We start from the raw sequence: 114,060 nt of genomic DNA, 5'->3' as shown, positions 1-114,060 counted from the left end.
CCAACAAACCGGCCGGCACATGCATATTGTTCATGATGCCGAGCGTGCCGGCATCCACCTGCGTCGCGCCGTAGTTCCACATGAAGTAGCCCAGCCCCGACGCCACCACGCCCAGCCAGATCAGCACGCCCCACTGCAGATTGGTGGTCGGCAGCTGCTGCGGATTGCCCCACAGGAACCAGGCCACCACCGCCACCGCCGCCGCCCCCAGGTAGAACCAGGAAAATGCGGTGTGCTGCGGCAAGGGGTGCACTTCCATCAGGCGCTTATAGCCGACCATGCCGATGGCGAAGCTGATATTCGCCGCCTGCACCAACAGCAGCCCCCACCAGAAATGCTCACTCAGCTGGTGATAGCGGATAATCGCCGCGCCCAGCACCGCCAGCAACGCGCTGAAGACATAGCCCCAACGCAGGCGTCGGCCGCTCAGCAAGTCGTAGATCAGCGTGATGTACAGCGGCGTCAGCACGGTGAACAGCAGGAATTCCGGCACCGTCAGGTACAGATAGGCGCGGAAGCTGAACAGGTACATGATGCCCAACTGGAAGGCGCCCACCAGCATATACAGCAGGATCACCTTGAGTTTGATGTTGCGCCAACGCAGAAACGGCAGAAACACCAGCGCCGCCAGCCCGATGCGCACCAGCGCCGAGAATCCGCTGTCGACCTGGCCCGCCAGGTACTCGCCAATCAGGCTGAAAGAAAATGCCCACAGAATGGTGGTTATAACCAAAAGCAGCACGATGGGTTCACCCTAAAAAGACCGAAAGGGCGATTGTAACGGAAGATGCGCACCGCGTTGGTGAAAAGGCGGTTTACATCCGAACAAAAGATAAACTACCGGCAAAATTTCACCGCTGGGTTAGGCTTAATAAAAAGGCGAGGTAACCATCATGAAAACTTCTCACATCCTGTTCGCCCTGCTGTGGCTGCCCGGCCTGGCTGCGGCGGCCAACGGCGTAACCGATCTGCGTTCACAGCAGCAGTTTCTCAACCAAAGCAGCCAGCAGGCCCAGCAACAGCGCCTGTTGAACAATCGGCAAATGGACCAACGCCGCCTGCAGCAACAGCGGCAGTTCGACAATCAGCGGCAACAGCTGATGCAAACCACGCCGAACGGCGGGCAACTGCTGCCTAATGGCAATCAGCCGCGCGATCCGTTCAATCGCACCGCGCCGGCGGTGCCGCAGGCACCGATGCCGGCTACGCCCGCACGCCCATAACGGTGAGGATCAGCGGCGTGGTGATCGCCGCCAGCACGGTGGACATCACCAGGCTGGTGGCGGCCGGGCCGGTGAGCGTATTGAACTGGCGCGACATCAGGTAGACGTTCACCCCCACCGCCATCGACCCCAGCAGCACCACAACGCGGGTTTCCATCGGCGGCAGATCCATCATCCAGGCCAGCAGCCAAATCACTAACGGTTGTACCAGCAACTTCAGCACGCAGATGGCGCTGCTCAGCTGCCAGCCTTCGCTGATGCGGTACTCGGCAAGCCCCATGCCCAGCACCACCAGCGACAGCGGCGCCGCCACCTGGCCGAGCATGCTGACCGGCCGATCAACGAAGGCCGGCAGCGGCAGGCCGGTCAGGCTGAACAGGGTGCCGGACAAGATGCCGACGATCAGCGGATTGGTCAGCACGCTACGCGCGGTTTTAACGAAACCGCTCAGCGTCGGCGAACCATTGCGCGCCCATTCGATCGACACCGTCACAAGCGTCCACAGGATCAGGCCGTTGAACACCAGCACCAGCGCCACCGACGGGATCGCCGCCTCCCCCAGCATCACGCCGGCGATCGGCAAGCCGAGCATCACGTTATTGGAGAAAATACCGCCCAGCGCAAACACCGATCCGGCGACGCCATCCAGCCGGAAGAGATGCCGGGCGACGAGGCGGCCAAGCACAAACACGATCAGGCAACTGCCGAAGAACGCGATCAGCAGCCGGGCGTCGACCGCCGGGCGCTGCGAGAAGTCGCACATCATGCGAAACAGCATGGCGGGCAAGGCGAGGGAAAACACGAAACGCGTCAGGCCATCGGTGATGCTGGCAGGCCATTTCCCCCAGCGAATCAGCCCATAACCCAACGCGATCAGAACAAACAGCGGTAAAGACAGCACGATCTGGTGCCACAGTGACAGGATAAAGCCAGGCATCGCATTCCTTCCGGTGGTGCGGCGGCAAGGCTTGTCGTCGCGGGATTCATCGGTGCCGGATTAAAAATCCGGGCCGATCAAATCTATCCGGTCGGTGCAAATGCAGTCAACGCCCCAGTCGAGCAGCAGGCGCGCGCGATCCGGTTGGTTGACGGTGTACACCAGAATGCGCAGCCCGGCGTCTTTCAACGCTTTTACCCGCTCGGCGGTCAGCGCTTTGTGATCGATATGCAGCGAGACGCAGTCCAGGCGTTCGGTCAGCTCGCGCCAGTTGTCGTCCCAGTCCTCGAGCAGCAGGCCGCGCGGCAAATCCGGCACGGTGCGCTGCGCCGCCGCCAGCGCTTCTACCGAGAAGGAGGAAAGCAGCGGATCGGTCTGCCCTTGCCACAGCAGCCGCGCCGCCAGCGCCACCACCCGGCCGGTTTCATCGTCGCTGCCGGTGGTCGGCTTGATCTCGATATTGGCCATCAGGCCGTGTTCCTGGCAGCGTTCCGCCACCTCCGACAACAGCGGCAGCCGCTCGCCCTTGAAGGCCGAGCTGTACCAGTTGCCGGCGTCCAGCTGCACCAGTTTGTCCCACGGCAGCTCGCCCGCCACGCCCCAACCGTTGCTGGTGCGATCCAGCGTGTCGTCGTGCAGCAGGAAAATTTGCCCGTCCTGCGCCAGCTTGGCATCGAACTCGATCATCTTGTGGCCGTGGCGCGCGCCGACGTCGATCGCCGCCAGGGTGTTTTCCGGCGCCAGAGAACCGCCGCCGCGGTGGGCGACGATATGAGGGTAAGGCCAGGGTCTAGTCATCAATCCATCCGTAATCCGCTATGGGTGTCAAAGAAGTGCAGCGCCTGAGCAGGCAGCTGCAAATATAGCGTACAGCCCGCCGCCGGCAAGGTTTCGTGCGACAGCCGCGCGATCACCCCGTGGCCGCCCCACTGGCCGTGCGCCAGATTGTCGGCCCCCAGCAGTTCCAGCGTCTGCAGCTGCAGCGGCACGCCCTGGCTTTGCGCCACCAGTTGAATATGCTCCGGCCGAATGCCCAACGTCAACTGCCGCCCCGCCCACTGCGGTTTGGCCGCCGGCAACGGCAGCGCCATGCCGTCCGCCAGCAGCAGCTGGCCGCCGTCGGCGCTGAGGGTGCCGGGCAAGAGGTTCATCGCTGGCGATCCGATAAAGCCCGCGACAAACAGCGAAGCCGGCCGTTGGTACACTTCGCTCGGGGTGCCGATCTGTTCCGCCACGCCCTTGTTCATTACGATGACCCGCTGCGCCAGCGTCATCGCCTCCACCTGATCGTGCGTCACGTACAGGCTGGTGGTTTTCAGACGACGATGCAGCTGTTGCAGCTCCAGGCGCATCTGCACCCGCAGCTTGGCGTCCAGGTTGGACAGCGGCTCATCGAACAGGAATACCGCCGGTTCGCGCACGATGGCGCGCCCCATCGCCACGCGCTGGCGCTGGCCGCCGGAAAGCTCGCGCGGTTTGCGTTTGAGCAGCGGCTCCAGCTCCAGGATGCGCGCCGCCTCCTCCACCCGCTGGCGGATATGATCCTTGCCGAAACCGCGGATCTTGAGGCCGTAGGCCATGTTGTCGTACACGCTCATGTGCGGATAGAGCGCGTAGTTCTGGAACACCATCGCGATGCCGCGATCCTTGGGCTCCAGATCGGTCACGCGCCGGGTATCGATATAGATATCGCCGCTGGTGGTGCGTTCCAGCCCGGCCACCATACGCAGCAGCGTGGATTTGCCGCAGCCGGACGGGCCGACCATCACGATGAATTCGCCGTCCGCCACATCGAGGTCGATCTGTTTGATCACAGGCGTTTTACCGTCGTAAGACTTGGTGACCGCCTGTAGTTTTAATCCTGCCATCGTCGTTATTTCTCGCTATCAACCAGACCGCGCACAAACCAGCGCTGCATCAGAAGCACCACCGCCAGCGGTGGCAATAAAGTCAGAATCATCGCCGCCATCACCTGGTTCCACTGGGTCGGCGCGCCGGAAGTGGAGATCATGCTCTTGATGCCCGCCACTGCGGTGCCCATCGAGGCGTCGCTGGTGATCAGGATCGGCCACAGGTATTGGTTCCAGCCGTAGATAAAGGTGATGACGAACAGCGCCGCCAGATTGGTTTTCGACAGCGGCAGCACGATGTCCCAGAAGAAACGCATCGGCCCGGCGCCGTCGATGCGCGCCGCCTCCAGCAGCTCATCCGGCAGCGTCATGAAGAACTGGCGCAGCAGGAAGGTCGCGGTGGCCGAGGCCATCAGCGGCAGCGTCAGACCAGTGTAGCTGTCCAGCAGGTTGAGATTGGAGATCACCTCCACCGTCGGGAAAATACGCACCTCCACCGGCAGCATCAGGGTGAGGAAAATCAGCCAGAAGAACAGGCTGCGCAGCGGAAAGCGGAAGTACACGATGGCGTAAGCCGACAGCACCGACACCGCAATTTTGCCGAAGGTGATCGCCAGCGCCATGATCACGCTGTTCAGCAGCAGCAGCGAGAACGGCACCTTGAGGTTGCCCACGCCGCCCTGCCAGATATTGCGGATGTTCTCCCACAGGTGGCCGCCGGGCACCAGCGTCATCGGTACCTGAAACACCTGCTTGTCGTCCAGCGTGGCGGCGACAAAGGCCACGTACAGCGGGAACAGCACCACCAGCACGCCGATAATCAGCATCACATGGCTGAAGATATCCAGCCCGCGTCGATTCTCAATCATTGATAGCGCACCTTACGTTCAACAAAGCGGAACTGGATCACCGTCAGGCCGATCACCAGCAGCATCAGGATCACCGACTGCGCGGCAGAGCTGGAGAGATCCAATCCGGCGAAGCCCTCGCGGTAGATCTTGTAGATCAACGTGGTGGTGGACTGCACCGGCCCGCCGCCGGTGGCGGCGTCGATCACCGGGAAGGTATCGAAGAAGGCGTACACCAGATTGACCACCAGCAGGAAGAAACTCACCGGCGCGATCAGCGGCAGCACCAGATGGAAGAAACGCCGCACCGGACCGGCGCCGTCGATGGCCGCCGCCTCCACCAGCGAGCGCGGGATCGACTGCAGCGCCGCGAGGAAAAACAGGAAGTTATAGCTTATCTGCTGCCATACCGAGGCCAGCACCACCAGGAACATCGCCTGGCCGCTGTTTTGCGCATGGTTCCAGTTATAACCCAGCCCGTTGAGAAAATGGGTGATCAACCCCAGGCCGGGGTTGAACAGAAAGATCCACAGCACCGCCGCCACCGCCGGTGCCACCGCATAGGGCAGGATCATCAGCGTGCGATAGAGGCGGCTGCCGCGCAGCACGTAGTCCACCAGCGCGGCGAAGAACAGCGACACCGCCAGCCCGATGCCCGCCACCAGGAAGCTGAAGATCAGCGTGGTGTAAAACGAATCGAGATAGTAAGGATCCTGAAACAGCTGCTTAAAGTTATCCAGCCCAACAAACTGGCTGGACAGGCCGAACGGATCGAGGCTCTGCACCGAATACCACAGCGCCTCGCCGGCGGGCCATAAAAAGAAGACGGCGGTAATCAGCAGCTGCGGCAGCACCAACGCATAGGGCAACCAGCTGCAGCCGAAACCGGGACGGGAAGATGACATAGCAGTTAAACCATTAATCGGGTACGGAAGGATCGGCGTGAAGACGCGAGCCCGATCGGACGGGCCCGCGACGCAGGGTTACTTGGTTGATGCTTCGAAACGGCGCAGCAGCACGTCACCGCGCTGCACGGCGGCGTCCAACGCCTGCTGAGGCGTTTTCTTACCGGTCCACACGCCTTCCAGCTCCTCATCCACCACGCTGCGGATCTGCGGCATGTTGCCCAGGCGCAGGCCCTTGGTGAACGGCAACGGCGGCTTGTTCAGCATCTGGCGAGTGGCGACGTCGGCACCCGGGTTCTTGTCGTAGAAGCCCTGCTGCTTGGTCAGATCGTAAGCCGCGGTGGTGATCGGCAGATAGCCGGTCTTCTGGTGCCATTCGGCGGCGATTTCCGGCTGTGCCAGGTACTGCAGGAACTCGGCCACGCCCTTGTAAGTGGCGGCGTCTTTGCCGTTCATCACCCACAGGCTGGCCCCGCCGATGATGGCGTTCTGCGGCGCGTTTTTCGCGTCGGCGTCGTACGGCATCATGCCGACGCCGTAGTTGAATTTGGCGTAGTGCTTGATGTCCGCCAGCGAACCGGAAGAAGCGGTGGTGATGGCGCAGTCGCCGTTATAAAACTTCTCGGTGGATTCGTCTTTGCGGCCGAAGTAGGTGAAATCGCCCTTCTTGTTCATCGCCTCCAGCAGCTCGATGTGCTTGACCTGCAGCGGCTTGTTGAACTCCAGCTTGGCGTTGGTGCCGCCGAACCCGTTGTTTTCGCTGGCGAACGGCACGCCGTGCCAGGCGCTGAAGTTCTCCAGCTGGATCCAGCCCTGCCAGCCGCTGGCGTAGCCGCACTTCATGCCGGCCTCACGCAGCTTGGCGGTATCCGCCGCCAGCTCCTGCCAGGTTTTCGGCGGCTGGTCCGGGTTCAGGCCGGCCTTCTTGAAGGCGTCTTTGTTGTAGTACAGCACCGGCGTGGAGCTGTTGAACGGCTGAGACAGCAGATGGCCGCTCTTGTTGTCGGTGTAATAGCCGGCTACCGTCGGCACGAACACCGACTCGTCGAAGTTGATGCCGGCCTCTTTAAACACTTCGTAGACCGGTTTGATGGCCTTGCTGGCCATCATGGTGGCGGTGCCCACCTCGTAAACCTGCAGGATCGCCGGCGCCTTGCCGGAGCGGTAAGCGGCGATACCCGCCGCCAGGCTCTGTTCGTAGTTGCCTTTATAAACCGGCACAATCTTGACGTCGCTGTGCGACTGGTTGAAGCGATCCGCCAGGGAATCCACTTCCTTACCCAGTTCGCCTTCCATCGAATGCCAGAACGGGATCTCGGTCGCCTTCCATCGAATGCCAGAACGGGATCTCGGTCGCCGCCAGCGCCTGAGTGCTGACCGCCAGGGTCAACGCGACGCACAGCGTGGTTTTGCGAATAGCGTAGGTGAGCATGCCTAACTCCTGAAAAAAGCTGGTGTAAAAGCGCGTGAGCGAAAAGAATCAATTCTTGATGAGGGAGTGCCCCCTATAGCTTTCGAGTTGCAGCTAGTCGGCAACCTGCTGGCACCCTGGAGCTTAGCTAACTAAGTGACAGGGGGGCAGTCGGGCAGCCAACAACGCTGCGGCTCGAAAGATGACGGGGGATAACATGCCATGCGCGGATGACAGAAAAATAACCGCTATATGACAGCCACATGACGGCAAGGTGAAGTGAAGATGGCGGTTTGATGTCGGCGGCGGGCATAGGCTCCGCCGCCGCGAGGATTACAGCGAACGGCGCAGACGCGCCACCGCTTCCTGCATCTGCTGTTCGGTGGCGGTGGCGAACGACAGGCGGAAGGTCGAACGATCCGGGTTGTCGGAGAAGAAGTATTCCCCCGGCACGAACACCACGCCCTGCTGCAGGGTAGCGTTCAGCCATTCGGTGGCGTTGAACGGCTGGCGGAAACGTGCCCACAGGAACATGCCGCCCTTCGGCTTATCGAAGGTGATGTAGTCGCCCAGCTCCTGCTCCACCAAACCGGCCAGGATCTCGCCCTTCTGTTTGTAGGCGGCGCGGATCTTGTCGATCTGCGCCGGCAGGCGGCCCAGGCCGAGGTAGCATTCGACGATGCTCTGCGACAGCGCGCTGGCGTGCAGATCCGCCGCCTGCTTGATGATCGCCACTTTATGCAGCAGGAACGGCGGCAGGATCGCCCAGCCCAACCGCAGGCCCGGCGCCAGGATCTTGGAGAAGGTCGAGGTATAGATGATGTGGTCGGTGTTGCCCAGCACCCGCTGTGACACCTGATGCAGCGTCGGGTGGCGCTCTTCGGTAAAACGCAGCTCGCCGTACGGATCGTCTTCGATGATCAGGAAGTTATGTTCGGCGGCCAGCTTCACCAGCAGTTCGCGGCGCGCGGCGCTCAGGGTGATGCCGCTGGGGTTGCCGAAGTTCGGCACCACGTACACACCCTTGATGCGCTGGGTTTTCAGCAGCTCGGCCAGCTCTTCCACCACCATGCCGTCGCTGTCGGACGAGACCGACATGATGTTGGCTTCCGCCAGCTCCAACGTTTGCAGCGCCGCCAGGTAGGTCGGGCGCTCCACCACGAACACGTCGCCGGGGTTGACGATGGCGCGCATCACCAAATCCAATGCCTGCTGCGAGCCGGCGGTAACCATCACCTCTTCCGCGCCAGCGGTGACGCCGCGCTCGGCGCACAGCGCGCAAATGCGCTCACGCAGTAGCGGGCTGCCCTCGGTCAGGCCATACTGGAACGCGCTTTTCGGCTGTTCGGTGATCGCCTGCTGGGTGGCGATGCTCAATCCTTCGAAATCGAACAGCGCATCAGAGGGGATGCCGCCCGCCAGCGAAATGACGTGTTCCATCTTGCTGTGTTTAAGCAATTCACGGATGGCCGAACTTTTTACGTTAACGATGCGCTGCGCGAGTAACCCTTCTGTCTTCATTTCTTCTTCTCGTACCTGATTATTTTAATTCGTAGGGGGGCGGATTAACCGCCCAGATACGCCGACCTCACTGCTTCGTTGGCTAACAATGCAGCCCCCGTATCTTCCAACACCACGCGGCCGTTTTCCAGCACATAACCGCGGTCCGCCAATTTCAGCGCCTGATTGGCGTTTTGTTCCACCAGGAAGATGGTCATGCCCTCTTCCCGCAGCTGCTGAATGATGTCGAAAATCTGCTGGATGATGATCGGCGCCAGCCCGAGCGAGGGCTCGTCGAGCAGCAGCAGCTTCGGCTGGCTCATCAGCGCGCGGCCGATGGCCAACATCTGCTGCTCGCCGCCGGACATGGTGCCGGCACGCTGGCTTCGGCGTTCCAGCAGGCGCGGGAACAGAGTGAACACCCGTTCGATGCGCTGTTGATACTGCCGGCGATCGGCGAAGAAGCCGCCCATCGCCAGGTTTTCTTCCACCGTCATGCGCGAGAAGACGCGCCGCCCTTCCGGCACGATCGCCACCGCTTCGCGCATGATGCGCGAGGTTTGCCACTGGGTGATGTCCTGGTTCTGAAAGACGATGCTGCCTTCGCTGGCGCGCGGCTCGCCGCACAGGGTGCCGAGCAGCGTGGTTTTACCGGCGCCGTTGGCGCCGATTAACGTCACGATTTCCCCCTGGCTTATCGTGAGACTGACCTGATGCAGCGCCTGAATTTTGCCGTAATGGGCGGATACCTGATTGAATGACAACATATTATTCTTCGCCCAAATAAGCCCGGATCACGTCCGGGTTGTTGCGGATCTCCGCCGGTGTGCCCTGCGCCAGCGGCGTGCCCTGATTCACCACGTAAATGCGGTCGGAAATGCCCATCACCAGCTTCATGTCGTGCTCGATCAGCAGCACCGATACCTTATGCCGATCGCGCAGCTCGACGATCAGGTGATCCAGCTCGTCGGTCTCTTTCGGGTTGAGGCCGGCGGCCGGTTCATCCAGCATCAGCAGCTCCGGCCGGGTCACCATGCAGCGGGCGATCTCCAGCCGCCGCTGCTGCCCATAGGCCAGGTTGCCCGCCGAACGGTTAGCCATCTCCAGCAGGCCGACGCGCTCCAGCCACTCCGCCGCGCGCGCCAGCGCTTCGGCTTCGGCGCGGCGGAAGGCCGGGGTTTTCAGCAACCCGGCAAACACGCCGCTTTTCAGGTGCTGATGCTGCGCCACCAGCAGGTTTTCGATCACCGTCATTTCACGGAACAGCCGCACGTGCTGGAAGGTGCGCACCACCCCCATGCGGGCGATGGCCTGCCCCGCCAACCCTTCCAGGTGGCGATCGCGCAATTTGATGGTGCCGCCGGTCGGGCGGTAAAAACCGGTCAGGCAGTTGAACACCGTGGTCTTACCAGCGCCGTTGGGGCCGATCAGCGACACGATTTCACCTTCGTTCAGCGTCAACGCCACGTTGTTGACCGCCAGCAGCCCGCCGAAACGCATCGACAGGCCCTCCACCTGCAGCAAAGGTTGAACGCTCATGCCTGCTCCCCCTTACCCGCGTGAATGTCCGCCGCCTGCAGCTTCAGCTGCGGCCGTTTCATCGGCAACAGCCCCTGCGGCCGCCAAATCATCATCAGCACCATCAGCGCACCCAGCAGCAACATGCTGTATTCATTCAGATCGCGCATCAGCTCGCGCGACACCACCAGTAGGATCGCCGCCAGAATGACCGCGAACTGCGAGCCCATGCCCCCCAGTACGACGATCGCCAGTACGAAGGCCGATTCGACGAAGGTGAAGGATTCCGGGCTGACGAACCCCTGGCGCGCGGCGAACAGCGTGCCGGCAAACCCGGCGAAAGCCGCGCTGATGGTAAAAGCGGTCAGCTTGATGCGCGTCGGGCTGAGGCCCAGCGAGCGGCAGGCGATCTCGTCTTCGCGCAGCGCTTCCCAGGCGCGCCCCAGCGGCATACGCAGCAGGCGGTTGATGACGAACAGCGTCAGCACCACCAGCAGCAGCGCCACCAGGTACAGGAACACGATGCGATCGCTCGGATCGTATTTCAGGCCGAAGAAGTTATGGAAGGTATCCCAGCCGCCGTCGCGCACGCTGCGGTTGAACTCCAGGCCGAAGAAGGTCGGTTTCGGGATCTGGCTGATGCCGTTCGGCCCGCCCGTGATCTCGGTATTGTTCAGCAGCAGGATGCGCACGATCTCACCGAAGCCGAGCGTCACGATTGCCAGATAGTCGCCGCGCAGCCGCAGCACCGGGAAACCGAGCAGGAAGCCGAAGGCGGCGGTGACGATGCCCGCCAGCGGCAGGCTCTCCCAGAAGCCGAGGCCGTAATAGTGATTCAGCAGCGCGTAGGTGTAGGCGCCGATGGCGTAGAAACCGCCGTAGCCGAGCACCAGCAGACCGGACAAGCCCACCACCACGTTGAGGCCGAGGCCCAGCATCACGTAGATCAGCGTCAGGGTGGCGATATCCACCGTGCCGCGCGAAACCAGGAACGGCCAGGCGACCGCCGCGACGATGAGCAGAGCCGCCAACAGCTTTTGCCGCGGCGTGGTGCCGTCGAAGCTCGGCAGCACGAACGCCGGGCCGGAGACTTTTTTCAATCCCTGCTGCAGCAGCGGGCGCAACAGCTGGAAGAAAAAGACGATGACGCAGCCGATGCCGATCCACATCCAGCGCACTTCCGCCGCGCCGTGCACCACCAGCTTGGTGCCGTCCAGGCTGAGCTGCATGCCCATCAGGAACGACGCCATCACGAACAGCACCGCCGTGGCGATCAGCGCATTGAGCAGATTGAGTTTCATACTTTCTCAACCTCCGGACGCCCGAGGATGCCGGTCGGCATGATCAGCAGCACCACGATCAGCAACGCGAACGACACCACGTCTTTATATTCAGTGCTGAGGTAGGCGGAGGTCAGCGCTTCCGCCACGCCCAGCACCAGGCCGCCGATCATCGCGCCGGGAATGCTGCCGATACCGCCCAGAACCGCGGCGGTGAAGGCTTTCATACCGGCCATAAAGCCGATGTAAGGGTTGATGACGCCGTAGAACTGGCCGAGCAATACCCCGGCCACCGCCGCCATCACCGCCCCGATGACGAAGGTCAGCGAGATCACCCGGTCGGTGTTGATGCCCAGCAGGCTGGCCATCTTCAGGTCTTCCGCACAGGCGCGACAGGCGCGGCCCATGCGCGAATAACGGATAAACAGCGTCAGCGCCAGCATCGCCAGGAAGGTCACGAGCCAGATGATCAGCTGCATGGTGCTGATGGTGGCGGCGAAGCCGTTGCTTTCCCCCAGCACCCACTGGCCGGTCACCAGGCTGGGCAGCGCCAGATCGCGTGAGCCCTGCGTCAGGCTGACGTAGTTTTGCAGGAATATCGACATGCCGATGGCCGAGATCAGCGCAATCAGGCGCTTGGAGTTGCGCACCGGCTTGTAGGCCACCCGCTCGATGCTCCAGCCGTAGGCGCTGGCGATGACGATCGAGACCAGGAACGCGGCGCCGATCAGCAACCAGCCGACGTCGATACCGAGCATCATCAGGGCGGCGATGACGATAAAGGAGACATAGCTACCGATCATGTACACCTCGCCGTGGGCGAAGTTGATCATGCCGATGATGCCGTAAACCATGGTGTAACCGATGGCGATCAATGCATAGGTGCTGCCCAACGTTAAGCCGTTGAACATCTGCTGCAGAAAATAGAGGAGCTGCTCTGACATACTCTGAACCCTTGGCTGCGAAACCCGCCGGCGGAGAACCGGCGGGTAAAGGGAGACGGGGCCGGCAAGCCGACCCGCCGGGCGCAGCGGGCTGCGCCCCACCCTAATCATTATGGCTTATTTGATCGGTGTGGACGTGCCGTTGGCATGCCATTCGAACACGCCGAACTCGAAGCCTTTCAGATCGCCCTTGTCATCCCAGGTCAGCGGCCCCATCACGGTCTCCACCGGCTTGCCGGTTTTCAGATCCTTGACGATATCCGCCGGCTCCTGGCTGCCGCTGCGCTCCATGCCGGTGGTCAGCGACTGCAGCGCGGCATAGGTGGTCCAGACGAACGGGCCGGTCGGATCCAGCTTCTTGGCTTTCAATGCATCGACGATCGGCTGGTTGGCAGGCACCTGATCGTAGCGTTTCGGCAGCGTCACCAGCATGCCTTCCGAAGCGGCTCCGGCGATGTTGGACAGCGAGGAGTTGCCCACGCCTTCCGGCCCCATGAAGCGGGTGGTCAACCCGGCCTGCTTGGCCTGACGCAGGATCTGGCCCATTTCCGGGTAGTAACCGCCGAAGTACACGAAGTCGATATTTTCTTTCTTCAGGCGCGCCACCAGGGTGGAGAAGTCTTTGTCGCCGGCGGTGATGCCTTCGAACATCGCCACTTCGGTGCCCTGTTTTTTCAGGCTGTCGCGCACCGAGCGGGCCAGGCCTTCACCGTATTGCTGCTTGTCGTGCACCACGGCGATGCGCTTCGGCTTGATGTCGCTGAGGATGTATTTGGCGGCGGTCGGGCCCTGATCCGAGTCCAGGCCGGTGGTGCGCAGGATCATCTTGTAGCCGCGGGTGGTCAGATCGGCGTTGGTGGCCGCCGGGGTAATCATGATCACGCCTTCGTCTTCATAGATATCGGACGCCGGCTGGGTAGACGAGGAGCACAGGTGGCCGATCACGTAGCGAATGCCGTCGTTGATCACCTTGTTGGCGACCGCAACCGCCTGTTTCGGGTCGCAGGCGTCGTCGTATTCCACGCCAACCAGCTTGTCGCCCTTGATACCGCCCTTGGCGTTGATATCGGCAATCGCCTGGCGCGCGCCGGTAAACTCCATGTCGCCATACTGCGCGACCGGGCCGGACATCGCCCCGACGATCGCCACCTTGATGTCTTTCGCCATGGCCGCCTGGCTCATGGCCATCGCAATACAACCCGCCAGCAGTGCCTTACCTGTTGTTAATTTCATCCGCAAATCCCCATCTGTCGTTGTGAACGTACCTGTTGTGTTTGCCTGCGCCCGATCGTTATTGACCGCTTTTGTTATAAGTAATAATGATTTAGGCGTTTTATCGGCATTATTTTCTAATAAGACTTTATTTTTCATGCCATTAAACAGGAATTTTCTTCTGCAAATCAACTTCATCCGGCAGAAACAAGCGGTGTAAACAGGATAAAATTCGAATTAAATCTGCGCTCTTTACCTTGAGGCGTAGTGCGTTGTGCTGGTTAACAATCCGTTTACTAACTATTTACTCGGAAAATGCCCCGTGCAAAAAACATATTGCACAGTAATCGTACAGAAAAACTTACACAACGCTCTGCACAAGATCTATTACACTGTCGGCATCATTTAGCTGCGCGGAAATTCTGCATGAAACTGACCATCGAGCGCCTGACCGCGCTGTCCCCGCAAGACCTTATCGACCTCGGTAAAATTTGGCCGCACCAGCAGCCGGAACAGTGGCAGAGCTGGCTGAGCAACGGCAAGGCGCTGTTCGCCGCCCGCTTCAACGAGCGGCTGCTGGGGGCGGTGAAAATCGCGCTGCAGGACGACCGCGCCGAACTGCAGGACCTGCTGGTGCGCGAAGTGACGCGCCGCCGTGGCGTCGGTCTTTACCTGGTGCAGGATGCGCAGCGTCAGCTGCCGCAGGCCGCCCACTGGCAGCTGTCGACCGCCGGCCTGGCGCCGCGCGAACGCGGGGAAGTCGATAACTTCATGCGCGCCTGCGGCTTCGCACCGCAGGGCGATCTCTGGCAAAAATGAAACGCCGGCTGGCGGCGCTGGTCTTGATTGCGCTGGGGCTGGCGGCCGCGCTCCTCGGGCGCCAGCAGGCGCTGCGCCTGGCCTCAGGCTGGGATCAGCAGGTTTATGTCTGGCAGCGGGTCTGGACGCCGCAGCACGCCGATGCGCTGGCGCACAGCCGCGATCTGTTCGGTGGGCTGCGCGTGCTGGCGCTGCAGGTACATCCGCGCGAGGGCTGGCGGGAGATCCCAGCCGATCTCAGCCTGCTGAAGCAGGACGGCCGCCCGCTCTGGCTGGTAGCACGCCTCGACGGCCAGCTGCCGCAGCTGGACCAAGAAGCCATTATCCAGCGTCTGCTGGCGCTCACCCAACGCTGGCAGGCGGCCGGGCTGCCCGTCACCGGCGTCGAGATCGATCATGACGCCGCCACCGCCCGCCTGCCGGACTACCAGCGCTTTCTACAGCGGCTGCGCCAACGGCTGCCCACCGCTTTGCAACTCGGCATCACCGCCCTGCCGGCTTGGATCGGCTCACCCGCTCTGCCCGGCGTACTGCAGCAGGCCGACAGCTCCGTCCTGCAGGTGCACGCGGTGCTCTCGCCGCAGCAGGGGCTGTTTGACGGCCCCTTGGCGCTGCGCTGGGTGCGGCAGTACGCCGCCGTCACACCGAAGCCGTTTCGCGTCGCGCTGCCGGCCTACGGCATGGCGCTGCTGGGGTTTGATGCGCAGGGCGCGCAGGTGGAGAGCGAATCCTCGCTGCGCGTGGCGGGCAACGGCCGCGAGCTGACGGTCGCGCCGCAGCAGATCGCCGATTTTCTGCAGACGCTGGCGCAGCAAACGCCGCCCCGGCTGCGCGGCATTATCTGGTTTCGCTTGCCGCTGGTGGACGATCGGCGCGCCTGGTCGCTCGCCACGCTGCGAGCGGTGATCGAACGGCGGCCGCTGAACGTCGACTGGCAGGTAAAATTTAGGCCTCAGCCACAGCAAAACGGGCTGTATGATCTGATAATTCATAACAACGGGCTGGTGGACGCCCCGCTGCCGCAAGAGGTGGTCATCCACGCCGACGACTGCCTGGCAGCGGACGCGGTCGGCAACTACCGGCTGGAATCCGCACCGCAACGGCAACGCTTTATCCGCATCAGCGGCGACCAGCTGCGCGCCGGGCAATCCCGGCCGCTGGGCTGGCTGCGCTGCCAACAACTGACGCCAGGAGGCACCCTTGTCACACCTTGATTCGCGCGCGGCACGGAACACCCGCCGCCTTCTTCCGCTGGCCATGCTGATCGGCGCCGCGCTGGCGCTGCCGCTGAACGGCTATGCCTGCGGTCCGGATTTTCCTAACCGGCTGCTGATCGACCGCAACGGCACCCTGCTGTATATGCCGGAGGGCAATTTCGCCTTCGAAGCCGGCCGGCTGGTGCCGGCGGATAAGCAGCTGCCGCGCTGGCAAGCCCCGCCGCCGCCGATGCCGCCGAAACCGATGCCGCAGTCGCCGGAAACGGTGGCGATCGGCAAAATGCGCGCCGCCAAAACGGTGGAAGAGGCTGACGCCGTCAATACTCAGGGGTTGTCCAACGCCGCGCGCCTTTATCAACTGGGCGCCGTCGCTTTCGCCAGCCACGATCCGCGCGCCACAGAGTATTTCCAGCAGGTGCTGAAGCTGCCGGCCGCCGAACAGGGCGACTGGGGACTGCGGGCGCAGTATTCGCTTGGGCGGGTGTTGATGAATGACCACGGCACGCCGATGAATGAATCGGGTGAAGCGGCGCCCGCCGCCGAGCATCCGCCTAAAGCCGAACTTGAACAGGCGCTGGCGGCGTTCCAGCAGGTGATCGATCGGGTGAAAAGCGGCGCCGCCGACCCCGATCAGCTGGCGCTGAGCAGCCTCGGTCAGCAGGCGCGCATCCACCTGTGGCTGGGTGACGTCGCCCCCGCCGCCCACCTGTATGCACAGCAGGCGGCGCAGGGCGATCCGAGCGGCGGGCAGTCGCTGCAGTACGTCTCCAGTTTCCTGGTCAATCCCGACCATCTGGAAACGCTGAAACAGGTTATCGGCGATCCCTTAATCCAACAGCTGGTGACCATTGAACTGTTCGCCCGCAGCGGCAACCTGCAGATGGCGGATACCGACGGCAACGGCCGCTCCGCACAGATCATCAGCCAGATCCTGACGCTGCTGGACGGCACGGTGAAAAGCGGCTTCGCCGGCAGCGATCGGCTGGCGGCATTGGCCTACCGTTCCGGGCAGTACCCGATGGCGGCCAGCCTGCTGAAAAACGCCGGCGACAGCGGCCTGGCGTGGTGGCTGCGCGCCAAAATGGCGCTGCGTGACGGTGACGTGAAAGCTGCCACCGCCGCCTATGCCAAGGCGGCAAGCGCATTCCCCGCCGACGAAAGCTGGGGCGAACAGCGCAACGCCGACTTCGTCGCGGAAACCATCGTGCCCGAGTGCCGGGTGGCCGGCGAACAGGCTATCCTGGCGCTCAACCGCGGCGACTATCTGCAGGCGATGGACCTGCTGTATCGCGGCAAGGCGATCTACTGGGCCGACGTGGCCGACGTGGCGGAGCGGGTGTTGACCGTCGATGAGTTGAAAGGCTTTGTCGATAAGCACGCCCCGGCGCCGACGACGCCGCTCAAGCCGGTTAACCCGGACGACTACGGTGGCCAGCAGATCACGCCGGAAGTGCAGCTGCGCGAACTGTTGGCGCGGCGCTTGATGCGCGCCGGGCGGGCCGCAGAGGCGCAGGCCTACTTCGATATCCCCAACTACCGCCAGGCGGCGCAGCAGTATGCCGACGAGCTGAAGGCCGCCAAGGACAAGTCCGCCGCGCCGCTGACGCGCGCACAGGCTTACTATCGCGCCGCCAACCTGCTACGCGCCCAGGGGCTGGAGTTTACCGGCTATGAGATGACGCCGGACTACGCCATCTATGGCGCCGGCTATTCCTATCTGGGGGATGCGTTCGATACTCGCGAGCTGAAGCACAAAAGCTGGATAGACAGCGCAGAAGCGGCGCGCGCCAAGGCGGCGCTGCCGGCGCAGGACAACCGTTTCCTGCACTATCGCTGGCAGGCCGTGGGGTTGGCGCAGCAGGCGGCCGATCTGCTGCCGCCGAAAAGCCAGGCCTACGCCGCCGTGCTGTGTAACGCCGCCAGCTGGGTTATCAAGCGTGACGCCAAGACCGGCCGGGCACTTTATCAGCGCTACATCAACACCGGCACCCGCTACCCGTGGGCGGCAAAATTCGGCTACGACTGCCCGGCGCCGGACTTCGCCACTGTTGCGCCATAACGCCGAATTTCAGGCATGAAAAAGCCCGGCTTGCCGGGCTTTTTTTTTCGAATATCGCATCGACTCAGGCTTCAATCGCCATTTTCAATTTCTTCATGGCGTTCTTTTCCAACTGGCGCACACGCTCGGCGGAAACGCCGTACTGATCGGCCAGCTCCTGCAGCGTCGACTTGTTGTCGTCGTCCAGCCAACGGGCGCGGATGATATGCTGGCTGCGCTCGTCCAGACCTTCCAGCGCATAGGCCAGTTTGTCTGCGGCGTTGCTTTCCCAGTTATCTTCCTCGATGCCTTCGGCGAAGTCGGAGCTCTTGTCCTGCAGGTACAGCACCGGCGCCATCGCCTGGCCATCGCGGGCCTCATCGTCCGGAGTCGGATCGAAGGTCATGTCCTGCGCCGCCATGCGAGATTCCATCTCGCGCACGTCTTTGCTGGTGACGCCCAGCTCGCGGGCCACCAGTTCCACTTCGTCCTGGTTGAACCAGCCCAAACGCTGTTTGGTTTTGCGCAGGTTAAAGAACAGCTTGCGCTGCGCTTTGGTGGTCGCCACTTTCACGATGCGCCAGTTGCGCAATACGTACTCGTGGATTTCCGCCTTAATCCAATGCACCGCAAAGGAAACCAGACGCACGCCGACTTCAGGGTTGAAGCGGCGAACGGCTTTCATCAGGCCGATATTGCCTTCCTGAATCAGATCCGCCTGCGGCAGACCGTAGCCTGAATAGTTGCGGGCAATATGAGCGACAAAGCGCAGGTGAGACAGGATGAGCTGCTTAGCGGCATCCAGATCGCCCTGATAATGCAGCCGTTCAGCCAGCTCCCGCTCTTCCTCTGCCGTCAGCATCGGATAGGCGTTGGCTGCCCGGATATAGGCTTCCAAGCTACCTTGGGGTACTAAGGCTAAAGTTTGCATTTCTTTGGTCATTCAAACCCTCTCTATGAGAATACAAAATCATGCAGGTGATTATTACAGCGGGGAAATGATTGATTCTACGGCAGTTGCTGAAGCAAAAGCGGTTCCACACGCCGGGCACCTTAACATTTGCTGCAATTTTTGACCGTACTCCGCCCTATAAGTTCACCCTTTTTTGCAAGCATTGTTGCTGACAATACGTGACGAAGGTGCAGGCCGATAGGGAATTTGTGCGCTAAGAAGAGAGGTGTGGTGCTGACTTCGCTTGAGGTCACTCTTCTCCCGCAACGCGATCAAAAGCAGCAGGAGAAGAGTATACCAAAAAAATCTTACTGTGGTGTAAATCGGCGTAAATGTTGCACTGTCGCCAGCCAGGCGGCGATCCAGCCGATCATCGCGGAGATGATCAGCAGCAGGAGCGCCTCGTCCCAGCCCAGCCCGTGCAGGGTGAAGGTGGTGCCGAATACCTTGGCGACCCCGGCGACGACCGACTCCAGCTGCCACACCAGCGCGCCGGAGAGCACCAGCGACAGCAGCGCGCCGGCAAAGCCCAGCATCGCCCCGCCGTTGAGGAACGGCCGCAGGATAAAGCCGTCGGTGGCGCCGATCAGCTTCATCACGTTGATGGTGTCGCGACGGCTGAAGATGCTCAGACGCACGCTGTTGCCGATCACCAGGAACACCGCCACGATCATCAGCACGCCGATGATCGCCGCGATCTGGCCCGCCAGCCCGGTCAGCGCCGCCAGGCGGGCAAACCAGCTGTCATCCATACGCACTTCTTCCACGCCCTGCACCGCCGCTACACGATCGCGCAGGGTGTTGAGGGTGTCCGAACTCTGGAAGCTCATCTTCGGCGTGACGATCGCCACCGCCGGCAGCGGGTTCTCTTCCAGCATGTCCAGCGCGCCGCCAAAGCCCGACCAGTTGCGGAACTCGCCGCGCGCTTCTTCACGCGACAGGTAGTTCACCTTCTCCACGCCGGCTTCCGCCTTGATGGCGTCGAGCACTTTCAGCGCCGCGTCGTCATCGAGCGACTTATCCAGGTAGACCGTCAGCTGCGGCGTCGGGTACCACTGGCTGGCCGCGGTGCTGACGTTCTTCCACACGATGTAGCACACGCTAGGCAGCGTCAGGGAGATGGCGATCACCATCACCGTCAACAGCGTCGCCAACGGCTGGCGCAGCATGTCTTTGATGGCGTTCATCCAGGCGTAACGCCACTGTTCGCGCCAGCCGCCGCGCAGCGCCTTGCTCTTGGCGGTTTTTGCGTTATTGGCCATGGTGAGCGCCCCCTTGCATGCGGCCCTGGCTCAGCGTCAGGATGCGGTAATTACGGCGGGCGATAAGCCCGGTGTCGTGCGTCGCCATTAATACGGTGACGCCGACGCGGTTGAATTCTTCAAACAGGCGCAGAATGCCTTCCGACAGCGCGTCGTCCAGGTTGCCGGTCGGCTCATCCGCCAGCAGCACCGCCGGCTTGTTCACCACCGCACGGGCGATGCCCACGCGCTGCTGCTCACCGCCGGACAGCTGAATTGGGAAGTTTTTCGCTTTATCCAGCAAACCGACCTTGTCCAGCGCGGCGGAAACGCGGCGACGGATGTCTTCGGTGCTGGCGCCGGCGATGATCAGCGGCATCGCCACGTTGTCATACACCGTGCGATCCAGCAGCAGATGGTGATCCTGGAAGATCATGCCGATCTGCCGACGCAGGAACGGCACCTCACGGTTTTTCAAACGGCTGATGTCGTGGCCGCCAAACCAGATGTGGCCGGCGCTGGGCCGTTCGATACCGCAAATCAGTTTCAGCAGGGTACTTTTCCCCGCGCCGGAATGGCCGGTCAGAAACGCCATTTCCGCCGGGCGCAGATGGAAATCGACCCCCTGCAGCGCTTGCCGTCCGCCCAGATAAGCTTTACTGACCTGTTCAAAGCGAATCATCCGTATTAATCCTCTCGGGCAAAAAGTGCCTCAATAAAATCGTCAGCCTTAAACGGCCGCAAATCTTCGATGCCTTCCCCGACGCCGATATAGCGAATCGGGATACCGAACTGATCGGCGATGGCGAAGATCACCCCGCCCTTGGCGGTACCGTCCAGTTTAGTCAGCGTGATGCCGGTTAAGCCCACGGCCTCATTAAATAATTTCGCCTGACTGACCGCATTCTGGCCGGTGCTGGCATCGAGCGTCAGCATAACCTCATGGGGGGCCTGGTCGTCCAGTTTTTTCATGACGCGGACGATCTTCTTCAGCTCTTCCATCAGGTGCGATTTGTTCTGCAGACGGCCGGCGGTATCGGCGATCAAGACATCGATGCCGCGCGCCTTGGCAGCCTGCACCGCATCGAAGATCACCGAAGCGGAATCCGCGCCGGTATGCTGCGCCACCACCGGGATGCGGTTGCGTTCGCCCCACACCTGCAGCTGCTCTACCGCCGCGGCGCGGAAAGTATCCCCCGCCGCCAGCATCACCGACTTGCCTTCCGCCTGGAACTGACGCGCCAGCTTACCGATGGTGGTGGTTTTACCCACGCCGTTCACGCCGACCATCAGGATGACATACGGGGTTTTCCCGCTGACATCCAGCGGCTGATCGACCTTGGCCAGAATTTCGGACATTTCCTCCTTCAGCTTGCCGTACAGCGCTTCGGCGTCTTTCAGCTGCTTGCGGCTGGCGTGCTGGGTCAGGGAGGTGATGATCTTGCGCGTGGTATCCACGCCGACATCGGCGATCAGCAGCTGTTCTTCCAACTCGTCGAACAGGTCGTCGTCGATCTTTTTACCGCGGAACAGCCCCATAAAGCCGGAGCCAAGGTTTTGCTTGGTCTTCAGCAGGCTGCGCTTCAGGCGAGCGAAGAAGCCTTCTTTGGTCGGGCGCTCCTGCTCTTGCGCAGCGGCCAGCGCTACAGGTTCAAGCAGCTCTTCTTCTTCCGGCTCGGGTTCTGGTTCGACGACAGGCTCAGGCTCGACGACCGGCTCGGGCTCAACGACCGGCTCAGGCTCAACAATCGGCTCTGGCTCAACAATCGGCTCAGGCTTGACGACCGGCTCAGGTTCGACGACAGGCTCTGGCTCAACGACCGGTTCAGGTTCGACAACCGGCTCAGGTTCAACAACTGGCTCTGGCTCAATGACCGGCTCAGGTTCAACAACTGGCTTTGGCTCAACGACCGGCTCAGGTTCGACGACCGGTTCGGGCTCAATGACTGGCTCTGGCTCAACGACCGGCTCAGGTTCGACAACCGGCTCTGGCTCGGCGATCGGCTGCTGCTGCGCCACTACCTGCTCGGTCACGCTGACAATCTCTTCGGCCAACGCTTGCGCCGTTGGGTGTTCGGCCGCCGCCGGCAGGTTCTCCGCGATTTGTTCGCCGGCCTGACCGTTATCCCACTCTCCCGGGGTGTCGACGGAGGCGGCAGGTTCAGATTCCTGGGCGGGGAGCTTGTCATCCAGCTTGGCGGCTGCCGGTTCAGCCGGCGTCTCCGCGGCCTGAGGCTCCGCCTGCTCTACCGGCTGCTCAGGTTGCTGTTGCTCTTCTTCCTTTTCCTTCTGGCCAAAGCCCAGCCAGGAGAAAAACCCACGTTTCTTATCTTTTGCCATGTTATGACTCTACTCCGTACCGAAGGCTCGCTTACCCTACATACCTGAAGGATATATGCTGACAATAATCCGCCGAGTCTATCACTTTCCCTCGCGCAGCAACACGCATCCGGCATGCTTTCCGGTGTGAAATCAGACAACAAAGTTTTACCGTTCCCCCCGACGCCCGTCACCGGTAGAATAGGGGCAACTTTTCGTTAACCTCTGCGGCCCCGCGCCGCAAAAGAAATCAAACAACGCTTATGACAAGACTCTCGCCACGGGCGGCGGCCAAAAAACCGCCCCAGGCCGCAGCCGGACAGATCCGCATCATCGGCGGCCAATGGCGCGGTCGCAAGCTTCCGGTGCCGAACAGCCCGGGGCTGCGCCCCACCACCGATCGGGTGCGCGAAACCCTGTTCAACTGGCTGGCGCCGGTGATTCAGGGCGCGCGCTGTCTGGACTGTTTCGCCGGCAGCGGCGCATTAGGGCTGGAAGCGCTGTCGCGCTACGCCGGCAGCGCCACGCTGCTGGAATTCGAACGGCCGGTGGCGCAGCAGCTGGAAAAAAATCTGGCGCTGCTGCAGGGCAAAGGGGTGGTTATCAACACCAACGCGCTGAGCTGGCTGGCGGGCGAGGGCCAACCGTTTGACGTGGTGTTTCTCGATCCGCCGTTTCGCAAAGGCCTGCTGGCGGAGACCGCCTTGTTGCTGGAGCAGCGAGGCTGGCTGGCCGACGAGGCCTGGATCTATGTAGAAGCCGAGGCGGAAAGCGCCGCGGCGGACGTGCCTGCCAGCTGGCAGCTGCACCGGGAGAAGGTCGCCGGCCAGGTGGCCTATCGCCTTTATATTCGTTCGCAAGAGAAAACCGACCATGCTGATTAATCTGGGCCGCCTGCTGATGCTGTGCGTGTGGGGCTTCCTGCTCTCTAACCTGTTCCATCCGTTTCCCAAGCCGCTGAAGTATTTCATCGACGTGGCGCTGTTCTTTATGGTGGTGATGCACGGCCTGCAGCTGGTGCTGCTGAAATCCACCCAGCCGAAGGATCAGCCGATCAGCTACTGGCAAGAAGCCAAGATCTTTATCTTTGGCGTGTTCGAGCTGTTGGCCTGGCAGAAGAAACAGCCTCCCATCAAGAAGAAGTGACCGCTACGGCTGAACGGTGAAAGAGACAAAGCGCGTGCCCTGCATGTTCAACGTGCCCTGCGCGCCTTGTTCTATCGGGTTGTATTGCCACTGTTTCAGCCGAAGCTGGATGTCTTCACCGCCCTGTACCGGGCGGAACACCACCTCGTAATACATCGGCTCATTGACCAGCGGTTCGCGCTGCGGCGCACGGGTTTTGGCGACCGGGAAGCTGCGCTTGTCGCTCACCGTCACCTGCAGACTGCGCATCGGTGCGCGGTCGTTTTCCGCCTCCTGCTGGCGCTGTTTGAAGTAGCGTTGCGTGGCCAGCACGGCGATCAGCGCAATCACGGCGACAAAAAACAACGGTGGCTTACTCATCGGTTTCCCATTTCCTTCGCGGCCAAATCGGCGTAAACATAGCATTCTCAAGAAAGCATTGTCGATCGTCGGCAGGCTACCTACACTGAAATAAGAAGTGACATGGGTGACAGTTTGGAGCCGGTTGTTGCGGCTCCCTCATACATAAGGAAGACATAATGAGTTGGCCGTTCCTTGCCGTATTCTTTTCCGGTTGGCTGTTCGTCGACGCCTCATACCGTGGGCCGCGCTGGCAACGCTGGGTGTTCAAACCCGTCACGCTGCTGCTGCTGTTGCTGTTGGCCTGGCAGGCGCCGGTGCTCAGCGCGGCAGGTTATCTGATCGTACTCGGCCTGCTGGCGACGCTGATCGGCGACGCGCTGCTCCTGTTGCCGCGCGAGCGGGTGCTGTACGCCATCGGCGCCTTTTTCCTCTCCCACCTGCTGTATACCCTGAGCTTCGCCAGCCAGATGACGTTCAGTCTGTTCTGGCCGCTGCCGCTGGCGCTGCTGGCGATAGGCGCGTTGCTGCTGGCCACCCTTTGGACCCGGCTGGAAGAGATGCGCTGGCCGATCGTCACCTACGTGGCGATGACGCTGCTGATGGTCTGGTTGGCGGGCGAACAATATTTCCTGCGCAGCACCGATTTCGGCTTCTCGCTGCTGACCGGTACCTCACTATTGCTGCTGGCCAACGTGGTTTGGCTGATCAACCGCTACCGTTTCACCTTCCGCGCAGCGGACGCCATCGTCGCTTTCTGTTACTTCTCCGGCCACTTCCTGATCGTGCGCTCACTCTACCTGTAACGACCTGCCGCGGGTTCGGCACGCCGAACCCGTTCCCACATCAAGCCAACGCTTTCAACGTTAAGGCATCATCGGCGCCCAGCTGATTGCGATACAGATCGCCGTCGCGCGAGAAGAACGCCAGCGTGCTGCCATCCGCCCGCAGCAGGGCGATGCCGTCCGGCGCCGGGCGCCAGCCCACCACCTCGGCCGCAAACACGCTTTGCAGACAACGTTGCCGATCCACCAGCTGATAGCCGTTGGTTTCACTTTGCTCATTCGCCAAAAACTCGATTTGGCATTGCCGTTCGCTGTCGGCCACCTGCCATTGCCCCGCCAGCGACTGCGCGGTCGGCAGCGCCAGGCTGCCGGCCATGACCGCACTCGTCACCATCATGCCGCCCGCCGCCAGAGCGGTGCGCGTTAAAGTACCTTTCATACCGGGCTCCCGCATCACGCCCGGCCGAGACTGCGCCGGGCGTGTCGTTGCTGTGTTACACGATAAAGTCGGTGGCGACGTCTACCTGACCGACGATTTTCACCAGGAAGTCCGGCGCCTGATGACCCCCGATGTTCACCGCCAGATCGGTCACGTTGTTGGAAGCATTGTAGCTGAGCAATGCTTCACCGGCCGCGCCGCTGAAATGATCGACGAAGTGGATGAAATCGCTGCTCTGCGCCTCTTTGTTGAAGAACGACAGGTCAATTTTGTCGATCCCTTTCTGGAAGTCGCGGATCCAGTCCGAAGCACCCGGTGCAGAATCGCTGGCGGCAGAGAACACGAAGGTATCCTGGCCGGAACCGCCCCACAGCTCATCCGCCCCACCGCCGCCGAACAGCACGTCATTGCCCGCACCGCCTTTCAGGACGTTGTTGGCCGCATTGCCGACGATCACGTCATTGCCGGAACCGCCAATGGCGTTCTCGATGGTCACCCCGGCGGCGATCGAGACGTTGCCCTTCAGGCCGCCCACGTCGGAGAACGATTTCTCATTCAGGTTGATGCGCTGGTTAGCGGTATAACCGGAGAAATCGAAGGTATCGTTGCCGCCCGCATCCCAGACCGCAAAGATCACTTTCTGCGAGTTGCTGGTGGTGCTGAGGAAGTCACGACCGGTGTTGGAGTTAAAGCCGTACACGGTGTCGCCGGTGCGGGTCGACAGGTTGGCGCCATACAGATGTTGAATGGCGGCAATGTCATCCAGCAGAGGAGCAGCGGCGTAATGACCGCCGTTGTCCCCACCGGTGTTGGTTTCGCTCCAGTAGCTCATCAGGCTGAACTGACGGGTATCTTCCGCGTAAGTGACGTCGCGGTAGGTCGGGTTGCCTTCACCGGCGTTGTAATCGCCTGGATGGCTCAGGCCCAGCGCATGGCCAATCTCATGGGTGAACGTCTGGCGGCCGTAGTCTTCGGTCGCCGGATGCTTCACGTTGGACTGGTTGACGTTGTACCAGGTCTGGCCGCCCAGATCCTGGCCCTGCCAAATGGTGTTCGGCAGGAAGGCATAGGCCTGAGTGCCGTAATCATAGTGGCCGGGGCGATCCTGGCTGTAGTTGCCGAAGGTGATGTTGGCCTTTTGACCGGCCGCCACTTCGGTGAAGGTGATATTGGCGACGTCAGCCCAGGACTGCAGCGACAGCTTAGCCTGCTGCTGCTGTTCCGCGCTGAACTTGCTCAGCCCGGTGTCGCCGGCGACGTTGGTGGCAGAGAACTTATAGTCCGGGAAGGAGAAGGTTAATTTAACCGGTTGGCCAAATACCTTGTAACCGTTCCAGGTTTGGTTCTCACGGGTAATAAACAGCCCAGCTTGCTCGTTAGAAAATGAATCCTTGCCATTAATCTGAATCCCGTTGCCACGCTCATGATAATGCAGCAGGTCGGCTACAGCATCGTAGCCGGTTTTGGCGGCTGCGAAGTTGGATTCAGTAATTTCAATTGCCTTTTTAGTAGATTGCATTGGTTCGATTCCACTCATTATCTGATCGTTATCAATCAGACAGATAGACATAACCTCCCCGTAAGCTACGGTTAATGAACCTTAAGCTTGCTGGAAGGGGCTTATGCGCCGTTACCGGCAGTGTGTTAGGTAGAATTAATGCATATATATCAGCAAATAAGATTGCCATTAAAAATGGTAATCGATTCCAATTATAGGCAGGGCCGCGAAACTGAACATAAAATAATCAACCTTTTATTGTCTCAACGAAAGTTTGTTATGCTGCTTTTTAGGCTTATTTACAAAACAAATGAAACTTAACGAGGATAAGTTGGCACCAAACTTCAATAACAATGCGGCCTGCAGGCACAAGCGAATCATGCTGGCTTGGCATGGGTAAAAAGGTAAATTTTGCTAAAGCGTTATAGATTAATAACTCTTTATTATTAGGCCGGGCGACTTTTTAGTTTCTATAGGAATATTATTTTCTTATTTAAACTAACGGCAGTGAGGCTTTTCACCCAAATAGGGGATAAGAAAAGCCTATAGATTTAAATTCGCATTATTCATTATTGAATGAATACCCCTTTATACACTCGAACGCCGTTAGCAATAATTCTCATCCGGCGCTTGACTCTGGAGTTGACTCCAGGGTGTAGAGTCAGCTGAGCAAACCCGTTTAACAGCCCGAAGGGGGGGACGTTATGCACAACCAGCAAAACCATAATCATCAGGAACATCATCACGCCGAAGGCGGATGCGGCTGCAACCACAGCCACAGCAAAACTCAGCATGGCTGCAGCAGCGAGCCGAAAAACGCCGCCGCACAGGCCGAACACGCCCACCACCATCACGATCATGGCGATAGCGGCTGCTGCACCGCCGCGCCCGACGATCCGGACGAGGAAAGCGACAGGCTGGCCGCCGCTCCCCCTTCCGGTAGCCAACGTTTCAGCTGGAAAGTCACCGGCATGGACTGCCCCAGCTGCGCCAAGAAAATCGAAAATGCCGTCACCGCACTCCCCGGCGTCGACAGCGCGCGCGTGTTGTTCGCCACCGAGAAACTGGTGGTCGACGCGCAGTCCGACATCAGCCTGCGGATCCAGGACGCGGTCGCCCAGGCCGGCTTTACCCTGCTCGGCACTCAGACCGCCAAAGCCGCCGCGCCGAAAACCTCACGCTTCGGCGAATTCGCACCGCTGCTGCTGTTGACCACCCTGATGGTCGTCAGCTGGGTGCTGGATCGGGTTAACCCGGAGCTGGGCCGCATCGCCTTTATCGCCACCACGCTGGTCGGGTTGGCACCGGTCGCCGCCAAGGCGCTGCGTCTGATTCGTTCCGGCACGCCGTTCGCCATCGAAACGCTGATGAGCGTGGCGGCCATCGGCGCGCTGTTCATCGGCGCCACCGCCGAGGCGGCGATGGTGCTGCTGCTGTTTATGGTCGGTGAACTGCTGGAATCCTACGCCGCCAACCGCGCGCGGCGCGGGGTGACGGCGCTGATGGAGCTGGTGCCGGAAGATGCGCTGCTGCTGCAAGGTGCGGAGCGCAAACGCGTGCCGGTCGCCAGCCTGCGTCCGGGCGACGTGATTGAAATCGCACCCGGCGGGCGCCTGCCGGCCGACGCCGAGCTGCTCAATCCATTCGCCAGCTTCGACGAAAGCGCCCTGACCGGCGAATCGGTACCGGTCGAGCGCCAACAGGGTGAGAAAGTGGCCGCCGGCAGCCTGTCCGTCGATCAGGCGGCGCAGATGAAGGTGATCTCCGAGCCCGGCAAAAACGCCATCGACCGCATTTTGCAGCTGATTGAGGAGGCCGAAGAGCGCCGCGCGCCGATCGAACGCTTCCTCGATCGGTTCAGCCGTTATTACACCCCGGCCATTATGCTGCTGGCCGTCGCGGTGATCCTGGTGCCGCCGCTGCTGTTCTCGCAGCCGTGGGATACCTGGATCTATCGCGGCCTGACGCTGCTGCTGATCGGCTGCCCATGCGCATTGGTGATCTCGACCCCGGCGGCGATCACATCCGGGCTGGCAGCCGCCACGCGGCGCGGCGCGCTGATTAAAGGCGGTGCGGCGCTGGAGCAACTGGGCCAGATCCAAACTATCGCCTTCGATAAAACCGGCACCCTGACCGAAGGCAAGCCGACGGTGACCGACGTGCTGCCGATCGGCGCGCTCACCGAACAGCGGCTGCTGCAGCTTGCCGCCGCGGTGGAAGCCGGTTCACATCACCCGCTGGCGCAGGCGATCATCAACCGCGCCGCCGAAAGCGGGACGGAGCTGCCGCTGGCGCAGGCGCGCCGCGCCCTAGCCGGCGTCGGCGTGGAAGGGATCGTGGACGGCAAGACCGTGCTGATCAGCGCGCCGGGCAAGCTGACACCGGGCCTACTCGACGCCCAATGGCAGAGCCAGGTGGACAAGCTGGAAAATGCCGGTAAAACGGCGGTAGTGGTGCTGGAAGACGGTGCGCCCATCGGCTTGCTGGCGCTGCGCGATACGCTGCGCGGCGACGCCAAACAGGCCATAGCCGAACTGAACGCGCTGGGTATTCGCGGCGTGATGCTGACCGGCGACAACCCACGCGCCGCCGCGGCGATCGCCGGCGAGCTGGGCCTCGACTATCGTGCCGGTCTGCTGCCGGAAGATAAGGTCAGCGCGGTTACCGAACTGAGCGAACTGCGCCCGACGGCGATGATCGGCGACGGCATCAACGACGCCCCGGCGATGAAGGCCTCCAGCATCGGCATCGCCATGGGCAGCGGCACCGACGTGGCATTGGAAACCGCCGACGCCGCCCTGACCCACAACCGGCTGGTGGGCGTCGCGGAGATGATCCGCATCTCGCGCGCCACCCACGCCAATATCCGGCAAAACATCACCATCGCATTGGGGCTGAAGGGGGTCTTCCTGATCACCAGCCTGCTGGGGCTGACCGGTTTGTGGCTGGCGGTGCTGGCTGACTCCGGCGCCACCGCGCTGGTCACCGCCAACGCGCTGCGGCTGTTGAAAAAGCGCAGCTAAGTTCGGAAACTAATACGGGCGCGGCATACCGCGCCCGTTGTCATTTCGGGGAAAGAGACTTTTCCTTCATCAATACGACCTTGTCGCCGTTATACGCCTTTACGCAGCAAATAACGGTATGGCGCCTGCTCGGTCTCCTGCGCCACCAGCGTGTGTTCCATAAAGCGGCAGAACCCCGGAATATCGCGGGTGGTAGCCGGATCGTCGGCGATAATCAGCAGCGTTTCGCCGTTGTCCATATGGCGCACGGTTTTACGCACCATCATCACCGGTTCCGGGCAACGCAGGCCCAGCGCGTCGAGCGTCTGGTCTGCCTGGGCAAATAAGTCAGTCATGCAATTTTTCTCGTTCAAAAACGATCGGCGAACGCTCGCCGCATCTCATTAGCGCCTAGTTTACGCCGGTAGTTTTTCTGCGCAAGATGCGTTAACGTTTGCGTTAAATTTAACCATTGCATTGGTTGCGCAAACGCGTATCATGCCGCCGCGCAGCGTTTTTTGCTGTTTTAACAAGACACACTGGGTTCCCTCACCCCACTGCTAAAAAGGCTACAATATGTATTCGTTTACCGCACAGCAGCGCTTCACGGCGTTGGTCTGGCTTTCGCTGTTTCATATCGCCATCATTACCTCCAGCAACTACCTGGTGCAGCTGCCGATCACCGTTTTCGGCTTCCATACCACCTGGGGCGCTTTTACCTTCCCGTTTATCTTCCTGGCGACCGATCTGACCGTGCGCATTTTCGGCGCGCCGCTGGCGCGGCGGATTATCCTGGCGGTGATGGTGCCGGCGCTGTTCATCTCTTACGTGATCTCCACCGTCACCTATCAGGGAGAGTGGCAGGGATTCGCGGCGCTGGGCAGTTTTAACCTGTTCGTGGCGCGCATCGCCGTGGCCAGCTTCATGGCCTATGTGCTCGGCCAGATCCTCGACGTACATGTGTTCAACCGCCTGCGCCAGCGCAGCGCCTGGTGGGTGGCACCGGCAGCGGCGATGTTCTTCGGCAACATCAGCGATACGCTGGCGTTCTTCTTCATCGCCTTCTACAAGAGCAGCGATCCCTTCATGGCCAACAACTGGGTGGAGATCGCGCTGGTGGATTACAGCTTCAAGGTGATGATCTGCCTGCTGTTCTTCCTGCCGATGTACGGCGTGTTGCTGAACATGCTGCTCAAACGCATCGCGGCGCGCAGCGGCAGCCTGCAGCCGAGCTGAGCCGTGCTATTCTGGGCGGCCCTATCCTTTGGAGGCCGCCCATGACCCCAATCGTTCGCAACGCCACGCTCGAAGAAATCCACCGTCTTTATCAACGCATCCCCGAATTCGGCAACCTGCATAGCCTGGCCGATCTGCAGCGGCGCATCGGCATCGCCCCCGCCAGCCTGTTGATCGCCGAAATCGACGGTCAGCCGGCCGGTTTCAAGCTCGGTTATCAACAGCGGGAAACGGTGTTTTACAGCTGGCTGGGCGGGGTGCTGCCGGCGTTTCGTCGCCACGGCGTGGCGCAGGCCTTGTTGGCCGAACAGGAACGCTGGGCGCAGGCGCAGGGCTATCGCCAGCTGACGGTCAAAACCCGTAACCGGTTCCGCGCCATGCTGACGATGCTGCTCACCCATCACTATCAGATTGTTCAGCTGGAAAAGAAAGGCGAAGTGGCTGATTATCGGCTATTACTGGAAAAAAACTTGTGACAACATCTGCCTTGCATTTCAACCTGGAATAGGTTGCGATACGACAGTGAATCCCTACCGGAAAGGAATAAGGAAGCCCGATGCGTAAAGTAGCGAAATTGATGGGTATCAGCCTGCTGGCGCTTGGCCTCGCGGCCTGCGACGGCAACACCAAAGACACCAAGGCAGCATCTGGCAGTGCGGCAGCCAGCGCGGCGGCCGGGCAGCAGGTCAGCCTGCTGGACGGCAAACTGGCGTTCACGCTGCCGGTCGGCATGGCGGATCAGAGCGGCAAGCTGGGTAACCAGGCCAACAACATGCATGTTTACGCAGACAGCACTGGTCAGCGCGCGGTGATCGTCATCCTGGGCGACAAGACCGCCGACAGCCTGGAGACCCTGGCCAAGCGCCTGGAGAATACCCAGCGCGCGCGTGACGCCAACCTGCAGGTGATCACCAACAAGGCGCTCGACGTCAACGGCGTGCCGCTGCGTCAGCTGGACAGCATCATCACCAGCAGCGGCGAAAAAGCCTATTCCTCCGTCCTGATCGGCTCGCTGAACAACAACATGCTGACCATTCAGGTGACGCTGCCGGCAGACAATCAGCAGCAGGCGCAGACCGAAGCCGAAGGCATCATCTCCACCCTGAAGCTGAAGCAGTAATCCCACAGGGGGCCGGTTTGCCGGCCCTTTCGTTTTTACGCCAGCGCCTGCGCCAGCAGGGTGATCGGATGTTCACAGCGCTTGCTGGTGGACATTTCTATCTGCCATTTGCAGGTCTCGCAGTCGGTCACCACCAGATCCACCCCGCTCTCTTCGATCTGCCGGAACAGCGGCGCGCCGATGCCTTGCGAAGTGGCATAGTTCTCCGATTTGAACCCGTAGGTGCCGGCGATGCCGCAGCACTGCGAATCCAGCACCACCAGCTCCAGCCCCGGTATCTGCCGCAGCAGCTCCAGGGTGTAGGCGGTCCAGCCCATCTTCTCCATATGGCAAGGCGTGTGATATGCCACCCGCAGCGGCGTGTGCTTCAACGGCAGGCTACGCCCCTGATTGATCAGGCGATAGAGATAGCGCGTCGCCAGCTCCACCCGATCGCGCACCGGGGTGGTGTCCACGTCCAGCAGATGAGGGTATTCGTCGCGCAGGGTGAAGGTGCAGCTCGATGAGGTTGCCACCACCGGGATACCGCGTTCCAACACCGTTTCATGCAGCGATTCGGCGTTGACCCTGGCCTGCTTTTTGGCCTGCTCGATAAACCCGTTGGCGATCAGCGGCACGCCGCAGCATTTCTCGCGTTTCAGCAGCTGCACGCCGATATCCAGCGCGTTGAACACCCGGATCAAATCCTTGCCCAGCTGCGGATGGTTATAGTTGACGAAGCAGCCGTGGAAAAACGCCACCTGCTCGGCGTAACGCTGCTGAGCCTGCGCCTGTTGCCGGTACCAGCGGCGGAAAGTGCCGAACGAGTATTTCGGCAGTTCGCGACGGTGATCGATCTTCAGCGCCTTGTCCAACAGCTTGCGCACCGGTTTCAGCCCGGTAGCGGCGTTGACGATCGGCGCGAACGGCGTCGACAGCGAGCCCATGATGTCGGTGTGGCTGAGGATGGCGTCGCGCAGCGTCGGCTTGCTCTGGGCGAAGTCGGCGCGGGCGCGCTGAATGATGTCGCCGATTTTGACGTCGGACGGGCAGGCCACTTCACAGCGCTTGCAGTTGGTGCAGTATTTCAGCGCTTCGTCGTACAGCGCCGGATCTTTCAACCGCAGCCGCTCGCCGTCCGGCCCCGCCTGTTTTGGCCCCGGATAGAGCGGGTTCACTTTGGCGACCGGGCAGTAGGTGGTGCAGACGGTGCATTTGATGCAGCTTTCAAAGCTGTGGTCCTGATGCAGGCTCATGCGTTTTCCTCCGCGGCGATCTGCTGCGCGACGTGCAGCGCACCGATCAATGACACGCCGGCGCCGCAGCCCTGCTGCAGCGGATCGTAGCCGCCGGCGACCGCGCCGATGGCATACAGATTGTCGAACGGCATTCCCTGTTTCATCGCCCGCAGCCTGCCGTCGGTGCGCACGCCAAACTGCAGATAAGGCTGCGGTGCAAACAGCTCGCGCCGGCTCCAGTCGGCGCGATCGGCGCGGCTGTGCACGTCCAGTTCGAAGATCGGCTCGCGCACCCCATCGAAATCCGCCACCAGCCCGTTGCTGAAGAAGCTGCCGCTGGCCAGCACCACCTGCTGCGCCCGCAGCGGAATATCGCCGTGGTTACGGGTATACAGGCCGGTGACGCGGCCGGCTTCACACTCGGCGCGCAGCACGCTGTCGCCAGGCATGAAAACGCCGCCCAGCTGTTGGAAACGCCGCCGCAGTGCCTGATGCAAGCGCATGCCGGGCACCGAAGGCGGCAGCGTCGGCAGCAGCCGGATCGGTTTGCCGACCGCATCCTGCAGCACCGCCAGCGACGCATCGTCCTCCAGGCCCAAACAGGCCGGCAGGAAGAGCGCGTCGGCCTCGCCCGCCAACCGCCGCAGCTCCTCGGCCATCGGCGGCAGGCTTTCCATCAAATCCAGCACCCGGGCGATGTTCACCGCGCGGAACTCGCTGGGGTTATTGCGCAATCTGTCCAGCGCCGGCATGTGCAGATAGGCTACCTCCGTCTCTACGCCGAGCTCCCGGCTCAGGGAGTCGGCGGCCATCTGCGGCTGGAAGTCGAGGAACCCCTCGATGCCGATCACCGCAATACGCCGCCACGGCAGTTGGCCGGTCAGCGGCAGCGTCGGGATCGCCTGCGGGCTGAGCCAGGTGGCGCGGCGCGTGCCCAGCGGCGTAATACGCAGATGGTTATTAGCGCCCTCGCCCTGCAGGTTCAGCCCGCAGCGCGCCAGCAGCCGCTGCGCGGCGGCGGACAGCGCCGCCACCCGGCCGGGCCCGATCAGGGCATACGGATGCTGCGGCGCCTGCTGCGCCAACTGGGGTAACGCCGCCAGCGGCATCTCGACCGGCGTGCCGTCCGGCAATCTCGCCAGCAGATCGAGCGAGCCGGAGGAGAAGTAGAGCGCGCTCTGGCCGGAACTGACCACCGCGCAGCGCTTGCCCTGTTCGGCCACGGCAATGGCGCAGCTCAGGCCGGCCAGGCCACCGCCAATCACCACTACGTCAAATCGCATCATCCGCCTCCTGCTCCTTGTCGGCCTGGGCCTCAAGCCCGCATAACCCCTGGTAAACCCAGCTGGTAAATTCACTCTCACGCAGCGCGTCGCCCCAGGCGATCGGCCGTACGCCTTTCCACCGTTCGTTGAGGAACTGCGACAGCTGCGCGATGGACTGCTGCGGCGTGCTGACCTTGAAGCGCGTCAGCAGCCCGGCGGCGCGGCAGGCGCAGAGTTCACCCTGGCAGGTGCCCATGCCGACGCGGGTGCGGCGGCGCAGATCCACCAGGTTATTGACGGTCAGCGAATTGACCGCATAGCGCACTTCCCCGGCGGTCACCGCCTCGCATTCGCACACCAGGCTGGTGTCGAGCCGATCGGCTGCCGGCACCTGGCTGGCGCGATCGCCGTGGCGGTAAATTGCCGAGCCGCGAATGCTGGCGGGTAGAGAAACCACGCTGCGCACCGTTTCCTCCGCCGACTGGCGGGAGCCGGGCAACGCGTCCTGCGCGGTGGTGCACGGGCGGTTTACGCCAAGCTTTTCGCACACCTTGTCAGTGGCCCACTCCGCCATCAGGCGGTAGGTCATCAGCTTGCCGCCGGTGATGGTGATAAACCCTTCCAGCCCGTCGCGAGCGGCGTGATCGAGCAGCACGATGCCGCGGCTGACGTTGCGCCCGCTGGGATCGTCGTCGCTGGCCACCAGCGGCCGCACCCCGGCATAGGCGCGCAGAATGCGGGTCTGCGCCAGGGTGGGCGCCAGCAGCGCTCCCTCGCGGATCAGAATGTCCACCTCCTGCGGGGTCACCAGCATGTTGTCAATTTGGTCGTAATCGATATGGGTCGAGGTAGTGCCGATCAGCGAGATGGTGTCGCCCGGCACCAGGATGTCGGCATCCGCCGGTTTGCGACAGCGGTTGATCACCATGTTGTTGATACGGTGGCCGAGGATCAGCAGCGCCCCTTTGGCCGGGAACATGCGGATGCGCAAGTCGGCGTATTCGGCGATCTGCTGGCCCCAGATGCCGGCGGCGTTGACCACCACCGGCGCATGCAGCTCATAACGCCGCTGATTCTGATGGTCGTAAACGCGCACGCCCGTCACCCGGTCGCCGCTGCGCAGCAGCCCCACCACCTGGTGGTAGGTCAGGATCTGCGCGCCGTGTTCACGCGCGTCCAGCATGTTGGCGGCGGTCAGCCGGAAGGGATCGACGGTGCCGTCCGGCACCCGCACCGCGCCGATCAGCGCCGGGTTGGCCACCGGCTCCAGGCGCAGCGCCAGCTGCGGGTCGATAGCTTCAGCGTCGATGTCGGCCCGGCGACAGGCGGCGATAAACTGTTGCTGATAGTCCAGCGAGTCCTGCGGCAGGGTGATGAACAGCCCATCGGTGCGCTCGATGCAGTGGTGGGCAATGCGTTTCAGGATGCGGTTCTCTTCGATGCACTCGCGCGCCGACTCGCCGTCGGTCACCGCATAGCGCGCGCCGCTGTGCAGTAAACCGTGGTTGCGGCCGGTGGCGCCGGTGGCGATGTCGTGGCGTTCCAGCAAGATGCAGCGCAAGCCGCGCCGCGCACAGTCGCGGGCGATGCCTGCACCGGTGGCGCCGCCGCCGATGATGATCACATCCGTTTCGCCGCCGTCAAAATAGCTGCTCATGTCGCTCCCTCAGGATCGGTAGTTATGAGCCTATTGAGCCACGGTTATTAGGGTCTTTGTTTGATAAGGAACAATAACGAACATGAAACGAAATAAAAATGTCCACAAAAAACCATCAATGTGATCATAATCACGATTTTTGGACGTTTTTCTATTTCATAACGTTAACGAATCGCTCAAAATCCGCCGTGGTTTCATGAAAGTGTAACAATTGCGCCATTCGTCACAGCGACACCAGGCGTATTTGATGACAATGGCGCTCGTTATGGAACACAAAAACACCACATTCGATATCCGCTCAATCATCAAATGAACGTAAAAGGTCATATTGATGTGATAACAGATAAAGCCATCGGAGGCGCTCATGTTGAGTATTTTTAAGCCGGCCGCACACACCGCCCGTGTGCCGAGCGATAAGGTAGACCCGCTCTACCGTAAGCTGCGCTGGCAAATTTTCCTGGGGATCTTCTTCGGTTACGCCGCTTACTATCTGGTGCGTAAGAACTTCACCCTGGCCATGCCTTACCTGATCGAACAAGGCTTCAGCCGCGGTGACCTCGGCTTCGCGCTGTCGGGCATATCCATCGCCTACGGCTTCTCCAAATTCATCATGGGTTCGGTCTCCGACCGTTCCAACCCGCGGGTGTTCCTGCCTGCCGGCCTGATCCTGGCGGCGGCGGTGATGTTGTTCATGGGCTTCGTGCCGTGGGCCACCTCCAGCATCGCCATCATGTTCGTCCTGCTGTTCCTGTGCGGCTGGTTCCAGGGCATGGGTTGGCCGCCGTGCGGCCGCACCATGGTGCACTGGTGGTCGCAGAAAGAACGCGGCGGCATCGTTTCCATCTGGAACTGCGCCCACAACGTGGGTGGCGGCCTGCCGCCGCTGCTGTTCCTGCTGGGTATGGCCTGGTTCAACGACTGGCACGCGGCGCTGTACATGCCGGCCTTCGGCGCCATCCTGGTGGCCCTGATCGCCTTCGCCCTGATGCGCGACACCCCGCAATCCTGCGGCCTGCCGCCGATTGAAGAGTACAAAAACGACTATCCGGACGACTACAGCGAAAAAGACGAAGAAGAGCTGACCGCCAAGCAGATCTTCATGCAGTACATTCTGCCGAACAAGCTGCTGTGGTACATCGCGGTCGCCAACGTGTTCGTCTATCTGCTGCGTTACGGCATTCTGGACTGGTCGCCGACCTACCTGAAAGAAGTGAAACACTTCGCACTGGACAAGTCGTCCTGGGCCTACTTCCTGTATGAATACGCCGGTATCCCGGGCACCCTGCTGTGCGGCTGGATGTCGGACAAAGTGTTCAAAGGCAACCGCGGCGCCACCGGCGTGTTCTTCATGACGCTGGTGACCATCGCCACCGTGGTGTTCTGGATGAACCCGGCCGGTAACCCGACCGTGGACATGATCTGTATGCTGGTCATCGGCTTCCTGATCTACGGCCCGGTGATGCTGATCGGCCTGCACGCACTGGAGCTGGCGCCGAAGAAAGCCGCCGGCACCGCCGCGGGCTTCACCGGCCTGTTCGGTTACCTGGGCGGCTCGGTTGCAGCCAGCGCCATCGTCGGTTACACCGTGGACTTCTTCGGTTGGGACGGCGGCTTCATGGTGATGATCGGCGGCGGCGTGCTGGCGGTTATCCTGCTGCTGCTGACCATGCTGAACGAAAAGAAACACCACGCGGAAATCGCCGCCAAGCGCGGTTAAGCGTCACACGACTTTTGCATGATTTAAAGGCCGCCCTGCGGCCTTTTTACTACCCTGCCCCCAACAACACGGAGAAAAACGGAATGCGGACTCAAGTCAAAGCCCTGCTGACAGGGATCATTCTCGCCACCTCGATGGTCAGCGCCGCACAGGCAGCGGACAAAGTGGTGATCGCCCACCGCGGCGCCAGCGGCTACCTGCCGGAACATACCCTGCCGGCGAAAGCGATGGCCTACGCCCAGGGCGCCGATTACCTCGAACAAGATCTGGTGATGACCAAGGACAACGAGCTGGTGGTGCTGCACGACCATTACCTCGATCGCGTCACCGACGTCGCCAAACGCTTCCCGGACCGCGCGCGCAAAGACGGCCGCTACTACGCCATCGACTTTACGCTGGCGGAGATCAAATCGCTGAAGTTCACCGAAGGCTTTGAAATCGAAAACGGCAAGAAGGTACAGGGCTATCCTGGCCGCTTCCCGATGGGCAAATCCGACTTCCGCGTACACACCTTCCAGGAAGAGATCGAGTTCGTGCAGGGTCTGAACCATTCGACCGGCAAAAACATCGGCATCTACCCTGAAATCAAGGCGCCGTGGTTCCACAAACAGGAAGGCAAAGACATCTCCAGCAAAGTGCTGGCGGTACTCAAGCAGTACGGTTACACCGGCAAGAACGATAACGTCTACCTGCAGTGCTTCGACGCCAACGAGCTCAAACGCATCAAGAACGAGCTGGAGCCGAAGCTGGGCATGGATCTGAAGCTGGTGCAGCTGATCGCCTATAACGACTGGCAGGAAACCTACGAGCAGAAAGCCGACGGCAAGTGGGTAGAGTACGACTACGACTGGATGTTCAAGCCGGGCGCGATGAAGAAAATCGCTCAATATGCCGACGGCATCGGGCCGGACTACCACATGCTGGTGGTCGCGGATCAATCCAAGCCGGGCCACATCGTGCTGACCGACATGGTGAAAGAAGCGCATGCCAGCAAGCTGGCAGTGCACCCGTTCACCATCCGCGCCGATGCGCTGCCGAAGTACGTGACCGACGTGAACCAGCTGTATGACGTGATTTACAACCAGGCCGGCGTCGACGGTGTGTTCACCGACTTCCCGGACAAGGGCGTGCAGTTCCTGCAGAAGCAGGGCCAGCACAAGTAATGCCAAGGGCGCCGCAAGGCGCCCTTGAATTGCTGACAAAGGAGGAAAAAACGTGGTTTTTCCGCCTTTGTGGATATCAGTCGAAAATCAATAAATTGATTTTCCTTGTTTTTTTAGATATTGCCCTCTGTCAGCTCGGCAACGTCATCCGGTTTATCATTGACTTTAAGGGCGCCGCAAGGCGCCCTTGTTATTTCAGAGAAACGGCCGGGTGATTTCAGAGGAACATCTTGCGCAGGTAGTGCGGCACCGCGTTATCGACGTTGGAGCCGATCACTTCCAGCTCCGGCAGCATATCCTTCAGGCGCTGATGCGCGTCGCGCATGATGCAGCCCTTGCCGGCCATCGACAGCATCTCCAGATCGTTCATGCCGTCGCCGAAGGCGATGCACTCTTGCAGCGTATAGCCGATGATTTTGGCCACTTCTTCCAGCGCATGCCCTTTCGACACTCCACCCGCCATCACTTCCAGGCAGGTCGGGAACGAGAAGCTGACGTTGACCCGATCGCCCCAGCGCGCGTTGATGGCATCTTCCACCTGCAGCAGCCGCTCGTGATCTTCGCAGGTGAAGTAGACCTTACAGACACCGTCGGTTTCCAGCAGGCCCGGCTCGAACAGCTGATATTTGAACACCGACTCCTGGAAGAACTCTTCCTGCTCCGGGCTTTCGCGGTTGATGAACCAGTCATCGTTGCGGTAGACGTTGGTGGTGATCTCCGGATCGTCGTGCAGCATGCCGTACAGATCGCGGGCGATATCCCCGTCCAGGTTATGGCTGAAGATCAACTCGCCGGCGGTGTTGTGCACCCGCGCGCCGTTGGAGGTGATCATAAAGGCGCTGATCTCCAGGCTGTCGCGGATCTGCGCCACGTCGATATGGTGACGGCCGGTGGCGAACACGAAATGCACGCCGCGCTGGGTCAGCAACTTCAGCGTTTCTTTGGCGTACGGCGACAGGGTATGGTCGGGAGACAGCAGCGTGCCATCTAAATCGGAAGCGACGACGTGATACATAGCGTTATGTTCTAACCTCTGATGGAGTTGTCGGCGGCAGCGCGCCGCCTAAGTGTTGAGCAAAGAAGCGCAGGATTGCGTTCAGTGCTTCGGCGCGCATCGCGTCCCGCTCGAACAGGATCTCATGGCGTGCGCCGTTGATAACCCACGGGAGCCCCCCTTCGCAAGGGCGCCCCGCGTCTGACAGAGCCTGACAAAAAGCCTGATGCGAACGGTTGTCGACCACCCGTTCCTCACCGGCCTGCAAAAGCAACAGCGGCGTTGTTATCTCCCCGGCCTGAGCGATAATCTGCCGGCCGGCGCGGATGCTCTCCCGCACCCAATGGTAGGTCGGCCCGCCCACCTGCAGCTCGGGGTAATCGGCGTAATAGCGCAGGCTGCGCCGATAGCGCTCGCGGCTGTGGGTCAACACGTTGACCACATAGGGCAACGGACGCCACTGGCCGGTGCCCACCGCGTAGTAGTCGCGGATCGCCGGGCGCGTCTCCACCCAGTCGAGAATACGGTCGGCCAGCCAGCCCGGCATCGGCAACTGGATGCCGAACATCGGCGCGCAAAACGCCGCCGCGTCGAATGCCTGCGGCCGACGCTGCAGGAACTGCGCCAGGATCGCGCCGCCCATCGAATGCGCCAGCGCGAAGCGCTGCCGATAACCGCGCGATTCGACCTCGCGCTGCCAAAGCTGCTCGAAATCGTCCACGTAGTCGGCGAAGTTTACCACATGACCGCGGTGCGTATCCGCCAGTAAACGGCCGGAGCGCCCCTGGCCGCGATGATCGACGATCACCACGTCGTAACCGCAGTGGAACAGATCGTAGGCCACCTCGGGGTATTTCACGTAGCTCTCGATGCGGCCGGGGCTGACCACCACCACCCGCTGATGTCGCGCGGAGCGAAAACGCACAAAGCGGATCGGCACGCCGTCCACGCCGCTGAACTCGCCCTCTTCCCGCAGCCGCCAGAAGTCCAGCAGCGGCCCGGTGGCGAAGGCAGCGAACTGCGTTTCACGCGTTAACCAGTCATCGGAGCTGAGAGTGAACGAGGTCATCGAGAGCGTTTTCCCTGTGGGGCCGGCGGAAAATGTGACCGCTGGCACAAGAAATCATACTAGCGTATTGTGATTCAATTCTTACAAAAAACGGCGCCGCCTCGGCGCATTGTGGCACAAAACGACACTTTCAGGGAGCCGAGAACCATGACCTTGGACTGGTGGTTAACCTACCTGCTGACCACGCTTATCCTCAGCCTGTCCCCCGGCTCAGGCGCCATCAACACCATGAGCACCGGCATCAGCCACGGCTATCGCGGCGCCGCCGCGTCGATCGCCGGGCTGCAGGTCGGGTTGAGCGCGCACATCGTACTGGTGGGCATCGGCCTCGGCGCGCTGATTTCTCAATCGCTGCTGGCGTTCGAGCTGCTGAAATGGCTGGGCGCCGCCTACCTGGTGTGGCTCGGCATCCAGCAATGGCGCGCCGCCGGAGCGCTGGATCTGCATGCGCTGGCGGGCAGCATGCCGCGCCGCCGTCTGTTCCGCCGCGCGGTACTGGTCAACCTGACCAACCCGAAAAGCATCGTGTTCCTCGCTGCGCTGTTCCCGCAGTTCATCTTGCCCAATCAGCCGCAGGCCGAGCAGTATCTGGTGCTCGGCGTCACTACCGTGGTGGTGGATATTCTGGTGATGATCGGTTACGCCACCCTGGCGACGCGCATCGCCGGCTGGCTGAGAACGCCGCGCCAGATGCAGCTGCTCAACCGGGTGTTCGGTTCGCTGTTCATTTTGGTGGCGGGGCTGCTGGCGACCGCCCGCAAAGCCTGACAAAAAAGGCCGGGCATCGCTGCTCGGCCTTGGGCATGTCACTGCCGATCAGCGGGTAAAGATCAGGTGTAACCCGAAGCCGGTGAACAGCACGCCCGCCACCCCGTCGATCCACTTGGCCAACCGCTGGTAGCCGCGGCGCATCGCCGGCAGCGCGAACACCACCGCCACCAGGCTGAACCAGACGAAGGTCTCGGCGACGATCAGCAGGAACAGTCCCCAGCGCGCCCCGGCGCCGACGCTGTCGCCAACGAACAGCGAGAACACGCTGCCGAAATAGATCACCGCTTTCGGGTTGGACAGATTGGTCAGGAAGCCGCGAATAAAGCTGCGCCCGGCCTTCGGCAACGCCACCTGAGTCTCCGCCGCCGGCTGCGCTTGCTGCGCCCGCGCGGAACGCAGCAGCTGCCACCCCATCCAGCACAGGTAAATGCCGCCGCCGACCATGATGATCTGATGCAGCCAGGCCATCTTCTGCAGGATCAGATGCAGACCCATCAACGCCACGCCGGCCCACACCACGATGCCGAGCGAAATGCCGACCACGCCCATCATCGCCTCGCGGCGCGAGCGGCTGGCGGCGGTTTGCGACACGAAAAAGAAGTCCGGCCCCGGGCTCATCAGCGCAATCAGATGCACCAGCGCCACGGTGAGAAACAGCATCAGCATGATTTATCGCCCTCAGTCTTCGTCATTGTCGAGATGGTCGCGGATCATCGCCATAAAGGGCGCGCCGAAACGCTCCAGTTTGCGCTGGCCGACGCCGTTGACGCTCAGCAGATCGCCGGCCTTGATCGGCATCTGTTCGGCCATTTCCAGCAGCGTGGCGTCGTTGAACACCACATAAGGCGGAATGTTTTCTTCGTCGGCGATCGATTTGCGCAGTTTGCGCAGCTTGGCGAACAGCTTGCGATCGTAATTGCCGCCGTAGGATTTCTGGTTGGCGCTGCTGCGCGACTTCAGGCTCTGGATGCGCGGCACCGCCAGCTGCAGCGCCACCTCGCCGCGCAACACCGGGCGCGCCGCCTCGGTCAATTGCAGCGCCGAGTGCATGGCGATGTTCTGGGTGATAAAGCCCAGGTGGATCAGCTGACGCAGCACGCTGGTCCAGTGTTCGGTGGTTTGATCGCGGCCGATGCCGTACACCGGCAGCTTATCGTGGCCGTATTCGCGAATGCGTTGGTTGTTGGAGCCGCGCAGCACTTCCACGATGTACCCGAGGCCGAAGCGCTGGCCGACGCGGTACACGCAGGACAGCGCTTTGCGCGCATCCTCCAGCCCGTCGTAACGTTTGGGGGGATCGAGGCAGATGTCGCAGTTGCCGCAGTTCTCGTGCTTGCCTTCGCCGAAATAGTTGAGCAGCACCAGGCGGCGGCAGGTTTGCGCCTCGGCGAACGCGCCCATGGCGTTCAGCTTGTGGCGCTCGATGTCCAACTGCTGCCCGGCGGGTTTTTCCTCCAGGCAGCGGCGCAGCCAGGCCATGTCGGCCGGATCGTACAGCAGGATGGCTTCGGCCGGCAGGCCGTCGCGCCCGGCGCGGCCGGTCTCCTGATAATAGGATTCAATATTGCGCGGGATGTCGAAATGCACCACGAAGCGCACGTTGGGTTTATTGATGCCCATGCCGAAGGCGACGGTAGCCACCACCACCTGCAAATCGTCACGCTGGAACGCTTCCTGCACCTGCGCGCGGCGATCGTTGTCCAGCCCGGCGTGGTAGGCGCCGACGCTCAGCCCGCGGCTTTGCAGACGCGCGGCGGTGTCTTCCACCTTGGCGCGGCTGTTGCAATAGATAATGCCGCTCTTGCCGCGCTGATCCTGCACGAAGCGCCACAGCTGATCGAGCGGTTTGAATTTTTCCACCAGCGTGTAGCGGATGTTCGGCCGGTCGAAGCTGCTGACCTGCACCAGCGGATCCTGCAGCGACAGCAGGCGCACGATATCGCCGCGGGTGGACTCGTCGGCGGTGGCGGTCAGCGCGATCACCGGCATCGACGGGAAGCGCTGTTTCAGCTGACCCAGCGCGCGATATTCCGGCCGGAAGTCATGGCCCCACTGCGAAATACAGTGCGCCTCATCCACCGCCAGCATCGCCGGCGGACAGTGATCGAGCAGGCTGAGGAAGCTTTCCATCATCAGCCGTTCCGGCGCGATGTACAGCATCTTGATGGTACCGTTGCGGCAGCCGGCCATAACGTCCAGCTGCTCCTCGCGGGTTTGCGTCGAGTTGTAGCAGGCGGCGGAAACGCCGTAGGCCAACAGTTGGTCGACCTGGTCCTTCATCAGCGAGATCAGCGGGGAAACCACCAGCGTCAGGCCGTCCATCACCAGCGCCGGGATTTGGTAACACAGCGACTTGCCGCCGCCGGTCGGCATCACCACCAGGCAATCCTGCCCGCCGATCGCGGCGTTGATAATCGTTTGTTGGCCCGGACGGAATTGCTGGTAGCCAAAGGTATCGCGCAATACCTGTTCGGCCAGCAACTCTCTGTTAATCACTGCTGCGGTTGACACACACTTCCCCATTTTTTCATCGGTACACACCCAGCGGGTATGATTACATAATATCGTTCAGCATGACACCAACGCCCACCCGTGTCTGCCGGAAGTTATAGTCGATCAGCGATTCGCCGTAGCCGCTGAACACCTGGGTATAGAAACGCACGTTGCGGGTGATCGGATAGCTCCAGCCCAGCTCCGCGCCGCCGTAGCCGCTGTTCCAGTTGTAGTGGCTGTCGACGCTGAACACGCTGTCGCCCCAGGCGTAACCGACCTTCAACCGGTAGTATCCCATGTATTTGGTGATGTCCGGGTTGTCGTCGTTGCTCGAGCTCTCCGAGAAACGGAACCAGGGCTTGAGATCCACCTGCCAGTTGCCGTTTTGCGCCATCAGCCGCGCATAGCCGCGATTCCAGCTGCGCGACGTCGGATCCGAACGGCCGTTAGACTGATGGTTAACGCCGATTTCAACATCGCGCAGCGTCCAACCGGCAAAACGGTAATCGGTCGCCCACCCCACGAACAGCTGCGGCTCGTAGTTGGTTTCGCGGAACGGCGAAGACTCGCCGCGGTTGGACAATTGCCACCAGGAGCGCTGAGTATAAGACGCGCCGAGCACCGAGTTGTCGCCGGCAATGCCCCGCCACAGCGGAAACGCCAGGCTAAGCTGGTATTTCACCTCGTCCTTGCGCGCCTTGTCGGCCCAGTTGTACGTCTTGATGGCCTCTTTGTTGATATCGCTGGTGTCGGTGTACAGCAGATAATTGGGATCGTAAGGATACAGCGTGAACGGATTATCGTGCTCCTGCAGCAGGTTGGCGATAATGCTGCCGCGCACCGCCGGCTTATCGTGAATCTGCTGCTCTTTGGCTTCCTCAGCCAATGCCAGCGCTGGCATCAGCAGCGTGGCGGAAACGATCCCTGACAAAATGCGCATAACCTCTCCTCACTCCAACGAAAAAGGGCAAGCCCGGAAAAAATCAGGCCATTTTACACACAAAGGAGGCTTTACCGCAGCGCAGGTCGGTTTTATTGGAATAGTCTGGAAAGCAACAAAGGTTAAGCATAAAATCAACATTCCATTAACCTGGACTGACCAGTTAGCTCCCTTAAAACGCAAAAGAAAAACGGAAACCCGCTATGTCGACCACACCACTGACCCTGGAAGCCGCCCGCCGCAAGATCGGCGAAATCTTTGTCTACCACATGCCGTTCAACCGCGAGCTTGGCCTGGAGCTGCGCCGCTTCGACGATGATTACGTCGAGCTGAGCTTCACCAACCAACGCAAGCTGGTGGGCAACGCGGCACAGGAAATTCTGCACGGTGGCGTGATCGCCGCGGTGCTTGACGTCGCCGCCGGATTGGCCTGCGCCGGCGGCGTGCTGACGCGCCTGGAGCCGCTGATCGAAGAGGAGATCGCCGCCAAGCTGTCGCGCATGGGCACCATCGATCTGCGCGTCGATTACCTGCGCCCTGGCCGCGGCGAGCACTTCGTCGCCTCCGCCAGCGTGCTGCGCAGCGGCAACAAGGTCGCCGTCGCGCGCGTAGAGCTGCATAACCACGACGGCCTGCATATCGCGACCGCCACCGCCACCTATCTGGTCGGCTGATGATTGTGTGCGGTGAGCGTCTTCAGTACACTCACCGCATCTTACGTTCCCCACCCGAGTGACGTCATGGACGCAAAGCAAACGCGTCAGGGCATTTTCTTCGCCCTGGCCGCCTATTTTATGTGGGGCATCGCCCCGGCCTATTTCAAACTGATTCAGCAAGTGCCCGCCGATGAGATCCTCACCCACCGGATCATCTGGTCGTTTTTCTTCATGCTGGCGCTGATCTCGCTGGGCCGCAGCTGGCCGAAAGTGCGGGCCGCCTGTCAAAATCGCAAACGGCTGCTGCTGCTGGCGGTCACCGCGCTGTTGATCGGCGGCAACTGGCTGCTGTTCATCTGGGCGGTGAACAACCACCATATGCTCGAGGCCAGCCTGGGCTACTTCATCAACCCGCTGGTTAACGTGCTGTTGGGGATGCTGTTTCTCGGCGAACGCTTCCGCCGCATGCAGTGGGTGGCGGTGGCGCTGGCGTTCACCGGGGTGCTGGTACAGCTCTGGCAGTTCGGCTCGTTGCCGATCATCGGTCTGGGGCTGGCGTTCAGCTTCGCCTTCTACGGCCTGCTGCGCAAGAAAATCGCCATCGACGCCCAGACCGGCATGCTGATCGAAACGCTGTGGCTGCTGCCGGTGGCGGCGGCCTATCTGTTCCTGCTCGCCGACAGTCCCACCAGCCACCTGAGCGCCAACCCGTGGTCGCTGAACCTGCTGCTGGTCGCCGCCGGTATCGTCACCACCGTGCCGCTGCTGTGCTTCACCGCGGCGGCCACCCGGCTGCGCCTGTCGACGCTCGGTTTCTTCCAGTATCTCGGCCCGACGCTGATGTTCCTGCTGGCGGTCACCTTCTACGGCGAAACCGTCGGCCAGGACAAACTGGTGACCTTCGGCTTTATCTGGGCGGCGCTGATCCTGTTCACCCTCGACGCGCTCTATATCCAGCGCAAGCTGCGCTGAGCCCGGCGCCGCCGGGTTACAGCCAGTTCTTGCGCTTGAAGTACAGGTAAGGGGCCAGGCCGGCCAGGATCATCAAGGTGATGGCGCCCGGGTAGCCGAACGACCATTTCAGCTCCGGCATGAATTCGAAGTTCATGCCGTAGCTGGAGGCTACCAGCGTTGGCGGCAGGAACACCACCGACACCACCGAGAAGATCTTGATGATGCGGTTCTGCTCGATGTTGATGAAGCCCATCGCCGCCTGCATCAGGAAGTTCACCTTCTGGAACAGCGATTCGTTGTGCGGCAGCAGGGATTCGATGTCGCGCAGCACTTCACGCGCCTGCTCCAGCTGGCCGGTCGGCAGACGTGCCTTGCGCACCAGGAAGTTGAGCGCGCGCTGGGTATCCATCAGACACAAACGCACCTTCCAGCCGATATCTTCCAGCTCCGCCAGCGTCGACAGCGCGGCGTCGTATTCGTCGCCCTGATGCCCTTCCATGATCACCCGGCTGAGCTGTTCCAGATCGCTGTAGATGTTCTCTATCTCATCCGCCAACTGCTCAATCTTGGTTTCGAACAGATCCAGCAGCAGTTCGTAGGCGTTGCCTTCAAGCATGGTCTGGTTGCGGGCGCGCATGCGGTACAGGCGAAACGCCGGCAGTTCACGCTCGCGCAGGGTATACAGGCGGCCGTCGCGGATGGTGAACGCCACCGTGGAGTTGCCGGCGTGATCTTCCGCATCTTCAAAGTAGAAGAAGGAGTGGATATGCAGACCGTCTTCATCTTCGAAGAAACGGGCGGAGGCTTCGATGTCGTCCAGCTCGGGACGCGTCGCCAGGCTTTGTCCCAGCTCATTCTGCACGCGCTCACGCTCGCCCTCTTCCGGCTCGACCAGGTCAACCCACAGCGATGACGTGAGATCATCCGAGTCGTCCAGCTCCAGACGGGACAAGCGGCGGTTATCTAATTTAAAAGCGCTCAGCATGTGCCAAAACTCCGTGAAGGTAACGGGTGCGGACAACGCGTTGAAGCACAGAAACAGAGGGGATGCGTATCACCGATTTGTTTCAGACCATGAAGAGATCTGACTCATAGCGACGCTTTGCGGGGTCGCCGACAACCACGAAGGCTATCAGCAAAAACGGAGAGCCTTAGAAGTTATACCTGCGGCGCAGGTCAGTGAGCCAGTATCTACTGGGTGTGTCCAAGGCGTCTGTCCTCAATGATAATAGTGCGCGCATGTTACGCCGAGAGGAAAAAGCCTGTCAACACGTTAGGCGGGATAATTGCGCAACAAATCATCACGATGATCAATGGTAAAAATGGCGCTTAAACCGTGCTGAAAAAGTCGCGGCGATCGCTTACCGCCAACAAGAATGTTGTTAAGATGACATCACCCTAATGGTACGACAAGCATGCGGATTTAAATGATGAAACAGATTACCGCCCATGAACTGACCGCGATGAGCGAACAGGCCGCCAGCGTGGCCCGCCTGCGCGCGCACCGCACTTTACACGAAGAGTTGAGCGACCCGGTGCAACGCCTGGCGATCGCCATGGAACCCGGCACCTATATCCGCCCGCACCGTCACCCGCAAACCTGGGAATTGCTGACGCCGCTGCGCGGCCGTTTTGTCGTGTTACAGTTCAACGATGACGGCGTCGTCACGCAGCGCACCCTGCTCGGCGAAGAAACCAAAGTGCTGGAGATGCCGGCATTTACCTGGCATGCGGTGCTGTCGGTCGATGCCGGCGGCGTGGTATTCGAAGTGAAGCAGGGCCCGTATCAGGCACTGACCGAAGAGGACTGCATGCAATGGGCGCCGCAGGAAGGCGGCGAAGGCACCGAAGCGGTAATGCGCTGGTATGCCACCGCGCAGGTCGGCGATCGCTACCCTCACTGATAATGAACGATTGCAGGGGCGTGCCCCTGCAACTCTCCCCTCTCTTTATACCGTTTCCAGGCGAGCGTAGGCCGCCACCAGCCACTTGATGCCCTCGCCCGGGAAAGCGATCTGCAGCCGGCTGTGCTCGCCGCTGCCCTCCAAATTGACGATGGTGCCTTCGCCAAACTTGGGATGGCGCACGCGCTGGCCCAGCTTGTAGCCAGTATCGTTCTCGCTGATCGGCGTGCCCATGCGGCGGTGATTGACCGGGCGCGAGACGCTGGCGCGCAGGCGCACTTCTTCCACGCACTCTTCCGGCAGCTCGCCGATAAAGCGCGACGGCCGGTGGTAAACCTCTTTGCCGTACAGACGGCGCGTTTCGGCATAGGTCAGCGTCAGTTTCTGCATGGCGCGCGTTACGCCCACATAGGCCAGGCGGCGCTCCTCTTCCAGACGGCCGCCTTCATCCAGCGACATCTGGCTCGGGAACATGCCTTCTTCCATGCCGACGATAAACACCAGCGGGAACTCCAGGCCCTTGGCGGAGTGCAGGGTCATCAGCTGCACCGCGTCCTGGTAGGCGTCGGCCTGGCCTTCGCCCGCCTCCAGGGCCGCATGCGACAGGAACGCCTGCAGCGGCATCAGATCCTGATCTTCTTCCTGATAGCTGAACTGGCGCGTCGCCGTCACCAGTTCCTCAAGGTTTTCGATGCGCGCCTGCCCCTTTTCGCCTTTCTCCTGCTCATACATGATGAACAGCCCGGAATCGCGGATCACCCGGTCGGTCTGCACGTGGAGCGGCATGTCGGCGGTTTCATGCGCCAGCGACTCCACCAGTTCGATAAAGCGCTGCAGCGCCGACGCGGCGCGGCCGGCCAACACTTTGTCCTGCATCAGCTCGCGCGTCGCCTGCCACAGCGTCAGCTGGCGATCGCGCGCCGCCTGGCGCACCACGTCGAGGGTACGATCGCCGATGCCGCGCGTCGGGGTGTTGACCACGCGCTCGAAGGCCGCATCGTCGTTGCGGTTGGAAATGAGGCGCAGGTAAGCCAGCGCATCCTTGATTTCCTGGCGTTCGAAGAAGCGCTGGCCGCCGTAGATGCGGTACGGCATCGCCGTCTGCAGCAGCGCCTCTTCCAGCACGCGCGACTGGGCGTTGCTGCGGTACAGGATGGCGCAGTCGTTCAGCGCCCCGCCGTTGTCCTGCCAGGTCTTGATGCGGTTGACCACGAAGCGCGCTTCGTCGAGTTCGTTGAAGGCACAGTAAATGGAGATCGGTTCGCCTTCGCCGCCTTCGGTCCACAGGTTTTTACCCATGCGCCCGTCGTTGTTGGCGATCAGGGTGTTGGCCGCTTTCAGGATGTTGCTGGTGGAACGGTAGTTCTGCTCCAGGCGGATGGTTTCCGCACCGGGGAAATCTTTCAGGAAGCGCTGGATGTTTTCCACCTGCGCGCCGCGCCAGCCGTAGATCGACTGGTCATCGTCACCGACGATCATCACGTTGCTGTTGCCGCCCGCCAGCAGACGGATCCAGGCGTACTGGATGCTGTTGGTATCCTGGAATTCGTCCACCAGCACGTTGGTGAAACGTTCGCGGTAGTGGTTGAGGATATGCGGCTTGTTCAGCCACAGCTCGTGCGCGCGCAGCAGCAGCTCGGCGAAATCCACCAGCCCCGCGCGATCGCAGGCTTCCTGATAGGCCTGGTAGATGCGCAGCCAGGTGGCCTCTACCGGGTTGTTGTAGGTCTCGACGTGCTGTGGCCGCAGGCCCTCGTCTTTCTTGCCGTTGATGTACCACATCGCCTGACGCGGCGGCCACTGCTTCTCGTCGACGTTCAGCGCCTTGATGATGCGCTTGAGCAGCCGCAGCTGGTCGTCGCTGTCGAGGATCTGGAAATCCTGCGGCAGGTTGGCTTCCAGATGGTGGGCGCGCAACAGACGATGCGCCAGGCCGTGGAAGGTGCCGATCCACATGCCACCCTGACTGGTGCCGATCAGATGTTCGATACGGTGGCGCATTTCCGCCGCCGCCTTGTTGGTGAAGGTCACCGCCATGATCGAATACGGCGAACAGTTCTCCACCGACAGCAGCCAGGCGATGCGATGCACCAGTACCCGGGTCTTGCCGCTGCCCGCCCCGGCCAGAACCAACAGGTTGCTGCGCGGCGCCGCCACGGCTTCACGTTGTTTTTCATTCAGGCTGTCGAGCAGATCGGAGACGTCCATAGGCACCACTAATGGTTAAGGGAAAACCCGCCGCTGACGGGTTTTTCACTGGAAATTTATACAGAGTTCTGGCAGGGATTATAACAATGCTGTCAGCGATGCCAACTGCGAAATCTCAATATGCGGCAGCAGGCGGCTGTCGGCGGCCCGCATCAGGCAGCGTTGCCGATCGTTGATCCAACAGGCCTGCAGCCCCGCGCGCAGCGCGCCGGCGACGTCGGTAGTCAGATCGTCGCCCACGTGCAGAATCTGCTCGGGCGCCACGCCCAGCCGCTCGACGGCCAGGTGGTACATGTCCTGGTACGGTTTGGCACGCCCGTCCGGCCCGGAGCGCAACACGAACTGGAAATAGCCGTCCAGGCCACACTGCGCCGGATCGGCGTTGCCGTTGGTGATCGCCACCAGCGGATAGCGCGCGGCCAGCGCCTTCAGCGTGGCGTGGGTCGCTTCCGGTACCTCGATGCGGCTGCGCCACAGCGCGAAGTTTTGCATCGCCGCATCGGCCCCGATCGCCGCGTCGGCATCGCGCAGCCCCTGCCGGCTCAGCGCCAGATGAATAGCGCGCCAGCGCCACTGGGTGACGTCGTGGTAGATCTCCGGATCCTGTTCGCGCAGCTCCTGGCGCAGGCGGTGGAAATCCGCCGACTGGAAGCTGTTCAGACCGGGATGGTAGCTCTGCAGGAAGGCCACCGACTGTTGTTCGGTCTGTCTAATCACCGGGCGATTGTCATACAGCGTGTCGTCCAGATCGAAAGTCAGCGCCGCCAGCGGGCGCAGCGGGCGATAAAAATGCATCAGGATTTCCCCCGTTTGGCGCGCGGATGCGCGGCATCGTACACGTTCGCCAGATGTTGAAAGTCGAGGTGGGTATAAATTTGCGTGGTGGTCAGGTTGGCGTGGCCGAGCAGCTCCTGCACCGCGCGCAGATCGCCGCTGGACTCCAGCATGTGGGTCGCGAAGGAGTGGCGCAGCTTGTGCGGGTGGATATGGCTGTTGACGCCCTGTTTCACGCCCCATTCGGCGAAGCGCTTTTGCACGTTGCGCGTCGAAATGCGCCGCCCCTGATTGGACAGGAACATCGCGTCATCTTCCGGCCCGAACAGATCGCGCATCGCCAGCCAGTGTTCCAGCCAGGTGACGGCGGTGCGCCCGATCGGCAATTTGCGCTCTTTGCTGCCTTTCCCCATCACCCATACCTCGCCGGCGGCCATGTCGACATGGCGGCAATCCAACCCCACCAGCTCGGAGAGGCGCAGGCCGGCGCCGTACATCACCTCAAGCATGGCGCGATCGCGCACCGCCAGCGGATCGTTGAGATCGATCTCCAGCAGCTGGTTCATTTCATCGACGTCAATGTTTTTCGGCAGATGGCGGCCGCTGCGCGGCGTGCGGATGCCCTTGGCGGGGTTGGCGTGCAATACGCCCTGGCTGACCAGCCAGTCGAGGAAACTGCGCAACGAAGAGAGCCGCAGCGCCAGGCTGGCGGACTGCAGGCCGGCGCGTTTGCTGCGCGCCGCCAGCATGCGCACTCGGGCGGCGTCCAGCGCCGTCCAGTCGGTGACGCCAATCTCCTGCGCCAGGCGCATCAGCGCCGCCAACTGGCGCGAATAGCTGAGCTGCGTCAGCGGGCTGAGTTGCCGTTCTACCTTGAGATAACGCAGAAAAGCGTCCACCGGCTGCTGCAGGCTGGGCGCAATCGGCGTCATGCGCGTTCGACCCAGCGTTCCAGCAGTTCCGGCAGCATGCGCGCCAGTTGATTGAGCATCACCGTGCCCATGCCCTGCTGATAGTGTTGCGTATCGCGGCTGCTGAAGATCACCATGCCCAGTTCGCCGTCGTCGCCCAGCATCGACAGCGCCACCGAGCCAATCTGGCCAATCTGTTTGGCCTGCGGCAACAGCAGCAGCAGTTCGGGGCCGTTCAGGCCGCCGAGGTAGTGTTGTTCGCTGCCCAGCCGCTGAATGCGGAACGGCTCGAATGCCGAACGCGTCAGCGCCAGGTGGGTAAAGTCGGAAGGCGCGCCGATCTTCCAGCGTTCGGCGAACAGGCGCACCGTGGCACCGGCCAAACCGAAGCCGCGCGCCCAGCGCTGCAGCCGGTTGAGCATGTCCTGCAGGCTGTCGGCGGTGGCCAAATCGGCCTGCAGGTGCAGCAACCGGGCGAACAGCCCTTCGTTGGCGCTGGCCTGTTCCATCAACAGCGTGATCTCTTCTTCCAGCCGTTCGATGTGATTGCGCTGGCGGGCCAGATGCCATTCCACCAGCGAAACGGTGCCGCGCACCGGGTGCGGCACGCGCATCTGCTCAACCTGGCGTGCGTTGCGAATAAAGAAATCCGGGTTCTGCAGCAGATACTGCATCACGGTGTCGTCATCCAGCGCCAGGCCGGCGACGCTCTGTTCTTCTACGCTCTTCATAGATGAATAAATCCGTCATAGACATGGGTTGCCGGGCCGGTCATAAACAGCGCGTTGCCCGGCCCTTTCCAGCGAATATGCAGGCTGCCGCCCGGCAGTTCTACATGCACCTCTTCTGACAGCAATTCCTGTTGGATCCCCACCGCCACCGCCGCACAGGCGCCGCTGCCGCAGGCCTGCGTTTCGCCGGCGCCGCGCTCGTAAACGCGCAGCTTGATGTGATCGCGGCTGACCACCTGCATAAAGCCGATGTTGGCCCGTTCCGGGAAGCGCTCATGCCCTTCCAGCACCGGCCCGAGCAGCTCCACCTTGGCGGTTTTTACATCATCCACCTGCAAAACACAATGCGGGTTGCCCATCGACACCACGCCGCACAGCACGGTCTGTTCCGCCGCGCGCATGATGTAGGTCTTTTCGGCCTTGGCGGCGCGGAACGGCACCGCCTGCGGATCGAAGTTCGGCTCACCCATGTTGACGCACACCAGATCGTCGTCGGTGACGCTGAGCACCATGCGCCCGGTTTGGGTGCTGACGCGGATATCGCGCTTGTTGGTCAGCCCTTTCAGCCGCACAAAGCGCGCGAAGCAGCGCGCGCCGTTGCCGCACTGCGCCACTTCGCTGCCGTCGGCGTTGAAAATTCGGTAGTGAAAATCCAGCTCGGGATCGTAAGGCGGTTCTACCACCAGCATCTGGTCAAAGCCGACGCCCAGGTGCCGATCGGCCAGCCGGCGGATCAGCTCAGGTGAAAAATAGACATTCTGTGTAACGGCATCGACCACCATAAAGTCGTTGCCCAGACCGTGCATTTTGGAGAACTGCATATCATACTCCGCTATCTGGACGCGCTATCCGTCTTGATTTTGCGGCGGCGCTCGCCACCGCAAACAGGGTGTTACTGGTCGACCATCGACGGTTTTTGCTGAGAGCCAGACTGCTCCTGCTGGTTCTTTTGCACCTGATCGCCCGTTTGCACCGGCGGCTTGGCCGGTTTTTGGCCGGCGGAATCGGCAGGTGGGAAGTAAAGCGGGCCCTTCAGACCACAGCCGGCGAGGCCGGTAAGCAGAACTGCCATCAGCGCATAGCGTAGTTGTTTTTTCATTTGCATTAATGCCTGTAATTCATGCGTCCAAGGTCTCTATAATCGCAGGTGGATCATGAAAAGCAATAGGAATTGAATATGAACGACAGCGAGTTTCATCAGTTGGCCGACCAGCTGATGCTGAATATTGAAGAGACACTGGACGATTTTGACGGCGATGCGGACATCGATTACGAAACCAATGGCGGCGTGATGACGCTGAGCTTCGAAAACGGCACCAAAATCGTCATCAACCGCCAAGAGCCGCTGCACCAGGTGTGGCTCGCCACCAAGGCCGGCGGTTACCACTTCAACTACCGCGACGGCGTCTGGCTATGCGATCGCAGCGGGCAGCCGTTTTATCAGCTGCTCAGCGAAGCGGCCAGCGCACAGGCCGGTGAGGAACTGCAGTTTTCCTGAGGCGATGCAGGGCTCGGCAACCGAGCCCTTGCGGCGTCAATGCAGCTGGAACTGCTGTTTGAGCGGCTGTGCGGCGCCATCGGCCACCGTCACGCACAGGCTGGACAGCACGTTGCTGCGGAACGGGATCACCTGCGTGCGCCCGTCGAGCTGCACGATCTGATAGAACTGCGGTAGGTTGAAGTTGATGAAGCTGGAGCCGTAGGTAAAGCGATCGTGCGATGAAGAGTAGAAGCGGCTGACGTCGCGCACCAGCTCCTCTTTACTGCCCTCGCAGTGGTGATACACCTCCACCCGATTCGACTCGTCCAGAATATAGATGTTGAAGCCCTTGTCGTCCGAGGTGTCTTCGAAGAAGAACTGGATGATCCCCTCGCTGGCGAAGCCATCCACCACCGGCGGCAGATGCACCTGATCGGTTTCCACCTTGATAGACAGGCCGTGCAGCTTGTTGTTGGAGATCGCACCGTAAAATTCCACCGCGTTCTCCAGCTTTTGCACCGACACGCTCAGGCGCTCGAAGAACAGCCCCCAGGTCTGCCCGGCGACGCGTACCGCCTTGAAGCGGCCAGGCTCCAGGCGGGTGCTGGACAGGCGCAGCTCAATGCACTCCGACACCAACTGCTGGATGCGGGTGCGGATCAGGCCACGCAGGTGCTGGCTGTAGCAGAACACTTCCACCGACTCCGGCGGCGCGGCGTCCTGGTGCATTTTGCCGAGAATGGTTTTCAGCGCTTCCAGCACCGACTGCTCGCCGCTGAAATGCAGGGTGCGCACTTCATTCCAGGAGTTGCGATACAGCAGATCGATGCTGCCGACCAGGCACTGCTGCTGCTGGCCGAAGCTGAACACGTCCAGCTTGCGGAAATCGAAGTGCACCACCTGATTGCGGAAGGCGGCGGTCGGATCGTTTTCCAGATTGACGATGATCGCCAGATGGCGAATTTCGCACGGGCTGTACAGCGCTTTCGGCGTCGGCGCCGGCAGGCGCAGCGGGAAGTGATGGGAAACGTCGGCCACCAGTTCCTGCAGCTTGGCGGTGTCGCACAGGTTGCCGCTCTTGATGTGCAGGCGGGTCTGCGGAGTCAGCAGGCCGTTGAAATAGGCCCAGGCCACCAGCTTGTTCAGGTAGCGGTTATATTCCAGCGGCTGATGGCTGACGATCGAATCCATGGCCGGCGCCTGATTATACAGGTACCAGCCGGTGCGGTTGGCGCGGCCAACCGGCACGTGAATAAAGGTTAAATCGTTTTCCGACAGGTCCGGCGAAATCTGCGGGTTCACCAGCGTCACCTTGCCGGGCAGCGCCTCGAACGCCGCGTACAGTTTGCGGGTCAGCACGCCGATATCCTGCGGGCTGGCGCTGACGCTGAGGTTGTTGCGGCGGGCGAAACGGATCAGGTTGCGGTAGCTCTGCATCATCGCGTCGAGCAACTCGTTATGCGCTTCACGCACCCGTTCGATTTTCCAGTTGGCACGGTTGTCCAGCATCGCCAGACGCTCTTCGCTCCAGCCCCACTCGCTGACCAGCTGGCTGAGGATCTCGCGCCGCCAGCCGACGCAGGCCTTGGCCAGCGACAGCTTTTCACACACTTTCAGGTAGAAACAGCGGCGGGCCAGATCGAGGCGGGTGGTGTCGTTGATGTCGGTCAGGTAGCGGGTCACGCGCTCGAGCATCATGCAATAGGCATCGAGCCCGAAGCTGACGATCTCCCCCTGATGCAGGCGGTGTTTGATGTCCGTCGCCAGCAGCTGGGTATTGGGGTATTCCCAGGAATAGGCTTCCAGCAGCAGGGTCTTCAGCACCGCCTTGTAAGGCGAATCGATGCTCTTGTACAGCTGCCACAGGCTGGCGCCGAAGTACTCTTCTGCCGACAGCGAACTCAGGCCGCCGAGATCCAGCCACTCGTTCGGCGTCAGCGCGCCCTGCGCATACAGCGACAGCACGTATTCATCGTAGTGCGCTTCTTCTTCGCCCGGCACCATGTTCCACAGGATGCGTTTGCCGGCCAGGCGCACCGCGGTGCGATAGAATTCGTCGAGTAACAGGATATGCTGCGTCGAGCCGCAGTCTTCGCCGCCCAGGCTGCCGCTTTCATTATGGCGGAAGCGGTTTTCGTCGATCAGGAAGAAGCTGACTTCCACCCCCATCGAGGCGGCCCACTTCTCAAGCAGGCTGCATTTTTGCTGCAGGCGGGTGCGTTCTTCGTTGTCCAGCCAGGACTGGTGGCAGACCCAGATGTCGAGATCCGAGCTGCAGCTTTGGCCGATAGACGAGGTGCTGCCCATCGAGTAGACGCCGGTGATCGGCAGCTCACCGCTGGCCGGTTTGTCAAACGGGCTGCCCCATTTGTCTTCTAAATCGTTCAGGTAATCTTGTTGAGTTTCATCAGGCGTGTAGAGGCAAATGCCATGGGGAACGTTACCGTTCAGGTAACCCGGCATCAGCGGGTGGTGGTGGTGCAGTAAGGTGGGCAGCAGACTGTATACCCGTTGAAACGCGGGCTTCATAGCCGCCAGGGCGCGATCGACGCGTAGCTGATTGATCGCATCCAGTCTCTGCTTCAATGTCTCGATGTAGAGGTACAAGACGTCTCGCCTGATTATCCCGGTGTTTAGAAAAAAACCCGTATTCCATAAGCGCCGTTAGTGTAAGAAGAATATTTGGCGACTTATTGCTGGAAACGTGATCAATTTAACACCTTGCTGATTGACCGTAAAGGAGGTAACGCTTCACAATTATTGTAGCGCTTCCCTAAACGATTTACCCGCAGTGTTAACTGCCCCAAAGCACATCACACGTCCCTTTGATTCCGTTGTCCTTTTTCCGCCTCCGGCTTCTTGCACTGACAGTATTGGCTCTCAGTGGTAGGATGGATGGCGAAATATAAAAACGGTAACAAGCATGTTAGACAAAATTATTCGAATTGCCACCCGACAAAGCCCGCTTGCACTTTGGCAAGCACATTATGTGCAGCAACGTCTGATGGCCTGCCATCCCGGCCTGCAGGTCGAGTTGGTGCCGATGGTCACGCGCGGCGACGTTATTCTGGATACGCCGCTGGCGAAAGTCGGCGGTAAAGGCCTGTTTGTTAAAGAACTCGAGCTGGCGCTGCTGGAAGGTCGCGCCGACATCGCCGTGCACTCGATGAAAGACGTGCCGGTCGATTTCCCTGCCGGCCTGGGTTTGACCACCATTTGCGAACGCGAAGATCCGCGCGACGCTTTTGTTTCCAACCGTTTCGCCTCGCTCGATCAGCTGCCGCAGGGCAGCGTGGTCGGCACTTCCAGCCTGCGCCGCCAGTGCCAGCTGCGTGAACGTCGCCCGGATCTGATCGTGCGCGACCTGCGCGGCAACGTCGGCACTCGCCTGGCCAAGCTGGACAACGGCGATTACGACGCGATTATTCTGGCGGTGGCCGGCCTGAAACGCCTGGGGCTGGAGCAACGCATCCGCAGCCCGCTGAGCGCCGAAGAGTGCCTGCCGGCGGTCGGCCAGGGTGCGGTCGGCATTGAATGCCGCCTCGACGACAGCGTCACCCGCGCGCTGCTGGTGCCGCTGAACCATGCAGCCACCGAAACCCGCGTACGCGCCGAACGGGCGATGAACACCCGTCTGGAAGGCGGCTGCCAGGTGCCGATCGGCAGCTATGCCGAACTGGATGGCGACAGCCTGTGGCTGCGTGCCCTGGTCGGTGCGCCGGACGGCAGCCAGATGGTGCGCGGCGAACGCCGCGGCCCGGCCGCCGAGGCTGAACGGATGGGCGTTGAGCTGGCGGAAGAGCTGCTGGCGCGCGGCGCACGCGAGATCCTGCGCGAAGTTTACCAGGGAAATCCGCCGGCATGACGATCCTGGTAACCCGCCCATCGCCTTCGGGCGAGCAGTTAGTGAGCCGGCTGCGCGCACTCGGCCGGGTTGCCTATCATGCACCGCTGATCGACTTCGCCCCCGGCGGCGATCTGCCGCAGCTGCCGCAGGCGTTGCAGAAGCTTGGCACCGGCGATCTGGTGTTCGTGCTGTCGCAGCATTCGGTGAACTATGCCGATTCGGTCATCGGCCGCGCCGGGCTGAGCTGGCCCGCGCACCTGACTTATTACGCCATCGGCCGCACCACCGGGCTGGCGCTGCACCGCATCAGCAGTTTGCCGGTGGAATACCCACGAGAACGCGAGATCAGCGAAACGCTGCTGCTGCTGCCGGCGCTGCAAAAGCTGGCGGGTAAACGCGCGCTGATTTTGCGCGGCAACGGCGGCCGCGAGCTGCTGGGCACAACGCTGAGCGAGCGCGGCGCCGACGTCAGCTATTATGAATGCTATCAACGCAGCCCGGTGCACTACGACGGCAGCGAGCAAAGCGCCCACTGGCAGCGCGCCGGTGTGGATACGCTGGTGGTGACCAGCGGTGAAATGTTACAACAGCTCTATACTTTAGTTCCTGATTACTATCGTTCTTCATGGCTGCTGCGTTGCCGCCTGGTAGTAGTGAGCGAACGCCTGGCTACCCTCGCCCGGGACTTGGGCTGGCGTACGATTCGGGTAGCTGACAACGCCGATAATGACGCGCTGATCCGCGCGCTACAATAATCTGACTATGGGATGTGCCACTATGACGGAACAAAATACCCCATCCGCCCCGGTTGAAGAGCCAACCACCGCGGTTGAGAGCTCCCAGCAGCCAGCCGCTGCCAGCCGCAAAGGAAAGAACACCGGCCCGGTGCTCGGCGCGATCGCTATCGTGCTGGTCATCGCCCTCGGCGCGGGCGGCTATTACCACACGCACAAGCAGGCGCAACAGCTGATCGCCGCCAATCAGGCGCTGCAGCAGCAGCTTGAAGGCGTGAAGCAGAGCCAACAGCAGGAAAGAAATGCGCTGGAGGGCCTGTTGCAGCAGCAGGGTAAAACCCTGGACGCCGCCGATCGCGAGCAGGCGAATCTGGCGCGCCAATTGAGCGAACTGCAGGAAAAAGTGGCGACCATCTCCGGCAGCGACGCCAAAACCTGGCTGCTGGCGCAGGCTGATTTCCTGGTGAAAATGGCCGGCCGCAAGCTGTGGAGCGATCAGGACGTCACCAGCGCCGCCGCGCTGCTGAAAAGCGCCGACGCCAGCCTGGCGGACATGAACGATCCGAGCCTGCTCGACGTGCGCCGCGCCATTACCGAAGACATCAGCACGCTTTCTACGCTGACCCAGGTCGATTACGACGGCATCATCCTCAAGGTCAATCAGCTGTCCAATCAGGTAGATAACCTGCGTCTGGCGGATAACGACACCGACGAAGCGCCGATGGATCAAAACAGCAGCGAACTCTCCAGCTCGATCGGCGAGTGGCGGCAGAACCTGGCCAAGAGCTGGCGCAATTTCATGGCCGACTTCATCACCATCCGTCGCCGCGACACCAGCGCCGAGCCGCTGCTGGCACCGAACCAGGACATCTACCTGCGCGAAAACATCCGTTCGCGCCTACTGGTGGCCGCACAGGCCATCCCGCGCCACCAGAACGAGACCTACAAGCAATCGCTGGAAACCGTCTCCACCTGGGTGCGCGCCTATTTCGACACCACCGATCCGGCAACCAAGGCCTTCCTGGAAGAGCTGGACAGCCTGAGCCAACAGTCGATCTCGATGGACGTGCCGGATCAGCTGAAAAGCCAGCCGCTGCTGGAAAAAGTGATGCAGACCCGGGTGCGCAACCTGATGACCCAGTCCCCTGCCGCTCACCAGGAGGGTTAAGCCATGTTACGCGTGCTATTTCTGTTCCTGGTGGTGATCGCCAGCGTGGTGCTCGGGCCGATGCTGGCCGGGCATCAGGGCTATGTGCTGATCCAGACCGATAATTACAATATTGAAACCAGCGTCACCGGCCTGGTGATTATGCTGGTGCTGCTGTTCGTGGTGCTGCTGGCGATCGAGTGGATCCTGCGCCGCATCTTCCGTACCGGCGCCCGCACGCGCGGTTGGTTTATCGGCCGCAAGCGCACCCGCGCGCGCCAGCAAACCAAAGCCGCGCTGATCAAGCTGGCGGAAGGCGACTACAAGCAGGTCGAGAAGCTGATGACGCGCAACGCCGACCACGCCGAACAGCCGGTCGTGAACTACCTGCTGGCCGCCGAGGCCGCACAGCAACGCGGCGACGACTTCCGTACCAATCAGTATCTGGAACGCGCCGCCGAAGCGGCCGACACCGATCAGCTGCCGGTGGACATTACCCGGGTTCGCATCCAGCTGGCGCAGGGCGAGAACCACGCCGCGCGCCACGGCGTCGATCGCCTGCTGAACCAGGCGCCGCGTCATCCGGAAGTGCTGCGTCTGGCGGAACAAGCCTATCTGCGCACTGGCGCCTACGCGTCGCTGCTGGAAGTGCTGCCGTCGATGCGTAAAATCGAACTCCACAGCGAAGAGCAGCTGCAGGCATTGCAGCAACAGGCCTACATCGGGCTGATGAATCAGGCGATGGCGGACGAAGGCAGCGAAGGCCTGAAGCGCTGGTGGAAAGATCAGAGCCGCAAGACGCGTCACGAAGTGCCGCTGCAAATCGCGATGGTGGAACACCTGATCGAATGCAACGACCACGAACTGGCGCAGGAGATTGTGCTCGACAGCCTGAAGCGCCAATACGACGAGCGCCTGGTGCTGTTGCTGCCGCGGCTGAAATCCGGCAACCCCGAGCAGTTGGAAAGAGCGCTGCGTCAGCAGATGAAACAACACGGCGCGACGCCGCTGCTGAACAGCACGCTGGGGCAGCTGTTGATGAAGCACGGCGAGTGGCAGCAAGCGGCCGACGCCTTCCGTGAAGCGCTGAAACAGCGCCCGGATGCCTACGACTACGCCTGGTTGGCCGATACGCTGGAGAAACTGCATCGTTCGGATGAAGCGGCGCAGATTCGGCGTGAGGGGCTGATGTTGACGCTGAAACAGAACGGCGGCGAATAACGCCCTGCCTGAGAGAGAAAAGCGCGGCCCCGATGCCGCGCTTTTTTTTGCCCAATGGCTTTCTGAAACGCAAAAAAAAACACTTGCCGCAGGGCAAGTGTATAAAGAAGCAATCAGGTCTAGGACAACAGGGGCGGTGCCTCACTCAACGTTCTGCCCTGAGCGTGATGACGGGTTAGTCATCGTTCTCGTGGGCGATAGGCACCCTAAATCGGCTCTGCGTCATTCCCAGGGTTTATGAGGCCTAAGGCGAACATAAGAGGTGGAATGAGCATCTACGCAATAGATATAGCATTTGGCGTGCCAACTTTTAAATTTAGGCTCTCAAATAGAAAATATAGTTCAATATATTGAAATTATTGGCTTTTTATTTAACCCTTCCTTTCCCGTCACAAATCACTCTCTGGTGTTCCTTGCCGGCGGCCTTTATCAGGTTGTCGCCTCGAAACGACGACTTAAGCCAAAGCTAGCTTTATCTTTTAAAATCAATGAATTATTTGTCTCAACCTGACGACAGCGCAGGATGGTATTGTCGCTGAAAACCAACACGTTTGCAGGCCGACACCAGATGCTCCCCCAGGAAGGCAAAAAGCCCGTGCGGTGCTGCACGGGCTTGTCGATGTTCCCTTCGTCATGCTGAGAAGAACTTGCTTTCATAAACGACAGACGTAAAAAAACCGACTTGCGTCGGTTTCTTTGAGAGTGGTCGGCGAAAGAGGATTACGCCCATCTTTGATGCGCGCCCTGCGGGCCGTTGCTGAAGCAACGTTGTCTCGCTTCGCGAGGCTCGAACCTCCTGCGGAGGTACTCATCCTCATAAACGACGGACGAAAAAAAACCTGCTTTAAAAAGCAGGTTTTTCGAATGTGGTCGGCGAGAGAGGATTCGAACCTCCGACCCACTGGTCCCAAACCAGTTGCGCTACCAAGCTGCGCTACTCGCCGATTTGTGTTGCTCATACTACCTGATTTATCAGACCGTTGTCCATATAAATCTTATATTTATCAGATATTTTGCGTGGTGCGAAGAGAGGGACTTGAACCCTCACGTCCGTAAGAACACTAACACCTGAAGCTAGCGCGTCTACCAATTCCGCCACCTTCGCACTGTCACAAAATACTGCTAAATCTTCACTTCGCTTAGGAAGTGGGGTGGCTAATGGGACTCGAACCCACGACAACTGGAATCACAATCCAGGGCTCTACCAACTGAGCTATAGCCACCATTACTACTTCTTCTTACTCACGCGGTAATATTACCACCGCAGCTCCTGCGCACAAACTTAATGGCGCGCCCGACAGGATTCGAACCTGAGACCTCTGCCTCCGGAGGGCAGCGCTCTATCCAGCTGAGCTACGGGCGCGTAGCGCCGTTGCGGGAGGGGATACTACGGATTTACGCCAATTCTGTCTAGTGCTTTTTCGCAGAAATGTTGCGTTTGATTACGCTTTGCTCACTCCCGCGCACAAAAGCGCACTCCGTAGCCCCTTTTCACCGTTTATTGACGCGTTTCTACCCGATTTTCAGCCGGATGATGTTTCTTGTGCATGCCGAAAGCGAAGTAGCACAGGCTGACGCCGGCTAAGAAAATCGCCCCGACCAGCAGGGAAATCCGCGTATCCGGGTTGATTCCCATGCCGACCAGCACGCAAATCAGAAAAGCGATGGTCAGATAGTTCACATACGGGAACATGATCGACTTAAAGCTGTGATTTTTGATCGCTTCCTTATGGGCGCGGCGGAAATAAAGCTGGCTTATCAGCACCACGAACCACGGCACCATGCCCGGCAGCACGCTCGCGCTGTAGACATAGACGAACACCTGCTCCGGATTCGGGATGATGTAGTTCAGCGCGGAACCCACCAACAGGCAGCCGATGGTGACGGCGATGCAGTTCACCGGCACGCCGCTGGCGGAAAGCTTGGTCAGCGCCGCCGGCAGCTGGCGGTTCTTGGCCAGGGCGTACAGCATGCGGCCGCCGCTGTACATACCGCTGTTGCAGCCGGAGAGCGCGGCGGTCAACACCACGAAGTTGATGATGCCGGCGGCGGCAACGATGCCGATCTTGGCGAAGGTCAGCACGAACGGGCTGCCGGTAGTGCCGATGCCGTTCCACGGGAAGATGGTGACGATGACGAAGATTGCGCCGACATAGAAGATCAGGATGCGCCACAGGATATTGTTAATCGCGCGTTTCAGCGTCACCTGCGGGTTCTTGGCTTCTCCGGCGGTGATGCCCACCAGCTCAACCCCCTGATAGGACGCCACCACGATGCACAGCGCAAACAGGAAGCCTTTCCAGCCGCCGGCAAAGAAACCGCCGTGCGCCGTCAAATTGGCGAAACCGATAGGTTCACCGCCGTTGCCGAAGCCGAAGAAGATCACCCCCAGCCCCACCAGAATCATCACGATGATGGTGGTGACCTTGATCATGGCGAACCAGAACTCCAGCTCCCCATACAGGCGCACCGCCGCCAGGTTGGCCAGCGCCACCATCGCCACGGCGATCAGCGCCGGCACCCACTGCGGTATTTCCGGGAACCAGAACTGCACATACACCCCGATGGCGGTGATCTCGGAAATGCCGACGGCAATCCACATAAACCAGTAGCCCCAGGCGGTCAGGTAACCGAAATAGGGATTCATGTACTTATGCGCGTAAACGGCAAACGAGCCCGCGACCGGCTCGAGGAACAGCATTTCTCCCATCGAACGCATAATGAAGAACACGAACAGCCCGGCGATGATGTAAGCCAGCAGCACCGACGGCCCCGCCCACTTCAGCGTACTGGCCGACCCCATAAACAGGCCGACACCGATGGTGCCCCCCAGAGCGATAAGCTCGATATGCCGGGCCTCAAGGCCCCGGTGTAGCCCTTGCGGTTTCTCTTTGTGTGCCATAAATCCTCAATAATTTTTCTCGGGTTGTGTTTGCCTGCCGGCCGCTGCCGGTCGTTATTGTCATTATTAAAAGAATAAATCATCCCCTGCCGATCGGGTTGGCATCAACGGGTAGTCGGAGCGAAGTTACCGTGAGAGGGACATCGTTCAGCGCTGTCGCATCAGGCTTCAGCGGCCAGGGATAATTTCCGGGCGGTATCGTTTCGCATTTCGCCGCTATAAGCAAACCGCAATTTAAAACTTTATGGAATAAATGCAGCGGCGTTTAGGGCCGGGGGTTATAGATATGCGGGAGAAACGTGCAAAAGCAGATTATTGGTACAGCAGACCGGAGCGGAACAGCACTTTCCGCCCCGGATGAAGGTTACATCTTGCCGCTGTAGTAGTAGCCGACAAACTTCAGCAGCTTCAACTGTCGGCCGATGCGGCTGGGCTGGCTGAGCAGGCGGTAGAGCCATTCCAGACCGAGGTTCTGCCACACCTTGGGCGCACGCTTCACATGGCCGGTAAAGACGTCGTAGGTGCCGCCCACGCCCATGTACAGCGCCTGCGGATGCACCTTGCGACAGTCACGCATCAGAATTTCCTGCTTCGGCGATCCCATCGCCACCGTCACGATAGCGGCGCCGCTGGCACGAATACGCTCGAACAGCGCCTCTCGCTGATCCGGTTTGAAATAGCCGTCCTGGCTGCCCACCAGGTTGACATTCCATTGGCTGCGCAGCTTTTGCTCGGTTTCCGCCAAGACCTCGGGCTTGCCGCCGACCAGGAAGACCGGCGTGCCTTCACGGCCGGCGCGCTGCATCAAGGCTTCCCACAGATCGGCACCCGCCACGCGCGAAACGTCCGCCGCCGGGTATTTGCGGCGAATCGAACGCACCATGCTGATGCCGTCGGCGTACTTGTACTCCGCCTCATCCAGCAACGCATGCAGCGCCGGGTCCTCTTCCGCCTTCAGGATCTTTTCCGCGTTCATGGCTACCAGCGTGCCCTGTTTTACCCGGCCGCCGTCGAACAAAAAGTCCATGCAGTGCGCCATATCGCGAAAGCCCCACAGGCTGAAACCGCGCAGCTCATACTGCGGCACCGAAATCTTTGCTTCCATCGTTCTCATTACCCTTACAAAAGACCGTTCGCCCGAGGCACAGACGCCAGCGCGCGGGCGCGCGTCACTCTGGCCTTGATCAGCCCGGCGGTATCGAACAGCCAATACAGCAACTTCGCCAGCACCAGACAGGCGCCGAAAATAATGCAGAAAAACACCACGCGCGACACGAAAGAGTCTACCCCTTCACGCGCCAGCACGATGATGTTGAACACCGCACCGAAGCAGAAGCCCTGCAGAATGGCCGCCTTATAGCGGTTCGGTTCGGTTTTGCCCAACTCATACAGCCAGTCGAACCACTTGATGATCATGCCCACCAGAATCGCGCCGAGCGGAATAAACAGCGCACCGCCCATCACCACCAGTGAACCGATCAGCGTCGGGGAAATCGCCAGCCCGGAGTGATTGTTCAGCACTTCCCAGGTGAAATAGTTGGCCGAGTTCAGCACCACGTCCGGCCGGCCCGGCCATAGCCAGGTTGGAATAAAGACGTAGAAATCACGCACGATCGGCGCCAGACCCTGGAAATCGATCTTGTCGTAATTTTGCAGCAGCAGCGCCAGGTTTTCCCACGGCGAGAAGGTATCGCGGGTCAGGTAGAGGAAGGTATAGAACGCTTCCGCGCCGCTGACGTCCAGGCTGTAGCGCTTCAACGCCAGCCAGAACATGCCGACCACGCCGAATATGCCCGCCGCCGCCAGCATCCACAGCGTGATCCAGCCGCGCACGATGCCGATAAACAGGAACAGCGCGAAGGCGATGATGATGTTGGCGCGGGTGCCGCCGACGATCACGTAGGTCAGAATACCGAACGCCACCGTCGCCACCAGGAACAAGAACCAGGCGCGCAGATCCTGCCGCAGGAAATAGACCACCAGCATCGCCGGAATGAAGAAGTAGAAGAACCGCTTGAGCGCCACGCCGGACACGTCGCTGGAGAAAATCTGGCTGTAAGAATTGAGCTTGAACAGCAGGAAGCCGTTCTGCATGAAGAAGATCCCAACGGTACCGATCGCCACCAATGCCAGCAGCACCCAGGTCATATGAGTCTCTACCCGGTTCATGGTAAACAGCGCCGCACGCGGCTCTGTGCGGCGCTTGCGCAGTCGGGTCTTGTAGGTGACGTAATAGATGGCGTAAAACGCCGTCGCCGACAGCAGGGCGTACAGCAGAAACTCCACCGGCACCACCTCGACGTCAAACTGGAACACCAGCAGGCAGGTCAAAGGAAAACCGAAATAGAACGTCAGCAAATACAGCAGCGAGAAGAAGACGTTGAAGTTAAAGCGCACGCGCCGAAACTCCTGGTAGGTCAGCGTCAGAATAAACGTCAGGCTGACCAGATAGACGACAAACAGGCCGCCGAATTGCGCCAACGTCATGAGTGCTCTCCCGCCGCCAACGCCAGGGCTTGCTGCCAGCCGTCGACATAGTTCGGATTGAAGAAGGCGATCGCCTGTTTATCCACCGCCGCCAGCTGACGCTGCGCTTCGCGCACCACCGCCTCGTCCAGCGAATCGCCGTAGAACAGCACCGGCAGATGCTGTTCCGCCAAATCCTGCCAGAACGGGTTTTGCCGGCTGAGCACGAAAGGCACGCCGAACTGAATCAGCAGGCACAGGGTGCCAATCCCCTGCTGGCGATTGAAAATGAAATAGCCCAGATCGCAGGCGCGTAAAATATTGAGGTAGTCCTCAAACGCCACCTGCTGCGTGAGCAGCTGCAGGTTTTTCTCGCCGAACAGCGGCAACCCGGCGGCGCGCACCTGCTCGATGTAGGCATCGTTGTTGGCCGGATAACCCATCGGCAGGATCACGCGCACGTCGGCGCCGAACTGCTGATGAATCGCCTGCAGCGCTTCGATATGCCGATTGCTGCGATCGCCGGAGTTGCCCACCAGAATCGTCATCGGCCCGGCCAGGTTTTTCTCGACGTGAACGTCGGTCAGCGCCGGATCCATGCGGGTCGGGAAGTACAGCAGCGAGGCCGGCACCCGCGCATGGCGCTGCTGGTAGTGAATCACGTCGCCGCGAGTAGCAAACACGTTCCCTACTCGCCCCTGCGCAATGCGGCGCAGCAGATAGAACAGCCGGAATTTCCAGCTGGTGGCGTCTTCATACAGATCGGCACCCCAAATATGCCAACTGACCTGACGCGCCTTGATCTTGCCGCTCAGCAGCGCCAACCACAGCCCCGGATTGAACTGGCCGTGCAGGAAGAAGCGCGCATCGCGATCGGCCTGGGCACGGGTGATGACCGCCGCCGCCAGGCTTTTCTTGTCTGCGTAGGGCTCAATGTTCAGGGCGGGGAAATCACCCAGTGCCGCCACATCCTCGGCCGCCACCATAAAATGCCGCGTCTGCTCAGCTGGCAAACGCGGCGCCAGCACGTCGTTGAAGAAGCGCAGCACCGTCTGGTTATGATGCGGGATATCGGATCCCAGAACGTGAATCAGTGTGGTCATACTCGTCTACGATAAATAAGGAACACGCAGCTACAGAGCGCGAAATACACGATGTAGGTTGCCATATAGGCCTGAGCCGCCCCCAACGCGCCGTGCAGCGGGATCAGCCAGTGCGAGAACAGCGTCAGCAGCAGAAACTGGCTGACTTCCGTCAGGATATAGAAGCGCAGCGACGCTTTGGCGATCACCAGATAGCCGAACACATAGGCCCCGACTTTCAGCACGTCGCCCACCAGCTGCCAGGCAAACAGATCGCGCATGGCGACAAACTTGTCCGAGAACAGCAGCCAAATAGCGAAATCGCGCAGCACCCAAACCGTAAAGCTCGCCGCCGCTACCGCCGGCAGCACGAATTTCAGCGAACGCACGATCTCCCGTGAGATGGCGCCCTTGTCCGTCAGCCGCGACAGCGTCGGCAGCAAATAGACGGTAAACGAAGCGGTGATAAACTGCAGATAGGCATCGGAAATGCTGCTGACGCCCTGCCAAATCCCCACCTCATCCCAGCCGTAATGGGCGGCCAACAGGTTACGCATCATTACGTAGGCCACCGGCAGCGTCACCGACGTGATCAACGCCATGAGGGTGAATTTGCCGAGATTGCCGGCCACGAGTTTGTCCCAACGCGGCGCCAGATAGCGCAGCGGCAGCGTTTTGCGCCGCCACAGCATCAGCCCGGCAGGCAATACCACCAACGCCGGCACCAGCGCCAGCCCCGCCAGCGCGCCTTCATAGCCACCCAGCTTAAAGCACAGGTAATAAGCCACCACGCCAATCAGGCTGCCGCCGATCACCGCCAGCGCATTGCCCATCGCATCGCGATAGCCTTTCAGCACCGCCATGAACAGGTTGGCGTAGGCGATCCCCATCTGAATGAAGGCGACGGCGCGCACCACATCAACGTAATCGGCATGCCCGAACAGCCCGATGCTGATCGGTTCGGCGGCGAACAGAAACACCAGCGCCAGCAAGGTCGAAAAACCCAGCACGATGCTCGACGCAGTGCCTACCGCCAGACGCAGACGCTGCGGATCCTGGTGGTACTCCGCCACGTATTTGGTGATGCCGTTAAAAATACCCGCGCCGGACAGCACGCCCAGCACGGTAATCAACTGGCGGAAGTTACCCGCCTGCCCCACCCCGCTGGGGCCAAACGCCACCGCCAGCAGCTTCACCACCAACAACCCCACGCCGATTTTGATCAGCGTGGAGCCGGCGGTCCATATCGATGCTTTTGCCAGCGACATATCAGGCAAAGAAGCTCAGGATGGTATTGATTACCGTGCGCTGATTGACATCGGACATATTGTAGAACAGCGGCAAGCGCACCAGGCGCGCGCTTTCCTGCGAGGTGTAACGGTCTTCGCCGGCAAAGCGACCAAAACGTTCGCCGGCCGGGCAGTCATGCAGCGGGATATAGTGGAACACCGCCATGATCTCGGCTTCCTTCAGGTAGTCGATAAAGGCCGTGCGATCGTCGATATCCCGCAGCTTGATATAGAACATGTGCGCATTGTGCCTACAATCTGCCGGTATGCTCGGCAGCTCGATGCGGCCGGCCTTCGCCAACGGCAGGAAACTGTCGTAGTACTTCTGCCACAGCGTCAGGCGGCGCTGGTTGATGCGTTCCGCCACTTCCAGCTGGCCCCACAGGTAGGCGGCCTGCAGGTCAGACATCAGATAGCTGGAGCCGATGTCGCGCCAGGTATATTTGTCGACCTGACCACGGAAGAACTGGCTGCGGTTGGTGCCTTTCTCGCGGATGACTTCCGCCCGATCGACCAGAGCCGGATCGTTCACCAGCGTCGCACCACCTTCGCCGCCGGCGGTATAGTTTTTGGTTTCATGGAAGCTGAAACAGCCGATGTGGCCGATGGTGCCCAATGCCTTGCCTTTGTAGGTTGACATCACGCCCTGCGCGGCGTCTTCCACCACGAACAGGTTATATTTCTTCGCCAGCGCCATGATGGTATCCATCTCGCAGGCGACGCCGGCGTAGTGCACCGGCACGATCGCGCGGGTTTTATCGGTGATCGCCGCTTCGATTTTGGTTTCATCGATGTTCATGGTATCCGGACGCAGGTCGACGAACACCACTTTAGCCCCGCGCAGCACAAAGGCGTTGGCGGTAGAAACGAAGGTAAAGCTCGGCATGATCACTTCGTCACCCGGCTGAATATCCAGCAGGATGGCGGCCATTTCCAACGACGCGGTGCAGGAAGGCGTCAGCAACACTTTCGCGCTGCCGAAACGCTGTTCCATCCACTGCTGGCAGCGGCGGGTAAAGCCGCCGTCGCCGCATAGCTTGCCGCTGCCCATAGCAGCCTGCATATATTCCAGTTCAGTGCCAACAACCGGTGGAGCGTTAAATGGAATCATGTCTACCTCTGTATAACCAGTACGCGGTGCTTTCAATCACGGCACCCTGTCGTTGATAGAGTCGTAATGCGGCGATATTGCTTATCTGGGTCGCGACCCGCAGGCGCTGCATACCTTGACGTCGACATTCGGCGATCGCCGCCGTCATCAGCCGAGTGCCAATGCCCCGGCCGGATACGCCGGGGAAAGCCGCCAGCAGGCCGATACGCATTTCCTGGCCGCCAATGTCACGCAGGCTGACAAAGCCTTCGGGTTGCCCCTGGTTGTCCAAAGCCAACAGGCACTGATGATCGAACGTGCCTAAAACGGCCTTTTCAATCCACAAAGCATAAAACCGGCCGCTGTCATCAGGTTGATACCAAGGTGCGCGAAAACGGCTGACGGTGAACGCCTGAGCCGCCGCGGCACGCAATGCCGGGATATCGGACTCGGTTGCCAGACGGGAAGTCTCGGCTCCGTCGCCGGGTTCCGCCGCTCGTTCACGCTCAAGAGCCAGGACCAGATCGACCTCACCCTCAACCAGACGAAATCCCAAGCCGGCGAGGCCATCCGCCAATGCCAGTTGCTGCGCGGGAATTTTTGCCTGCACCAGGGCATAAGCCGCCAAGTCGGCTTCGGCAAGCGCCGGGGCCGAGGAGGAGAAGCCGAGTTTCGCGCTGTCTAGCGCGAAAAACTCGCTTTCCCACGCCAAAGGCTCAATAGTGGCGTGGACGCACATGCAGCAGGTCCAACAAATACTTGCCGTAGCCCGTTTTGGACAATGAGGTGGCGGCGCGTTTCAGCCCCTTGTCATCCAGCCAGCCGTTACGCCAGGCGATCTCTTCCAGACAGGCGATTTTAAAGCCCTGGCGCTTTTCTACCGTCTGCACGAAGCTGCTGGCTTCCAGCAGGCTGTCGTGAGTCCCGGTGTCCAGCCAGGCGAAACCACGCCCCAACAGCTCGACGGTCAGTTCACCGCGCTCCAGATACATCTGGTTGATGCTGGTGATTTCCAGCTCGCCGCGTTCGGAAGGCTTCACCTGCTTGGCAAACTCCACCACCTGGCTATCGTAGAAGTACAGGCCGGTCACCGCCCAATCGGATTTCGGTTTCTTCGGCTTTTCTTCGATCGACAGCGCGCGGAAATTTTCGTCAAACTCCACGACGCCAAAGCGTTCAGGATCCATCACCTGATAACCGAACACGGTGGCACCTTCGGTGCGAGCCGCGACGGTTTTTAATTTCGGGCTGAAAGATTGGCCGAAGAAGATGTTATCTCCCAACACCAGGCAGCAAGAATCGCCGTTGATAAACTCCTCGCCGATCAGAAACGCCTGCGCCAAACCTTCCGGCTTAGGCTGCGCAGCGTAGCTGAGATTGACGCCGAACTGTTCGCCGTTACCCAACAAACGCTCGAAGGACGGCAGATCTTCCGGGGTCGAGATGATCAAAATGTCACGGATCCCCGCCAACATCAGTACCGACATCGGGTAATAGATCATCGGCTTGTCATAAATCGGCAGCAGTTGCTTGGACACGCCACGAGTAATCGGATGCAGACGCGTACCGGAACCGCCAGCCAGAATAATACCTTTCATACTTACTCCAAAACCCACCGCGCCGGCGCAAAGCGGCGCGGCGTTAAATTAATCTGACAGCCCCAAACGCTCACCGGCATAAGAACCGTCTTGCACCCGGCGCCACCAGGTTTCGTTAGCCAGATACCAGGCCACCGTCTTGCGAATGCCGCTTTCGAAGGTTTCCTGCGGCCGCCAGCCCAACTCACGATCGATTTTGCCGGCGTCGATGGCATAACGCATATCGTGGCCCGGGCGATCCTTCACGTAAGTGATCAGATCGCGGTAGTTCGCCACGCCCTGCGGCTTGTTCGGTGCCAGTTCTTCCAGCAGATCGCAAATGGTCTGCACCACTTCGATATTCTTGCGCTCGTTATGGCCACCGATATTGTAAGTTTCGCCCACCACACCTTCGGTCACGACCTGATACAGCGCGCGCGCGTGATCTTCGACATACAGCCAGTCACGCACCTGCGCGCCGTTGCCGTAAACCGGCAGCGGTTTGCCGGCCACCGCATTCAGGATCACCAGCGGGATCAGCTTCTCCGGGAAGTGATAAGGGCCATAGTTATTCGAACAGTTGGTCACGAGAGTCGGCAAACCGTAGGTGCGCAACCAGGCACGCACCAGATGATCGCTCGACGCCTTGGAGGCGGAATACGGACTGCTCGGCGCATACGGCGTGGTTTCGATAAACAGATCGTCGGTACCGTGCAAGTCACCGTACACTTCATCGGTGGAGATATGATGGAAACGGAAAGACTGCTTCTTCTCCGCCGCCAACGGCTGCCAGTAATGGCGCGCCGCTTCCAGCATAGTGTAAGTGCCAACCACGTTGGTCTCGATAAAGGCCGCCGGGCCGTCGATAGAGCGATCGACGTGGCTTTCCGCCGCCAGGTGCATCACCACGTCCGGCTGATACTGGGCAAATACCCGATCCAGCTCGGCGCGATCGCAGATGTCGACCTGCTCGAAAGCATAGCGCTCGCTATCAGCCACCACCGCCAAAGACTCGAGGTTACCGGCATAGGTCAGCTTATCCACCACCACCACGCTATCGCCGGTGGCCTCAATGATGTGCCGCACGACTGCGGAGCCAATGAAACCGGCACCACCGGTAACTAAAATACGTTTCAACGCCATACTCCTTTGGTATCAACAACCCATGTTTGTTTTACATCTTCCGGCCGGATGGCCTTGAACTGCTGGTGATCGACCAACATCACGATCACATCGGCCTGCTGCAACGCCTCAGCGATTGGCGTCAACGTCACATGGCCCGCCAGCGACTTCGGCAGCTGTTCGACGTTCGGCTCCACCGCCAGCGTTTCGCCGACGTGCCATTCGGCAATCAGATGTGCGACCTCGACCGCCGGGCTTTCACGCAGATCGTCGATATTCGGCTTGAAGGCCAGGCCGAAGCAGGCAATTTTGACCTCGGACGCGCGCTTGTCGGTGGCGGCCAGGCAATCGGCCACCGCCGCTTTCACCCGGTCGACCACCCACAGCGGTTTACCGTCGTTCACCAGGCGAGCGGTGTGGATCAGGCGCGCCTGCTGCGGGTTCTGCGCCACGATAAACCACGGATCGACGGCGATGCAGTGACCGCCGACGCCCGGCCCCGGCTGCAGAATATTCACCCGCGGATGGCGGTTCGCCAGGCGGATCAGTTCCCAGACGTTGATCCCCTGTTCGGCGCAGATCAACGACAATTCGTTGGCAAAAGCGATATTCACGTCGCGGAAGCTGTTTTCCGTCAGCTTGCACATCTCGGCAGTGCGCGAGTTGGTGATCACGCATTCGCCCTCGAGGAAAATCTTGTACAGCGCGCTGGCACGTTCCGAACACTTCGGCGTCATGCCACCGATCACGCGGTCGTTTTGAATCAGTTCCACCATGACCTGCCCCGGCAGCACGCGCTCCGGGCAGTAGGCGATATTCACGTCCGCCGCTTCGCCCGCTTGTTGCGGGAAGCTGAGATCGCTGCGCGCCTGCGCCAGCCATTCCGCCATCTGTTCGGTGGCACCCACCGGCGAGGTGGACTCAAGGATCACCAGATCGCCCTTTTTCAGCACCGGCGCCAGCGATTTCGCCGCCGCTTCGACATAGGCCAGATCCGGCTCGTGATCGCCCTTGAACGGCGTAGGCACCGCGATCAGGAACGCATCGGCCGCCAGCGGTTTGGTCACCGCCTGCAGGAAACCACCGTCGACGGCGTCCTTGACCACTTTGTCCAGATCCGGCTCGACGATGTGGATCGCACCGCGGTTAATGGTATCTACTGCATGTTGGTTAACATCTACACCCACCACTTTTTTCTTGCGGGAAGCGAACGCCGCCGCCGTTGGCAAGCCGATATAACCCAGGCCGATAACCGAAATAGTGTCAAAACTCATAGTGTCACCTGATGATTCTTTAAAGCTTCGAGGATACGCTGGCAGGCATGCCCGTCACCGTATGGGTTGTGCGCCCGACTCATCGCGTGATATTCGCTTTCGTCCGTCAACAGCCGGGTCACCGCTTCAACAATTTTGGCTACATCGGTACCGACCAGGCGTACCGTGCCCGCATCTATCGCTTCCGGGCGTTCGGTGGTGTCGCGCATCACCAGCACCGGTTTGCCTAACGATGGCGCCTCTTCCTGAATACCGCCGGAATCGGTCAGGATCATATAGGCCTGGGTCATCAAATAGACAAACGGCAGATAATCCTGCGGCTCGATCAGCATGACGTTGTCGATGCCTTTCAAGATGCGATTCACCGGTTCACTGACGTTCGGATTGAGATGCACCGGATACACTACCTGCACTTCCGGGTGGTTGCGGGCAATCTCCGCCAGCGCGCTGCAAATTCGCTCAAAGCCGCCGCCAAAACTTTCGCGGCGATGGCCGGTGACCAGAATCAGTTTCTTGTCGGCGTCGAGGAACGGGTAACGCTGCGCCAGGCCAGCCTGCAGCGCGGCATCGCTCATCACGCGGTCGCGCACCCAGAACAACGCATCGATCACCGTATTGCCGGTCACGAAAATACGGTTGTCCGGCAGCAGTTCGCGCAGCAGATTCTGGCGCGAGTTTTCGGTTGGCGCAAAATGGTACATCGCCAGATGGCCGGTCAGTTTGCGGTTGGCCTCTTCCGGCCAGGGAGAATACAGATTGCCGGTGCGCAGCCCGGCTTCGACATGCCCGACGGGGATGCGTTGATAGAACGCCGCCAGACTGGTCGCCAGCGTGGTGGTGGTATCACCATGCACCAGCACCACGTCCGGTTTGAAGTCTTCCAGCACCCCTTTCAGCCCTTCCAGGATGCGGCAGGTGATTTCCGTCAGCCCCTGACCGGGTTTCATGATGTTCAGGTCGTAATCCGGCGTAATCTCAAACAACCGCAATACCTGATCCAACATCTCACGATGCTGTGCCGTTACGCAGACTCTTGCGTCAAAGGCCTCATCCTGGGCCAGTGCATGTACCAGCGGCGCCATTTTAATGGCTTCCGGCCTGGTGCCGAAAACAGTCAACACTTTCACAGCGAATCTCTTTTGGTCGGTTAATCGCAGGCCCCGCCTGCGAATGGGGCGCTCACGCGCCCTGCATCAGATTAGTATATTATTTTTAACTACGCGGCCGACGCGCCAAGGCAACACCCGCGCCAACCAAAGCGCCCATCGCACCCCACAGAATCAGCCAGAAGACCCGGCGTGGGCTGTCGCGTTTTACCGGCTCTTCCGGCGTACGCAAATAGCGATAGGTCTGGAACTTCTCATCCAACGTTGGGCCAACGTTCAGCGTCGCCAGCATCGCGCGGTTCTGATCGTAATCCAGGTCATAGGTCGGGCCGGAAGCCTGTAGGCCTTCCAGACGCGCCTGCAGCATTGGCCGGCCCAGCAGGAACAGATCCGAATCCGGCAGTTGCTCGGCCGGGGTGTCGGTTTGCGTGCGGCTTATCCCCTGGCTCTCGGCGATTTTCAGCGCCTGCTGCGTGGTGTTCAGCTCACGCTTGTAAACCGACTCCGCCACCGCTTCCTGACGTTTGACCTGCGCCTTCATCGAGGTGGTGCGGGCGGCCCACGCCCCCTGGATCTCTTCGTTCAGGTGCAGGGCTGCGCGGTGGCTGGCGAAGGCCACGTATTGACGCAGCAGGCGGTTGGCGTCGGCGGCGGTTTCCGCCGTCAGCTTCACGCCGTCGTTCGGCACTTTCTTGTCGTCGCGCGGCGTGAACAGGATGTTGTTGATCAGCTCGTCGAGCAACGCCGCATCGGCGCGGGCATCCCCTTCCTGACGCTGCTTGTAGTAATCGCTCTGCAGCCAGAAATCGCGACGCGTATCGTAAGCCGCCAGCTGCATGATGAACTCATTGTACGCTTCATCCGCGATGCTCGGCTGATCGCCGGCCGTCGCCGGCAGCGTGCGCACGTCCAGATTACGCAGGAACTGCTGCTGCGAGTAGTAACCGCCCAGCGCATTCACCGTCGGTCTGTCGGTGATGGCGGTCGCACTCCACTCTTGCTTAACCAGATAAGAGACGATCAGCGCGACCGCCGCGAACAGCACCGCAATGCCGATAATCCACGGTTTGCCGCGCCACAGGGTGCAGCACAGGCCGCGGATATCGAGTTCGTTATCCACCGCCGGGGTATGCTTGTCAGACGTTGTTTCTGGATTCATCACAGCCAAAAAGCCTCTGGTTAAGATACTTGCTTGTTATCGCTCGAACGCCGCAGGCGACGCTTGATACGCTTAATGTACCGCGCAACCCGCCAGGCGCGCTTGATGCAGTAACCGTACAGGAAGAAAGCAAGCAAGAATAATGCCAACATAACCCACTCTGGGATAAAAGTCAGGCGTTCGCCGATCACGCCAACCGCCGCCAGCAATGCGGCCGCCAGGGTGATCAACACGAAAGCCTGCCGCGGCGTAAAGCCGGCGCGCATGATCAGGTGGTGAATATGTTGACGATCGGGAGAGAAGGGGCTCATCCCCTTGCGTAAACGACGATACATGATTGCTATCATGTCCATCAGCGGAATAGCGATGATCCACAGCGCGGTCACCGGGTTAATCGAGTGTGCCTTTCCCTGCGAGCTTTGCAGCAGCAGCCAAATGGCGGTAAAGCCGATCAGGGTACTGCCGGCGTCCCCCATGAACACCTTATAACGGCGGCCAAGGATGCCGAGGTTGAGCAAAATATAGGGAACGATGGTGGCAATCATCGCAAAGCACCAGAACGCCAGCTCATGATGGCCGCTCAGGTACAGCAACAGGCCCAGCGCGCCGAAGGAGACGCACGACAAGCCCCCCAGCAGGCCATCGATGCCGTCGACCATGTTGAAGGCGTTGATCGCCGCCCATACCGCGAACAGCGTCACCAGATAGCCGAACGGCCCCAGCAGCATCTCCCAGTCGCCCAGCACATGGCCGAAGCTGCGCAGATAGAGGCCCGCGAACACCATCATGGCGATGCCGACCAACGCCTGCACCAGGGCGCGGATTTTAACGCTGATGTCGAAACGATCGTCGAGCGCGCCCACAAACACCAGAATGCCGGCGCAGGTAAGATAAAGCTTGGCGTGCGCGATAGGTTGTTCAGAAATCCAAAACGCGAAGCACAGCCCGGCATAAACGGAAATACCGCCGACCAGCGGAATCAGCCCCTGATGGCGTTTGCGATAATTGGGTTTATCTACCAGACCAATACGTTTTGCCGCCTTGCGGGCAACAAAGAGAAAAGCCAAAGAAAACAGGAAAACAAATAGAATTTCAGTACTCATAGTGAGTAAGTTCACAGTTAACAGATCTCTGTAGAAGATAAGGCAGCTTACCACGGGCAATAGCTTGTGCCATCGGCCCCCGCCACCTTTCGGTCATTTCCTATGACAACGGTGATTCATGCCTATTTTCTTCGCTTCGGCTGACAAAACGACAGCAGCAAAGCCGACCGGCGAGAAACCGACCGACAAACAAGATGAATTCTCAATAAGTCGAGGAAACAACTTACTTTTCCATTACTGCTACTTATCGTATCCGCCAAAAGCGAAAAACGCCACGACTAGGCGTGGCGTTCAGCGAATTTTTTAACGAATTATGAGCGTTTCATCATATCGAAGAATTCATCGTTGGTTTTAGTCATCGCCAACTTATTAATGAGGAACTCCATCGCGTCAATCTCACCCATCGGATGGATGATTTTGCGCAGGATCCACATTTTTTGCAGCTCTTCGGAGGTGGTGAGCAGCTCTTCTTTACGGGTACCGGAGCGGTTGTAATCGATCGCAGGGAATACGCGTTTCTCGGCGATTTTACGCGCCAGATGCAATTCCATGTTGCCGGTACCTTTAAATTCTTCGTAGATCACTTCGTCCATCTTCGAGCCGGTATCCACCAGCGCGGTCGCGATGATGGTCAGGCTGCCGCCCTCTTCCACGTTACGTGCCGCACCGAAGAAACGCTTCGGACGATGCAGGGCGTTGGCATCCACACCACCGGTCAGCACCTTGCCTGAGGCCGGTACCACGGTGTTGTAGGCACGCGCCAGACGAGTGATGGAGTCGAGCAGAATGATCACGTCTTTCTTGTGTTCAACCAGGCGCTTGGCCTTCTCGATCACCATTTCGGCCACTTGCACGTGACGCGAAGCCGGTTCGTCGAAGGTCGATGCGATCACTTCGCCTTTCACCAGACGCTGCATCTCGGTCACTTCTTCCGGACGTTCGTCGATCAGCAGCACCATCAGCACGCAGTCAGGGTGGTTGTAGGCGATGCTCTGCGCAATGTTCTGCAGCAGCATGGTTTTACCGGCTTTCGGCGGTGCCACGATCAGGCCACGCTGGCCGCGGCCAATCGGCGCCGCCAGATCCAGTACGCGCGCCGTCAGGTCTTCGGTCGAACCGTTGCCGCGCTCCATCCGCAGACGGGAATTGGCGTGCAGCGGGGTCAAGTTCTCGAACAGGATCTTGCTGCGGGCGTTTTCCGGCTTGTCGTAGTTGACCTCGTTGACTTTCAACAGGGCAAAATAGCGCTCGCCTTCTTTTGGCGGACGAATCTTACCGGAAATGGTGTCACCTGTGCGGAGGTTGAAGCGGCGGATTTGGCTAGGGGATACATAGATGTCGTCGGGACCGGCGAGGTAGGAACTGTCTCCAGAGCGGAGGAAACCGAATCCATCCTGCAATATCTCGAGCACGCCGTCGCCGAAGATATCTTCTCCGCTTTTCGCATGTTGCTTCAGAATGGAGAAGATAATGTCCTGCTTGCGCATGCGGGCAAGGTTTTCCAGCCCCATATTTTCGCCGAGAGTAATCAGCTCAGAAACCGGCGTATTCTTTAATTCGGTAAGATTCATAGTGGTGGGTTCTTAAACTCGGGGTATGTCTCGAACTTGTATCGTGAATGGTATGGCAGCGAGATGCGTGCCTGTTTACTGGACGTTCGATCACCGGGCGCAGAGCCGTCGCGGTAAGAAATGGCTTACATCGGGCGCACGCATTGACGGTTGAAGATCGAAGGTACCTTAAAAATGATTTTTGCAAAACCGTTTGATTGCCAAAACACGGGCTGAGTTCAGTTTACTTTCAACGCCAGTGGTTCGACACAGAGTATAGCTTTAGATTCAAACTCTTTAGATTTAAAACTTCGGGCAAGTTCTATATGCAGTGTGGTTAAACTTAACACGCTTCTTGGCAGGCGTCTAGCGGTGAATTGAACATCACCGCCAGGCGCCTGATACTGGGCTTCCCGCCCGATTACAGATTCGCGTTCAGGAAATCTTTGAGCTGACCTTTGGACAACGCGCCAACCTTGGTCGCGGCCACTTCACCGTTCTTGAACAGCAACAGCGTAGGGATACCACGGATACCGTACTTAGGCGCGGTAGCCGGGTTCTGATCGATATTCAGCTTGGTGATGGTCAGTTTGCCTTCGAACTCTTCGGCAATCTCATCCAGAATCGGAGCAATCATCTTGCACGGCCCACACCATTCAGCCCAGAAATCGACCAGGATCGGCCCTTCCGCTTTCAGCACATCGGCTTCGAAGCTGCTGTCAGTCAGGTGAATAATTTTATCGCTCATGTTCTACTCCACAGGATTATGTCTACCTTGTTGGTGTAGCATTAACCAACTCAAGGTGATTTTATTGCACCGCGTTTATTTCAACGGATGTGCTTTCGTAAAGCAATAGTTAGCTGATATTCTACCACACTATGAGCAAAACACACTTGACCGAACAGAAGTTTTCCGACTTCGCCCTGCACCCGTTAGTCCTTGAAGCCCTTGAGAAAAAAGGGTTTCACAATTGCACGCCCATCCAGGCGTTAGCATTGCCGCTCACGCTCTCCGGGCGTGACGTTGCAGGTCAGGCGCAAACCGGTACCGGAAAGACGCTGGCGTTTTTGGCGTCTACTTTTCACTATTTGCTGACTCACCCGGCGAAACAGGATCGCCAGACCAATCAGCCGCGCGCCTTGATCATGGCGCCTACGCGTGAACTGGCGGTGCAAATCCACTCCGATGCAGAAGCGCTCTCCCAGAGCACCGGCCTGAAACTGGGCCTGGCCTACGGCGGCGACGGCTACGACAAACAGCTGAAAGTGCTGGAAAGCGGCGTGGACATTCTGATTGGCACCACCGGCCGTTTAATCGATTACACCAAACAGAACTATGTCGATCTCGGCGCGATGCAGGTCGTCGTGCTGGATGAAGCCGATCGCATGTACGATCTCGGCTTTATCAAAGACATCCGTTGGCTGTTCCGCCGTATGCCTACGGCCGATCAACGCCTGAACATGCTGTTCTCCGCTACCCTGTCCTATCGCGTACGCGAGCTGGCCTTCGAGCAGATGAACAACGCCGAATATGTTGAAGTGGAACCGGAACAGAAAACCGGCCACCGCATTAAAGAAGAGCTGTTCTACCCGTCCAACGAAGAAAAAATGCGCCTGCTGCAGACGCTGATTGAAGAAGAGTGGCCGGATCGCGCCATCATCTTCGCCAACACCAAGCACCGCTGCGAAGACATCTGGGGCCATCTGGCCGCCGACGGTCACCGCGTCGGCCTGCTGACCGGTGACGTGGCGCAGAAAAAACGCCTGCGTATCCTCGACGACTTCACCAAGGGCAACCTCGATATCCTGGTCGCCACCGACGTCGCCGCGCGCGGTCTGCACATCCCTTCCGTCACGCACGTTTTCAACTACGATCTGCCTGACGACTGCGAAGACTACGTGCACCGCATCGGCCGTACCGGCCGCGCAGGCGCCAGCGGCCACTCCATCAGCCTGGCGTGTGAAGAGTACGCGCTCAACCTGCCGGCGATCGAGACCTATATCGATCACAGCATTCCGGTGAGCAAGTACAACAGCGATGCGCTGCTGACCGATTTGCCGGCGCCGAAGCGCCTGTCGCGTCCGCGCGGCGGCAACGGCCCACGTCGCAACTCCGCGCCTCGTCGCGGCGGCGCGCCGCGCAGCAACCGTAAACGTTCGAGCTGATCGCCATGCTCAGTTCCAGCACGCTTTATGCTGCCATCGATCTCGGCTCCAACAGCTTCCACATGTTGGTGGTGCGCGAGGTGGCCGGCAGCATTCAGACTCTGGCGCGGATCAAGCGCAAGGTGCGCCTGGCGGCCGGGCTGGATCAGAACAATCACCTGTCGCATGAGGCCATGCAACGCGGCTGGCAGTGCCTGAGGCTGTTCTCCGAACGCCTGCAGGACATTCCGCGCGAGCAGATCCGCGTCGTCGCCACCGCCACGCTGCGCCTGGCGTCCAACGCCGATGAGTTTCTGCAGGTCGCCGAGCAAATCCTCGGCTGCCCGGTGCAGGTGATCAGCGGCGAAGAAGAGGCGCGGCTGATTTATCACGGCGTCGCGCACACCACCGGTGGGCCGGATCGGCGGCTGGTCGTCGACATCGGCGGCGGCAGCACCGAACTGGTCACCGGCACCGGCGCACAGGCATCGCAGCTGTATAGTCTGTCGATGGGCTGCGTCACCTGGCTGGAACGCTACTTCAGCGATCGTAACCTTGGGCAAGAAAACTTCGAACGCGCCGAACAGGCCGCGCGCGAAATGGTGCGGCCGATCGCACCGCAGCTGCGCCAGCAAGGTTGGCAGATCTGCGTCGGCGCTTCCGGCACCGTGCAGGCGCTGCAGGAGATTATGGTGGCGCAAGGCATGGATGAACGCATCACCCTGCCCAAGCTGCGCCAGCTGAAACAGCGCGCCATTCAGTGCGGCAAGCTGGAAGAGCTGGAGATTGAAGGGTTGACGTTGGAGCGCGCGCTGGTGTTCCCGAGCGGCCTGTCCATTCTGTTGGCCATCTTCCAGGAGCTGGGCATCGAGAGCATGATGCTGGCCGGCGGGGCGCTGCGTGAAGGCCTGGTTTACGGCATGCTGCATCTGCCGGTGGAGCAGGATATTCGCATCCGCACCATCCGCAACCTGCAGCGTCGCTACCTGATCGACACCGAGCAGGCCGAACGCGTCAGCCAACTCGCCGCCAACTTCTCGCAGCAGGTCGCCAACGAGTGGCAGCTGGATGCGCGATGTCGCGAGCTGTTGCACAGCGCCAGTCTGATCCACGAACTCGGCCTCAGCGTCGATTTCAAGCAGGCGCCGCAACACGCCGCTTATCTAATCCGCCACCTGGACTTACCCGGCTTTACCCCGGCGCAGAAAAAACTGCTGGCCACCCTGCTGCAAAACCAGAGCAACACCCTCGACCTGTCGCTGTTGAACCAGCAAAACGCCCTGCCGCCGCGCACTGCGCAGCGTCTGTGCCGCATTTTGCGCCTGGCGATCATCTTCGCCAGCCGCCGCCGCGATGACACGCTGCCGGCGGTGCGGTTACGCGCCAATCAGGACGACGAACTGACGGTGATCTTGCCGCCGGGTTGGCTGGAACAGCATCCGCTGCGCGCCGAGGCGCTGGAGCAGGAAAGCCACTGGCAGAGCTACGTCCACTGGACGCTGCGGTTGGAAGAACAGCGTTGAAATGATCAGGGCGCGATGAGCGCCTGAAGGTTAATGGCAAACCTGATGACATTGCCAGGTTTACAGAAGACAGCATATAAAAAATAAGGAAAATCAATTCATTGATTTTCGGCTGATAACCTCAAAGGAGGAAAAACCACGCTTTTTCCTCCTTTGTCAGTAATCTAGCCCTGTCTTTTTAATTCCCGCCTTTGGCCTTGGCCAGCTGGGCGCGGATATTGGCCAGATGGCTCTGCCCCTTCTGCATCCGCTCCTGCGGGCTCACCACTTTGCGCTCGGTTTCCCACGCCAAATCGTCCTGCGGCAGTTCCAGCAGGAAGCGGCTCGGCTCCGGCCGCACCAGTTCGCCGTACTGACGACGCTCGCGGCACAGGGTGAAGATCAGCTCTTTTTGCGCGCGGGTGATCCCCACATAGGCCAGACGCCGCTCTTCATCGACATTGTCTTCATCGATGCTGCTCTGGTGCGGCAGCAGGCCCTCTTCCATACCCACCAGGAATACGTAGGGGAACTCCAGCCCTTTGGAAGCGTGCAGCGTCATCAGCTGTACCTGATCCAGCTCTTCTTCGCTTTCACCGCGCTCCATCATGTCGCGCAGGGTGAAGCGCGTCACCACCTGGGTCAGCGTCATCGGCTCGTCCAGATCGTTGCCTTCCAGCATCTCGGTCATCCAGCCGAACAGCGTGTTGACGTTCTTCATCCGCATTTCGGCAGCCTTCGGGCTGGTCGAGGTTTCAAACAGCCAGCTCTCATAGTCCACGCCGCGGATCAGATCGCGCACCGCCGCCACCGGCTCACGTTCCGCCTGCTGGGCGATACCGCCGAGCCAGTGGGTAAAGCGCTGCAATGACTCCAGCCCGCGCCCGGTCAAGTGCTGGCTCAGCCCCAGATCGAAACTGGCGTGGAATAAACTCTTGTTGCGCTGGTTGGCCCATTCGCCGAGCTTTTGCAGCGTCGCCGGGCCGATCTCGCGCTTGGGGGTATTGACGATGCGCAGGAAGGCGCTGTCGTCCTCCGGGTTGGTCAGCACGCGCAGGTAGGCCAGCAGATCCTTGATCTCGGGGCGCGAGAAGAACGACGTGCCGCCGGAAATCTTGTACGGGATGCGGTTCTGCATCAGCATCTTTTCAAACACCCGCGACTGGTGGTTGCCGCGGTACAGGATCGCATAGTCGCCGTAGTTGGTCTTTTTCACGAAGTGGTGGGCGATCAGTTCCCCCACCACCCGCTCGGCTTCGTGATCCTCGTTGTTGGCGGTCACCACTTTCAGCTCTTCACCATACCCCAGCTCGGAAAACAGCCGTTTTTCAAACACGTGCGGGTTATTGGCGATCAGAATGTTAGCCGCCTTCAGGATACGCTCGCTGGAACGGTAGTTTTGCTCCAGCTTGATCACCTGCAGCGCCGGGAAATCTTCCTGCAGCAGCACCAGGTTCTGCGGCCGCGCGCCACGCCAGGAGTAGATCGACTGGTCGTCGTCACCCACCACGGTAAAGCGCGCGCGGTTGCCCACCAGCAGCTTAACCAGCTCGTACTGGCTGGTGTTGGTATCCTGGTACTCATCCACCAGCAGATAGCGAATACGCTGCTGCCAGCGTTCGCGCACCTCTTCGTTGCGTTGCAGCAACAGCGTCGGCAACAGGATCAGGTCGTCGAAGTCCAGCACGTTGCACGCCCGCATATGGGCGTGGTACAGACCGTAGCAGTGGGCGAACAGCTTGTCGCGCTCCGAGCGAGCCAGCTCCGCCGCCCGCTGAGGATCGATCAGGTCGTTTTTCCAGTTGGAGATGGTCGAGATCAGCTGCGCCACCAGCGTTTTATCGCTTTCCAGCCATTTTTCGGTCAGCTCTTTCAACAGCGCCAGCTGATCCTGGTCATCGAATAGCGAGAAGTTGGACTTCATCCCCAACGCCACGTATTCCCGTTTGATGATCTCCAGCCCCAGGGTATGGAAGGTGGAAATCATCAGCCCGCGCGCCTCTTTACGCCCCAGGGTTTGCGACACGCGCTCTTTCATCTCGCGTGCGGCCTTGTTGGTAAAGGTCACGGCGGCGATGTGCCGCGCCTGATAGCCGCAGTGGTGGATCAGGTGGGCTATCTTGTTGGTGATAACGCGCGTCTTGCCGGAACCGGCACCGGCCAACACCAGGCAGGGCCCGGTAACGAATTCGACGGCTTGTTGTTGGCTGGGGTTTAATCGCATGGTGCTGGCTTGCTCGACTGTAAAACGTGGAAGGGAATTGTAGCAGAAAGCGCCGATGAGATTTAGCGGGTATAATCAGCGCAATTTTCGCATCGACAAAGGCATTACCATGGCAAAAACGGCGTGCGCCCTGCACATTCTGGTAGACAATGAAAAGCTGGCCAACGAGCTGCTGGCCAAGCTGAAGCGCGGCGTCAGCTTCGACACGCTGGCGCGCAAATACTCGAGCTGCCCGTCAAAACGCAACGGCGGCTCGCTGGGCGAATTCAACAAGGGCGCGATGGTGCCGGCGTTCGATAAAGCGGTGTTCAGCATCCCGCTGCTCAAACCTTACGGCCCGGTCAAAACCCAGTTCGGTTACCACATCATCAAGGTGCTGTACCGCAACTGAGGGGGCCTGAGCCCCCTGCTGTGCATTACTGCGCGCCGGCGTCCGTCGCCGGCGCAGCCACCGCGGTGTCGGCCGGTTTGGCTTCTTCCGTCACCACCGCCGGCGCCGGCATCATGATGCCGTCATAGGTTTCCTGCAGCTGCTTCATGCTCATTTCCGGCTCGCCCTTCGGCTGCATCAGCACCAGCGTCGCCTCCTGAGAAAGCTGCAGCTTCAGCGCCTGATTCAGCGTCTCCAGCGTCAGGCTGGACAGGAACTCCTGGCGCAGCTTCTGATACAGCTCCGGCGCGATATCCACCACCCCGCTCTGCTGCGAACGCAGGCGCTGGCTCATCAGCACGTCGGTATCGGTGCGGGCGTAGGTCGCGAACAGCTTGCTCAGCTGATCGTTTTTCTGCGCCAGCAACGCATCGAATTCCTCTTTGGACAGGCCGTTGTCACGCACGTTGGCCAGCTCGCGGGCGATAAAGCCCAGGCTGCCGTTCAGGTTGTTGTTCGGCGTATCCAGATGGATGGCGCACTGCCCGCGCTGGTACTGCACGCGGCAGTCAAAGCCCAGATGCAGGTTCTTCTGGTCACTTTTTTCCAGCGTCTGCTGGAGATGCCAGAACAGAGCCTCGCGGGCAAGATCGCCACGCCAGTAGCGGAGCAGGCTCTGCGAATCGCGAATCGGATGCCACGGCGAATCCCACATGATAGACAGCGTATCCTGCTTCACCTGCTCGTTGATCAGGCTTACCGGCTGCTGCGGCAGCGGCGTCAGCGTCGGCATCGGGGCCGGAGTTTCACGTTTGCCCTGCAGCGGCGAGAACGCCTTGTTGATCTGTTCGCCCAGGCTGCGGCTGTCCACCTTGCCGACCACGAACAGCGTCATGGCGTCCGGGGTATACCACTGTTGATAGAATTTCTTCAGCTGCTCGAGATTGACTGGCCGTTTCGCCGGCTGCGCCGGATCGTGCGCCAGCAGCGTCGAGCCTTTCAGGCGGTAACGCCACCAGGCGTCTTTGGTATTGGGCGGGAAAGTGCCGACCGGATTGATGCTGGAATTCATCACCGCGTGCACCGTATGCTCGTCGATCGCCAGTTTGCCGGTGGTGTCCGCCAGCCAGGCCAGCGCTTCTTTCAGCAGGTCGGGCCGGTTGTTCGGCAGGCTGAGGTTATACATGGTGAAATCATACGAGATGATCGCCGGCGGCAGCGGCCGCTCGTTATCCACGCTCTGTTGCCACAGGGCGCGCAGCTGCGGCGCGGTAAAGCTTTCGCTGCGCGCCAACGCCAGCCGCGGCAGCAGATGGGCGAAGCCGGTCTGCTGCGAAGACTCCACCAGGGAGCCGGTATTGACGATCAGCCGCAGTTCCACGCGGTCGCTTGGCCGCTGCGGCGTATCGAGAATCTGCCATGAAAACCCGTTGGCCAGCGACCCCTGCTGCCAGGCAGGATCGGGTTGTAGTGCTTCAGCCTGCACGCTGCTACTGGCGGCAGCCAATAGCAGCCCACCAACTATAAGATGAATTCTGGTGCCCTGCATGTGAACCCCTACTTAATGACTATCCAATTTCTTATGCAAATGCGTGTATTCCATTCAATGGAATCATAAAAATACGCCCTGAGTTTCACAGTGGGGCGGAAAGCAGAAAGTGTACCATCGTGTTAGACCGCGCGCCTTTGCGGATGTCACTCATTAGAGTGAAAAATAATAGATAGCGGGGTTTTTAATGCAAGAAATCGTTACGAGGCAGGGGGTTTCCCTCACCGGCCGCGGCTGCGGCCGGTGATTCGCCGCCAATATCAGGCGGAAGGCTGCGTTTTGTCCGCGCCGGCGTTTTTGTTGTTCAGCGTGTCTTTCAGCTGTTTCTCATCCAGTTGGTCACACCACTTCGCCACCACCACGGTCGCCACCCCGTTGCCCACCAGGTTGGTCAGCGCGCGGGCTTCCGACATGAAGCGATCGATGCCGAGGATCAGCGCCAGGCCGGCCAACGGCAGATGGCCGACGGCGGAGATGGTGGCGGCCAGCACGATAAAGCCGCTGCCGGTCACGCCCGCCGCCCCTTTGGAGGAAAGCAGCAGCACCACCAGCAGAGTAACCTGATGCATGATGTCCATGTGGGTATTGGTCGCCTGCGCGATAAACACCGCGGCCATGGTCAGGTAGATAGACGTGCCGTCCAGGTTAAAGGAGTACCCGGTCGGGATCACCAGGCCCACCACCGATTTCTTGCAGCCCAGCTTCTCCATTTTATCCAGCATGCGCGGCAACGCGGACTCGGACGACGAGGTCCCCAGCACGATCAACAGTTCTTCTTTGATGTAGTTGACGAATTTGAAGATGCTGAAGCCGTTGGCGCGGGCGATGCTGCCCAACACCACCACCACGAACAGGATACAGGTAATGTAGAAGCACACGATCAGCTGGCCGAGTTGCACCAGGGTGCCGACGCCGTATTTACCGATGGTAAACGCCATGGCGCCGAAGGCCCCCAGCGGCGCCAGGCGCATGATCATGTTGATGATGCCGAAAATCACCCGCGAGAAGCTGTCGATCACGTTGAAGATCAGCTGCCCTTTCTCACCCAGACGATGCAGGGCGAAGCCGAACAGCACCGCGAACAGCAGCACCTGCAGAATGTTGCCGCTGGCGAATGCGCCGATTACGCTGCCGGGAATGATATCCAGCAGGAACGGAATGATGCCCTGCTGCTGCGCCTGCTCGGCGTAGACCGCTACCGCTTTGGCGTCCAGCGTGCCGGGATCGACGTTCATGCCAGCGCCCGGTTGCACCAGGTTGACGATCACCAGGCCGATAATCAGCGCGATGGTGCTGACGATTTCAAAATACAGCAGCGCGATGGCGCCGGTGCGGCCCACCGCCTTCATGCTTTCCATGCCGGCGATGCCGGTCACCACGGTGCAGAAGATCACCGGGGCGATAATCATCTTGATCAGTTTGACGAAGCCATCGCCCAGAGGTTTCATCTCGGCGCCGAGGTCAGGGTAGAAATGGCCAAGCAGGATACCCAGCGTGATCGCCGTCAGCACCTGAAAATAGAGGCTCTTAAAGATTGTTGTTTTCATATGAACGTCCTATGGGGGGAAGACACGCACCAGGCAGCAGTCTAAACATCCAGCCTGTTCATCGCTTGCGCGGAAAATAACACCCACTTAACAACATGGAAATAATTTGTTGCACCCGCCCCACGGGGTTGATGTGAATTTAAGAGCTGAAACGCGTCAGTCTGGGTGCAAAGCTGAAAATTGCGTAAGCCTTTGTTTGCACTAACGCAAAAGAGGTAGGGAAAAAATGGCGATTTTCGGACGGGGAAAAGTACCGGAAAGGTAAGCGACGCTCACGGCGCCGCGCGGCAAAACTCGGCTTCGAACGCTTCGCGCGGCAGCGGCCGGGCAAACAGGAATCCTTGCCCGCTGCGAATGCCGTGCTTCAGCAGCCAGTCGCGCTGCTCGGCGTTTTCCACGCCTTCGGCCATCACCGGCAACGCCAGCACTTCAGAGATCGAGCTGACGATGCGCACCATCGCATCGTCGGCCGGCAGCCCTTGAATGAAACTGCGGTCGATTTTAATCAGGTCAATCGGCAGGGATTTCAAGCGGTTCAGGTACTCCAGGCTGGAGTAGCCCATGCCGAAGTCGTCCAGCGCGATCGACAATCCCAGATCGTGCAGCTCACGCAGCAGCGCCAACGCACGGTCGAGATCGTCGATGCGTACCGTCTCGGTGATCTCCAGCAGCAGCTTGCGCGGATCGATCCGATACTGCGCCAGCAGGTTTTTCAGATGCGGAACGAACGCCTCATCCTGCATCTGAATACCGGAAACGTTGACCGCCAGCGGCAGCTCAATGCCGCGTTGCTGCCAGTCCGCCAGGATACGGCAGGACTCTTCCAGCACCCAGTTGCCGAGGGGCACGATCACGCCCAGCTCTTCCGCGAGCGGGATAACGTCGGCCGGCAGGGTATAGCTGCCGTCATACTGCTGCCAACGCAGCAACGCTTCGGCGCCGATCACCTCGTTGGACTGCATGTCGATCTGCGGCTGCAGGAACAGCGTGAAATGCCGCTGTTCGATGCCGTGCAAGATCTCGCTCTCCTGCGTCAGCCGCTTCTGCGTGCGTTCCGTCAGGCTGGGTTCGAAGAACAGGATCTGATTTATTCCTTCGCGGTGCGCGGACATCATCGCCGAGGTCGCGCTGCGCAGCAGCTGTTCCGCACTTTCCCCCTGATTGAGGTAGTGCGCGATGCCGATGCTGGCGTTGGGCCGCAGCGCCAGCCCCTCCAGCGTCAACGGCGCGTTGATCTCCGCCATGATGCGCCGTGCCAGCTGCATGGCGTGGAACGGCCGCTCGGTGCCCTTGGCCAGGATGGCGAATTCGGTATTGCTCAGCTGCGCCAGCACGCCGTTTTCGTCGATGCAGCCGCGCAGCTTCTTCGCCAGCGCCAACAGCAACGCTTCACGCATCGCCGGGCTCATCACGCCCGAGGCCTCATGCAGCGTCTCGATGCCGATCACCAGCAGGTTAAAACGCTCGGGGCGCAGGCTGGAAGCGATATGCTGTTCCAGCAACGCGTTCAGCAACGCCGGATTCGGCAGTTCGGTCACCGGATGGCGGGTGCTGAGGCGGCTCATGTCGGCATGCGCCTTGGCCAGCGTCTGTTGATTGCGGTTGTAGTTGCGCACCAGCAGGCCGAGCTCGTCGTCCTGGTGCAGCGCCGGCAGCATTAGCTGGTGATAGGGCGCTTCGTCCTGCGAGATGTTTTCCAGCTCCTTGGCCATCGCGCGCAGCGGATGCACCATCAGCCGGTTCATGCACCAGGTGATGGCCACCGACAGGATCAGCGCCAGCAGCAGGTAGGTCGACAACATGGTCGACAAATTACTGAGGATAAACTGGTACATGCGGAACGAGTCGGCCTGCAGCACCAGATAGGCCAGCGGCTGCTGGTTGGCCGGCACCCGCTCCAGCGAATAGAGCGGTACGGAAATTTGGATCGGCAGTTCAAACAGCCGGGCGATCAGCGTCGGCACCGGCCTCTCAGGCGGGAAATTGGCGTGCAGCGCCTGAAACTCGTTCGGCAAGACGATATCCGCCCGGCTCAAAATGCCGACCGGCAGCAGCGTATTCAGCACCTTTTTGGCTTCCGGCACGTCCATGCGCAGCACCGCTTCCGCCAACGGCTGGCGCACGGAATGAGCGATATTCTCCAGTTGCTGGGCGTAGTCATCCCTGCGCTGCTGCACAAAGTGGAATAACTGGATCACGATAAAGATACAGATCGTGACCAGCGCCACGCCGGACACCGTCGCCATCTGCTTAATCGTTAACGAACGCCTGACCCGCAAACCTGCTCTCCGTGAAATCGGGCTGAAACAAAAAGGGGGCTGACTCTCACCCGCCCCCTCGAACCGGGCTGAGTATACTCGATCATCGGCTGTTTTAATCTGGCTATGCCGCAGGCAAAGCCAAGAAAATCGCGGGTTTCAGTCTTTTCCTAAAGCGAACAAACGCGACCCGGACACAGGGTAACAAAACTCCCCGGTGTCCGACACTCCGAATCTTTCCCCTCCCGGTTACTTGAAGTCGGCGTAAGGCGTCAGCGGTTGCGGCGGCAAATCGAGATCGCCCTGCCAGCCGGCCAGGGAATAACGCAGATAAATCAACGCGTGGCTCGGCGTATAGTCCTTCGCCTGCTGAATGTCGATGCCGGCGCCGAGCGTCCAGTGCGAACTGAGGCGGCGTTCGACGATCGCCCGCAGCGTATAACCGACGCCGCTCGAGGCGCTGCCGTCCTCGACGGCGAACTTATCGGGCAGTGAATCCGGGATCAGCCCCTGCAGCGGATAGCGGCGCTGGCTGTCGGTTTTCGAATGGGACAGCGAAACCGAACCGCCCAGCTCCCACGACCAGTTCTCGGTGCGCTGGCGATAGTTGACCGGCAGCGACAGCGACAGATATTGCTGCGGGCTGTAATAGCCGCCCTGCCCCAGCGAGTAGCCGCTCAAATCCTTCTGGTAGTGCCACAGCATGGTATTGAGCCCGACGCTCAGACGGCGATTGTCTTCGTTGATCAGCTTGTAGTAGTAGCCGGCCATCAACCGCTGCCGCTGGTTGTCCGCCACGTTCTTGCCGGTAATCTGGTGCGCGCTGAGATCGGCCCACACGCCGTTCGCCTCGCCGCGATCGTAGCTCGCGCTCAGGCTGACGCCGGTGGCGCGCACGCCGCCCCAGGTGGTGCCGGTGTTCGGATCTTTGGCACCGCCGAACGCCAGCAGCGAGCTGGAGATCGGCCGCCGCGAGGCCGCCAGCGTCCAACCGATGTGGTTCCAGTCGCCGCTGTAGGCCAGGCCGCCGGTCCAGTCGACCACCTCAAAGCCCATCGGCGTCGTGCCGATGTCGGCGGCCCAGCGGTCGTTTTTCCAGCCGGCCGCCACGCTGGTGCCGGTGGTTTTCTGGTGTTCATCGCCGCGGCACCCTTGCGTATTGCAGGTGCCGAAAGTCTCGTAGTATTTGCCGCTGCCGTCGGTCGAGAAGCGGCCGGCGTCCAGCTGCACGGTGTCGGTGCGCAAGAAGGCGCGCCCGTCATACAGCGGCATGTCCACCTGCAGCATGGTGTCGTGCGCGTTGAAGTCGGAAATGCCGCCGGTGCCGCTCGAGCGCCAGTAATCGTGATCGAGCGTGACGTTCACGTCTTGCTGCCGATACAGATCCGCGGCGTCGGAGCGGATGCCGCGTTTTAGCCAGTCGTCGCTCGGGTTATTGCGCGTCAAATAGGTGTAGCTGTCATTGTCCTGCGGCAGCGTCGGCGTGATGCCGCCGGCCACCATCGCCTGGCGGTAGTCCTGCTGCGCCCGCTCCGGTTGCCGCTGCGCCCGTTCCAGACGGGCGGCGTCGCGGTAGATCAGCGCCTTGGTCTGCCCCACGGGCTCCGAGGCCGCCGCCGTTTTCAGCCGGCTGAAGAGCGCGTCGGCCTGCTGCGGATCGCCGACCGCACTCCAGGCGTTGGCCACCCGCCGTTGGCTGTTGAGCGAAGCGTCTTGCGGCTGCGGTTCGGTTTTCAGCCGCTGGCGCGCCGCGTCCAGATCCCCTTGCGCGACATAGGCTTCGATCTCGCCCAGTTGCGCATCCGGGTTGTTCGGTTCGCGCCGTTTCACCCGCTGATAATCCTCCAGCGCCGCCGCATACTCCCCGCGCGCCAGCGCCCAGTCGGCCAGCAGCAAATCGATGCGGGTGTCCGCCGGCTGCCGGCGCAGATAGGCTTCCGCCGCCGGTTCGTCGCCGGCCGCCCGCAGCCGTTCGGCCTGTGCGATCACCGCCTGCATTTTCAGCCGCTGCGCCAGTTCGCGCATGTTGTCGTTCCACTGCGCCACAGGCAGCGTATTGAGCTGCGCCAGCGCCTGGTCGTCGCGATCGCTGCCGGAAAGGTAGAGCGCATAGGCATAGGCCAACTGCGGATTGACGCGCTGACGCTGCGCCAGCTGCCGGAACAGAGCGTCCGCCTGCTGCGGCTGCCCGGCCTGACGCAGCGCCTGCGCGTAGCGATAGGTCAGCCAAACATCGTCGGGATCCATCGGCTGAGCGCGGCGATAGATTTCCGCCGCCTGCTGCCACTGCTGCTGCGCCGCCAGCGCCTCCGCCTGCTGTTTCAACATATCGAGCCGCAGCCCGTCGAGGGTGCTACGCAGCTTGGCCTGTTGGCTGCGCGGCAGGCCGTTGAGGTAGGCCAGCGCTTTTTCCGGCGACTGCCGTTGATAGAGATTCACCAGGCCGCGCAGCGCGCTGCCGTTGCCGGGGTCGCGCCGCAGCGCCTGCTGATAAAATCCTTCCGCCGCGGCGTCATCCTTGCTCGCCACCGCCACATCGCCCAGGCCGATAAACGCATCGCCGTCGCTGTCGTCGAGCTGGCGCGCCTGCTGGTATTTCTGCCTGGCCAGCGCGAGATTGCCGGCCTTCAGCGCCTTGTCGCCTTCGTCGATCGCCAGCCAGTAGCCGGTGCTCTTGATCAGGCTTTGCCACTTGCCGCTGTCGTAGCCGTTCTTGTCGGCGGCCAGCGCCTGGCGGAACAGTTTCAGCGCCTGCGGGCGGTTGCCGGCGCGCGAATAGGCCTGGCCGAGCGCGCCCAGCACCTCGGCGTCGTTCGGCGCCGCCGCCAACGCCTTTTGCAACTCCGGAATGGCCGCCCGGCTGCCGCCTTTATCCACCTGTGCCAGGCCGCGTACCCGTGCCTGATACGCCGGATCGGCCAACAGTTTCTGCTGTCTGGCCAGCTCTTCGCGGGCGCTGGTCGCCTGATCGCCGGTGTCGAACACGCCGAGGAAGCGGTTGAGCGCCGCCACGCTTTGCGCGCTGACCGGCATCGCTTTGACCTTGTCCAGCCACAGATCGGCGGCATCGCCGCGCCCGGCCGGATCGGCGGCGATCTTCTGCAGCAGCTCATAGGCCTGCGCGTCCTGGTTCTGACTGAACAGCATGCGCGCCAGCGACATACGCAGCGCCACGTTGCCGGAATATTGCTGATCCAGCGCCTGCAGCTGCTTCAACGCCTTCGCCTCCTGCCCCGGCAAACGCGCCACCAGTCGCCAATATTCCACCGCCAGATCGAGCGTCGGCGGCTCGCCGTGGAATAGCGCATCGTACTGCGCCTTGGCCTCCGGCAACCGGCCGGCAGTCGCCATCAGGCGGGCCTGCTGCAGCTTTTGCCGGGTTTCCGGCTGCGTCAGCAGCATGTTCATTTGCGCCTGGCGATAGGCGCTGGACTGCGGCGCGAGGGTTTTCAGCTTGTCCAACTGCTGCTGCGCCAGCGCCATGTTGCCCTGCCGCAGCGCCAAACGCATGCGCGCGGCGATCACGTCCGGGTTGTTCGGATCCATCAGCTCGAGCCGGTACAGCGACTGGCGCACCAGATCGTCCTTGTTGCCGGCCTCGCCAATACGCACCTGCTCCAGCAGCCACTGCTCCGGGGCCACGGCCTCCGCGGCGCGTGCCTGTGGCAACATCGCCAGGCTCAGCGGAATCAAATTCAGCCAGTTTATTTTGAAGTTGTGCATTGGCCGTCCCACGAGGGTTGCAATTCACCCTGACGATTAAAGCGATAACGTTGTTGATCCCACCCCTGACCGAACAGCGTCAGCGAGGCGCTGAAATAGGCGTCGTCACCCGGCGGATGTTCGCTGATGCGTTGCCGCTGTGTCGTCAGCGCCTCGGCCTGCGTCGCCAACATCGGCAGCATCGAGGCAGAAAAGCCGATCGGGCCGGTGCCGGTGGTTTTGCCGCTGGCGGTATCGGTTTTTTCCGGCGGCACGCCCTGTTTGGCGGTGAGCTGCGCCATCGGCTGGAAGCGTTCGAGCAGCGCCGCCTTGTGCTCATCGTCGTCCGCCAGCATGCCGGCCCACAGATAAACCCGAATGGCGTCGTAGCTGCCGACGTTCGGCTTGACGGTATCCGGCTGCCAGCCGGCACCGACCCGCCACACCACCCAGTCCGGTGAGAAGCCGTGCGGCGCGGTGTCCAGCCACAGCCGCTGATTGACCTGGCGCATCGCGCGCCACGGGCCGTTCAGCGCCGCAAAACGCGCCAGCAGCTGCGGCGGCAGGTAGCTGGGGTTCAGCCGCCAGCGATCTTCCGCCACGAACCCGACTTTGCCCGGCAACAGCATCAGGCCCAGGCCGGGAATGTCGGCCACTTCCTCACGGCCGATGCGTTGCAGCAGCAGCGTCCCCAGGGTTTGATAACGCCGGCTTTTCCACAGGCGGCCGGCTTCGAGCAGGTTGTAAGCTATCCACAGATCGGCATCCGACGCTGAGTTGGCGTCCAGCACCTTCCACTGCTTGTCGTCGCTCTCGCCCCACAGCCAGGCGGGCAAACGGGCGCTGAGATCGCCCGCCGCCAGGTTGTTCTCCGTCCAGGCCAGCAGCCGATCGAAGGTCGGCCGGTCGTTGGCCACCAGGGCGAAGAACAGGCCGTAACTCTGTCCCTCTGAGGTGGTGATTTTGTTCGGGCTGCTCGGATCGATCACCCGCCCCTGCGGGCTGATGTAGTACTGCTTGTACTGTTGCCAGCCCGGCCACTCGCAGGCCGCCGCCGCGCTGAACGCGCACAGCAGCAGCATGCCGAGCGACAGGCGTTGCAGCATCGCGCTCACCGCCGTCAATCCCGATCTTCAGGCGCCAGACGACGCCGGCTGAAGGCCTTCAGGCCGCGCCACAGCATCAGCCCCAAGATCACCACCAGCACTACCGCGATCACCGCCAGCAGCACCGGATGGGTGGAGAGGGCATACCACAGCCGCTCCCACCACGGCAGGTGGCCGACATAGTAAATATCGCCGACGCGCAGGCTATTGACCCCCGATTCGCGGATCACCGCCACCGAGCCGAACACCGCGGCGCGCTTGCCGCTGTCCAGCAGGGCGTCGTTCAGCAGCTCATAGCCGCGCGGGCTGTCCGCCAGCAGCGCCACGATGCTGCGCTGGTCGTTGAACGGCGACTGCACGCCGATGATCGCCGACATCGCCCCCTCGGAGCTGACGCTGGTCTTGCTGTCCGGTTTGGTATCTTCCGCCAGCACTTCCGCGCTGGGCAGCGGCGGCTGCCGCGTCGGCTGTTTCACCCAGCTTTGGGTCGCGTCCACCAGCAGGCTGATTTTCTTGTCGTCGCGCAGTTCCGGCGGGATGGTGCCGACCATCAGGATATCGTCGTCGCGATCCTTGGCCTGCGACCAGTCATCGCTGAGCGTGAAGGCCAGCGCCGGATAACCGGTTTGCGCGCCGATCACCCCCAGCGCGTTCAGCAGCGCGCTGACCTGCGCCGGCTGCGGTTTCTGGTTCACCAACACCAGCGTCTGCGACAGATCCGCCAGGCGACTGAACGGGAAGCCGGCGTTGGCGAAAGCGCGCAGGTCCGGCATCGCCATAAAGTGGCGGTAGCCGGAGAAATCGATGGTGGACGCACCGTCTATCACCGCGTGGTTTTGCGTGAAGGAGTAGGTTTCGCAGCGCCCTTCCGCGCCGCTGGCCAGCAGCGTGGTGTAATCGAAGTCAAAGCGCAGCTGGTTGGTGGCCCCGAGCCGCAGCGCCGGAATGCTGACGTTCTTGTCGGAATCGAGCAGCCCCTGCGTCAACGGCAAGCGCAGCAGCTGTGCGCCCTGTTCGTGTTCCGGCACCAGCGAGTAAGCCTGCACGAACTGGTTGTTCAGACTGACGCTCAGCCGCGAACCGTCCTGAATGCGCGGCGCGGTATAACGGTATTTCAGGTGCATGTCGATGCCGGTGCTGCGGATCAGGAACAGATCCGGCGGCAGGTTCATGGTCAGCGAGATCGGGCCGGGTTCGATGCCGCTGGTTTGCAGCTGCTCGGCGTATTGCTGCAGCTCGGCGAAGGTCATCGGCCGATCGGTGCGCACCCAGTTCGGCGCGTCGTAAGGCTGGCGCGGCGCGAGCTGTTCCACCTTGTCCACCGTCACGTTCTGGCCGCGGAACAGGATGTTGCCCTGCGCGATGCCCTTCACCGCGGTGATCAAATCGTTGTCGTCACGCCCCTGAATCAGCAGCAGTTTAACGTACGGGTTATCGGGGTGGCTGATCATCTCCACCGTCGGGCCGTTGACCGCCGGATAATCGCGCAGGAAATCCGGGCGCTGCTGGTTGGTGGCGAACACCACCGCGTGCTGCGTCGGCAGCGCGTTGTACAGCGCCGGGAAGGATTGCCCGCGCCACTGCGCCTTGCTGCCGAACCAGGACGCCAGAATGCCCGCCGCGCGCTGCTGGGCGAGATCAGGCTGGCCGGCGAACACCATCGGCAGCGTCAGCGGCCGATTATCGCGGCTGTCGAAGAACGGCTCAGGGAAGTGCGACAGCTCATTTTTCACCGGCAGCGTCTGGAAACGCAGCTTCAACGCGCTCGATTTACTGACGTCAAGCCACAGCGAGGTGCTGGCCGGGTTTTCGCAGATGTTCTGATAATGGCCGACGAACACCAGCCTGACGCGGTTAAAATCGGTGATATAGCGCGGATCGATCGCCATCTGGATGCGATTGGGCTTACCCAACTGCTCCTTGGCGATCGTGGTCACCCCCATCAGCTCGTCGTTCAGGTAGACCTTGACGTGCGACTCCACCGGGATCAGCGCCGGCGACGGCGTAAACTCCATATCGAGCATCGCCTGCGAGACCACCTCATCGCTGCGCACGCCGAATTCGATCTGCCCGTCCGGCCGGGTGCCGCGCAAAACAAAGGTGCCCGGCGGCGGCGCTATCTGCGCAAACGGCAGCGACACGTCGCGCACCGGCGCATTCGGATCCTGCGGCGCGGCGGCCGGCGGTGGCGCGGTCGCCGTATCGGCCGCCGCGGCGATCGGCGGCTGGGCCGCCACGGTCGGCGCGGTGGCGGTTTCGGCCTGCGACAGGGTGCTGATGCCTAAGGCCAGAGCAGTTAACCAGGTTATTTTTCTCGTCATCGTATCATCATCAATGTTGGAGCCTGTTCACCGGGCGAGTGAGCGGGCGGTTGAACTCGCAGCTAACCCACTGTTTCTTGTTGACCCAAGGTCGGATCCCTGCCGACGCCGCGCGGAATAAACGACACTACCCAGGCGGTCAGCGACGTGACCCCGACCAGCAGACCGCGCACCAGCGGCGGCGCGTAGTCCGCCATGCGCACATACCCCCGAAAGCCCAGCGCCAGCACGTCGCGCAGGCTTTCGATCGGCCGGTCTTCAGGGAACCCGTCCTGCCACAGCGCCCAGGTATCGGCGCGGGCGAAGGTGCACTGAATGAAATCGATGTGTTCACGGGTGGAGAGGTCGACCAGGCGCACCCCCACCTTGTTGCCGAAGGCGCGCGTCACCACGCAGGGGAAGCTGTACTCCTGCTGGCCGCGCTTGAGCAGCAGCGAGGCTTTGTCGCCGTCTTTCAACGCGTTTTCCACCCGCATCTCAATGCCCACGCCGCCGTCGGAGTAATCGCGCAGCGTGCAGGGATACAGATGGCCGTCGGCACGCGCGATCGCCGCCGGCATGGCGATTTCCACGCGGTGCGCCTGACGCACCTGCTTGGCCTCCACCGCCACCGCCACCGCGCCGCCGAGAATCGTCATGTTGTACAGCACCCATACCAGGCTGATGATCACCGTCATCACCTCGTCCGTCGGGCCATAGGCCAACCGCCAGACGCCGAACGTCAGCCCGGCCAGGTTCAGGATCACCAGGAACATGTAAGGCCGGGTGATCACCCAGTCGACGTGCTCCTCCTCCACCAGCCCGCCCTTGGCGGTGACGTTGAATTTGCCCTTGTGCGGATTGAACAGCGCCACCGTCGTCGGCCGCGCGATATACCAGGCCAGCACCGTTTCATAGATTTCGCTCCAGAACGAATGGCGGTATTTCCCCTGGATACGTGAGTTGGTCAGGCTGGCGTGGATCATGTGCGGCAGCACATAAAGCGCGATCGCCAGCGCCGGTGCGAAGATGATGTAGGCATGCAGCAGCAAAAACGCCAGCGGCGCGGTAAGGAAGATCAGCCGCGGAATGCCCGACAGGAAGTGCAGCATGGCGTTGGCGTAGCACAGGCGCTGCGCCAGTTTCAGCCCCTTGCCCAACAGCGGGTTGTCCAGCCGGAAGATCTGCACCATGCCGCGCGCCCAGCGAATGCGCTGGCCGATGTGCGCCGACAGGCTCTCGGTCGCCAGCCCGGCGGCCTGCGGAATGCGGATGTAGGCCGAGGTGTGCCCGCGCCGGTGCAAGCGCAGCGAGGTGTGGGCGTCTTCGGTGACGGTTTCCACCGCAATGCCGCCGATCTCGTCCAGCGCGCTGCGGCGCAGGATGGCGCAAGAGCCGCAGAAGAAGGTGGCGTCCCACATGTCGTTGCCGTCCTGCACCAGCCCGTAGAACAAGGTGCCCTCGTTGGGCGTCTGGCGGAAGCGGCCGAGGTTGCGCTCGAACGGATCCGGCGAGAAGAAGTGGTGCGGGGTTTGCAGCATCGCCAGCTTTTTGTCTTTGAAGAACCAGCCCATGGTCAGCTGCAGGAAGGAGCGCGTCGGCACGTGGTCGCAGTCGAAAATCGCCACGAACTCGCCGGTGGCCTGCTTCAGCGCATTGTTGATGTTGCCGGCCTTGGCGTGTTCGTGGGTCGGCCTGGCGATGTATTTCACCCCCACTTCGTCAGCGAACACCCGGAATTCGGGACGGTTGCCGTCATCGAGGATATAGATGTTCACCTTCTCTTTCGGCCAGTCGATGCCCAGCGCCGCGTAGATGGTGGGCTTCACCACCCCGAGATCTTCGTTGTAAGTCGGCACCATCAGATCGATAGTCGGCCAGGTGGCGCTATCGGCGGGCAACGGCACCGGCTGCCGGTTAAGCGGCCAGACGGTCTGGAAATAGCCCAGCACCAGCACCACCCAGGCGTAGGTTTCCGCCACCAGCAGCAACAGGCCGCACACCAGGCTGAGCGGATCGTCCCAGTTCAGCGTGGCGGTATAGCGCCACCACAGGTAGCGACAGGATACGGTCAGCGACAGCACGATCAGCATCAACCCCGGCAGGCGCCCCGGCACCCGGCGCACCACCATCGCGATCCCCCACAGCAGCAGGACGAACACGAACTGCGCCGGCAGATCGAACGGTTGCGAGATGCACAGCATGGCGAGGATCGCCGCCAGCACGCTGACCAGAATAAACAGCGCGCGCCGCATGCCGCGGCTCATGCGGCCGAGGCGCTCCACCGAACGCTGCTCCACGCCGGCGTTCTTCAGCCGCTGCGGCAGGCCCTGCAGCCAGTCGGCATAGCGCTGCTGCAGGCGGCGCCAACCGGCGAAATAGTCGCGCTGCACCGGCGCGCGGCCGCTGCGAAACAGCAGCAGCCACAGCCCCTGCAGCAGATAACGCAGCGCATCCGCCGGGCGCGGGCGGTCGGCGGACAGATGCGGGAACCAATAAGCGCGGCCGGCGCGCACGCGCTGCCAGGCCGGCGATTCGAAGCGCAGCAGCAGCCAGCCCAACGCCACCAGCAGCGTGGCGAAAAAGGCGGTTAGCGCCGACGCGCCGTTGCGCCGATAGCCGCGGTAGCGCGTCTGCACCGCCTGACGCACCGGCGGCACCAGCAGCAGGCTCAGCACCCGGCTCATGGCGCAACGCCCCGCTTGAGGTTGATCAGGCACCAGTTGGCCAGCGTCAGCACTTCATCCGCCGCCAGACTCTCGGGGCGGTACTCGCCCAACGGCTGCTTGACCGCCAGCGCTTCCGCCAACGCTTCGTCGCGATGGATCACCACCGGCAACAGGCCGCTCAGCGTTTGCAGCCACAGCTGATGCAGATCCTGCTGCAGCTGGCTGGCGGAGGAGTAGTGATTGACCAAGAAACGGCAGTCGTTCGGCAGCGTCTGCTGATGGAGCCGTACCTGGCAGTTGGCGTCGGGGTTCAACAGCACGAACACGCTGTCGGCAAGCTGCAGCGCCTGCTGCGCCAGCACGCCGTCCCCGACCGGAACATCCAGCAGGATCCAGCGCAGCGGATCGCCGGCGATCAGCTGGCGCACATTGTCGCGCCAGCGTTCCGGCTGTTGCTGACACTGGCGCTGCACTTCCAGCCGTTCCGCTGCATTCAGGCGGCCAAAGGGCAGAAAGTTGAGGTTTTCACAGTAACGCAGCGCCCCTTCCTGCCAGCGCCCGCCGTCCCGCTCCGCGCGGGCCCAGCCACGCGCCAGCTCGAACGGCGTGTTGAAATGCAGGCGCAGCAGATTGTCCGGCGTGAAATCGATCGCCAACACCGACTCACCCAGTTGCTGCAACGCCCAGGCGAGCGCCGCCGTGACCGACGTCGTCCCCATTCCACCCCGCAACCCTTGCAGCGCGATCACCGGCATAGATCAGTGGCTCCCCGTGGTCTGCGCCAATTCGGCCAACAACGGCCAGCGCGTCATCATTTGCGTTAACCGCTCCTGCCGCGAAATATCGACATAGCTTAATTTCGGCAATGAAAAAGCCTGGCTGAGCGCCTGCAGGTCATCCTGGCTCTCCCCAGGTGCCGCTGCACGAAAATGGGTGGGTGCGTTATTCATTCTTCCGCCTTGGCGAAAATAGGCTATGTTAATTAACTATAGCAACGATACAAAAAGAGAGAGGCAATAAGATGATTCTCAACAAATATTGTTGCAGAGCGTCGGAGATTTGTTATTGCCAGAATAAAAATGGCTATCTTTAAATATAAACGCCTTTAGTCGGCTTTCAACGAAAGTAGAACACATCCTATGGCGCACTCTTTTTCTCTAGGCATTCGGCAGATTTGGGAAGAGCTGTCGGTGATGCAGGCCCCCGGGCTTTATTGGATCAATATCGACAGGCAAAGCGACGCCGCGCTGCTGTGTCGCCAGGTCATCGCCGCCCAGCCGGCCACCCATAAAGTCGCCCTGATCTGCAGCGGCGATAAACCCGATCGCCTGCTGGCCGAGCTGGCTTCGCCTGCTTTGCAGAAGCTGCCGCTGTATCAATTACCGGAGAAAAAAGCCGCGCTGACGCAGCTGAGCGACGATCTGATGCGCGCCCTGCGGCCGCAAAATCGCTTACTTATCCTGCTGGCCCACGCCAGCCTGTGGCAAACCTTCACCACCGAAGAGCTGCGCGAGTGGACCCGTACCCTCGCCGCCTGGCTGCGGCGGCAGGGGTGTACGCTGTTGATCCTCAGCCACGGCGGCGGCATCAATAAGCTCAAGGGGCAGCTCAGCGCGCAGCATCGCATCCTGAACGGCCTGTCCAGCCTGCAATGGCAGCAGGACAGCGCGCAGTATCTGGTTAACTGGTGGAGCACCGAAAACGGCATCAATGCCAATCAGCTGCTGACGCTGTACGCCGCGGAAGGCGGCTGGCAGGGTGAGGATGAAAATAGCCAACCCTCCCCCACCGCCTTGCGCAGCGACGAAGGTCTGTATCTGGCCGAGCGCAGCATCCTGGAAGGCGCGCCGCCGCTGTCCGCCAACTGGCAGCTGCTGGAGAGCAACGACGAACTGGCGCAGCACGGCATGCTGAGACTCTCGGCGACGTTGATTTTCGCGCTGTACCAAAGCGACCAAATCGATCACCTGGCGCACCAAATCCACACCCTGCGCCGCAGCCGCGGCAACGGCCTGAAAATCGCGGTGCGCGAGATGAGCGCCAGCCTGCGCTACAGCGACGAGCGGCTGCTGCTGGCCTGCGGCGCCAACCTGATCGTACCGCACGTCGCGCCGCTGTCGCGTTTTCTGACCATGCTCGAAGGCATTCAGGGGCAGCGCTTCTCGCGCCATGTCCCCGCCGACATCGATGCGCTGCTGGCCGGCTTGCGCCCGCTGCAGCTCAAAGGCTATATGCGGCCGGAACCGTTCAGCCAGGCGGTGCTGTCGCTGATGGGCAACACGCTGCTGCCCGAGGACGGCAAAGGGGTGATGGTGGCATTGCGACCGGCCACCGGCCTGCGCGCCGAACAAGCGATGACCCTGTGCCACCTGCGGCGCTTCGGCGACGTGATGACCGTCGTGCAGGGGCGGCTGGTGCTGTTCCTCTCCACCTGCCGCATCAACGATTTGGATACCGCGCTGAAGTTCATCTTCCGCCTGCCGGTGGATGAAGCCTTCAGTAACCGGGTGGTGTGGCACCAGGACGTCGATATCATTTCGGAAATCAAACGCATGGCCCAGGGGCGCTGGCAGATTTCGGCCACCGGCACCGCCGGCACCGCGCCGCGCCCCAGCGTGAAAGCGGCCGAGGTACCCGCAGAACGGCGCCAGCCGGTCGCCTTCACGCTGCCGCTCGGCCCGCAGGAGGAACCGCATGCTGAACCTTAACGACATCGTGCAACTGATCCTGCTGTGCGCGCTGATCTTCATTCCGCTGGGCTACGCCTTTCACCGGCGTTTTCCGCATTTGCGTCAATACTGGCAAAACCTGTTGTTATCGCCGCGCTATTTGAAATCCGCCGGTTTGTGGGTGCGCACAGGCTCCTCATCTCAGATTAAACGTAAGAAGCAGCCATGAATCCAAACTCGAAGACGCAATCCGATAACGCTCTGTGGCGCTACTGGCGCGGGCTGGGCGGCTGGAACCTCTACTTTCTGGCCAAATTCGCCCTGCTGTGGTTCGGCTACCTGAATTTCCACGCGCTGCCGAACCTGGTGTTCATGGCATTTCTGCTGATGCCGATCCCCTCACAGCGTCTGCACCGCTGGCGCCATTACCTCGCTATCCCGATTGGCATCGCGCTGTTCTACCACGACACCTGGCTGCCGGGCATCAACAGCATTCTCAGCCAGGGCTCGCAGCTGGCCGGCTTCAGCGCCCAGTATCTGCTGGAGCTGATCAACCGCTTTATCAACTGGCAGATGGTCGGCGCGGCCTTCGTGCTGCTTATTGCCTACCTGTTCGTCGCGCAGTGGGTGCGCGTCACGGTGTTCACCGTGGCGGCGCTGGTGTGGCTCAATATCGTCAACATCGCCGGGCCGGCGGTCTCACTGCTGCCCGCCACCTCCACGGCCTCGGCCGGGGGCGCCAATACGCCGGCCACGTCGGTGCCAGCGGCGGGGGATGCTGCCCCGGCAGACAGCCTGCCGCCGACCAGCGCCAATCTGACGGCCTACCTGAATCAGTTCTACGAGCGGGAAAAAGGCCGCGTCACCGCGTTCCCGGCCACCTTGCCCGCCGACGCCCAGCCGTTCGATCTGCTGGTGATCAACATCTGTTCGCTGGCCTGGGCCGATATGGAGGCGGTCAACCTGCAGAATCACCCGCTGTGGTCGAAGATGGACATCATGTTCGACAGCTTCAACTCGGCCACCGCCTACAGCGGCCCGGCGGCCATCCGCCTGCTGCGCGCCAGCTGCGGCCAGCTTTCGCATCACGACCTGTATCAACCGGTGAACCAGCAGTGTTACCTGTTCGATAACCTGGCAAAGCTCGGCTTCAAGGAACAGCTGATGCTCGATCACTCCGGGGTATTCGGCAACTTCCTGAAAGAACTGCGTGAACAGGGCGACATGCAGGCACCGCTGATGTCACAGGCCGGCATCGGCAACGAGCTGACCTCGTTCGACGGCGAGCCGATTTATAACGATCTCGAATTGCTGACCCGCTGGCTGGATCAACAGCAAAAAGGCGGTGACGGCCGCACCGCCACCTTCTTCAACATCATTCCGCTGCACGACGGCAACCGCTTCGTCGGCTCCAGCAAGAGCGCCGACTATCAACCGCGCGCGCAGAAACTGTTCGATCAGCTGAACACCTTCCTTGACCAGCTGGAGAAATCCGGCCGCAAAGTGGTGGTGGTGATCGTGCCGGAGCACGGCGCGGCGTTGGTGGGCGACAAGATGCAGATGTCCGGCCTGCGCGATATTCCCAGCCCGAACATCACCCATACGCCGGTCGGTATCAAACTGATTGGGATGAAGGCGCCGCATCAGGGCAGCCCGCTGCAGATCAAAACGCCGAGCAGCTATCTGGCGCTGTCTGAACTGGTGTCGCGCCTGGTGGACGGCAAGGTCTTCAGCGAGTCCAGCGTCGATTGGCAGGCATTGACCCAGGGGCTGCCGCAGACCCCGGTCATCTCCGAAAACGACAACGCCATTGTGATGCAGTATCAGGGCAAGCCCTACATTCGCCTGAACGGCGGTGACTGGGTGCCTTACCCGCAATAAGCGCGGCCTCATCCCCCCAAAGCACGCCGCCGGCGTGCTTTTTTATTGGTTTTTTATAATAAAAAAAGTGAAACCGCTCGACCGACAGAATGTTATTAACAACAAACCGTTGAATTCTATTATTCGATTATTATTTCCATGCGAAGATTCTTAAAAAAATAACGATTTGTCAGAATAGCGTTAAGGGCAGAATTTAAAAAACGGGTTGTCGCGATCGTTTACTGACTAACACATTGATTGAATAATAAAAAACGCCGGCGCAGTGCCGGCGTTTGGTTTAAGCAGGAAAATCCGACGCTTTACGTCCCCGGATGCTCGTCCTGATCGACCGCAAAGCAGGCCACCATCTGCTCACCGTACTGTTTCAGCTGCGGCTGCAGCTGCACGCAGGTGCCGAAGGCGCGGCGGCAGCGGGCGTTGAACGCGCAGCCCGGCGGCGGGTTCATCGGGCTGGGCAGTTCGCCGGTCAGCTTGATGCGCTCGCGGCGCATATCCGGGTTCAACCGCGGCGTCGCCGACAGCAGCGCCTGGGTATAAGGATGGCGCGGATTGTTGAAGATCGCCTCTTTGCTGCCCTTTTCCACGCAGCGGCCGAGGTACATCACCATCACCTCGTCGGCGATGTGTTCCACCACCGACAGATCGTGCGAGATGAACACATAGGACAGCCCCAGCTCCTGCTGCAGATCCATCATCAGGTTCAGCACCTGAGCGCGCACCGACACGTCCAGCGCCGACACCGGTTCATCGGCGATCACCACGTCCGGGTTCAGCATCAGCCCGCGGGCGATAGCAATACGCTGGCGCTGGCCGCCGGAAAACATGTGCGGGTAGCGGTCGTAATGCTCGGTCTTCAGGCCGACCTTCGCCATCATCTCCAGCGCTTTTTCCCGCCGTTCGGCGGCGCTGAGCGGGGTATTGATCAACAGCGGCTCCTCGAGGATCTGCCCGACCTTCTTGCGCGGGTTGAGCGATCCGTAAGGATTCTGGAACACGATTTGGATCTTCTGGCGGCGCAGTTTCTCGGCCGAGACGTCCGGCTTCAGCAGGTCCTGCCCCTGATAGTACAGCTCGCCGCCGGTCGGCACTTCGATCATCGTCAGCAGGCGGCCGAGCGTCGATTTGCCGCAGCCCGACTCGCCGACCACCGCCAGCGTTTTGCCGCGCTCCAGGGTGAAGGAGACGCCGTCCAGCGCCTTGACCAGCCGCTCCGGCGCGAACAGGCCCTTTTTCACCGGGTAATGCTTCTTCAGGTCGATCGCCTGCAGTAAAGGTTGATTCTGGCTCATACGGTCGGCCTCCCCGCATCATCCAGCGGTGTGTGACATTTAACCTGACGGCCGGGAATGCTGCGCAGTTCCGGCTCCTCGTTACGGCAGCGCTCGTTGGCATAGGGACAACGCGGGTTGAGCAGGCAACCGGTCGGGCGATCGTATTTGCCCGGCACCACGCCCGGCAGCGAAGCCAGGCGCGCCTTGTCGGCGGCGAACTCCGGCAGCGCGCGCAGCAGCGCCTGGGTATAAGGATGGCGCGGCGCGCGGAAAATCTCCGCCGCCTTGCCGGATTCCACCACCTGGCCGGCATACATCACGATGATGTGGTGCGCGGCTTCGGCCACCAGCGCCAGATCGTGGGTGATCAGCACCAGCGCCATGTTTTCGCGCTGCTGCAGGTCCAGCAGCAGTTCGATGATCTGCGCCTGGATGGTCACGTCGAGCGCGGTCGTCGGCTCATCGGCGATCAGCAGCTTCGGCCGACAGGCGATGGCCATGGCGATCATCACGCGCTGGCTCATGCCGCCGGAAAGCTGGTGCGGGTACACGTCCAGCCGCGAGGCCGGATCGGGAATGCCCACCTGGGTCAGCAGGTCGATAGCGCGCTGGCGGCGAGTGCGGCGGTTGCCGCCCTGATGCACCTTCAGCGCCTCCATGATCTGGTAACCGACGGTATAGCACGGGTTCAGGCTGGTCATCGGATCCTGGAAGATCATCGCCACTTCAGAACCCACCAGCTGGCGGCGCTCTTTTTCGGAAATCTTGCGCAGATCCTGGCCGTTGAACTCCAGCTTGTCGGCCATCACCTTGCCGGGGAAATCGATCAGGCCCATGATCGCCAGCGAGCTGACGGATTTGCCGGAGCCGGATTCACCGACGATGCCGACCACCTGGCCTTGCTCCACGCTGTAACTGATGCGGTCTACCGCGCGGAACGGGGTGCCTTCGTCACCGAAGTGCACCGAAAGCTTGTCTACATTCAATAACGCCATCTCTCTCGTCCTCTGTTACTGCTTGAGTTTGGGGTCGAGAGCGTCACGCAAACCGTCCCCCATCAGGTTAAATGCCAGCACCGTCAGCAGGATCGCCAGGCCGGGGAAGGTCACTACCCACCAGGCGCTTTGCGCGAACTGCAGCACGTCGGAGAGCATGGTGCCCCACTCCGGCGTCGGCGGTTGCGCGCCCATGCCCAGAAAGCCGAGAGCGGCCATGTCCAGAATGGCGTTCGAGAAACCGAGAGAAGCCTGCACGATCAAAGGCGCCAGGCAGTTAGGCAGAATGTTGACGAACATCTGGCGCAGCGCGCCGGCGCCCGCCACCCGCGAAGCGGTGACGTAATCGCGGTTCACTTCCGCCAGCACCGCCGCGCGCGTCAGACGCACATAGTGCGGCAAGGCGACGAAGGTAAGCGCCAACGAGGCGTTGACGATCGACGGCCCGAACACCGCCACCAGCACCAGCGCCAGCAGCAGGCTCGGCAGGGCCAGCATGATGTCGACGACGCGCATGATCACCGCATCCACCGCACCGCCGAAGTAGCCGGCCAGCAGACCGAGCACCACGCCCATGATCAGCGACAGCACCACCACCAGGCAGCCGACCAGCAGCGACAGGCGCGCACCGTACATCAGGCGCGACAGCACGTCGCGGCCCACGTCGTCGGTGCCGAGGAGATATTGCCAGCTGCCACCCTCTTGCCACACCGGCGGCTTGAGCAGCGCGTCGCGGAACTGATCCGCCGGCGCATGCGGCGCCAGCACCCCGGCGCCGAGCGCGATCACCAGCATCAGAACGATATACACCAGGCCGACCACGGCCCCTTTATTGCGCTTGAAATAGTGCCAGAACTCCTGAAACGGGGTCATCGGCTTCGGCGCACCTTTAACTGCAGACTCAGTGATTTGAGACATGAGAGCGCCCCTTATTTCTTGTGGCGAATACGCGGGTTGACCACGCCGTAGAGCACGTCTACCAGCAGGTTAACCAGAATGATCATACAGGCGACCAGCAACACCCCGCCCTGCACCACCGGGTAATCGCGGCGCTGCAGCGCGTCGATCAGCCAGCGGCCCAGTCCCGGCCAGGAGAAGATGGTTTCCGTCAGGATGGCGCCGGCCAGCATGGTGCCGACCTGCAGCCCGATCACCGTCACCACCGGCAGCAGCGCGTTGCGCAGCGCGTGGACGACGATCACCCGCATGCGGCTCACGCCCTTGGCGCGCGCGGTGCGGATGTAGTCTTCACCCAACACTTCCAGCATCGAGGAGCGGGTCATGCGCACGATCACCGCCAGCGGGATGGTGCCCAGCACGATGGCCGGCAGGATCATGTGCATCACCGCGTCGATAAAGTCGCCCGGCTCGCCCCAGATCAGAGTGTCTATCAGCATGAAGCCGGTCAGCGGATGACTGTCGTCGAGGAAGACCGTGTCGCTGATGCGGCCCGACACCGGCGTCAGGTTAAGCTGCACCGACACCAGCATGATCAGCATCATGCCCCACCAGAAAATCGGCATCGAATAGCCGGTCAGCGAGATGCCCACCGCGGTGTGATCGAAGACCGAGCCGCGCTTGACTGCCGCCAGCACCCCGACCGGGATGCCTACCAGCACCGCAAACAGCATCGCGCAGAAGCCCAGCTCCAGCGTGGCCTGAAAGCGCGGAACGAACTCGCTCCAGACGGAGATGCGGCTTTTGAGTGAGGTGCCCAGATCGCCGTGCAGCACGTTGGACACGTAGGAGAAATATTGTTGATAGAGCGGCTTGTCCAGCCCCATTTCCGCCATCAGCTGCGCGTGGCGCTCGGCGGAGATACCGCGTTCCCCGGCCATGATGGTCACCGGGTCGCCGGGGATCATATGGACGAATGCAAAAGTCAGCAATGTAATGCCGATAAACGTTGGGATAACTAACCCCAAACGTCGGAGTATGAACTGCAACATATCCCGAACTCTCTGTATCAATGCCCGGCAGCTCATCGTCCGCCAGGCTTATTAACGCTCACATGCCTTTGAACGATTCGACGGCCATACGCCGGAGACTGGTCAGCAGGGGCGCAAACCTGTTGCGCCCCTGCAAGTCCATTCGTGCGTCTCCGGTAAAGCGGTCGAAATCAGTCTACAGAGACATTCTCGAAGTGATGCTTACCGAGTGGATCCACGACGTAGCCTTTCACTTCCTTACGCACAGGCTCGTACACGGTGGAGTGTGCGACAATCAGCGCCGGAGCCTGATCGTGCATCACCACCTGCGCCTGCTTGTACAGTTCGATGCGCTTGTCGTGGTTGGATTCGGCGCGCGCCGGTTGAATCAGATCTTCAAACGGCTTGTAGCACCAGCGGGAGTAGTTGGAGCCGTCTTTCGCCGCCGCGCAGCTGAACAGCGTGGCGAAGAAGTTGTCCGGATCCCCGTTGTCGCCGGTCCAGCCCATCATCACCGTCTGGTGCTCGCCCGCTTTGGCGCGCTTGAGGTATTCACCCCACTCATAGGTCACGATTTTGGCTTTCACGCCGATCTTGGCCCAGTCGGCCTGGATCATTTCCGCCATGCGGCGCGCGTTCGGGTTGTAAGGACGCTGTACCGGCATCGCCCATAGGTCGATGCTGAAGCCGTCGGCCATGCCCGCTTCTTTCAGCAGTGCTTTCGCCTTGGCCGGATCGTAAGCGTAATCCTGCACCGCGTCGTTATAGCCCCACATGGTCGGCGGGATCAGGTTCTTGGCCGCCTGGCCCGCGCCCTGATAAACCGCGTCGATGATCGCCTGCTTGTTGACCGCCATGGTCAACGCCTGGCGCACCTTCAGGTTATCCAGCGGCTTTTTCTCGACGTTGAACGACAGGTAACCCACGTTCAGGCCCGGCTGTTCCATCAGGTTGATGGACTTGTCTTGCTTCATGCGGGCGATATCGGCCGGGTTCGGGTACGGCATCACCTGACATTCGTTTTTCTGCAGTTTGGCGTAGCGCACGGAGGCGTCAGGCGTGATGGAGAACACCAGGCGATCGATCTTCGGCTTGGTGCCCCAGAAACCGTCGAATGCCTTGTACAGGATCTTGGAGTCTTTCTGGTATTGCAGCAGCTGGAACGGACCGGTGCCGATCGGATTCAGGTCGACTTTCTCCGGCGTGCCGGCTTTCATCATCACGTCGGCATATTCGGCGGACAGGATGGACGCGAAGTCCATGCCCAGGTCAGCCAGGAACGGCGCCTCCGGGCGGTTCAGCACGAAGCGCACGGTGTTGTCGTCCACTTTTTCAATCTTGGCGATCAGCTTAGGCATGTCCATGCCTTCAAAGTATTCGTAACTGCCGCCGGACACTTTGTGGTAGGCGTTGTTCGCATCCAACTGGCGCTCAAAGGAGAACACCACGTCGTCGGCGTTGAAGTCGCGCGTCGGTTTGAAGTCTTTGCTGCTCTGCCACTTCACGCCTTTGCGCAGGTGGAAGGTGTAGGTTTTGCCGTCTTCGCTGACGTCCCACTTCTCAGCCAGGCCCGGCTGCAGTTCGGTGGTGCCGATTTTGAATTCGACCAGGCGGTTGTAGATCGGTACCGAGCTGGCGTCGTAGGTGGTGCCGGAGGTAAACAGCTGCGGGTTGAACCCTTCCGGGGAACCTTCAGAACAGTAAACCAACGTCTTGGCCTGAACGCTGGCCGCCACGGTCAGCGCGATCAGCCCAATGCCGAATTTCAGAACCCCCGATTTACCCAAGGAACGTGTCATCGTTAGTGCTCCATTGTGTGATGTGATGTGTGTAATTGCCGCCAGACCTGTATTTTTTATTGCGTGGCCTGTGCGATCGGCGCCCGAAGGCAGAAGGCGTACGAGGAGAGAATGCCGGATGGAACGCATCGCGGCGGGGACGTCTGAGCGCGTGGAATTCACTCAAACAACTCTCGCTCTTACCCCTGAGGCTATCAAGTTGCCAACTGTTTGGGGTGTCGTCAATATAACCAGTGGGGATTTACGCAGACTGTGAGAAACAGCAAACAAACATAAAAAAAACCTTTTGTTAACAGTTCCAGCATGAAAATTTATGCTAAGCGGTCATTTTTAGCGCATTGGTCTGACCCTCACAAACTTACTGGTTTTTAACTCCGTTAAAAAACCCCAAAACTTTGTTGCTGAATGATGAATATCTGAACGGTTATTTTTGTGATCGCCGTTAAAGACAGGAGGAAATGCTGAAGGATTACCCAAAAGGGTGAGTCCGATGGCCGCGTTTTTCCCAGGGTGTCGCCACAATCTGTGCGGCGTAAAAAAACTTTCGGCGGTGAAAAAGCCGGGGGCGAAAGGATATCCCCCGGCAACGCACTGCAACCGATTATTGAACGCCGGCGCTGTTGCCCAGGCTGGCGTTCATGCTGTTAAGAATATCGCCGTTGTCCGCATCGATCTCCCAGGAGAACAGGCCGCCCAACTGCTTATCCAGCACGTACTTGCCTTTGGCCTGCACCGAGCGGGCATCGTCGAAGGTGATCAGATCGCCGGTGGAAGGCTTGAACACGTAAGGCGCTTCCGCCGTGGCGTCGTAGGTGTACTGCCACTCACCGCTCATGAACTGGCTGGCGATTTGGCGGTAGTCCACGATGCCGTTCTCCCAGGTGCCTTTAACCGGCCCGGTGGCGGTGCCGGTAAACGGAATATTGTTCTGGTAGCCGTTCACCCCGGTCCAGCCGCGGCCATACATGGCGGTGCCGACCACGATCTTGCCCGGCTTGACGCCCTGCGCCAGCAGCGCATTGACGCCGTTCACCGTGGTGTAGGCGGTGTCCGGTTTCCAGGCCGGCGCATTCAGCGCGGTCTGATGCCCCAGGTTCTTCAGATCGAAGGCGCCGTAGAAGTCGTAGCTCATCAGGAAGATGTGATCCATCGAGTTCTGCGCGACGTTGTAAGCCACCTTATCGATCTTGTCCTTGCCGGCGCTGATGGCGGAAGTCAGCTCATACTTGCGGCCGGTTTCCGCCGACAGCTGATCCAGCATCACCCGCAGCTCCTTCATCAACAGCACATAGGTTTCCCCATCCTGCGGGCTGCCCAGGTTCGGGTTGGCGCCTTTGCCGCCCGGGAACTCCCAGTCGATATCCACGCCGTCGAAGAACTTCCAAGTCTGCAGGAACTCTTTCACCGAGCCGACGAAGCGATCGCGCTTCACCTTGTCACCCATGAAGAAGAACGGGTCAGACAGCGTCCAGCCGCCGATCGACGGCAGGATTTTCAGGTCAGGGCGCGCCTGCTTCAGCGCCATCAGCTGGCCGAAGTTGCCCTTGTAGGGGTCATCCCAGGCGGTGACGCCCTTCTGCGCTTTTTGCAGCGCGGCAAACGGATCGTGGATCGAGACTTTGAAGTCCTCGCGGCCCTGACAGGAGCGCTGCAATGCCTGGAAACTGCCTTCGATCTCTTTCAGGCTGTCGTTGATGCCGTTGCCGCCGCAGATCGGGATAAATCCGTACAGCAGGTGGGTCAGGTTTTGCGCCGGGATCTTGTCGACGGTGAAATTGCGCCCGTAAACGCCCCACTCGACAAAATAAGAACCGACGACTTTGCCGGAGTTTTGTTTATAAGGTTTGTTCTTTTCCAGCAGCGGCTCTTTCAACGGCGCCAAATGGCTGCCGTCGGTGTCGGCCACCACAATTTCGGTGGCGTCGCTGGCGGTGCAGCCGTCGGCATTACACAGTGCCACCTGCATTTGATAACGGCCGCCTTTATTCACTTTAAAATTCGCCGTACCGGAAGAACCGGTTGAAGGGCCGCTCCACGCCTCTTTGCCATTTAATAAAATTTTTGCCGTCGTGCCGGTGTCGCCATTCCATAAATTCCAGGAGACAGAAACGTCAGCGGCATTTTTTACCTTCACCAGATTATTATAAGCGGTGGCCGCCTGATCGACTTCGACGATGGCAAACTTGGTGTTGCCCCAGGCGATGGTCGGCTTGCCCGGCACGGCGGCCTGCGCCGCGGAACACAGCGTGCTGCCGATCAACAGCGCCAACAGCGGTTTATTAAATTTGCGCATAACTGATTCCTTTATTCCGAGAGGATAAACATAAAAGAGTTAATCGACGCCACGCATTGCCGGAGAAAAATGATCCCGCAATAATCCACGAAGATTAACGTTAATAAATAATCACGGTATTTCCCACGCGGCGGGAATAAGAGCTCCCGCGTTGTCCATTCAGACTATAGGTAAAAAAAACGTGAAAACAAGAGCGCTATCAACCGGGTTTTATTTGGCAAGCATGAATTTATTTGAATATAAAAATAAGAACCTAATGGGAATAAGGAGTGTGAATTAATTAAGCGTAAAGGATAAATATATTTCACGAGGACGGCAGATTGAGGCACGCCATAAAGCGCAGCCGACCGTATCGGAGGAGGTACTCATCCTCATAAACGACGGACGAAAAAAAACCTGCTTTAAAAGCAGGTTTTTCGAATGGTGGTCGGCGAGAGAGGATTACGCGCATCTTTGATGCGCGCCCTGCGGGCCGTTGCTGAAGCAACGTTGTCTCGCTT

General features: G+C 60.7%; 96 protein-coding genes, 4 tRNA genes, 2 other RNA genes and 1 pseudogene (1 of these 103 only partly in view). 28 read left to right on the top strand and 75 right to left on the bottom strand.

All coding sequences use genetic code 11. From position 1 onward, the window contains the following. On the bottom strand, positions 1 to 742 hold the 5' portion of the coding sequence (locus AC4PR2_RS14455) for a carboxylate/amino acid/amine transporter (RefSeq protein WP_197803935.1). It extends 119 nt beyond the left edge of the window; only the first 742 of its 861 coding nucleotides appear in the window; its start codon is at positions 740 to 742; its stop codon lies beyond the left edge, outside the window. A 151-nt stretch (positions 743 to 893) separates the two neighbouring features. Here AC4PR2_RS14455 and AC4PR2_RS14450 point away from each other — a divergent pair, with 151 nt between their 5' ends. Beyond that, the gene (locus AC4PR2_RS14450) at positions 894 to 1,223 is read left to right on the top strand and encodes a hypothetical protein (RefSeq protein WP_038874168.1); all 330 of its coding nucleotides are present in this window, start codon (positions 894 to 896) and stop codon (positions 1,221 to 1,223) included. Here the strand turns inward: AC4PR2_RS14450 and AC4PR2_RS14445 are convergent. From AC4PR2_RS14445 to AC4PR2_RS14390, 12 genes and pseudogenes are all read right to left on the bottom strand, one after another. Further along, complete coding sequence (locus AC4PR2_RS14445) at positions 1,204 to 2,160, bottom strand: AEC family transporter (RefSeq protein ID WP_049202434.1); 957 nt, start codon at positions 2,158 to 2,160, stop codon at positions 1,204 to 1,206. The genes AC4PR2_RS14450 and AC4PR2_RS14445 overlap by 20 nt on opposite strands. Before the next feature lie 60 nt (positions 2,161 to 2,220). Next, on the bottom strand, positions 2,221 to 2,958 hold the full coding sequence (gene ugpQ, locus AC4PR2_RS14440) for a glycerophosphodiester phosphodiesterase (RefSeq protein ID WP_047729384.1): 738 nt from the start codon (positions 2,956 to 2,958) through the stop codon (positions 2,221 to 2,223). Next, positions 2,958 to 4,028: a sn-glycerol-3-phosphate import ATP-binding protein UgpC gene (locus tag AC4PR2_RS14435; protein WP_142109132.1), complete on the bottom strand. Its 1,071-nt coding sequence runs from the start codon at positions 4,026 to 4,028 to the stop codon at positions 2,958 to 2,960. The genes ugpQ and AC4PR2_RS14435 overlap by 1 nt, the downstream gene beginning before the upstream one ends. Before the next feature lie 5 nt (positions 4,029 to 4,033). Then, positions 4,034 to 4,879 (bottom strand): sn-glycerol-3-phosphate ABC transporter permease UgpE, encoded by an 846-nt coding sequence (gene ugpE, locus AC4PR2_RS14430; protein ID WP_019455301.1) that lies wholly within the window; start codon positions 4,877 to 4,879, stop codon positions 4,034 to 4,036. Then, positions 4,876 to 5,763, bottom strand: coding sequence for a sn-glycerol-3-phosphate ABC transporter permease UgpA (ugpA, locus tag AC4PR2_RS14425; protein ID WP_015376293.1), 888 nt, complete (start codon positions 5,761 to 5,763; stop codon positions 4,876 to 4,878). Before ugpA ends, ugpE begins: the two co-directional genes overlap by 4 nt. Before the next feature lie 78 nt (positions 5,764 to 5,841). After that, positions 5,842 to 7,195: pseudogene (gene ugpB, locus AC4PR2_RS14420) on the bottom strand (sn-glycerol-3-phosphate ABC transporter substrate-binding protein UgpB). Between the two features lie 312 nt (positions 7,196 to 7,507). After that, the gene (locus AC4PR2_RS14415; protein WP_049202437.1) at positions 7,508 to 8,695 is read right to left on the bottom strand and encodes an aminotransferase-like domain-containing protein; all 1,188 of its coding nucleotides are present in this window, start codon (positions 8,693 to 8,695) and stop codon (positions 7,508 to 7,510) included. 44 nt (positions 8,696 to 8,739) lie between these two features. After that, positions 8,740 to 9,441 (bottom strand): high-affinity branched-chain amino acid ABC transporter ATP-binding protein LivF, encoded by a 702-nt coding sequence (livF, locus tag AC4PR2_RS14410; protein WP_038874157.1) that lies wholly within the window; start codon positions 9,439 to 9,441, stop codon positions 8,740 to 8,742. Between the two features lies 1 nt (position 9,442). Next, positions 9,443 to 10,213: a high-affinity branched-chain amino acid ABC transporter ATP-binding protein LivG gene (gene livG, locus AC4PR2_RS14405; RefSeq protein ID WP_025304904.1), complete on the bottom strand. Its 771-nt coding sequence runs from the start codon at positions 10,211 to 10,213 to the stop codon at positions 9,443 to 9,445. Then, positions 10,210 to 11,493, bottom strand: a complete 1,284-nt coding sequence (locus tag AC4PR2_RS14400) for a high-affinity branched-chain amino acid ABC transporter permease LivM (RefSeq protein ID WP_060441197.1) — start codon at positions 11,491 to 11,493, stop codon at positions 10,210 to 10,212. Before AC4PR2_RS14400 ends, livG begins: the two co-directional genes overlap by 4 nt. After that, positions 11,490 to 12,416: a high-affinity branched-chain amino acid ABC transporter permease LivH gene (gene livH / locus AC4PR2_RS14395; protein WP_038874154.1), complete on the bottom strand. Its 927-nt coding sequence runs from the start codon at positions 12,414 to 12,416 to the stop codon at positions 11,490 to 11,492. Before livH ends, AC4PR2_RS14400 begins: the two co-directional genes overlap by 4 nt. A 117-nt stretch (positions 12,417 to 12,533) precedes the next feature. Next, entirely contained in the window at positions 12,534 to 13,649 is a 1,116-nt protein-coding gene (locus AC4PR2_RS14390) for a branched-chain amino acid ABC transporter substrate-binding protein (RefSeq protein ID WP_025304902.1), read from the bottom strand. A 405-nt stretch (positions 13,650 to 14,054) separates the two neighbouring features. Between AC4PR2_RS14390 and panM the strand changes: the two genes are divergently transcribed. The 3 genes from panM to AC4PR2_RS14375 are packed head-to-tail and all read left to right on the top strand — an operon-like array spanning position 14,055 to position 17,723. Continuing rightward, a complete protein-coding gene (gene panM, locus AC4PR2_RS14385) occupies positions 14,055 to 14,447 on the top strand; it encodes an aspartate 1-decarboxylase autocleavage activator PanM (RefSeq protein WP_172905232.1) in 393 nt (130 codons plus the stop codon). Beyond that, positions 14,444 to 15,661, top strand: a complete 1,218-nt coding sequence (locus AC4PR2_RS14380; protein WP_337046937.1) for a DUF3142 domain-containing protein — start codon at positions 14,444 to 14,446, stop codon at positions 15,659 to 15,661. Before panM ends, AC4PR2_RS14380 begins: the two co-directional genes overlap by 4 nt. Before the next feature lie 43 nt (positions 15,662 to 15,704). Then, complete coding sequence (locus AC4PR2_RS14375; RefSeq protein ID WP_376788280.1) at positions 15,705 to 17,723, top strand: hypothetical protein; 2,019 nt, start codon at positions 15,705 to 15,707, stop codon at positions 17,721 to 17,723. Between the two features lie 64 nt (positions 17,724 to 17,787). On the opposite strand, the gene rpoH is transcribed toward AC4PR2_RS14375, so the two are convergent. From rpoH to ftsY, 4 genes are all read right to left on the bottom strand, one after another. After that, the gene (rpoH, locus tag AC4PR2_RS14370; protein WP_038874147.1) at positions 17,788 to 18,645 is read right to left on the bottom strand and encodes an RNA polymerase sigma factor RpoH; all 858 of its coding nucleotides are present in this window, start codon (positions 18,643 to 18,645) and stop codon (positions 17,788 to 17,790) included. 317 nt (positions 18,646 to 18,962) lie between these two features. Then, a complete protein-coding gene (ftsX, locus tag AC4PR2_RS14365; protein ID WP_033636680.1) occupies positions 18,963 to 19,916 on the bottom strand; it encodes a permease-like cell division protein FtsX in 954 nt (317 codons plus the stop codon). Continuing rightward, the gene (gene ftsE / locus AC4PR2_RS14360) at positions 19,906 to 20,577 is read right to left on the bottom strand and encodes a cell division ATP-binding protein FtsE (RefSeq protein ID WP_004934337.1); all 672 of its coding nucleotides are present in this window, start codon (positions 20,575 to 20,577) and stop codon (positions 19,906 to 19,908) included. Before ftsE ends, ftsX begins: the two co-directional genes overlap by 11 nt. Before the next feature lie 5 nt (positions 20,578 to 20,582). Beyond that, positions 20,583 to 22,235 carry a signal recognition particle-docking protein FtsY gene (gene ftsY, locus AC4PR2_RS14355; protein WP_337046939.1) on the bottom strand — a complete coding sequence of 551 codons (1,653 nt, stop codon included), beginning with the start codon at positions 22,233 to 22,235 and terminating at the stop codon, positions 20,583 to 20,585. Between the two features lie 242 nt (positions 22,236 to 22,477). Between ftsY and rsmD the strand changes: the two genes are divergently transcribed. Further along, positions 22,478 to 23,098, top strand: a complete 621-nt coding sequence (rsmD, locus tag AC4PR2_RS14350; protein WP_033636678.1) for a 16S rRNA (guanine(966)-N(2))-methyltransferase — start codon at positions 22,478 to 22,480, stop codon at positions 23,096 to 23,098. Continuing rightward, entirely contained in the window at positions 23,088 to 23,360 is a 273-nt protein-coding gene (locus tag AC4PR2_RS14345) for a DUF1145 family protein (RefSeq protein ID WP_004934327.1), read from the top strand. The genes rsmD and AC4PR2_RS14345 overlap by 11 nt, the downstream gene beginning before the upstream one ends. A 3-nt stretch (positions 23,361 to 23,363) precedes the next feature. Here AC4PR2_RS14345 and AC4PR2_RS14340 read toward each other — a convergent pair whose 3' ends face one another. Next, on the bottom strand, positions 23,364 to 23,720 hold the full coding sequence (locus tag AC4PR2_RS14340) for a DUF2500 domain-containing protein (RefSeq protein ID WP_060424177.1): 357 nt from the start codon (positions 23,718 to 23,720) through the stop codon (positions 23,364 to 23,366). Between the two features lie 158 nt (positions 23,721 to 23,878). Here AC4PR2_RS14340 and AC4PR2_RS14335 point away from each other — a divergent pair, with 158 nt between their 5' ends. Then, positions 23,879 to 24,505 (top strand): lysoplasmalogenase, encoded by a 627-nt coding sequence (locus AC4PR2_RS14335; protein ID WP_049200035.1) that lies wholly within the window; start codon positions 23,879 to 23,881, stop codon positions 24,503 to 24,505. A 40-nt stretch (positions 24,506 to 24,545) separates the two neighbouring features. On the opposite strand, the gene AC4PR2_RS14330 is transcribed toward AC4PR2_RS14335, so the two are convergent. Next, on the bottom strand, positions 24,546 to 24,923 hold the full coding sequence (locus AC4PR2_RS14330) for an AprI/Inh family metalloprotease inhibitor (RefSeq protein WP_038874139.1): 378 nt from the start codon (positions 24,921 to 24,923) through the stop codon (positions 24,546 to 24,548). Between the two features lie 55 nt (positions 24,924 to 24,978). Then, entirely contained in the window at positions 24,979 to 26,442 is a 1,464-nt protein-coding gene (locus AC4PR2_RS14325; protein ID WP_060424182.1) for a serralysin family metalloprotease, read from the bottom strand. 683 nt (positions 26,443 to 27,125) lie between these two features. Between AC4PR2_RS14325 and AC4PR2_RS14320 the strand changes: the two genes are divergently transcribed. Continuing rightward, positions 27,126 to 29,444, top strand: coding sequence for a zinc/cadmium/mercury/lead-transporting ATPase (locus AC4PR2_RS14320; protein WP_089186675.1), 2,319 nt, complete (start codon positions 27,126 to 27,128; stop codon positions 29,442 to 29,444). A gap of 89 nt (positions 29,445 to 29,533) precedes the next feature. Here AC4PR2_RS14320 and tusA read toward each other — a convergent pair whose 3' ends face one another. After that, on the bottom strand, positions 29,534 to 29,779 hold the full coding sequence (gene tusA, locus AC4PR2_RS14315) for a sulfurtransferase TusA (protein ID WP_025304890.1): 246 nt from the start codon (positions 29,777 to 29,779) through the stop codon (positions 29,534 to 29,536). A 220-nt stretch (positions 29,780 to 29,999) separates the two neighbouring features. Between tusA and AC4PR2_RS14310 the strand changes: the two genes are divergently transcribed. From AC4PR2_RS14310 to AC4PR2_RS14300, 3 genes are all read left to right on the top strand, one after another. Next, a complete protein-coding gene (locus tag AC4PR2_RS14310) occupies positions 30,000 to 30,659 on the top strand; it encodes a 7-cyano-7-deazaguanine/7-aminomethyl-7-deazaguanine transporter (protein ID WP_060424186.1) in 660 nt (219 codons plus the stop codon). 41 nt (positions 30,660 to 30,700) lie between these two features. Beyond that, positions 30,701 to 31,135 carry a GNAT family N-acetyltransferase gene (locus AC4PR2_RS14305; RefSeq protein WP_060441204.1) on the top strand — a complete coding sequence of 145 codons (435 nt, stop codon included), beginning with the start codon at positions 30,701 to 30,703 and terminating at the stop codon, positions 31,133 to 31,135. Positions 31,136 to 31,215: 80 nt separating this feature from the next. After that, the gene (locus AC4PR2_RS14300) at positions 31,216 to 31,779 is read left to right on the top strand and encodes a DcrB family lipoprotein (RefSeq protein ID WP_197803944.1); all 564 of its coding nucleotides are present in this window, start codon (positions 31,216 to 31,218) and stop codon (positions 31,777 to 31,779) included. A 35-nt stretch (positions 31,780 to 31,814) separates the two neighbouring features. On the opposite strand, the gene glpC is transcribed toward AC4PR2_RS14300, so the two are convergent. The 3 genes from glpC to glpA are packed head-to-tail and all read right to left on the bottom strand — an operon-like array spanning position 31,815 to position 35,918. Next, positions 31,815 to 33,014: an anaerobic glycerol-3-phosphate dehydrogenase subunit GlpC gene (glpC, locus tag AC4PR2_RS14295; RefSeq protein WP_060441205.1), complete on the bottom strand. Its 1,200-nt coding sequence runs from the start codon at positions 33,012 to 33,014 to the stop codon at positions 31,815 to 31,817. After that, positions 33,011 to 34,279 (bottom strand): glycerol-3-phosphate dehydrogenase subunit GlpB, encoded by a 1,269-nt coding sequence (gene glpB, locus AC4PR2_RS14290; RefSeq protein ID WP_100396579.1) that lies wholly within the window; start codon positions 34,277 to 34,279, stop codon positions 33,011 to 33,013. The genes glpC and glpB overlap by 4 nt, the downstream gene beginning before the upstream one ends. Further along, complete coding sequence (glpA, locus tag AC4PR2_RS14285; RefSeq protein WP_337046941.1) at positions 34,269 to 35,918, bottom strand: anaerobic glycerol-3-phosphate dehydrogenase subunit A; 1,650 nt, start codon at positions 35,916 to 35,918, stop codon at positions 34,269 to 34,271. Before glpA ends, glpB begins: the two co-directional genes overlap by 11 nt. A 364-nt stretch (positions 35,919 to 36,282) precedes the next feature. Here glpA and glpT point away from each other — a divergent pair, with 364 nt between their 5' ends. Both glpT and glpQ read left to right on the top strand, forming a co-directional pair. Beyond that, positions 36,283 to 37,635, top strand: a complete 1,353-nt coding sequence (gene glpT / locus AC4PR2_RS14280) for a glycerol-3-phosphate transporter (RefSeq protein ID WP_047729425.1) — start codon at positions 36,283 to 36,285, stop codon at positions 37,633 to 37,635. 83 nt (positions 37,636 to 37,718) lie between these two features. Next, positions 37,719 to 38,798: a glycerophosphodiester phosphodiesterase gene (gene glpQ, locus AC4PR2_RS14275; RefSeq protein WP_197803946.1), complete on the top strand. Its 1,080-nt coding sequence runs from the start codon at positions 37,719 to 37,721 to the stop codon at positions 38,796 to 38,798. A 217-nt stretch (positions 38,799 to 39,015) separates the two neighbouring features. Here the strand turns inward: glpQ and yigL are convergent, their stop codons facing one another. Both yigL and pldB read right to left on the bottom strand, forming a co-directional pair. Beyond that, positions 39,016 to 39,813, bottom strand: a complete 798-nt coding sequence (yigL, locus tag AC4PR2_RS14270; RefSeq protein WP_019452532.1) for a sugar/pyridoxal phosphate phosphatase YigL — start codon at positions 39,811 to 39,813, stop codon at positions 39,016 to 39,018. Positions 39,814 to 39,817: 4 nt separating this feature from the next. Then, entirely contained in the window at positions 39,818 to 40,861 is a 1,044-nt protein-coding gene (gene pldB / locus AC4PR2_RS14265) for a lysophospholipase L2 (protein WP_033649643.1), read from the bottom strand. Between the two features lie 147 nt (positions 40,862 to 41,008). Here pldB and rhtB point away from each other — a divergent pair, with 147 nt between their 5' ends. Further along, a complete protein-coding gene (rhtB, locus tag AC4PR2_RS14260) occupies positions 41,009 to 41,629 on the top strand; it encodes a homoserine/homoserine lactone efflux protein (protein ID WP_025304879.1) in 621 nt (206 codons plus the stop codon). Between the two features lie 48 nt (positions 41,630 to 41,677). Here the strand turns inward: rhtB and rhtC are convergent, their stop codons facing one another. The 3 genes from rhtC to pldA are packed head-to-tail and all read right to left on the bottom strand — an operon-like array spanning position 41,678 to position 45,065. Next, positions 41,678 to 42,298 carry a threonine export protein RhtC gene (gene rhtC, locus AC4PR2_RS14255; RefSeq protein WP_142109126.1) on the bottom strand — a complete coding sequence of 207 codons (621 nt, stop codon included), beginning with the start codon at positions 42,296 to 42,298 and terminating at the stop codon, positions 41,678 to 41,680. A 12-nt stretch (positions 42,299 to 42,310) separates the two neighbouring features. Continuing rightward, on the bottom strand, positions 42,311 to 44,143 hold the full coding sequence (gene recQ / locus AC4PR2_RS14250) for an ATP-dependent DNA helicase RecQ (protein WP_060424201.1): 1,833 nt from the start codon (positions 44,141 to 44,143) through the stop codon (positions 42,311 to 42,313). A 43-nt stretch (positions 44,144 to 44,186) separates the two neighbouring features. Then, a complete protein-coding gene (pldA, locus tag AC4PR2_RS14245; RefSeq protein ID WP_004934270.1) occupies positions 44,187 to 45,065 on the bottom strand; it encodes a phospholipase A in 879 nt (292 codons plus the stop codon). Between the two features lie 203 nt (positions 45,066 to 45,268). Here pldA and AC4PR2_RS14240 point away from each other — a divergent pair, with 203 nt between their 5' ends. Together AC4PR2_RS14240 and rarD are read left to right on the top strand one after the other, a co-directional pair. Further along, positions 45,269 to 45,739 (top strand): thioesterase family protein, encoded by a 471-nt coding sequence (locus AC4PR2_RS14240; RefSeq protein ID WP_016929489.1) that lies wholly within the window; start codon positions 45,269 to 45,271, stop codon positions 45,737 to 45,739. A 66-nt stretch (positions 45,740 to 45,805) separates the two neighbouring features. Beyond that, the gene (gene rarD / locus AC4PR2_RS14235) at positions 45,806 to 46,693 is read left to right on the top strand and encodes an EamA family transporter RarD (protein ID WP_197803950.1); all 888 of its coding nucleotides are present in this window, start codon (positions 45,806 to 45,808) and stop codon (positions 46,691 to 46,693) included. A gap of 16 nt (positions 46,694 to 46,709) precedes the next feature. Here the strand turns inward: rarD and corA are convergent, their stop codons facing one another. Further along, the gene (gene corA / locus AC4PR2_RS14230; protein WP_004934262.1) at positions 46,710 to 47,660 is read right to left on the bottom strand and encodes a magnesium/cobalt transporter CorA; all 951 of its coding nucleotides are present in this window, start codon (positions 47,658 to 47,660) and stop codon (positions 46,710 to 46,712) included. A gap of 445 nt (positions 47,661 to 48,105) precedes the next feature. Between corA and AC4PR2_RS14225 the strand changes: the two genes are divergently transcribed. Further along, entirely contained in the window at positions 48,106 to 48,579 is a 474-nt protein-coding gene (locus tag AC4PR2_RS14225; protein WP_025160392.1) for a WbuC family cupin fold metalloprotein, read from the top strand. 45 nt (positions 48,580 to 48,624) lie between these two features. On the opposite strand, the gene uvrD is transcribed toward AC4PR2_RS14225, so the two are convergent. From uvrD to lptM, 6 genes are all read right to left on the bottom strand, one after another. Further along, positions 48,625 to 50,787 (bottom strand): DNA helicase II, encoded by a 2,163-nt coding sequence (gene uvrD / locus AC4PR2_RS14220; RefSeq protein ID WP_038874108.1) that lies wholly within the window; start codon positions 50,785 to 50,787, stop codon positions 48,625 to 48,627. A gap of 78 nt (positions 50,788 to 50,865) precedes the next feature. Further along, the gene (gene yigB, locus AC4PR2_RS14215; protein WP_100396582.1) at positions 50,866 to 51,582 is read right to left on the bottom strand and encodes a 5-amino-6-(5-phospho-D-ribitylamino)uracil phosphatase YigB; all 717 of its coding nucleotides are present in this window, start codon (positions 51,580 to 51,582) and stop codon (positions 50,866 to 50,868) included. Continuing rightward, complete coding sequence (gene xerC / locus AC4PR2_RS14210; protein ID WP_033654013.1) at positions 51,582 to 52,493, bottom strand: tyrosine recombinase XerC; 912 nt, start codon at positions 52,491 to 52,493, stop codon at positions 51,582 to 51,584. Before xerC ends, yigB begins: the two co-directional genes overlap by 1 nt. After that, complete coding sequence (locus AC4PR2_RS14205; protein WP_038874100.1) at positions 52,490 to 53,203, bottom strand: DUF484 domain-containing protein; 714 nt, start codon at positions 53,201 to 53,203, stop codon at positions 52,490 to 52,492. The genes xerC and AC4PR2_RS14205 overlap by 4 nt, the downstream gene beginning before the upstream one ends. Continuing rightward, on the bottom strand, positions 53,200 to 54,024 hold the full coding sequence (dapF, locus tag AC4PR2_RS14200; RefSeq protein WP_084826275.1) for a diaminopimelate epimerase: 825 nt from the start codon (positions 54,022 to 54,024) through the stop codon (positions 53,200 to 53,202). Before dapF ends, AC4PR2_RS14205 begins: the two co-directional genes overlap by 4 nt. A gap of 71 nt (positions 54,025 to 54,095) precedes the next feature. Next, complete coding sequence (gene lptM / locus AC4PR2_RS14195; protein WP_048232385.1) at positions 54,096 to 54,302, bottom strand: LPS translocon maturation chaperone LptM; 207 nt, start codon at positions 54,300 to 54,302, stop codon at positions 54,096 to 54,098. A 78-nt stretch (positions 54,303 to 54,380) separates the two neighbouring features. On the opposite strand from lptM, the gene cyaY reads away from it, so the two are divergent. Next, the gene (cyaY, locus tag AC4PR2_RS14190) at positions 54,381 to 54,701 is read left to right on the top strand and encodes an iron donor protein CyaY (RefSeq protein ID WP_049200053.1); all 321 of its coding nucleotides are present in this window, start codon (positions 54,381 to 54,383) and stop codon (positions 54,699 to 54,701) included. A 36-nt stretch (positions 54,702 to 54,737) separates the two neighbouring features. Here cyaY and AC4PR2_RS14185 read toward each other — a convergent pair whose 3' ends face one another. Beyond that, positions 54,738 to 57,290 (bottom strand): class I adenylate cyclase, encoded by a 2,553-nt coding sequence (locus AC4PR2_RS14185; protein ID WP_019452546.1) that lies wholly within the window; start codon positions 57,288 to 57,290, stop codon positions 54,738 to 54,740. Between the two features lie 316 nt (positions 57,291 to 57,606). Between AC4PR2_RS14185 and hemC the strand changes: the two genes are divergently transcribed. Genes hemC through hemY form a run of 4 tightly spaced genes read left to right on the top strand, consistent with a single transcriptional unit; the run spans position 57,607 to position 61,632 of the window. Then, positions 57,607 to 58,548, top strand: a complete 942-nt coding sequence (gene hemC / locus AC4PR2_RS14180; protein WP_038874089.1) for a hydroxymethylbilane synthase — start codon at positions 57,607 to 57,609, stop codon at positions 58,546 to 58,548. Next, on the top strand, positions 58,545 to 59,285 hold the full coding sequence (gene hemD / locus AC4PR2_RS14175; protein WP_089186667.1) for a uroporphyrinogen-III synthase: 741 nt from the start codon (positions 58,545 to 58,547) through the stop codon (positions 59,283 to 59,285). Before hemC ends, hemD begins: the two co-directional genes overlap by 4 nt. Before the next feature lie 22 nt (positions 59,286 to 59,307). Further along, positions 59,308 to 60,432, top strand: coding sequence for a uroporphyrinogen-III C-methyltransferase (gene hemX / locus AC4PR2_RS14170; protein WP_038874084.1), 1,125 nt, complete (start codon positions 59,308 to 59,310; stop codon positions 60,430 to 60,432). A 3-nt stretch (positions 60,433 to 60,435) separates the two neighbouring features. After that, entirely contained in the window at positions 60,436 to 61,632 is a 1,197-nt protein-coding gene (hemY, locus tag AC4PR2_RS14165) for a protoheme IX biogenesis protein HemY (RefSeq protein WP_492175257.1), read from the top strand. Positions 61,633 to 62,061: 429 nt separating this feature from the next. Here hemY and AC4PR2_RS14160 read toward each other — a convergent pair whose 3' ends face one another. The 21 genes from AC4PR2_RS14160 to trxA form a co-directional block, all read right to left on the bottom strand. Continuing rightward, positions 62,062 to 62,289 (bottom strand): hypothetical protein, encoded by a 228-nt coding sequence (locus AC4PR2_RS14160; RefSeq protein WP_145958043.1) that lies wholly within the window; start codon positions 62,287 to 62,289, stop codon positions 62,062 to 62,064. A gap of 46 nt (positions 62,290 to 62,335) precedes the next feature. Next, a non-coding RNA gene (locus AC4PR2_RS14155) (RtT sRNA) lies at positions 62,336 to 62,465 on the bottom strand. A gap of 34 nt (positions 62,466 to 62,499) precedes the next feature. Further along, a tRNA-Pro gene (locus AC4PR2_RS14150) sits at positions 62,500 to 62,576 on the bottom strand. Between the two features lie 74 nt (positions 62,577 to 62,650). Continuing rightward, positions 62,651 to 62,737: transfer RNA gene (locus AC4PR2_RS14145), tRNA-Leu, on the bottom strand. Between the two features lie 42 nt (positions 62,738 to 62,779). Then, positions 62,780 to 62,855, bottom strand: a tRNA-His gene (locus AC4PR2_RS14140). A gap of 63 nt (positions 62,856 to 62,918) precedes the next feature. Continuing rightward, positions 62,919 to 62,995, bottom strand: a tRNA-Arg gene (locus AC4PR2_RS14135). Between the two features lie 135 nt (positions 62,996 to 63,130). After that, positions 63,131 to 64,534 carry a bifunctional threonine/serine APC transporter ThrP gene (thrP, locus tag AC4PR2_RS14130; protein ID WP_038874078.1) on the bottom strand — a complete coding sequence of 468 codons (1,404 nt, stop codon included), beginning with the start codon at positions 64,532 to 64,534 and terminating at the stop codon, positions 63,131 to 63,133. Positions 64,535 to 64,898: 364 nt separating this feature from the next. After that, positions 64,899 to 65,639, bottom strand: a complete 741-nt coding sequence (gene wecG, locus AC4PR2_RS14125) for a lipopolysaccharide N-acetylmannosaminouronosyltransferase (protein WP_060424217.1) — start codon at positions 65,637 to 65,639, stop codon at positions 64,899 to 64,901. Between the two features lie 14 nt (positions 65,640 to 65,653). Further along, positions 65,654 to 67,021 carry an ECA oligosaccharide polymerase gene (gene wzyE / locus AC4PR2_RS14120; protein WP_087762624.1) on the bottom strand — a complete coding sequence of 456 codons (1,368 nt, stop codon included), beginning with the start codon at positions 67,019 to 67,021 and terminating at the stop codon, positions 65,654 to 65,656. Then, positions 67,018 to 68,103 (bottom strand): TDP-N-acetylfucosamine:lipid II N-acetylfucosaminyltransferase, encoded by a 1,086-nt coding sequence (locus AC4PR2_RS14115; protein ID WP_102985100.1) that lies wholly within the window; start codon positions 68,101 to 68,103, stop codon positions 67,018 to 67,020. The genes wzyE and AC4PR2_RS14115 overlap by 4 nt, the downstream gene beginning before the upstream one ends. After that, complete coding sequence (gene wzxE, locus AC4PR2_RS14110; RefSeq protein ID WP_048232375.1) at positions 68,100 to 69,350, bottom strand: lipid III flippase WzxE; 1,251 nt, start codon at positions 69,348 to 69,350, stop codon at positions 68,100 to 68,102. The genes AC4PR2_RS14115 and wzxE overlap by 4 nt, the downstream gene beginning before the upstream one ends. 1 nt (position 69,351) lies before the next feature. Beyond that, positions 69,352 to 70,482 carry a dTDP-4-amino-4,6-dideoxygalactose transaminase gene (gene rffA, locus AC4PR2_RS14105; RefSeq protein WP_060441216.1) on the bottom strand — a complete coding sequence of 377 codons (1,131 nt, stop codon included), beginning with the start codon at positions 70,480 to 70,482 and terminating at the stop codon, positions 69,352 to 69,354. Next, on the bottom strand, positions 70,469 to 71,200 hold the full coding sequence (gene rffC, locus AC4PR2_RS14100; RefSeq protein WP_159318821.1) for a dTDP-4-amino-4,6-dideoxy-D-galactose acyltransferase: 732 nt from the start codon (positions 71,198 to 71,200) through the stop codon (positions 70,469 to 70,471). Before rffC ends, rffA begins: the two co-directional genes overlap by 14 nt. Beyond that, entirely contained in the window at positions 71,178 to 72,059 is an 882-nt protein-coding gene (gene rfbA, locus AC4PR2_RS14095; RefSeq protein WP_060441218.1) for a glucose-1-phosphate thymidylyltransferase RfbA, read from the bottom strand. Before rfbA ends, rffC begins: the two co-directional genes overlap by 23 nt. A 48-nt stretch (positions 72,060 to 72,107) precedes the next feature. Beyond that, the gene (gene rffG, locus AC4PR2_RS14090; protein ID WP_492175256.1) at positions 72,108 to 73,181 is read right to left on the bottom strand and encodes a dTDP-glucose 4,6-dehydratase; all 1,074 of its coding nucleotides are present in this window, start codon (positions 73,179 to 73,181) and stop codon (positions 72,108 to 72,110) included. Then, positions 73,172 to 74,434 carry a UDP-N-acetyl-D-mannosamine dehydrogenase gene (wecC, locus tag AC4PR2_RS14085; protein WP_060441219.1) on the bottom strand — a complete coding sequence of 421 codons (1,263 nt, stop codon included), beginning with the start codon at positions 74,432 to 74,434 and terminating at the stop codon, positions 73,172 to 73,174. Before wecC ends, rffG begins: the two co-directional genes overlap by 10 nt. Further along, complete coding sequence (gene wecB / locus AC4PR2_RS14080; RefSeq protein WP_060424231.1) at positions 74,431 to 75,561, bottom strand: non-hydrolyzing UDP-N-acetylglucosamine 2-epimerase; 1,131 nt, start codon at positions 75,559 to 75,561, stop codon at positions 74,431 to 74,433. The genes wecC and wecB overlap by 4 nt, the downstream gene beginning before the upstream one ends. Before the next feature lie 85 nt (positions 75,562 to 75,646). Beyond that, entirely contained in the window at positions 75,647 to 76,699 is a 1,053-nt protein-coding gene (gene wzzE / locus AC4PR2_RS14075; RefSeq protein WP_029988858.1) for an ECA polysaccharide chain length modulation protein, read from the bottom strand. Between the two features lie 20 nt (positions 76,700 to 76,719). Continuing rightward, positions 76,720 to 77,817, bottom strand: coding sequence for a UDP-N-acetylglucosamine--undecaprenyl-phosphate N-acetylglucosaminephosphotransferase (gene wecA, locus AC4PR2_RS14070; RefSeq protein WP_004934192.1), 1,098 nt, complete (start codon positions 77,815 to 77,817; stop codon positions 76,720 to 76,722). A 296-nt stretch (positions 77,818 to 78,113) separates the two neighbouring features. Next, entirely contained in the window at positions 78,114 to 79,373 is a 1,260-nt protein-coding gene (gene rho / locus AC4PR2_RS14065; RefSeq protein ID WP_004934188.1) for a transcription termination factor Rho, read from the bottom strand. 400 nt (positions 79,374 to 79,773) lie between these two features. Beyond that, the gene (gene trxA, locus AC4PR2_RS14060; RefSeq protein WP_004934187.1) at positions 79,774 to 80,100 is read right to left on the bottom strand and encodes a thioredoxin TrxA; all 327 of its coding nucleotides are present in this window, start codon (positions 80,098 to 80,100) and stop codon (positions 79,774 to 79,776) included. 131 nt (positions 80,101 to 80,231) lie between these two features. Here trxA and rhlB point away from each other — a divergent pair, with 131 nt between their 5' ends. Together rhlB and ppx are read left to right on the top strand one after the other, a co-directional pair. After that, positions 80,232 to 81,518: an ATP-dependent RNA helicase RhlB gene (gene rhlB, locus AC4PR2_RS14055; RefSeq protein WP_060424233.1), complete on the top strand. Its 1,287-nt coding sequence runs from the start codon at positions 80,232 to 80,234 to the stop codon at positions 81,516 to 81,518. Positions 81,519 to 81,523: 5 nt separating this feature from the next. Next, positions 81,524 to 83,020 (top strand): exopolyphosphatase, encoded by a 1,497-nt coding sequence (gene ppx, locus AC4PR2_RS14050; protein WP_047729463.1) that lies wholly within the window; start codon positions 81,524 to 81,526, stop codon positions 83,018 to 83,020. 178 nt (positions 83,021 to 83,198) lie between these two features. Here ppx and rep read toward each other — a convergent pair whose 3' ends face one another. After that, positions 83,199 to 85,223 carry a DNA helicase Rep gene (gene rep / locus AC4PR2_RS14045; RefSeq protein WP_197803958.1) on the bottom strand — a complete coding sequence of 675 codons (2,025 nt, stop codon included), beginning with the start codon at positions 85,221 to 85,223 and terminating at the stop codon, positions 83,199 to 83,201. Positions 85,224 to 85,332: 109 nt separating this feature from the next. Between rep and ppiC the strand changes: the two genes are divergently transcribed. Next, the gene (ppiC, locus tag AC4PR2_RS14040; RefSeq protein ID WP_004934175.1) at positions 85,333 to 85,614 is read left to right on the top strand and encodes a peptidylprolyl isomerase PpiC; all 282 of its coding nucleotides are present in this window, start codon (positions 85,333 to 85,335) and stop codon (positions 85,612 to 85,614) included. Between the two features lie 25 nt (positions 85,615 to 85,639). Here ppiC and AC4PR2_RS14035 read toward each other — a convergent pair whose 3' ends face one another. The 9 genes from AC4PR2_RS14035 to bcsR form a co-directional block, all read right to left on the bottom strand. Further along, positions 85,640 to 87,142: an insulinase family protein gene (locus AC4PR2_RS14035; RefSeq protein WP_197803959.1), complete on the bottom strand. Its 1,503-nt coding sequence runs from the start codon at positions 87,140 to 87,142 to the stop codon at positions 85,640 to 85,642. Positions 87,143 to 87,402: 260 nt separating this feature from the next. Further along, a complete protein-coding gene (locus AC4PR2_RS14030) occupies positions 87,403 to 88,689 on the bottom strand; it encodes a dicarboxylate/amino acid:cation symporter (RefSeq protein ID WP_038874048.1) in 1,287 nt (428 codons plus the stop codon). Between the two features lie 272 nt (positions 88,690 to 88,961). Continuing rightward, on the bottom strand, positions 88,962 to 90,968 hold the full coding sequence (hmsP, locus tag AC4PR2_RS14025; RefSeq protein WP_492175255.1) for a biofilm formation regulator HmsP: 2,007 nt from the start codon (positions 90,966 to 90,968) through the stop codon (positions 88,962 to 88,964). A gap of 228 nt (positions 90,969 to 91,196) precedes the next feature. Beyond that, positions 91,197 to 94,670: a cellulose synthase complex outer membrane protein BcsC gene (gene bcsC, locus AC4PR2_RS14020; RefSeq protein ID WP_197803960.1), complete on the bottom strand. Its 3,474-nt coding sequence runs from the start codon at positions 94,668 to 94,670 to the stop codon at positions 91,197 to 91,199. After that, positions 94,652 to 95,764: a cellulose synthase complex periplasmic endoglucanase BcsZ gene (gene bcsZ / locus AC4PR2_RS14015; protein ID WP_080432962.1), complete on the bottom strand. Its 1,113-nt coding sequence runs from the start codon at positions 95,762 to 95,764 to the stop codon at positions 94,652 to 94,654. The genes bcsC and bcsZ overlap by 19 nt, the downstream gene beginning before the upstream one ends. A 5-nt stretch (positions 95,765 to 95,769) precedes the next feature. After that, positions 95,770 to 98,076, bottom strand: a complete 2,307-nt coding sequence (gene bcsB, locus AC4PR2_RS14010; protein WP_070915633.1) for a cellulose biosynthesis cyclic di-GMP-binding regulatory protein BcsB — start codon at positions 98,074 to 98,076, stop codon at positions 95,770 to 95,772. Positions 98,077 to 98,138: 62 nt separating this feature from the next. Further along, a complete protein-coding gene (gene bcsA, locus AC4PR2_RS14005) occupies positions 98,139 to 100,742 on the bottom strand; it encodes a UDP-forming cellulose synthase catalytic subunit (protein ID WP_443014800.1) in 2,604 nt (867 codons plus the stop codon). Further along, the gene (gene bcsQ / locus AC4PR2_RS14000; RefSeq protein WP_060424245.1) at positions 100,739 to 101,479 is read right to left on the bottom strand and encodes a cellulose biosynthesis protein BcsQ; all 741 of its coding nucleotides are present in this window, start codon (positions 101,477 to 101,479) and stop codon (positions 100,739 to 100,741) included. Before bcsQ ends, bcsA begins: the two co-directional genes overlap by 4 nt. Positions 101,480 to 101,482: 3 nt before the next feature. After that, a complete protein-coding gene (gene bcsR, locus AC4PR2_RS13995; protein WP_033649881.1) occupies positions 101,483 to 101,674 on the bottom strand; it encodes a cellulose biosynthesis protein BcsR in 192 nt (63 codons plus the stop codon). Positions 101,675 to 101,863: 189 nt separating this feature from the next. On the opposite strand from bcsR, the gene bcsE reads away from it, so the two are divergent. The 3 genes from bcsE to bcsG are packed head-to-tail and all read left to right on the top strand — an operon-like array spanning position 101,864 to position 105,274. Beyond that, positions 101,864 to 103,432: a cellulose biosynthesis protein BcsE gene (gene bcsE / locus AC4PR2_RS13990; RefSeq protein ID WP_100396589.1), complete on the top strand. Its 1,569-nt coding sequence runs from the start codon at positions 101,864 to 101,866 to the stop codon at positions 103,430 to 103,432. Beyond that, on the top strand, positions 103,419 to 103,622 hold the full coding sequence (bcsF, locus tag AC4PR2_RS13985; protein WP_004934139.1) for a cellulose biosynthesis protein BcsF: 204 nt from the start codon (positions 103,419 to 103,421) through the stop codon (positions 103,620 to 103,622). Before bcsE ends, bcsF begins: the two co-directional genes overlap by 14 nt. After that, positions 103,619 to 105,274: a cellulose biosynthesis protein BcsG gene (gene bcsG / locus AC4PR2_RS13980; protein ID WP_087762634.1), complete on the top strand. Its 1,656-nt coding sequence runs from the start codon at positions 103,619 to 103,621 to the stop codon at positions 105,272 to 105,274. The genes bcsF and bcsG overlap by 4 nt, the downstream gene beginning before the upstream one ends. 299 nt (positions 105,275 to 105,573) lie before the next feature. On the opposite strand, the gene dppF is transcribed toward bcsG, so the two are convergent. From dppF to AC4PR2_RS13945, 7 genes are all read right to left on the bottom strand, one after another. Next, positions 105,574 to 106,563 carry a dipeptide ABC transporter ATP-binding subunit DppF gene (gene dppF, locus AC4PR2_RS13975; protein ID WP_060424251.1) on the bottom strand — a complete coding sequence of 330 codons (990 nt, stop codon included), beginning with the start codon at positions 106,561 to 106,563 and terminating at the stop codon, positions 105,574 to 105,576. After that, positions 106,560 to 107,540 carry a dipeptide ABC transporter ATP-binding protein gene (gene dppD / locus AC4PR2_RS13970; protein ID WP_038874024.1) on the bottom strand — a complete coding sequence of 327 codons (981 nt, stop codon included), beginning with the start codon at positions 107,538 to 107,540 and terminating at the stop codon, positions 106,560 to 106,562. Before dppD ends, dppF begins: the two co-directional genes overlap by 4 nt. 15 nt (positions 107,541 to 107,555) lie before the next feature. After that, the gene (dppC, locus tag AC4PR2_RS13965; protein WP_038874021.1) at positions 107,556 to 108,458 is read right to left on the bottom strand and encodes a dipeptide ABC transporter permease DppC; all 903 of its coding nucleotides are present in this window, start codon (positions 108,456 to 108,458) and stop codon (positions 107,556 to 107,558) included. Between the two features lie 11 nt (positions 108,459 to 108,469). Then, a complete protein-coding gene (gene dppB / locus AC4PR2_RS13960) occupies positions 108,470 to 109,489 on the bottom strand; it encodes a dipeptide ABC transporter permease DppB (protein WP_043129106.1) in 1,020 nt (339 codons plus the stop codon). Between the two features lie 170 nt (positions 109,490 to 109,659). Next, a complete protein-coding gene (gene dppA / locus AC4PR2_RS13955) occupies positions 109,660 to 111,267 on the bottom strand; it encodes a dipeptide ABC transporter periplasmic-binding protein DppA (protein ID WP_047729481.1) in 1,608 nt (535 codons plus the stop codon). A 601-nt stretch (positions 111,268 to 111,868) separates the two neighbouring features. Next, complete coding sequence (gene chiA / locus AC4PR2_RS13950; RefSeq protein WP_197803966.1) at positions 111,869 to 113,560, bottom strand: chitinase ChiA; 1,692 nt, start codon at positions 113,558 to 113,560, stop codon at positions 111,869 to 111,871. A gap of 424 nt (positions 113,561 to 113,984) precedes the next feature. Then, a non-coding RNA gene (locus tag AC4PR2_RS13945) (RtT sRNA) lies at positions 113,985 to 114,060 on the bottom strand; the annotation flags it as partial.

The sequence above is a fragment of the Serratia sp. A07 genome (assembly GCF_058725505.1).
This window is presented reverse-complemented; position numbering and strand designations above follow the sequence as displayed.

What these genes read in the sequence shown, in the direction of transcription:
- yigB (WP_100396582.1), bottom strand. Translation starts at nt 51,582, where the DNA reads ATGCATTTTTATCGCCCGCTGCGCCCGCTGGCGGCGCTGACTTTCGAT.
- hemX (WP_038874084.1), top strand. Translation starts at nt 59,308, where the DNA reads ATGACGGAACAAAATACCCCATCCGCCCCGGTTGAAGAGCCAACCACC.
- dppC (WP_038874021.1), bottom strand. Translation starts at nt 108,458, where the DNA reads ATGTCTCAAATCACTGAGTCTGCAGTTAAAGGTGCGCCGAAGCCGATG.
- wecG (WP_060424217.1), bottom strand. Translation starts at nt 65,639, where the DNA reads ATGGAAGCAAAGATTTCGGTGCCGCAGTATGAGCTGCGCGGTTTCAGC.
- livF (WP_038874157.1), bottom strand. Translation starts at nt 9,441, where the DNA reads ATGTTGTCATTCAATCAGGTATCCGCCCATTACGGCAAAATTCAGGCG.
- wzyE (WP_087762624.1), bottom strand. Translation starts at nt 67,021, where the DNA reads ATGACGTTGGCGCAATTCGGCGGCCTGTTTGTCGTCTATCTGGTCAGC.
- pldB (WP_033649643.1), bottom strand. Translation starts at nt 40,861, where the DNA reads ATGACCTCGTTCACTCTCAGCTCCGATGACTGGTTAACGCGTGAAACG.
- ppiC (WP_004934175.1), top strand. Translation starts at nt 85,333, where the DNA reads ATGGCAAAAACGGCGTGCGCCCTGCACATTCTGGTAGACAATGAAAAG.
- AC4PR2_RS14380 (WP_337046937.1), top strand. Translation starts at nt 14,444, where the DNA reads ATGAAACGCCGGCTGGCGGCGCTGGTCTTGATTGCGCTGGGGCTGGCG.
- dapF (WP_084826275.1), bottom strand. Translation starts at nt 54,024, where the DNA reads ATGCAGTTCTCCAAAATGCACGGTCTGGGCAACGACTTTATGGTGGTC.
- ugpA (WP_015376293.1), bottom strand. Translation starts at nt 5,763, where the DNA reads ATGTCATCTTCCCGTCCCGGTTTCGGCTGCAGCTGGTTGCCCTATGCG.
- AC4PR2_RS14375 (WP_376788280.1), top strand. Translation starts at nt 15,705, where the DNA reads ATGCTGATCGGCGCCGCGCTGGCGCTGCCGCTGAACGGCTATGCCTGC.
- AC4PR2_RS14300 (WP_197803944.1), top strand. Translation starts at nt 31,216, where the DNA reads ATGCGTAAAGTAGCGAAATTGATGGGTATCAGCCTGCTGGCGCTTGGC.
- glpT (WP_047729425.1), top strand. Translation starts at nt 36,283, where the DNA reads ATGTTGAGTATTTTTAAGCCGGCCGCACACACCGCCCGTGTGCCGAGC.
- yigL (WP_019452532.1), bottom strand. Translation starts at nt 39,813, where the DNA reads ATGTATCACGTCGTCGCTTCCGATTTAGATGGCACGCTGCTGTCTCCC.
- chiA (WP_197803966.1), bottom strand. Translation starts at nt 113,560, where the DNA reads ATGCGCAAATTTAATAAACCGCTGTTGGCGCTGTTGATCGGCAGCACG.
- bcsA (WP_443014800.1), bottom strand. Translation starts at nt 100,742, where the DNA reads ATGAGCCGGGTGCTGAGCCTGCTGCTGGTGCCGCCGGTGCGTCAGGCG.
- AC4PR2_RS14305 (WP_060441204.1), top strand. Translation starts at nt 30,701, where the DNA reads ATGACCCCAATCGTTCGCAACGCCACGCTCGAAGAAATCCACCGTCTT.
- rarD (WP_197803950.1), top strand. Translation starts at nt 45,806, where the DNA reads ATGGACGCAAAGCAAACGCGTCAGGGCATTTTCTTCGCCCTGGCCGCC.
- thrP (WP_038874078.1), bottom strand. Translation starts at nt 64,534, where the DNA reads ATGGCACACAAAGAGAAACCGCAAGGGCTACACCGGGGCCTTGAGGCC.
- rffG (WP_492175256.1), bottom strand. Translation starts at nt 73,181, where the DNA reads ATGGCGTTGAAACGTATTTTAGTTACCGGTGGTGCCGGTTTCATTGGC.
- AC4PR2_RS14320 (WP_089186675.1), top strand. Translation starts at nt 27,126, where the DNA reads ATGCACAACCAGCAAAACCATAATCATCAGGAACATCATCACGCCGAA.
- AC4PR2_RS14340 (WP_060424177.1), bottom strand. Translation starts at nt 23,720, where the DNA reads ATGAGTAAGCCACCGTTGTTTTTTGTCGCCGTGATTGCGCTGATCGCC.
- pldA (WP_004934270.1), bottom strand. Translation starts at nt 45,065, where the DNA reads ATGCGCATTTTGTCAGGGATCGTTTCCGCCACGCTGCTGATGCCAGCG.
- AC4PR2_RS14330 (WP_038874139.1), bottom strand. Translation starts at nt 24,923, where the DNA reads ATGAAAGGTACTTTAACGCGCACCGCTCTGGCGGCGGGCGGCATGATG.
- rsmD (WP_033636678.1), top strand. Translation starts at nt 22,478, where the DNA reads ATGACAAGACTCTCGCCACGGGCGGCGGCCAAAAAACCGCCCCAGGCC.
- hemY (WP_492175257.1), top strand. Translation starts at nt 60,436, where the DNA reads ATGTTACGCGTGCTATTTCTGTTCCTGGTGGTGATCGCCAGCGTGGTG.
- rhtB (WP_025304879.1), top strand. Translation starts at nt 41,009, where the DNA reads ATGACCTTGGACTGGTGGTTAACCTACCTGCTGACCACGCTTATCCTC.
- rffA (WP_060441216.1), bottom strand. Translation starts at nt 70,482, where the DNA reads ATGATTCCATTTAACGCTCCACCGGTTGTTGGCACTGAACTGGAATAT.
- rho (WP_004934188.1), bottom strand. Translation starts at nt 79,373, where the DNA reads ATGAATCTTACCGAATTAAAGAATACGCCGGTTTCTGAGCTGATTACT.
- bcsE (WP_100396589.1), top strand. Translation starts at nt 101,864, where the DNA reads ATGGCGCACTCTTTTTCTCTAGGCATTCGGCAGATTTGGGAAGAGCTG.
- AC4PR2_RS14415 (WP_049202437.1), bottom strand. Translation starts at nt 8,695, where the DNA reads ATGAAGACAGAAGGGTTACTCGCGCAGCGCATCGTTAACGTAAAAAGT.
- wecC (WP_060441219.1), bottom strand. Translation starts at nt 74,434, where the DNA reads ATGAGTTTTGACACTATTTCGGTTATCGGCCTGGGTTATATCGGCTTG.
- AC4PR2_RS14160 (WP_145958043.1), bottom strand. Translation starts at nt 62,289, where the DNA reads ATGAAAGCAAGTTCTTCTCAGCATGACGAAGGGAACATCGACAAGCCC.
- bcsC (WP_197803960.1), bottom strand. Translation starts at nt 94,670, where the DNA reads ATGCACAACTTCAAAATAAACTGGCTGAATTTGATTCCGCTGAGCCTG.
- AC4PR2_RS14225 (WP_025160392.1), top strand. Translation starts at nt 48,106, where the DNA reads ATGAAACAGATTACCGCCCATGAACTGACCGCGATGAGCGAACAGGCC.
- glpC (WP_060441205.1), bottom strand. Translation starts at nt 33,014, where the DNA reads ATGAGCCTGCATCAGGACCACAGCTTTGAAAGCTGCATCAAATGCACC.
- ftsY (WP_337046939.1), bottom strand. Translation starts at nt 22,235, where the DNA reads ATGGCAAAAGATAAGAAACGTGGGTTTTTCTCCTGGCTGGGCTTTGGC.
- AC4PR2_RS14115 (WP_102985100.1), bottom strand. Translation starts at nt 68,103, where the DNA reads ATGACCACACTGATTCACGTTCTGGGATCCGATATCCCGCATCATAAC.
- hemC (WP_038874089.1), top strand. Translation starts at nt 57,607, where the DNA reads ATGTTAGACAAAATTATTCGAATTGCCACCCGACAAAGCCCGCTTGCA.
- AC4PR2_RS14240 (WP_016929489.1), top strand. Translation starts at nt 45,269, where the DNA reads ATGTCGACCACACCACTGACCCTGGAAGCCGCCCGCCGCAAGATCGGC.
- ftsX (WP_033636680.1), bottom strand. Translation starts at nt 19,916, where the DNA reads ATGGCCAATAACGCAAAAACCGCCAAGAGCAAGGCGCTGCGCGGCGGC.
- dppF (WP_060424251.1), bottom strand. Translation starts at nt 106,563, where the DNA reads ATGAGCCAGAATCAACCTTTACTGCAGGCGATCGACCTGAAGAAGCAT.
- dppA (WP_047729481.1), bottom strand. Translation starts at nt 111,267, where the DNA reads ATGACACGTTCCTTGGGTAAATCGGGGGTTCTGAAATTCGGCATTGGG.
- rhlB (WP_060424233.1), top strand. Translation starts at nt 80,232, where the DNA reads ATGAGCAAAACACACTTGACCGAACAGAAGTTTTCCGACTTCGCCCTG.
- AC4PR2_RS14325 (WP_060424182.1), bottom strand. Translation starts at nt 26,442, where the DNA reads ATGCAATCTACTAAAAAGGCAATTGAAATTACTGAATCCAACTTCGCA.
- ugpQ (WP_047729384.1), bottom strand. Translation starts at nt 2,958, where the DNA reads ATGACTAGACCCTGGCCTTACCCTCATATCGTCGCCCACCGCGGCGGC.
- AC4PR2_RS14035 (WP_197803959.1), bottom strand. Translation starts at nt 87,142, where the DNA reads ATGCAGGGCACCAGAATTCATCTTATAGTTGGTGGGCTGCTATTGGCT.
- trxA (WP_004934187.1), bottom strand. Translation starts at nt 80,100, where the DNA reads ATGAGCGATAAAATTATTCACCTGACTGACAGCAGCTTCGAAGCCGAT.
- livH (WP_038874154.1), bottom strand. Translation starts at nt 12,416, where the DNA reads ATGTCAGAGCAGCTCCTCTATTTTCTGCAGCAGATGTTCAACGGCTTA.
- rpoH (WP_038874147.1), bottom strand. Translation starts at nt 18,645, where the DNA reads ATGACCAAAGAAATGCAAACTTTAGCCTTAGTACCCCAAGGTAGCTTG.
- glpB (WP_100396579.1), bottom strand. Translation starts at nt 34,279, where the DNA reads ATGCGATTTGACGTAGTGGTGATTGGCGGTGGCCTGGCCGGCCTGAGC.
- bcsB (WP_070915633.1), bottom strand. Translation starts at nt 98,076, where the DNA reads ATGACGAGAAAAATAACCTGGTTAACTGCTCTGGCCTTAGGCATCAGC.
- glpQ (WP_197803946.1), top strand. Translation starts at nt 37,719, where the DNA reads ATGCGGACTCAAGTCAAAGCCCTGCTGACAGGGATCATTCTCGCCACC.
- dppB (WP_043129106.1), bottom strand. Translation starts at nt 109,489, where the DNA reads ATGTTGCAGTTCATACTCCGACGTTTGGGGTTAGTTATCCCAACGTTT.
- lptM (WP_048232385.1), bottom strand. Translation starts at nt 54,302, where the DNA reads ATGAAAAAACAACTACGCTATGCGCTGATGGCAGTTCTGCTTACCGGC.
- panM (WP_172905232.1), top strand. Translation starts at nt 14,055, where the DNA reads ATGAAACTGACCATCGAGCGCCTGACCGCGCTGTCCCCGCAAGACCTT.
- dppD (WP_038874024.1), bottom strand. Translation starts at nt 107,540, where the DNA reads ATGGCGTTATTGAATGTAGACAAGCTTTCGGTGCACTTCGGTGACGAA.
- bcsR (WP_033649881.1), bottom strand. Translation starts at nt 101,674, where the DNA reads ATGAATAACGCACCCACCCATTTTCGTGCAGCGGCACCTGGGGAGAGC.
- hemD (WP_089186667.1), top strand. Translation starts at nt 58,545, where the DNA reads ATGACGATCCTGGTAACCCGCCCATCGCCTTCGGGCGAGCAGTTAGTG.
- wzzE (WP_029988858.1), bottom strand. Translation starts at nt 76,699, where the DNA reads ATGAATCCAGAAACAACGTCTGACAAGCATACCCCGGCGGTGGATAAC.
- bcsQ (WP_060424245.1), bottom strand. Translation starts at nt 101,479, where the DNA reads ATGCCGGTGATCGCGCTGCAAGGGTTGCGGGGTGGAATGGGGACGACG.
- ftsE (WP_004934337.1), bottom strand. Translation starts at nt 20,577, where the DNA reads ATGATTCGCTTTGAACAGGTCAGTAAAGCTTATCTGGGCGGACGGCAA.
- glpA (WP_337046941.1), bottom strand. Translation starts at nt 35,918, where the DNA reads ATGAGCAGCTATTTTGACGGCGGCGAAACGGATGTGATCATCATCGGC.
- ppx (WP_047729463.1), top strand. Translation starts at nt 81,524, where the DNA reads ATGCTCAGTTCCAGCACGCTTTATGCTGCCATCGATCTCGGCTCCAAC.
- AC4PR2_RS14310 (WP_060424186.1), top strand. Translation starts at nt 30,000, where the DNA reads ATGTATTCGTTTACCGCACAGCAGCGCTTCACGGCGTTGGTCTGGCTT.
- AC4PR2_RS14335 (WP_049200035.1), top strand. Translation starts at nt 23,879, where the DNA reads ATGAGTTGGCCGTTCCTTGCCGTATTCTTTTCCGGTTGGCTGTTCGTC.
- AC4PR2_RS14205 (WP_038874100.1), bottom strand. Translation starts at nt 53,203, where the DNA reads ATGAAGAGCGTAGAAGAACAGAGCGTCGCCGGCCTGGCGCTGGATGAC.
- AC4PR2_RS14450 (WP_038874168.1), top strand. Translation starts at nt 894, where the DNA reads ATGAAAACTTCTCACATCCTGTTCGCCCTGCTGTGGCTGCCCGGCCTG.
- bcsG (WP_087762634.1), top strand. Translation starts at nt 103,619, where the DNA reads ATGAATCCAAACTCGAAGACGCAATCCGATAACGCTCTGTGGCGCTAC.
- ugpE (WP_019455301.1), bottom strand. Translation starts at nt 4,879, where the DNA reads ATGATTGAGAATCGACGCGGGCTGGATATCTTCAGCCATGTGATGCTG.
- livG (WP_025304904.1), bottom strand. Translation starts at nt 10,213, where the DNA reads ATGAGCGTTCAACCTTTGCTGCAGGTGGAGGGCCTGTCGATGCGTTTC.
- AC4PR2_RS14030 (WP_038874048.1), bottom strand. Translation starts at nt 88,689, where the DNA reads ATGAAAACAACAATCTTTAAGAGCCTCTATTTTCAGGTGCTGACGGCG.
- AC4PR2_RS14345 (WP_004934327.1), top strand. Translation starts at nt 23,088, where the DNA reads ATGCTGATTAATCTGGGCCGCCTGCTGATGCTGTGCGTGTGGGGCTTC.
- cyaY (WP_049200053.1), top strand. Translation starts at nt 54,381, where the DNA reads ATGAACGACAGCGAGTTTCATCAGTTGGCCGACCAGCTGATGCTGAAT.
- corA (WP_004934262.1), bottom strand. Translation starts at nt 47,660, where the DNA reads ATGCTGAGCGCTTTTAAATTAGATAACCGCCGCTTGTCCCGTCTGGAG.
- xerC (WP_033654013.1), bottom strand. Translation starts at nt 52,493, where the DNA reads ATGACGCCGATTGCGCCCAGCCTGCAGCAGCCGGTGGACGCTTTTCTG.
- AC4PR2_RS14390 (WP_025304902.1), bottom strand. Translation starts at nt 13,649, where the DNA reads ATGAAATTAACAACAGGTAAGGCACTGCTGGCGGGTTGTATTGCGATG.
- rhtC (WP_142109126.1), bottom strand. Translation starts at nt 42,298, where the DNA reads ATGCTGATGCTGTTTCTCACCGTGGCGCTGGTGCATCTGATTGCGCTG.
- AC4PR2_RS14445 (WP_049202434.1), bottom strand. Translation starts at nt 2,160, where the DNA reads ATGCCTGGCTTTATCCTGTCACTGTGGCACCAGATCGTGCTGTCTTTA.
- wzxE (WP_048232375.1), bottom strand. Translation starts at nt 69,350, where the DNA reads ATGTCGCTGGCAAAAGCATCGATATGGACCGCCGGCTCCACGCTGATC.
- rep (WP_197803958.1), bottom strand. Translation starts at nt 85,223, where the DNA reads ATGCGATTAAACCCCAGCCAACAACAAGCCGTCGAATTCGTTACCGGG.
- bcsF (WP_004934139.1), top strand. Translation starts at nt 103,419, where the DNA reads ATGCTGAACCTTAACGACATCGTGCAACTGATCCTGCTGTGCGCGCTG.
- AC4PR2_RS14400 (WP_060441197.1), bottom strand. Translation starts at nt 11,493, where the DNA reads ATGAAACTCAATCTGCTCAATGCGCTGATCGCCACGGCGGTGCTGTTC.
- uvrD (WP_038874108.1), bottom strand. Translation starts at nt 50,787, where the DNA reads ATGGACGTCTCCGATCTGCTCGACAGCCTGAATGAAAAACAACGTGAA.
- rffC (WP_159318821.1), bottom strand. Translation starts at nt 71,200, where the DNA reads ATGTGCGTCCACGCCACTATTGAGCCTTTGGCGTGGGAAAGCGAGTTT.
- rfbA (WP_060441218.1), bottom strand. Translation starts at nt 72,059, where the DNA reads ATGAAAGGTATTATTCTGGCTGGCGGTTCCGGTACGCGTCTGCATCCG.
- tusA (WP_025304890.1), bottom strand. Translation starts at nt 29,779, where the DNA reads ATGACTGACTTATTTGCCCAGGCAGACCAGACGCTCGACGCGCTGGGC.
- AC4PR2_RS14435 (WP_142109132.1), bottom strand. Translation starts at nt 4,028, where the DNA reads ATGGCAGGATTAAAACTACAGGCGGTCACCAAGTCTTACGACGGTAAA.